97 protein-coding genes, 3 tRNA genes and 1 pseudogene (1 of these 101 running past the window's edge) are annotated in these 115,343 nt (G+C 67.7%); 35 read left to right on the top strand and 66 right to left on the bottom strand.

Annotation, left to right across the window (positions count from 1 at the left end; translation table 11 throughout):
* The 4 genes from ABSH63_RS06195 to rpoE all read right to left on the bottom strand — a co-directional run.
* A protein-coding gene (locus ABSH63_RS06195) for a SoxR reducing system RseC family protein (protein ID WP_352888363.1) crosses the window boundary here: on the bottom strand, window positions 1-376 show its 5' portion. The gene continues 95 nt to the left of window position 1, outside the view; the window shows 376 of its 471 coding nt (coding positions 1-376); it begins with the start codon at window positions 374-376; its stop codon lies beyond the left edge, outside the window.
* A gap of 8 nt (window positions 377-384) precedes the next feature.
* Window positions 385-1,398 (bottom strand): MucB/RseB C-terminal domain-containing protein, encoded by a 1,014-nt coding sequence (locus ABSH63_RS06190; protein ID WP_352888361.1) that lies wholly within the window; start codon window positions 1,396-1,398, stop codon window positions 385-387.
* Complete coding sequence (locus ABSH63_RS06185; protein WP_352888360.1) at window positions 1,395-2,033, bottom strand: sigma-E factor negative regulatory protein; 639 nt, start codon at window positions 2,031-2,033, stop codon at window positions 1,395-1,397. Before ABSH63_RS06185 ends, ABSH63_RS06190 begins: the two co-directional genes overlap by 4 nt.
* Window positions 2,034-2,118: 85 nt before the next feature.
* On the bottom strand, window positions 2,119-2,691 hold the full coding sequence (gene rpoE, locus ABSH63_RS06180; protein ID WP_352888358.1) for an RNA polymerase sigma factor RpoE: 573 nt from the start codon (window positions 2,689-2,691) through the stop codon (window positions 2,119-2,121).
* A gap of 145 nt (window positions 2,692-2,836) precedes the next feature.
* On the opposite strand from rpoE, the gene nadB reads away from it, so the two are divergent.
* Window positions 2,837-4,432: an L-aspartate oxidase gene (gene nadB, locus ABSH63_RS06175; protein WP_352888357.1), complete on the top strand. Its 1,596-nt coding sequence runs from the start codon at window positions 2,837-2,839 to the stop codon at window positions 4,430-4,432.
* A gap of 11 nt (window positions 4,433-4,443) precedes the next feature.
* Here nadB and ABSH63_RS06170 read toward each other — a convergent pair whose 3' ends face one another.
* From ABSH63_RS06170 to ABSH63_RS06140, 7 genes are all read right to left on the bottom strand, one after another.
* On the bottom strand, window positions 4,444-4,872 hold the full coding sequence (locus ABSH63_RS06170; protein ID WP_352888355.1) for a protein YgfX: 429 nt from the start codon (window positions 4,870-4,872) through the stop codon (window positions 4,444-4,446).
* Window positions 4,872-5,108 (bottom strand): FAD assembly factor SdhE, encoded by a 237-nt coding sequence (locus tag ABSH63_RS06165; RefSeq protein ID WP_352888353.1) that lies wholly within the window; start codon window positions 5,106-5,108, stop codon window positions 4,872-4,874. The genes ABSH63_RS06170 and ABSH63_RS06165 overlap by 1 nt, the downstream gene beginning before the upstream one ends.
* Window positions 5,109-5,211: 103 nt before the next feature.
* Window positions 5,212-5,997 (bottom strand): succinate dehydrogenase iron-sulfur subunit, encoded by a 786-nt coding sequence (locus ABSH63_RS06160; protein WP_352888352.1) that lies wholly within the window; start codon window positions 5,995-5,997, stop codon window positions 5,212-5,214.
* A gap of 97 nt (window positions 5,998-6,094) precedes the next feature.
* Window positions 6,095-7,885: a succinate dehydrogenase flavoprotein subunit gene (sdhA, locus tag ABSH63_RS06155; RefSeq protein WP_352888351.1), complete on the bottom strand. Its 1,791-nt coding sequence runs from the start codon at window positions 7,883-7,885 to the stop codon at window positions 6,095-6,097.
* A gap of 17 nt (window positions 7,886-7,902) precedes the next feature.
* Window positions 7,903-8,286, bottom strand: a complete 384-nt coding sequence (gene sdhD / locus ABSH63_RS06150) for a succinate dehydrogenase, hydrophobic membrane anchor protein (protein ID WP_352888350.1) — start codon at window positions 8,284-8,286, stop codon at window positions 7,903-7,905.
* Between the two features lie 13 nt (window positions 8,287-8,299).
* Window positions 8,300-8,701, bottom strand: a complete 402-nt coding sequence (sdhC, locus tag ABSH63_RS06145; protein ID WP_352888349.1) for a succinate dehydrogenase, cytochrome b556 subunit — start codon at window positions 8,699-8,701, stop codon at window positions 8,300-8,302.
* 64 nt (window positions 8,702-8,765) lie between these two features.
* On the bottom strand, window positions 8,766-8,954 hold the full coding sequence (locus ABSH63_RS06140; RefSeq protein WP_434223254.1) for a DUF1674 domain-containing protein: 189 nt from the start codon (window positions 8,952-8,954) through the stop codon (window positions 8,766-8,768).
* A gap of 77 nt (window positions 8,955-9,031) precedes the next feature.
* On the opposite strand from ABSH63_RS06140, the gene ygfZ reads away from it, so the two are divergent.
* Together ygfZ and ABSH63_RS06130 are read left to right on the top strand one after the other, a co-directional pair.
* Window positions 9,032-9,952, top strand: coding sequence for a CAF17-like 4Fe-4S cluster assembly/insertion protein YgfZ (gene ygfZ, locus ABSH63_RS06135; protein WP_352888346.1), 921 nt, complete (start codon window positions 9,032-9,034; stop codon window positions 9,950-9,952).
* Window positions 9,953-10,204: 252 nt separating this feature from the next.
* The gene (locus ABSH63_RS06130) at window positions 10,205-11,638 is read left to right on the top strand and encodes a trypsin-like serine peptidase (RefSeq protein WP_352888345.1); all 1,434 of its coding nucleotides are present in this window, start codon (window positions 10,205-10,207) and stop codon (window positions 11,636-11,638) included.
* Window positions 11,639-11,643: 5 nt separating this feature from the next.
* Here ABSH63_RS06130 and ABSH63_RS06125 read toward each other — a convergent pair whose 3' ends face one another.
* On the bottom strand, window positions 11,644-13,185 hold the full coding sequence (locus ABSH63_RS06125) for a peptide MFS transporter (RefSeq protein WP_352888344.1): 1,542 nt from the start codon (window positions 13,183-13,185) through the stop codon (window positions 11,644-11,646).
* 162 nt (window positions 13,186-13,347) lie between these two features.
* Between ABSH63_RS06125 and ABSH63_RS06120 the strand changes: the two genes are divergently transcribed.
* From ABSH63_RS06120 to ABSH63_RS06110, 3 genes are all read left to right on the top strand, one after another.
* On the top strand, window positions 13,348-16,548 hold the full coding sequence (locus ABSH63_RS06120; protein WP_352888342.1) for a S8 family serine peptidase: 3,201 nt from the start codon (window positions 13,348-13,350) through the stop codon (window positions 16,546-16,548).
* A 169-nt stretch (window positions 16,549-16,717) separates the two neighbouring features.
* Entirely contained in the window at window positions 16,718-18,739 is a 2,022-nt protein-coding gene (locus ABSH63_RS06115) for a prolyl oligopeptidase family serine peptidase (RefSeq protein WP_352888340.1), read from the top strand.
* Between the two features lie 33 nt (window positions 18,740-18,772).
* Window positions 18,773-20,467 carry a M28 family metallopeptidase gene (locus ABSH63_RS06110; protein WP_352888339.1) on the top strand — a complete coding sequence of 565 codons (1,695 nt, stop codon included), beginning with the start codon at window positions 18,773-18,775 and terminating at the stop codon, window positions 20,465-20,467.
* A 9-nt stretch (window positions 20,468-20,476) separates the two neighbouring features.
* On the opposite strand, the gene ABSH63_RS06105 is transcribed toward ABSH63_RS06110, so the two are convergent.
* The 8 genes from ABSH63_RS06105 to ABSH63_RS06070 all read right to left on the bottom strand — a co-directional run bounded on the left by ABSH63_RS06105 (window position 20,477) and on the right by ABSH63_RS06070 (window position 31,458).
* Window positions 20,477-21,295: an HDOD domain-containing protein gene (locus ABSH63_RS06105; protein ID WP_352888337.1), complete on the bottom strand. Its 819-nt coding sequence runs from the start codon at window positions 21,293-21,295 to the stop codon at window positions 20,477-20,479.
* Between the two features lie 124 nt (window positions 21,296-21,419).
* Complete coding sequence (locus ABSH63_RS06100; protein WP_352888336.1) at window positions 21,420-23,330, bottom strand: N-acyl-D-amino-acid deacylase family protein; 1,911 nt, start codon at window positions 23,328-23,330, stop codon at window positions 21,420-21,422.
* A 134-nt stretch (window positions 23,331-23,464) separates the two neighbouring features.
* Entirely contained in the window at window positions 23,465-24,346 is an 882-nt protein-coding gene (locus ABSH63_RS06095) for a DMT family transporter (RefSeq protein ID WP_352888335.1), read from the bottom strand.
* Between the two features lie 18 nt (window positions 24,347-24,364).
* On the bottom strand, window positions 24,365-25,792 hold the full coding sequence (gene hldE / locus ABSH63_RS06090) for a bifunctional D-glycero-beta-D-manno-heptose-7-phosphate kinase/D-glycero-beta-D-manno-heptose 1-phosphate adenylyltransferase HldE (RefSeq protein ID WP_352888334.1): 1,428 nt from the start codon (window positions 25,790-25,792) through the stop codon (window positions 24,365-24,367).
* Between the two features lie 79 nt (window positions 25,793-25,871).
* Window positions 25,872-26,795, bottom strand: a complete 924-nt coding sequence (locus ABSH63_RS06085; RefSeq protein ID WP_352888333.1) for a branched-chain amino acid transaminase — start codon at window positions 26,793-26,795, stop codon at window positions 25,872-25,874.
* A 63-nt stretch (window positions 26,796-26,858) separates the two neighbouring features.
* Complete coding sequence (glnE, locus tag ABSH63_RS06080; protein ID WP_352888331.1) at window positions 26,859-29,672, bottom strand: bifunctional [glutamate--ammonia ligase]-adenylyl-L-tyrosine phosphorylase/[glutamate--ammonia-ligase] adenylyltransferase; 2,814 nt, start codon at window positions 29,670-29,672, stop codon at window positions 26,859-26,861.
* Window positions 29,673-29,702: 30 nt separating this feature from the next.
* Window positions 29,703-31,181: an amidase gene (locus ABSH63_RS06075; RefSeq protein WP_352888330.1), complete on the bottom strand. Its 1,479-nt coding sequence runs from the start codon at window positions 31,179-31,181 to the stop codon at window positions 29,703-29,705.
* 67 nt (window positions 31,182-31,248) lie between these two features.
* Window positions 31,249-31,458 carry a DUF2061 domain-containing protein gene (locus tag ABSH63_RS06070; RefSeq protein WP_352888329.1) on the bottom strand — a complete coding sequence of 70 codons (210 nt, stop codon included), beginning with the start codon at window positions 31,456-31,458 and terminating at the stop codon, window positions 31,249-31,251.
* A 116-nt stretch (window positions 31,459-31,574) separates the two neighbouring features.
* On the opposite strand from ABSH63_RS06070, the gene ABSH63_RS06065 reads away from it, so the two are divergent.
* Window positions 31,575-31,934, top strand: a complete 360-nt coding sequence (locus ABSH63_RS06065; RefSeq protein WP_352888327.1) for a hypothetical protein — start codon at window positions 31,575-31,577, stop codon at window positions 31,932-31,934.
* 3 nt (window positions 31,935-31,937) lie between these two features.
* Here ABSH63_RS06065 and ABSH63_RS06060 read toward each other — a convergent pair whose 3' ends face one another.
* The 6 genes from ABSH63_RS06060 to ABSH63_RS06035 form a co-directional block, all read right to left on the bottom strand.
* On the bottom strand, window positions 31,938-32,285 hold the full coding sequence (locus ABSH63_RS06060) for a DMT family protein (protein WP_352888499.1): 348 nt from the start codon (window positions 32,283-32,285) through the stop codon (window positions 31,938-31,940).
* 75 nt (window positions 32,286-32,360) lie between these two features.
* Window positions 32,361-33,110 carry a Bax inhibitor-1/YccA family protein gene (locus ABSH63_RS06055; protein WP_352888326.1) on the bottom strand — a complete coding sequence of 250 codons (750 nt, stop codon included), beginning with the start codon at window positions 33,108-33,110 and terminating at the stop codon, window positions 32,361-32,363.
* Between the two features lie 145 nt (window positions 33,111-33,255).
* Window positions 33,256-33,876 carry a DUF1134 domain-containing protein gene (locus ABSH63_RS06050; RefSeq protein ID WP_352888325.1) on the bottom strand — a complete coding sequence of 207 codons (621 nt, stop codon included), beginning with the start codon at window positions 33,874-33,876 and terminating at the stop codon, window positions 33,256-33,258.
* Between the two features lie 91 nt (window positions 33,877-33,967).
* Entirely contained in the window at window positions 33,968-34,429 is a 462-nt protein-coding gene (locus ABSH63_RS06045; protein ID WP_352888324.1) for a tellurite resistance TerB family protein, read from the bottom strand.
* An 8-nt stretch (window positions 34,430-34,437) separates the two neighbouring features.
* Window positions 34,438-35,178, bottom strand: coding sequence for a hypothetical protein (locus ABSH63_RS06040; protein WP_352888323.1), 741 nt, complete (start codon window positions 35,176-35,178; stop codon window positions 34,438-34,440).
* 57 nt (window positions 35,179-35,235) lie between these two features.
* Complete coding sequence (locus tag ABSH63_RS06035; protein ID WP_352888322.1) at window positions 35,236-35,895, bottom strand: alpha/beta hydrolase; 660 nt, start codon at window positions 35,893-35,895, stop codon at window positions 35,236-35,238.
* 141 nt (window positions 35,896-36,036) lie between these two features.
* On the opposite strand from ABSH63_RS06035, the gene ABSH63_RS06030 reads away from it, so the two are divergent.
* The 3 genes from ABSH63_RS06030 (at window position 36,037) to ABSH63_RS06020 (ending at window position 39,640) form a co-directional block, all read left to right on the top strand.
* On the top strand, window positions 36,037-36,816 hold the full coding sequence (locus ABSH63_RS06030; protein WP_352888321.1) for a hypothetical protein: 780 nt from the start codon (window positions 36,037-36,039) through the stop codon (window positions 36,814-36,816).
* 75 nt (window positions 36,817-36,891) lie between these two features.
* The gene (locus ABSH63_RS06025; RefSeq protein WP_352888320.1) at window positions 36,892-38,712 is read left to right on the top strand and encodes a DCC1-like thiol-disulfide oxidoreductase family protein; all 1,821 of its coding nucleotides are present in this window, start codon (window positions 36,892-36,894) and stop codon (window positions 38,710-38,712) included.
* Between the two features lie 127 nt (window positions 38,713-38,839).
* Window positions 38,840-39,640, top strand: a complete 801-nt coding sequence (locus ABSH63_RS06020) for a TatD family hydrolase (RefSeq protein ID WP_352888498.1) — start codon at window positions 38,840-38,842, stop codon at window positions 39,638-39,640.
* Between the two features lie 18 nt (window positions 39,641-39,658).
* Here ABSH63_RS06020 and ilvD read toward each other — a convergent pair whose 3' ends face one another.
* The 4 genes from ilvD to ABSH63_RS06000 form a co-directional block, all read right to left on the bottom strand.
* Window positions 39,659-41,338: a dihydroxy-acid dehydratase gene (gene ilvD, locus ABSH63_RS06015; protein WP_352888319.1), complete on the bottom strand. Its 1,680-nt coding sequence runs from the start codon at window positions 41,336-41,338 to the stop codon at window positions 39,659-39,661.
* A gap of 34 nt (window positions 41,339-41,372) precedes the next feature.
* The gene (locus ABSH63_RS06010; protein ID WP_352888318.1) at window positions 41,373-43,268 is read right to left on the bottom strand and encodes a CocE/NonD family hydrolase; all 1,896 of its coding nucleotides are present in this window, start codon (window positions 43,266-43,268) and stop codon (window positions 41,373-41,375) included.
* 57 nt (window positions 43,269-43,325) lie between these two features.
* Entirely contained in the window at window positions 43,326-43,745 is a 420-nt protein-coding gene (locus ABSH63_RS06005; protein WP_352888317.1) for a hypothetical protein, read from the bottom strand.
* A gap of 123 nt (window positions 43,746-43,868) precedes the next feature.
* Entirely contained in the window at window positions 43,869-45,230 is a 1,362-nt protein-coding gene (locus ABSH63_RS06000; protein WP_352888315.1) for an MATE family efflux transporter, read from the bottom strand.
* Window positions 45,231-45,342: 112 nt separating this feature from the next.
* Between ABSH63_RS06000 and ABSH63_RS05995 the strand changes: the two genes are divergently transcribed.
* Window positions 45,343-45,609, top strand: coding sequence for a hypothetical protein (locus tag ABSH63_RS05995; RefSeq protein WP_352888314.1), 267 nt, complete (start codon window positions 45,343-45,345; stop codon window positions 45,607-45,609).
* A 10-nt stretch (window positions 45,610-45,619) separates the two neighbouring features.
* On the opposite strand, the gene putA is transcribed toward ABSH63_RS05995, so the two are convergent.
* From putA to ABSH63_RS05980, 3 genes are all read right to left on the bottom strand, one after another.
* The gene (putA, locus tag ABSH63_RS05990; RefSeq protein ID WP_352888312.1) at window positions 45,620-48,814 is read right to left on the bottom strand and encodes a bifunctional proline dehydrogenase/L-glutamate gamma-semialdehyde dehydrogenase PutA; all 3,195 of its coding nucleotides are present in this window, start codon (window positions 48,812-48,814) and stop codon (window positions 45,620-45,622) included.
* Between the two features lie 93 nt (window positions 48,815-48,907).
* The gene (locus tag ABSH63_RS05985; protein WP_352888310.1) at window positions 48,908-49,555 is read right to left on the bottom strand and encodes a response regulator; all 648 of its coding nucleotides are present in this window, start codon (window positions 49,553-49,555) and stop codon (window positions 48,908-48,910) included.
* Complete coding sequence (locus ABSH63_RS05980) at window positions 49,552-50,274, bottom strand: sensor histidine kinase (RefSeq protein WP_352888308.1); 723 nt, start codon at window positions 50,272-50,274, stop codon at window positions 49,552-49,554. The genes ABSH63_RS05985 and ABSH63_RS05980 overlap by 4 nt, the downstream gene beginning before the upstream one ends.
* 116 nt (window positions 50,275-50,390) lie before the next feature.
* Between ABSH63_RS05980 and cutA the strand changes: the two genes are divergently transcribed.
* From cutA to ABSH63_RS05950, 6 genes are all read left to right on the top strand, one after another.
* Window positions 50,391-50,702: a divalent-cation tolerance protein CutA gene (gene cutA, locus ABSH63_RS05975; RefSeq protein WP_352888306.1), complete on the top strand. Its 312-nt coding sequence runs from the start codon at window positions 50,391-50,393 to the stop codon at window positions 50,700-50,702.
* An 18-nt stretch (window positions 50,703-50,720) separates the two neighbouring features.
* Entirely contained in the window at window positions 50,721-51,242 is a 522-nt protein-coding gene (locus ABSH63_RS05970; protein ID WP_352888305.1) for a TlpA family protein disulfide reductase, read from the top strand.
* Window positions 51,243-51,367: 125 nt separating this feature from the next.
* Window positions 51,368-51,817 carry a type II 3-dehydroquinate dehydratase gene (gene aroQ, locus ABSH63_RS05965; RefSeq protein WP_352888304.1) on the top strand — a complete coding sequence of 150 codons (450 nt, stop codon included), beginning with the start codon at window positions 51,368-51,370 and terminating at the stop codon, window positions 51,815-51,817.
* A 29-nt stretch (window positions 51,818-51,846) separates the two neighbouring features.
* The gene (gene accB / locus ABSH63_RS05960) at window positions 51,847-52,308 is read left to right on the top strand and encodes an acetyl-CoA carboxylase biotin carboxyl carrier protein (RefSeq protein ID WP_352888302.1); all 462 of its coding nucleotides are present in this window, start codon (window positions 51,847-51,849) and stop codon (window positions 52,306-52,308) included.
* 10 nt (window positions 52,309-52,318) lie between these two features.
* The gene (gene accC, locus ABSH63_RS05955) at window positions 52,319-53,677 is read left to right on the top strand and encodes an acetyl-CoA carboxylase biotin carboxylase subunit (protein ID WP_352888300.1); all 1,359 of its coding nucleotides are present in this window, start codon (window positions 52,319-52,321) and stop codon (window positions 53,675-53,677) included.
* Window positions 53,678-53,799: 122 nt separating this feature from the next.
* Window positions 53,800-55,089 (top strand): acetyl-CoA C-acetyltransferase, encoded by a 1,290-nt coding sequence (locus ABSH63_RS05950; protein WP_352888298.1) that lies wholly within the window; start codon window positions 53,800-53,802, stop codon window positions 55,087-55,089.
* Window positions 55,090-55,155: 66 nt separating this feature from the next.
* On the opposite strand, the gene ABSH63_RS05945 is transcribed toward ABSH63_RS05950, so the two are convergent.
* Window positions 55,156-58,230 carry a phospholipid carrier-dependent glycosyltransferase gene (locus ABSH63_RS05945; RefSeq protein WP_352888297.1) on the bottom strand — a complete coding sequence of 1,025 codons (3,075 nt, stop codon included), beginning with the start codon at window positions 58,228-58,230 and terminating at the stop codon, window positions 55,156-55,158.
* Window positions 58,231-58,463: 233 nt separating this feature from the next.
* Here ABSH63_RS05945 and ABSH63_RS05940 point away from each other — a divergent pair, with 233 nt between their 5' ends.
* Window positions 58,464-58,820, top strand: a complete 357-nt coding sequence (locus tag ABSH63_RS05940) for a GtrA family protein (RefSeq protein ID WP_352888296.1) — start codon at window positions 58,464-58,466, stop codon at window positions 58,818-58,820.
* Window positions 58,821-58,830: 10 nt separating this feature from the next.
* Window positions 58,831-59,799: a glycosyltransferase family 2 protein gene (locus tag ABSH63_RS05935; RefSeq protein ID WP_352888295.1), complete on the top strand. Its 969-nt coding sequence runs from the start codon at window positions 58,831-58,833 to the stop codon at window positions 59,797-59,799.
* Here the strand turns inward: ABSH63_RS05935 and ABSH63_RS05930 are convergent.
* The gene (locus tag ABSH63_RS05930) at window positions 59,724-61,625 is read right to left on the bottom strand and encodes a DUF2298 domain-containing protein (protein ID WP_352888294.1); all 1,902 of its coding nucleotides are present in this window, start codon (window positions 61,623-61,625) and stop codon (window positions 59,724-59,726) included. The two genes, ABSH63_RS05935 and ABSH63_RS05930, sit on opposite strands and share 76 nt — an antisense overlap.
* A gap of 255 nt (window positions 61,626-61,880) precedes the next feature.
* On the opposite strand from ABSH63_RS05930, the gene ABSH63_RS05925 reads away from it, so the two are divergent.
* Both ABSH63_RS05925 and ABSH63_RS05920 read left to right on the top strand, forming a co-directional pair.
* A complete protein-coding gene (locus ABSH63_RS05925) occupies window positions 61,881-64,595 on the top strand; it encodes a PD-(D/E)XK nuclease family protein (RefSeq protein WP_352888293.1) in 2,715 nt (904 codons plus the stop codon).
* Window positions 64,592-67,999, top strand: coding sequence for a UvrD-helicase domain-containing protein (locus tag ABSH63_RS05920; protein ID WP_352888291.1), 3,408 nt, complete (start codon window positions 64,592-64,594; stop codon window positions 67,997-67,999). The genes ABSH63_RS05925 and ABSH63_RS05920 overlap by 4 nt, the downstream gene beginning before the upstream one ends.
* Before the next feature lie 271 nt (window positions 68,000-68,270).
* Here ABSH63_RS05920 and ABSH63_RS05915 read toward each other — a convergent pair whose 3' ends face one another.
* A complete protein-coding gene (locus ABSH63_RS05915; protein WP_352888289.1) occupies window positions 68,271-69,767 on the bottom strand; it encodes a DUF3336 domain-containing protein in 1,497 nt (498 codons plus the stop codon).
* A gap of 198 nt (window positions 69,768-69,965) precedes the next feature.
* On the opposite strand from ABSH63_RS05915, the gene ABSH63_RS05910 reads away from it, so the two are divergent.
* From ABSH63_RS05910 to ABSH63_RS05895, 4 genes are all read left to right on the top strand, one after another.
* Entirely contained in the window at window positions 69,966-70,877 is a 912-nt protein-coding gene (locus ABSH63_RS05910; RefSeq protein WP_352888288.1) for an AAA family ATPase, read from the top strand.
* Window positions 70,878-70,965: 88 nt separating this feature from the next.
* Window positions 70,966-71,967, top strand: a complete 1,002-nt coding sequence (locus ABSH63_RS05905) for a DUF58 domain-containing protein (protein ID WP_352888287.1) — start codon at window positions 70,966-70,968, stop codon at window positions 71,965-71,967.
* A complete protein-coding gene (locus tag ABSH63_RS05900; RefSeq protein ID WP_352888286.1) occupies window positions 71,964-73,919 on the top strand; it encodes a transglutaminase TgpA family protein in 1,956 nt (651 codons plus the stop codon). The genes ABSH63_RS05905 and ABSH63_RS05900 overlap by 4 nt, the downstream gene beginning before the upstream one ends.
* Window positions 73,920-74,053: 134 nt before the next feature.
* Window positions 74,054-74,389 carry a 4a-hydroxytetrahydrobiopterin dehydratase gene (locus ABSH63_RS05895; protein WP_352888284.1) on the top strand — a complete coding sequence of 112 codons (336 nt, stop codon included), beginning with the start codon at window positions 74,054-74,056 and terminating at the stop codon, window positions 74,387-74,389.
* 1 nt (window position 74,390) lies between these two features.
* Here the strand turns inward: ABSH63_RS05895 and recR are convergent, their stop codons facing one another.
* The 3 genes from recR to ppsR form a co-directional block, all read right to left on the bottom strand.
* Window positions 74,391-74,999, bottom strand: coding sequence for a recombination mediator RecR (gene recR / locus ABSH63_RS05890; RefSeq protein ID WP_352888283.1), 609 nt, complete (start codon window positions 74,997-74,999; stop codon window positions 74,391-74,393).
* Between the two features lie 27 nt (window positions 75,000-75,026).
* Window positions 75,027-76,730 (bottom strand): alkaline phosphatase D family protein, encoded by a 1,704-nt coding sequence (locus tag ABSH63_RS05885; RefSeq protein ID WP_352888281.1) that lies wholly within the window; start codon window positions 76,728-76,730, stop codon window positions 75,027-75,029.
* 130 nt (window positions 76,731-76,860) lie between these two features.
* Complete coding sequence (gene ppsR / locus ABSH63_RS05880) at window positions 76,861-77,703, bottom strand: posphoenolpyruvate synthetase regulatory kinase/phosphorylase PpsR (RefSeq protein ID WP_352888279.1); 843 nt, start codon at window positions 77,701-77,703, stop codon at window positions 76,861-76,863.
* A 70-nt stretch (window positions 77,704-77,773) separates the two neighbouring features.
* On the opposite strand from ppsR, the gene ppsA reads away from it, so the two are divergent.
* The 5 genes from ppsA (at window position 77,774) to ABSH63_RS05855 (ending at window position 83,060) form a co-directional block, all read left to right on the top strand.
* Entirely contained in the window at window positions 77,774-80,146 is a 2,373-nt protein-coding gene (gene ppsA, locus ABSH63_RS05875; protein WP_352888277.1) for a phosphoenolpyruvate synthase, read from the top strand.
* On the top strand, window positions 80,116-80,790 hold the full coding sequence (locus ABSH63_RS05870) for a ribonuclease T2 family protein (RefSeq protein WP_352888276.1): 675 nt from the start codon (window positions 80,116-80,118) through the stop codon (window positions 80,788-80,790). Before ppsA ends, ABSH63_RS05870 begins: the two co-directional genes overlap by 31 nt.
* A 56-nt stretch (window positions 80,791-80,846) precedes the next feature.
* Window positions 80,847-80,922: transfer RNA gene (locus tag ABSH63_RS05865), tRNA-Ala, on the top strand.
* A 126-nt stretch (window positions 80,923-81,048) separates the two neighbouring features.
* Window positions 81,049-81,124, top strand: a tRNA-Glu gene (locus ABSH63_RS05860).
* A gap of 241 nt (window positions 81,125-81,365) precedes the next feature.
* Window positions 81,366-83,060 (top strand): DUF1631 family protein, encoded by a 1,695-nt coding sequence (locus tag ABSH63_RS05855; protein WP_352888274.1) that lies wholly within the window; start codon window positions 81,366-81,368, stop codon window positions 83,058-83,060.
* Between the two features lie 112 nt (window positions 83,061-83,172).
* Here ABSH63_RS05855 and fadA read toward each other — a convergent pair whose 3' ends face one another.
* Together fadA and fadB are read right to left on the bottom strand one after the other, a co-directional pair.
* The gene (gene fadA, locus ABSH63_RS05850) at window positions 83,173-84,333 is read right to left on the bottom strand and encodes an acetyl-CoA C-acyltransferase FadA (protein ID WP_352888273.1); all 1,161 of its coding nucleotides are present in this window, start codon (window positions 84,331-84,333) and stop codon (window positions 83,173-83,175) included.
* 31 nt (window positions 84,334-84,364) lie between these two features.
* Window positions 84,365-86,518: a fatty acid oxidation complex subunit alpha FadB gene (gene fadB / locus ABSH63_RS05845; protein WP_352888272.1), complete on the bottom strand. Its 2,154-nt coding sequence runs from the start codon at window positions 86,516-86,518 to the stop codon at window positions 84,365-84,367.
* Window positions 86,519-87,003: 485 nt separating this feature from the next.
* Between fadB and ABSH63_RS05840 the strand changes: the two genes are divergently transcribed.
* Window positions 87,004-87,612 carry a hypothetical protein gene (locus tag ABSH63_RS05840; RefSeq protein WP_352888271.1) on the top strand — a complete coding sequence of 203 codons (609 nt, stop codon included), beginning with the start codon at window positions 87,004-87,006 and terminating at the stop codon, window positions 87,610-87,612.
* 114 nt (window positions 87,613-87,726) lie between these two features.
* Window positions 87,727-88,656: an ArsR/SmtB family transcription factor gene (locus tag ABSH63_RS05835; RefSeq protein ID WP_352888270.1), complete on the top strand. Its 930-nt coding sequence runs from the start codon at window positions 87,727-87,729 to the stop codon at window positions 88,654-88,656.
* 6 nt (window positions 88,657-88,662) lie between these two features.
* Here the strand turns inward: ABSH63_RS05835 and ABSH63_RS05830 are convergent, their stop codons facing one another.
* The 4 genes and pseudogenes from ABSH63_RS05830 to ABSH63_RS05815 all read right to left on the bottom strand — a co-directional run bounded on the left by ABSH63_RS05830 (window position 88,663) and on the right by ABSH63_RS05815 (window position 91,341).
* On the bottom strand, window positions 88,663-89,376 hold the full coding sequence (locus ABSH63_RS05830) for an SDR family NAD(P)-dependent oxidoreductase (RefSeq protein ID WP_352888269.1): 714 nt from the start codon (window positions 89,374-89,376) through the stop codon (window positions 88,663-88,665).
* Window positions 89,355-90,065: pseudogene (gene dnaQ, locus ABSH63_RS05825) on the bottom strand (DNA polymerase III subunit epsilon); the annotation flags it as partial. The pseudogene dnaQ and the gene ABSH63_RS05830, both read right to left, overlap by 22 nt.
* 30 nt (window positions 90,066-90,095) lie before the next feature.
* Entirely contained in the window at window positions 90,096-90,536 is a 441-nt protein-coding gene (gene rnhA / locus ABSH63_RS05820; RefSeq protein ID WP_352888267.1) for a ribonuclease HI, read from the bottom strand.
* 34 nt (window positions 90,537-90,570) lie between these two features.
* Window positions 90,571-91,341, bottom strand: coding sequence for a class I SAM-dependent methyltransferase (locus ABSH63_RS05815; RefSeq protein WP_352888266.1), 771 nt, complete (start codon window positions 91,339-91,341; stop codon window positions 90,571-90,573).
* 29 nt (window positions 91,342-91,370) lie between these two features.
* Here ABSH63_RS05815 and gloB point away from each other — a divergent pair, with 29 nt between their 5' ends.
* Together gloB and ABSH63_RS05805 are read left to right on the top strand one after the other, a co-directional pair.
* On the top strand, window positions 91,371-92,162 hold the full coding sequence (gloB, locus tag ABSH63_RS05810) for a hydroxyacylglutathione hydrolase (protein ID WP_352888264.1): 792 nt from the start codon (window positions 91,371-91,373) through the stop codon (window positions 92,160-92,162).
* A gap of 252 nt (window positions 92,163-92,414) precedes the next feature.
* Complete coding sequence (locus tag ABSH63_RS05805) at window positions 92,415-93,485, top strand: transglycosylase SLT domain-containing protein (protein ID WP_352888263.1); 1,071 nt, start codon at window positions 92,415-92,417, stop codon at window positions 93,483-93,485.
* 24 nt (window positions 93,486-93,509) lie between these two features.
* Here ABSH63_RS05805 and ABSH63_RS05800 read toward each other — a convergent pair whose 3' ends face one another.
* From ABSH63_RS05800 to ABSH63_RS05725, 16 genes are all read right to left on the bottom strand, one after another.
* Complete coding sequence (locus ABSH63_RS05800; RefSeq protein ID WP_352888262.1) at window positions 93,510-94,493, bottom strand: NAD-dependent epimerase/dehydratase family protein; 984 nt, start codon at window positions 94,491-94,493, stop codon at window positions 93,510-93,512.
* A 78-nt stretch (window positions 94,494-94,571) separates the two neighbouring features.
* Complete coding sequence (locus tag ABSH63_RS05795; protein ID WP_352888260.1) at window positions 94,572-95,741, bottom strand: tetratricopeptide repeat protein; 1,170 nt, start codon at window positions 95,739-95,741, stop codon at window positions 94,572-94,574.
* A complete protein-coding gene (locus ABSH63_RS05790; RefSeq protein ID WP_352888259.1) occupies window positions 95,734-96,057 on the bottom strand; it encodes a LapA family protein in 324 nt (107 codons plus the stop codon). Before ABSH63_RS05790 ends, ABSH63_RS05795 begins: the two co-directional genes overlap by 8 nt.
* Window positions 96,058-96,071: 14 nt before the next feature.
* On the bottom strand, window positions 96,072-96,407 hold the full coding sequence (locus ABSH63_RS05785; RefSeq protein ID WP_352888257.1) for an integration host factor subunit beta: 336 nt from the start codon (window positions 96,405-96,407) through the stop codon (window positions 96,072-96,074).
* Between the two features lie 121 nt (window positions 96,408-96,528).
* Window positions 96,529-98,202, bottom strand: coding sequence for a 30S ribosomal protein S1 (gene rpsA / locus ABSH63_RS05780; protein ID WP_352888256.1), 1,674 nt, complete (start codon window positions 98,200-98,202; stop codon window positions 96,529-96,531).
* Between the two features lie 115 nt (window positions 98,203-98,317).
* Window positions 98,318-99,007 carry a (d)CMP kinase gene (gene cmk / locus ABSH63_RS05775; RefSeq protein WP_352888497.1) on the bottom strand — a complete coding sequence of 230 codons (690 nt, stop codon included), beginning with the start codon at window positions 99,005-99,007 and terminating at the stop codon, window positions 98,318-98,320.
* Window positions 99,008-99,009: 2 nt separating this feature from the next.
* Complete coding sequence (aroA, locus tag ABSH63_RS05770; RefSeq protein ID WP_352888255.1) at window positions 99,010-100,329, bottom strand: 3-phosphoshikimate 1-carboxyvinyltransferase; 1,320 nt, start codon at window positions 100,327-100,329, stop codon at window positions 99,010-99,012.
* Window positions 100,326-101,195, bottom strand: coding sequence for a prephenate dehydrogenase (locus ABSH63_RS05765; protein WP_352888254.1), 870 nt, complete (start codon window positions 101,193-101,195; stop codon window positions 100,326-100,328). The genes aroA and ABSH63_RS05765 overlap by 4 nt, the downstream gene beginning before the upstream one ends.
* Window positions 101,192-102,325, bottom strand: a complete 1,134-nt coding sequence (gene hisC, locus ABSH63_RS05760) for a histidinol-phosphate transaminase (protein WP_352888253.1) — start codon at window positions 102,323-102,325, stop codon at window positions 101,192-101,194. The genes ABSH63_RS05765 and hisC overlap by 4 nt, the downstream gene beginning before the upstream one ends.
* Window positions 102,326-102,344: 19 nt before the next feature.
* Window positions 102,345-103,445, bottom strand: a complete 1,101-nt coding sequence (gene pheA, locus ABSH63_RS05755) for a prephenate dehydratase (RefSeq protein WP_352888252.1) — start codon at window positions 103,443-103,445, stop codon at window positions 102,345-102,347.
* A 76-nt stretch (window positions 103,446-103,521) separates the two neighbouring features.
* On the bottom strand, window positions 103,522-104,697 hold the full coding sequence (locus tag ABSH63_RS05750) for a phosphoglycerate dehydrogenase (RefSeq protein WP_352888251.1): 1,176 nt from the start codon (window positions 104,695-104,697) through the stop codon (window positions 103,522-103,524).
* A 91-nt stretch (window positions 104,698-104,788) separates the two neighbouring features.
* Window positions 104,789-105,871 (bottom strand): 3-phosphoserine/phosphohydroxythreonine transaminase, encoded by a 1,083-nt coding sequence (gene serC / locus ABSH63_RS05745; protein ID WP_352888250.1) that lies wholly within the window; start codon window positions 105,869-105,871, stop codon window positions 104,789-104,791.
* A gap of 37 nt (window positions 105,872-105,908) precedes the next feature.
* Window positions 105,909-106,307 (bottom strand): PIN domain-containing protein, encoded by a 399-nt coding sequence (locus tag ABSH63_RS05740; protein WP_352888248.1) that lies wholly within the window; start codon window positions 106,305-106,307, stop codon window positions 105,909-105,911.
* Entirely contained in the window at window positions 106,304-106,555 is a 252-nt protein-coding gene (locus ABSH63_RS05735; protein ID WP_352888246.1) for a ribbon-helix-helix domain-containing protein, read from the bottom strand. The genes ABSH63_RS05740 and ABSH63_RS05735 overlap by 4 nt, the downstream gene beginning before the upstream one ends.
* A 96-nt stretch (window positions 106,556-106,651) precedes the next feature.
* Window positions 106,652-107,866, bottom strand: a complete 1,215-nt coding sequence (locus tag ABSH63_RS05730; protein ID WP_434223252.1) for an acetylornithine/succinyldiaminopimelate transaminase — start codon at window positions 107,864-107,866, stop codon at window positions 106,652-106,654.
* A 400-nt stretch (window positions 107,867-108,266) separates the two neighbouring features.
* Window positions 108,267-109,739: an alkaline phosphatase PhoX gene (locus ABSH63_RS05725; RefSeq protein ID WP_352888243.1), complete on the bottom strand. Its 1,473-nt coding sequence runs from the start codon at window positions 109,737-109,739 to the stop codon at window positions 108,267-108,269.
* A gap of 181 nt (window positions 109,740-109,920) precedes the next feature.
* Here ABSH63_RS05725 and ABSH63_RS05720 point away from each other — a divergent pair.
* Window positions 109,921-109,997, top strand: a tRNA-Met gene (locus ABSH63_RS05720).
* A 104-nt stretch (window positions 109,998-110,101) separates the two neighbouring features.
* On the opposite strand, the gene ABSH63_RS05715 is transcribed toward ABSH63_RS05720, so the two are convergent.
* The 5 genes from ABSH63_RS05715 to ABSH63_RS05695 all read right to left on the bottom strand — a co-directional run bounded on the left by ABSH63_RS05715 (window position 110,102) and on the right by ABSH63_RS05695 (window position 115,324).
* Entirely contained in the window at window positions 110,102-110,911 is an 810-nt protein-coding gene (locus ABSH63_RS05715; protein ID WP_352888242.1) for an energy transducer TonB, read from the bottom strand.
* A 4-nt stretch (window positions 110,912-110,915) separates the two neighbouring features.
* Complete coding sequence (locus tag ABSH63_RS05710) at window positions 110,916-111,848, bottom strand: response regulator (RefSeq protein WP_352888241.1); 933 nt, start codon at window positions 111,846-111,848, stop codon at window positions 110,916-110,918.
* Window positions 111,845-113,590, bottom strand: coding sequence for an ATP-binding protein (locus tag ABSH63_RS05705; protein ID WP_352888239.1), 1,746 nt, complete (start codon window positions 113,588-113,590; stop codon window positions 111,845-111,847). Before ABSH63_RS05705 ends, ABSH63_RS05710 begins: the two co-directional genes overlap by 4 nt.
* A gap of 280 nt (window positions 113,591-113,870) precedes the next feature.
* On the bottom strand, window positions 113,871-114,554 hold the full coding sequence (locus tag ABSH63_RS05700) for an SDR family NAD(P)-dependent oxidoreductase (protein ID WP_352888238.1): 684 nt from the start codon (window positions 114,552-114,554) through the stop codon (window positions 113,871-113,873).
* Window positions 114,551-115,324: a tetratricopeptide repeat protein gene (locus tag ABSH63_RS05695; RefSeq protein WP_352888236.1), complete on the bottom strand. Its 774-nt coding sequence runs from the start codon at window positions 115,322-115,324 to the stop codon at window positions 114,551-114,553. Before ABSH63_RS05695 ends, ABSH63_RS05700 begins: the two co-directional genes overlap by 4 nt.
* Window positions 115,325-115,343: the final 19 nt, after the last annotated feature.

Raw genomic sequence — 115,343 nt, 5'->3', positions numbered from 1 at the left:
AGTGAGTTAGGACGAATCCTCCGACGAGACCGGTGAGCCCGAAGGCGGCGACCAGCACGTCATGCGCCTTCAACGCCAGATGCGCGAACGCGCCCGCCAGGAACATGCCGGCCAGCGGCACCAAATAGACCCACAGCGAGGCCAGCATCAGCGCCGACTCCTCGACCCCGACGACGACGGCGTCACCCGCGCGTAATCCGTCGAGACGCCCTCCGACGCGAATTTCCGGGCGCCGGCGCCCGAGCAGCCGAGCCAGCACGCCGCCGCCGCAGCCCTCACCGCGCGCGCACTTGGGACAGGACTCCACACCGTACGGACGCACCCAGACGCTACCCTGGTCATCTACCCGTGCAACGATGGCACGCTCTTCGATCATGGGCGCCGTCAAGGACTGGTCCGGGGTGCGTCCTCGAGCGTCGGCGCGTCGATGGGGACCACACCCTCGGGGAACTGCACGCTCTCGCCGATCAGGCGCACGGTTTCTTCCGGCGCCTCGCCGACGACGGTGATGTGCACCTGTCCCATCACCCGACCGAAAGCGTGCATCGCGCCCATGCGTGACTCACCCTGCAGGACCGGTGCGGAGGTCTCGTGACGCTGGGTGCTGAACACCGATATCGCGGTCAATCCGTCGGTCAGCACCACGTGCTCGACGATGCCGCGCCCGTCGGCGGTCTGGCGCAGGCTGCGCGTGGTCACGCGAAAACCCGGTGGCAGCGGCCCGAAACGCCAGCCGGCCTGACGCGCCTGCTCCAGACGCTGCTGTGCCTCGGCGGCGGCCACGGCCTTGCGTTCCTCGTACTCGGCCAGCGCCTCGTCGAAGCGCGTATCGACGATCTCCTCGGGGAAACGCACCTCGGTGAACATCATCTGTTCGAGCACGCGGCCGTCGCGCGCGATGAGGTTGACCTTCAGCGGCACATGCGTCTGGGCGTCGGCCCAGATCTGATAACCGTAGCGAAAGCCATCGCGCGGCGTGATGGCCATGCCCTCGCAGCTGCGCCCGGCGATACGCGCGCTGCCGATGCTTTTGAAGTCGTAGACTGCTGCGAGCTGCGCGACGCGCTCCGGCGTCAGCGTCGGGAACAAGCCCTTGGGCGTGGGCCGATCGAGCGTGAACTTGCGATCACGCGGCAAAAGGCAGATCACCTTGCCGTCGCGCTTGACGATCTCGCGCGGCGCGCCGGTCAGCGCCTCCACTCGTTCGAGTTCGACGCCATCGCGAAAACCGTGTACGACCTTGAGCGTTTCGAGTCGATTCTGACCCTGATAGACGACGACGCCTTCGTAATTGACCTCACGGGCCGCCTCACTGACCCGCACCAGCATGCTCGCCGGGTCTTCGGCATGCGCCGCGCCGGCGGCGAGCAGCAGCGCAAGACCGGCGATTCGGCTCAAGGCTTTTCTCCGGAAACGCCAAAGCTCACCGGCTGCAAACCGCTGTCGCCGGCGCTGTGCGCGGCGAAACGCGCATACGAGAGCGTGGCGCCCATGCCGCGATCGGCGAGCGCGCTGCTGTGCTCGATCATGTACTGGCGCAGCTCGTCGCTGAGCGCCTGTTGCGGAAGATTTTCCGCCCCGGCCGACACCACCTGCAGAGCGCCCGCGCGTCCGCCCTTGGACGGCGCGGCGACTGGCATTGCGCGCTGCGGCTCGGCGAGGCCGGGCGCCGCCGCCGGATCGCTTGGCGCCTGCACGCCAATGGTCACGGCCACCGCGGCCACACAGGCCGCCGCGGCGAGCCCGAGCGCTGGCTTCCAGCGCGTCCACCGGCGCGGCGCCGCTGCTGCAACCAGGGGCACGACCTTGGCCCGCGGCGCCGGGTCCTGCGCGTCGAGCCGACGCATGACCTCGGCGCAGATGCAGGGCTGCGCCTTGCGCACGATCACACCCTCACGGGCGTCACGGCCGAGGCACAGGCGACTCCAGGTCGCCTTGAGCTCCGGGGAGCGCTGCATCTCGTCGAGAATGCGGTCGAGTTCATCGGGGCTGCATTCACCGTCCAGCAGCGCAGACAAAGAATCCTTGGCCATGATCTATACCCGCAACCTCATCAGGCGCCTCGCCACGCGCCAAAAAGCACCTGCCATACGAATGACCGTAACCGATGCCATGCGCTCAATCCAAAAGGGGCTTGAGCGCCGCATCGATCGCTTCGCGTGCGCGGAAGATACGCGATCGCACGGTGCCGATGGGACAATCCATCACTTCCGCAATCTCCTCGTACGACAGCCCTTCGAGTTCTCGCAATGTGATCGCCTTGCGCAAATCGGGCGGCAAACCGGCGATGGTGGTCGCCACGCGCGCTCGGATCTCGTCCGACAGCAACTCGGCCTCGGGCGTATCCACGTCGCTTAGATGCTCGGTGTGCCCGTAAAGTTCGGCTTCGGCGACGTCGATGTCCTGATCGGCCGGTCGGCGTCCACGCGAGACGATGTGATTCTTCGCCGTGTTGATGCCGATGCGGTACAGCCAGGTATAGAAGGCCGACTGGCCGCGAAAACCCGGCAGCGCGCGCCAAGCGCGGATGAAGGTTTCCTGGGCCACGTCGGAGGCCTCCGCCTCGCCGACCAGCCGCCCGACCAGCTGCACGATCTTGTACTGGTACTTGCGCACCAAGAGCTCGAACGCGCGCTGATCGCCCTGCTGCGCGCGCGCCACGAGCTGTTCGTCGATGTTGTTGCCGGACATTCAAGACCCTGGCGCGGCGCGCCGCGCGGCTGTGCGAGACTCATCGATCCCCCACGGCACCCTGCAGCCGTACCCGCCCCGATAGCCGCGGCGGACACGGATCACGAATAATCCACGGATTCTAACAACCCCTGGATACAAAAGAATGGATGCCACCGAGGTGCTGGTCATCGGCAGCGGCGCCGCCGGCCTGTCCTGTGCGCTGCGCCTGGCCCAGGCCGGGGTCGCCGTCACCGTCGTCTCCAAGGGACCGTTGACGAGCGGCAGCACGCTGTGGGCACAGGGCGGTATCTCGGCCGTGCTGGATGCCGAGGATTCGCTCGAGAATCACGTCCGCGACACGCTCATCGCTGGTGCCGGGCTCTGCGACGAGCGCGCCGTGCGCTTTGCCGTGGAACGCGGCCCGGCCTGCATCCGCTGGCTGATCGATCAGGGCGTGGAGTTCACCCGCGACGAAGACGACGCCGGCGGCTACGGCCTGCACCTGACGCGCGAAGGTGGCCACAGTCACCGCCGCGTCGTACACGCCGCCGACGCCACCGGCCGCGCGGTCGAAACGACCCTCTCTGGCATCGCCGCGGCGCATCCGCTCATCCACGTACGCGAGCACGCGATCGCCGTCGATCTGATCGTCGACCGCCGGGCCGGCTCGGTGCTCGGCGCCTACCTGCTCGACCTCGACCACGGCAGCGTCGAGGCGGTCGCGGCACGTGCGGTGGTGCTCGCCACCGGTGGCGCCAACCAGGTCTACCTGTATTCGAGCAACCCGCACGGCGCCTCCGGCGACGGCATCGCCATGGCCTGGCGTGCCGGCTGCCGCATCGCCAACATGGAATTCATGCAGTTCCATCCCACCTGCCTGTATCACCCCGAAGCTCGCAATTTTTTGATCAGCGAGGCCTTGCGCGGAGAAGGCGCGGTGCTGCGCCTGCCCGAGGCCGACGGCACAGCGGGCGAGCGTTTCATGCCGCGGTTCGACGCGCGCGCCGAACTCGCACCGCGCGACATCGTCGCCCGTGCCATCGACTACGAGATGAAGCGCCTGGGCATCAAGTACGTGCTGCTCGACATCACCCACAAGCCGGCGGACTTCATCCGCAGCCACTTCCCCAGCATCCACGCGCGCTGCCTCGAGCTCGGCATCGACATCACGCGTGAGCCGATCCCGGTCGTGCCGTCGGCGCATTTCACTTGCGGCGGCGTCGTCACCGACCTCGCCGCGCGCACCGACATCGCGGGTCTGTATGCGATCGGCGAAGTCGCCTGCACCGGCTTGCACGGCGCCAACCGACTGGCCTCGAACTCGCTGCTCGAATGTCTGGTCTTCGCCGAGGCCGCGGCACAGGAGCTGATCGCCACGCTGCCCGGGCGGCGCGCCCCCGCAGCGCTGCGGCCCTGGGACGAAAGCCGCGTGCGCGATTCGGACGAGGACGTCGTGGTCTCGCACAACTGGCTGGAGCTGCGCACCTTCATGTGGGATTACGTCGGCATCGTGCGGACCACCAAGCGCCTTACGCGCGCGCGCCACCGTGTCGAGCTGTTGCAGCAGGAGATCCAGGAGTTCTACGGAAACTACCGCATCAGCGCGGACCTGGTGGAACTGCGCAATCTGGTGACCGTCGCCGACTTGATCGTGCGCTCGGCGCTGTCGCGCCGCGAGAGCCGCGGCCTGCACTACACGCTGGATTATCCGGATCCGCTACCCGAAGCACGGTCGAGCATACTGCCAGGGCGGGCGTAAGAGACCACGGCTCAGCCCGCCGCGGTCGGCGCGGACAGCCAGGCGCGCAGCCGACGCAGGTTGTCCGCAGACAGCTCATCGCCGCCGATCAACCGCACGGAGCGCGCGCCGTCGTCGGCAGCAAACCGCAGTACGAGCCACGGCCCACGCACGATGGCATCGTCGAGCAGCCGCCCCTGCCGCCGAGTGCCGTCGGCTTGATACAGGCTGAAGCCGCCGTCGGCGTGCGCGACCAGTCGCACGAGCGCGCGCGGACCGAATCCCAACGCCGGATGGCGGCGTACCCATAGCCACGAGCCGGCCACCGCGGCGGCGAACACGAGCAAGGGCAGCGTCGGCGGCTGCGCCCAAACCAGAAGGCCCAGGCAGCACAGGTGCAGGACGAAGACTGCGCGCAGCGCCCGCATCGATGGGCGCAGCGACAGATCGATGGTCTGCATCAGCGGTGGACGCGCAAGGCTTCGACGATGCCGACGAATTCGGGCGGCGGTGTGGCGTAGCCCATGACCCAGGCCCAGATGTCGGGATCCTCGGCCTGCGTCAGCAGCTGCAGGAAGGCTGCTCGCTCCGCCGGCGCAGCGGCACCGTAGCACTGCGCGTGATAACGCTCCATCAGCACGTCCAGCTCTTTCATGCCCCGGCGCAGGAGCCAGCGCAGCCGTCCATCGGAGGACATCGCTGTTTCCAGTCGCGCGTTCCCAGGTTCCGGTGGACAAGCCGCCATGCAGTGTCTTTTCGCCTCTACCGGAAACTGGAAACGCCGAACTCGAAACCGCAACTCAGACCGTGCGCTCGACCATCATCTGCTTGATGCCGGCGATCGCCTTGGCCGGGTTCAGACCCTTGGGGCAGGTCTTGGCGCAGTTCATGATCGTGTGGCAGCGGTAGAGCTTGAACGGATCCTCGAGCGCATCCAGACGCTCGCCGGTGGCCTCGTCGCGCGAGTCGACCAGCCAGCGGTAGGCCTGCAGCAGGATCGCCGGTCCAAGGTAGCGGTCGCCATTCCACCAGTAGCTCGGGCACGAGGTCGAGCAGCAGGCGCAGAGGATGCACTCGTAAAGCCCATCGAGCTTGGCGCGGTCGGACTCGGACTGCAGGCGCTCGCGCGTCGGCGCCGGCGAGTCGGTCTTGAGCCAGGGTTCGATCGAGGCGAGCTGGGCGTAAAAGTGCGTCAGATCCGGTACCAAGTCCTTGATCACCGGCATGTGCGGCAGCGGATAGATCGTCGCCTCGCCCTTGATCTCGTCGCAGGGCTTGATGCAGGCCAGCGTGTTGGTGCCGTCGATGTTCATCGCGCAGGAGCCGCAAATGCCCTCGCGACAGGAGCGGCGGAAGGTCAGCGTCGCGTCGATCTCGTTTTTGATCTTGATCAGCGCGTCGAGAACCATCGGCCCGCAGCTCGACATGTCCACCTCGTAGGTGTCCATGCGCGGATTGGCGCCGCTGTCCGGATCGTAGCGGTAGACCTTGAAAGTCTTGACCTGCTTGGCGCCGGCCGGGGCCTTGTAGGTCTTGCCGGCCTTCTTGTCGATCTTGGAGTTCTGCGGGAGCGTGAATTGGGCCATGGCTTACTCCGGGAATCGGGAACTGGGAACCGAGGATCGTGGGAGCAGGTGCGTCTGCGACGTTTTCCGAACCCCCATTGCCGATTCCCGTCTTCAATCAGTATTTGCGTGCGACCGGCGGGATGTGCTCGACCTCGTCGTCCAGCGGCTGCAGGTGCACCGGGCGATAGTCGATCTTCACGTCCTCGTCACCGACGCGCCAGGCGATGGTGTGCTTGAGCCAGTGCGTGTCGTCGCGCTCCTTGATGTCGTCGCGCGCATGGGCGCCGCGCGATTCCTTGCGGTTCTCGGCGCAGACGATGGTGAGCAGCGCCTGGCCGAGCAGGTTGTCCAGCTCAAGCGTCTCGGCAAGGTCGGAGTTCCAGATCATCGAGCGGTCGGCGACGGCGAGATCGTCGCGAAAACCCCGGATGATCTCTTTGAGCTTGACGATGCCCTCCTGCATCAGCGGACCGTCGCGGAACACCGCGCAGTGCTTTTGCATGGTCTTTTGCATATCGAGGCGGATCTTCGCCGTCGGCGATCCGCCCTTGGCATGACGGAATCGGTCGAGTCGCGCGAGCGCCCTGTCCTCGGAAGTAGTGGAAATCTTCTTGTGCGGCTGACCCGGCTTGACCAGTTGGGCGGCACGGATCGCCGCGGCGCGGCCGAAGACCACGAGGTCGAGCAAAGAATTGGAGCCGAGGCGGTTGGCGCCGTGCACCGAAACGCAGGCCGCCTCGCCGACCGCCATCAGGCCCGGCACGACGCTGTCCGGATTGCCGTTCTTGAGCGTGACCACCTCGCCGGTCCACAGCGTCGGGATGCCGCCCATGTTGTAGTGCACCGTCGGCACCACCGGGATCGGCTCCTTGGTGACGTCGACGCCGGCGAAGATCTTGGCCGACTCGGAAATGCCCGGCAGGCGCGTATGCAAGACCTCCGGGCCGAGATGCTCCAGATGCAGGTGGATGTGATCCGCCTCGGGACCGACGCCGCGGCCTTCGCGGATCTCGGTGGCCATCGCTCGCGAAACCATGTCGCGCGGCGCCAGATCCTTGACGCTGGGGGCGTAGCGCTCCATGAAGCGCTCGCCCTTGCCGTTGGTGAGATAACCGCCCTCGCCGCGCGCCCCTTCGGTGATCAGGCAGCCCGAGCCGTAGATGCCGGTGGGATGGAACTGCACGAACTCCAGATCCTGCAGCGGCAGGCCGGCGCGCAGCACCATGCCGCCGCCGTCACCGGTGCAAGTATGAGCCGAGGTGGCCGAGAAGTACGCACGGCCATAGCCACCGGTGGCGAGTATGACCATGTGCGCGCGGAAGCGATGCAACTGGCCGGTCGCGAGATCCCAGGCGAGCACGCCTTTGCAGGAACCGTCGTCGTCCATCAACAAATCGAGCGCGAAATACTCGATGAAGAACTGCGCCTTGCACTTGAGCGACTGCTGGTAGAGCGTGTGCAGCATCGCGTGGCCGGTGCGGTCGGCGGCGGCACAGGTGCGCTGTGCCGGCGGACCCTTGCCGAATTCGGTGGTCATGCCGCCGAACGGACGCTGGTAGATCTTGCCTTCGGGCGTGCGCGAAAACGGCACGCCGTAGTGTTCCAGCTCGATGATCGCCGGGATGGCCTCGCGCGTCATGTACTGGATCGCATCCTGATCGCCGAGCCAGTCCGAGCCCTTCACCGTGTCGTAGAAATGCCAGCGCCAGTCGTCGCGGCCCATATTGCCGAGCGCGGCGGAGATGCCGCCCTGCGCGGCCACCGTGTGCGAGCGCGTGGGGAACAGCTTGGTGACGTTCGCGGTCTTCAGCCCGGCCTCGGCCAGACCCAGCGTGGCCCGCAGACCGGCGCCGCCGGCGCCGACCACGATCGCGTCGTATTCGTGATGAACGATGTCGTAAGCCATGGTTTATCCGAGTCGGGTCAGGCGAGCGCGAGCTTGAGCACGGCGAAAATGCCGGCGACGGCGATCAAAAGGTGCGTGAACTTCGAGAATACGAGCAGGGCGATCTTCCAGCCCTCGCCGGCGACGTAGTCCTCGATGACCACCTGCACCCCGAGCGCCGAGTGATAGGCCGCGGCCGCGAGGAACAACACCAAGGTCACGGCCACTGACGGATACGAGGCCCAGTAGCGCACCGCATCAAAGCTTCCGCCCTTGGCTGCGAGCAGCGCCACGGAGAAGACGAACCACAGCGCCAGCGGAATCAGCGCCACGGCGCTGACGCGCTGGACCCAGAAGTGATGCACGCCGTGCTTGGCGGAACCCAGACCACGTGCGCGGGACAGCGGAGAACGCAGACTCATGATCGTCCCCTTTTTAGCGGAAGCAGGCCAGCGCCCAGGCGGCGGCGGTCAGCAGCAGCGACACCACGACGACGGCATAGCCGGAGTACTGGGCAGTCTTCAACTCGAAGCCGCGACCGATGTCCCAGAACAGATGGCGGATGCCGTTGCACAGGTGGTACATCAGCGCAAAGGTCCATGCGAACAGCAGGACCTGGCCGTACCAGGCCTGCACATGCGCGGCGACGGCGCCGTACCACTGCGGGCCGCCGGCCAGCGCGATCAGCCACACTGCCAGCAGCGCCGACCCCAGGCTCAGGCCAAGGCCGGTGAGGCGATGCGCGAAGGACAGTACCGAGGTCCACTGGAACCGGTAGTACGATCCGAGCATGAACGGCGACAGCGGTCGACTGTCCGCAGGCGATTTGGTGGTCATTCCGGCTCCCTGGGGTGTTGCGTCGGGACGTGAGGGGGATGCGGTACGGGCGCGAGGCGCTGCGTCAAAAATCGATGCAGCGGCCGTTTTTCTCCCAGTCTCCGTAGCGTGTCGGCTCCGGCCCGTCGGTGCGTCCACCGATCTCCGGGATCGCCGGCTGCCGTGCCGGCTGCTGCCGCAACAGCGCCGCGAGCGGGAGCGCACGCGGCTCCGTTTGCGGTGACGGGGGCTGGACGCTGGAATCCGGGGACATCGCCATGAGATGGAAATGTGCTGACGTCGGGTCTGGCTTAGCCTTAATAGTTTGGCAAACTTTGTGCGCTTGCAGCAATGAAAGACTGTATTCCCGCACAGCTCGATGAGCTCGTCTATGCCACGGTGCGCGGCGCCGACGGCACGTCCTTCCTGCAAGGACAACTGAGCAGCGACCTGCGACTGCTCGACGACATGCGCGCGCAGATCAGCAGCTACAACAGCGCCAAGGGCCGCATGCTCGCCGTGCTGCACCTCATGCGCCGCGACGATGCCATCGTGCTCGAACTGCATCGCGACATCGCCGCGCCGACCTGTAAGCGCCTGCGCATGTTCGTGCTGCGCGCCAAGGTGACGATCGAAGAGGACGGCGGCCTTTGCGCATTCGGTCTCATCGGTGCCGATGCGGCCGCGCGACTCGCCGCGCTGGGCCTGCCGGTTCCGGATGCGCCGCTCGACTGTACCCACGATGCGCCGCGCGGCATCACCATCGTGCGCCGTCTCGGCGCGCTGGCCCGCTACAGCATCCACGGCACGTCCGAGGCGCTGGCGCCTCTGCTCGCCGCCGTCGGCCCGCTGCAGGACTACACACACTGGCGTCGCGCCGACATCGAAGCCGGCGTACCCACGGTCTACCCCGCCACCGCGGATCATTTCATCCCGCAGACCGCCAATCTCGACCGGCTCGGCGGCATCGGCTTCGACAAGGGCTGCTACACCGGCCAGGAGATCATCGCGCGCGTCCATTATCTTGGCCAGGTCAAGCGTCGTCTGTTCGTGGCGCGTATGCAGGGATCCCCGCCGGCGCCCGGCAGCGAGGTCCGCAGCGCCGATGGTGCCAGCGTCGGTGAAATCGTCGATGCCGTCGTCGATGCAGAGGGCGCCGGCAGTCTCGCCAGCCTGGTGCTGCAACTCGGTCACGCCAATGATGCGCTGCGCCTGGCCGACGGCCGCACGGTGCACCTCGTGGGCCCTGCAGCGCCGCCGGACGCCGTCTGAACGCGGGCGCGGCTCGTGCAGGACCGCGGACCGGTGTAGACGTGCAGAGAGTCCGGTAGACCCGGATTTTGGCGGGCACGACGGCATTCAAGGGAGCGCCGTGCCCTTCCAGAACCGGCGCATCTTTGCGCCCCGCTGCCGCGCGGCATAATGCCGCTTCTCGTCCGTCGGCAATACGGCCGCGAGACACGGCGCACACTCGTTCGTACGCCCGCGCCCTAGACTGCACCTCGGTTCATTCGGAGCCTGTGTATGCGCCGTCTACTGCTCGCCCTGTCCCTACTGTGGCTGTCCGGCGCATGCGCCGCGCTCACGCCCGAACTCGCCGATCTCGACGCCGTGCCGCTGCATGCGGCGCCGCCCGCGGCCGTCGCCAAGGCCATCGCGCAGGCGCCGGCACGCAAAGGCGCGGGTCCTGCGATCTTCGCCGTGACCGTCGATTTGCCGGTGACGCTCGACGGCGGCGTCTGGGACGAGGCGGCGCCGGGGATCGCACGCTGGCGCGCACGCGTGTTTTCGGCCCAGGCCCGGGCGCTTTTGATGCGCTTCGATCGATTCTTCTTGCCGTCGAGCGCCAGACTGTGGATCTACGACGCCCAGGGGCGCACGGTCCAGGGCCCCTATCTCGGCGCCGCACACAACGGCATCCCGGAGCTGTGGACGGCGACCGTCCCCGGCGACATCGCGGTGATCGAACTGCAGGTAGATGCCGCAGAGCGCGCGCAGGTCGAGCTCGCGCTCGCGAGCATCGGCCATGCCTTCAAGAACGCCCGCGATCGGGGCGACTCCGGTAGCTGCAACATCGACACCGCCTGCCCGCTGGGCAACGCTTGGCGCGACGAGATCCGCGCGACGGTCAAACTGCAGATCCCGACCGGTGCCTTCGTCGGCGTCTGCAGCGGCACCCTGATCAACAACCTCGCACAGGACGACACGCCCTACATCCTCACGGCCGATCACTGCGGCATCCGCTCGGACAACGCCGGCGGCGTGGTCGTCTACTGGAACTTCCAGAACAGCGGCTGCAATCGCCTCGACGCCCCCGATAACCAGAACCAGACCGGGACCCTGCTGCGCGCCCGCGACCCGGACACGGATATGACCCTGCTGGAGCTCCGGCAGCCGCCCAGCGCCGCGTTCAACGTCTACTACGCCGGCTGGGACGCCAGCGGCACCGGTGGCAGTTCGGGCGTGAGTATTCACCACCCCTCGGGCGATGCCAAGAAGATCAGCGAATACGTCCGGGCGTTGACGGCGGACTTCGTCACGATCGAGGCCAACGGCCCCAGCATCCCGGCCTGGCGCGTCACCTGGAACCAGGGCACGACCGAGCAAGGTTCTTCCGGTTCCGGGCTGTGGAATCAGAACCGCCAGATCGTCGGCGTGCTGTCCGGCGGTTCCGCGTCCTGCAACAACCTGGACGCTCCGGATTTCTACGCACGGCTGGATCGTCAATGGCTGGCCAAACCGCAGGCCAGTGGTCAGCTCAAAGTCTGGCTCGACCCGGCCAACACCGGTCAGCGTCAGGTCGCCGGCAAGAATCCGAACGCGACGCCGACACCGACACCCAGTCCCACGCCGACGCCGACTGCCCCAGCGTCGGGTGGCTCGGGCGGCGGCAACCTCGGCCTGCCGCTGCTCGGCGCGCTGCTCGGCTTCGGACTGCTGCGCCGCCGCCGCGGCTGAAGCGCTCAGCGCTGCGGATCGGCGGCCTGCATGCCGCGGCGGATCAACGGCGTTGCGATCAGCGTCAATGCTGACGCGCCCACACCGACGAAGAACAGTAGCCAGAACAGCTCGGCGTACTTCGCCGACGCGGCGACCAGGTCCAGCGCCTCGCCGTCGGCGAGCTCGATCGCCGACAGCTTGCCGAAGGCCGCCGCCAACACTTCCGAGTAGGCGGTGGCGAGAAACCACGCGCCCATCATCACGCTGACGACGCGCTTGACCGACAGCTCGCTGACCGCCGACAGGCCGATCGGGTACAGACAGACCTCGCCAATCTCCAGCAGCAAGTAAGCCAGCGCCAGCCACCACACCGAGGCCAGCACGCCGTCGACGCCGATCCGCGCCGCGGCGAGCATCGGCACAAAGGCCAGACCCGCGAACAGCAGGCCGATCGCGCTTTTGACCGGCGTGCTCGGATTGAGTCCGCGTCTGGCCAGCCACGGCCACAGCCAGGCGAACAGCGGCGACAAGCCGACGATGAATAACGCACCGAGAAAGGTCAGCGAGCCGGCGGTCATCTGCAGGCCGAGCAGGTTCTTGTCGAGCAGACGGTCGGTGAACGCGACCCAGGAGCCATAGGTCTGCTCGTAGAGCGTGTAGAACACCAGGGCACACAGAATCAGCGCCACCAGCGACAGCATGCGCGCGCGCTCGGCGGCGCTGCACTGCTTGAGCAAGAACCACGCGAACCAGACGACGAACGCGGCGAACACGAGGTGCATCGCCCCATGGACCGTCCAGGTCCGCTGAATCAGTTGCCAGATCGCCAGCGCGCCTGCGAAGGCGCCGAGGTAGATCCCCCATTCGCGGTTCAGAGGACCTAGCAGCTTCTCGCGCAGCCAGGCCGGATCGCGCGGCTCGGCGTGACCGTGCAGATGCTTCTGGCCGGCGATGAACACCACCAAACCCAGCAGCATGCCGATGCCGGCGGCGCCGAAGCCGTACTTCCAGCCGTAGGTCTCGCCCAGATAGCCGCAGACCAGGCTCGCGAACAGCGCGCCGAGATTGATACCGGCGACGAACAGCGTGAAGCCCGAATCGCGGCGCGGATCATCGTCGGCGTAGAGCTTGCCGACCAGGCTGGAGATGTTCGGCTTGAGAAAGCCGACGCCGGTGACGATCAGCGCCAGCGACAGGTAGAACACCTGTAGCGCACGGGTGTCCTGCACGACGCCGCCGTCGACAAAGCGTGCCTGCTCCCCTTCGAAGGCCATCCCGAAATGCCCGAGGCACAGCAGGACTGCGCCCAGGACTACCGCCTTGCGCATGCCCAGATAGCGGTCCGCGATCATGCCGCCGATCACCGGCGCGGCGTAGACCAGGCCGCCATAGGCCCCGAGCAGGTCGTAGCTCGGCGCGTCGCCGAACAAGTGGTACTTGGTCAGATACAGGAACAGCAGCGCCTTCATACCGTAGAAGGAAAAGCGCTCCCACATCTCGGTGAAGAAGCAGACGTAAAGACCGCGAGGATGACCGAACAGCTCGGCGGCAGGGGGCTTGTTCACGGCGCGCTCGACGACAGGCGGGTGAAACCGGCGAGTATAGAGGCTCGCGGGGCCGCGCCCATCCCGATGCGGGATTTGTCCTCAGGCCGACCGCGCATCGGATTCCCTAGAATCCGCGTATCCGTGATTTCCTACATCGCGTAAGCATCGAGGAAGTCGATCATGCCGATCCTTCATCGCCTTGGCGCGCCGGTTCTCGCCGGACTACTCGGCGCGCACGCCAGCCTCGCCGGCGCGACCGAACCCGCCTCCGGCACCCTGACGCCGACCAGCGACCCCATCGTCGCCCAGGGCGGCCCTTACCTCGTGTCCAATCCCAGCGGCGCCGCCACCGGCGAGCCGGTCTGCGACGGCGAGGGCGCGGTCTGTGACCATTTCGATCTGACGCTGGACCTGCCCGCCTCGTTCCGGCAGGCCAACCCCAACCTCGCCATCCGCTTCCAGCTCGACACCGAATCACCGAGCGGCGCCGATGATCTCGATCTGTACGTGCGCGACGCCGCAACCGGCGCAAGACTGGGCGCCGGGGCCACCGCCTCCGCCGACGAGGTCGCGCAAATCCCGCTCGCCGACCTGCCGGACGCGATCCGCGTGGACATCGTGCCCTTTGCCGTCGCCGGTGCGACCACGACGCTGACCATCGGCTTCGTGCAGGGGGAAGGTGGCGCGCCCGCCGATCCCTGCGCGATCGGCGAGGCGTCCACGGCTGCGGCGACCATGGACGCCGGCGTCGTCCGTGACCTCGCGGCCCTCGCCCCGGATGCGCTCTACGGCGCCTTCGTGCAGTTCCAGGCCGGCACCCACAAGCAGCACGACGCCCTGCTGGCCAGCCTGGGCCTGACCCGCGTCGCCGACTTCCGCCGCCACGCCCGCTCGGTGTTCGCGCGCGGCCCGGCCTCCGCCTTCCCGCGGCTGCTGGACAGTCCGTTGGTGGCCCGCATCGAGCACAACCGTCCCCTGCGCTACTTCGGTGATACCGGCCCCTGGGCGACGGGCGTGCGCGTGGCGCAGGAGGCGGTATCCGGCGGACCGTATCTGGACCGCGAAGGCCGGGCGCTGACCGGCCGCGGCATCACCCTCGGCGTCATCGATGGCGGCCTGCTCGGCAGCCATCCGGACTTCGCCGGCCGCATCCTGCACAACTTCCGGCTCGTCGACTTCGTAACGGGTGTCGCGCCGAGCTATGTAGATGTCGGCGAGGCCGACAGCGAAGCCCCAGGCGGCGGCCACGGCACCCACGTCACCGGCACGGTGGCCGGTAGCGGCGTCGCCTCGGACGGCGGCTACCCATCGGATGCCGCCGCGCCCGCGATTCGCGGCACCTACGCCGGCGTGGCGCCGGAGGCCTCGATCATCCACTGGGGCAATGGCCTCGGCCTGCTGGTGTTGTCCGCCGTCAATGCCTATCAGCACATCCTCGACAATGCCGACAGCTTCGATCCGCCGCTGCGCGCGGTGAACAATTCCTATGGCGACATCGAGCCCGGCACGCCCTACGACCCGGCCTCGACCAGCTCCTGCCTCATCAAGGCGATCGTGCAGGAGAAAAACATCGCCATGGTGTTCGCGGCGGGCAACGATGGCGGCGACGGCAGCGCGGACCGCACCTCCTCGTTCTGCAAGGATCCGACGCCTGGCGTGATCTGCGTCGCCAACTACGACGACAAAGGCAGCGGCCGCCGTGACGGCCCACTCAACACCTCGTCGAGCCGCGGCCGGGCCGGCGATCCGCACACCTACCCGGAGATCGCCGCGCCCGGCACTCTGATCACCTCCACCTGCCTGCAGACCGGGCCGACGCAGGCGATCTGCGTTGGTGGCGATGACAACGCCGCGGAAACCGACTGGGCGCCCTGGTACGGCACCATCACCGGCACCTCGATGGCGAGCCCACACGTGACCGGCGCCCTCGGGCTTCTCTTGCAGGCGCGCCCGGAACTCACCCCGGCCGAACTCGAAACGCTGATCCGGCGCACGGCACGCAAGGTCGGCACCGGCTACGAACCCGATCCCGAAGTGTCGGGTGCGACCATCCATGTGGGTTACGGCAACGGTTTGCTCGACATCCCGGCGGCGCTGGAGGCCCTGGGCGTGCCCAAGGCCGGCAACCCGAGCGCGGGCGGTGAGACCCCGGTGATCGACGGCGACGAGGATCCGCTGCTTCCCGATGCCGCCGCCGATGCCGTGGCGCTGACCGTGACCGAAACGGTCGGCGCCGGCGGTCAGCCCGGCTTTGCCTGGCAGCTTCGCGTCGCCGCCGGCGACGGCTTTGCTGCCTCGCCGGCGCTGGTCTACAGCCTTTACTACAACGTCGCTGGCGTTCCCTTCGTCACCGCGATCCTCGCCGATGCCGACGGCGTGAGCATCCCCGAGGCCGGCCCAGGCAACACCGCAGTGGCATCGAGCGCCGAGCGCGACGGCGATCTCGTCCGCTTCTTCGTGCCGCACAGCGCGATCGGCTATCCCGCCGTCGGCAGCCCGGTGCACAACATCCGCGTGCTGGTCGGCAACGACGCCACGGTGCTGGACTACGCACCCTCGCCGGCCGGCGCGCCTGCCGCCGTCGCCGCCGTCCAGTCGATGTTCGGACGACCGCTGACCGTGCTGCTCGATGCAGGGCTGCCGCCGCCGTCCGACGAGCGTAGCTGCCTACTGCCGGGCCTCACGCAGGCCACGAGCCCGCCCGGCCAGACCGGCAACGGCACCCCCACCGGCCAGGACGATCTGCGCCAGCTGTGGATCGCCGAACCGCGCGAGACCCCGGGCAAGCTCGTCTTCACGATCAAGGTCGACAACCTCGCCCCCCAACCGATCCCGGGTTACCGCTGGTATGCCTACTTCAAGATCGACGGCGAGGACAACAACTACTTCGTCGCGATGGACACGGTCCAGGGCACGCCGCGCTTCATCTACGGCCTGCGCGATTCCACCGAATCGACCATCGGCACCATCCCGGCCGTTGGCGGCGTGGGTCTGTTCGAGGAGCTGGGCACCCTGGATGCCGCAAGCGGGTTCGCCGCTGACGGCACGATCACGCTGGTGCTCGACAAGTCGGTGCTCGGCATCCAGACCGGCCAGGCGCTGACGGGCATCGCCGCCTCCATCCGCCAGACCACCAACCCCGTCAACGGCGCGGGCCTGACCGTCGATTCGGCCGCTGCGGTGAGCGGTTATCGCGTCGTCGGCAACGAGGTCTGCGCGACCGCCGACGGCAGCAGCGAGGGCGGCGGCACCCCGGGTGGTGGCGCGCCTGCGACGCCCGACGCCGGTCGCTTCGGCGGTGCACTAGGCATGCCGCTGCTGGCCATGCTTCTGGCCGCCTGGTCCCTGCGTCGACGCAACGCGGCCTTGGCGCGCATCTGAGCCGGACCCAGACGCCCCGCGATGCGGGGCGTCTGGCTTTCCCTGCGGGATTTCCCTCAGCCGCGCGCGGCCGCGATGCGGCTACCATGCCGCCTTCGTTGTGAGGAGCCCGACGTTGATCCGACCGTCCCTCGCGGGCCTTGCGCTCGCGCTCGTTGCCACCACCGCCATGTCCACCACCCCCTCGACGCCACAAGGACTGCGCGCCTTCTCGGCCGATGACCTCGTGCGCCTGGAACGGGTCTCGGATCCGCAGCTCTCGCCGGACGGCCGCTACGTCGCCTACACCCTGCGGCGCACCGACTGGGACAACGACAAGGGCGTGCTCGACCTGTGGCTGGTGCCCAGCGACGGCAGCGCGGCGCCGCGCCCGCTGACCCGGGCCGAGGGCAACCACAGTGAACCGCGCTGGTCCGCCGACGGACGCTGGCTGTACTTTCTCTCCACCCGCAGCGGCAGCGCGCAGATCTGGAGGCTCGACCTCGTGGCCGGCGGCGATGCCTCACCGGTGACCGAGCTGCCCCTTGCCGTCAACAACTACGCGCTGTCACCGGACGGGCGGCGCATCGCGGTGTCGCTGGACGTGTTTCCCGACTGTGCCGACCTCGACTGCACCAAGCAGCGACTGGAGGCGCGCGCCAAGCAAAAGGCCAGCGGCATGAGCTTCGACAAGCTGTTCGTCCGCCATTGGGACAGCTGGAAGGATGGCGCGCGCGCGCAGTTGTTCACGCTGACGCTCGGCGACGACGGCCGCGCCCGTGACCCGGTCCACGTCAGCCGCGGCATCGACGGCGACGTGCCCACCAAGCCCTTCGGCGATGCCTCGGAATACACCTTCTCGCCGGACGGCAAGACGCTGGTGTTCACTGCGCGCATCGCCGGCCGCAGCGAAGCCTGGAGCACCAACCTCGATCTGTGGTGGGTGCCGGCCGACGGCAGCCAGCCGCCGAAGAATCTCACCGCGCCGAACGAGGCCGTGGACATCGGCCCGGTGTTCTCGCCGGACGGCCGGTATCTCGCCTGGCGCGCGATGCGCCGGCCCGGCTACGAGGCCGACCGCCTGGCGATCCTGCTACGCGACCTCAAAACCGGCGAGACCCGCGAAGTCGCCCCGGACTGGGACCGCTCCGCCGGCGCCTTGCAGTTCTCTGCGGATGGCAAGACGCTGTACACGAGCAGCGACGACCTCGGCAACCATCGGCTGTTCGCGATCGACGTCGCCACGGGGGCGGTCAGCGCCCTGACCGGGCCCGGGCACGTCGCCGGCTTTTCGGTCGGCGCCGACCACATCGTCTACGGCTTCGACACGCTGACGCATCCGGTGCATCTGTACCGCATCGCGCGCGGCGGCGGTGAGCCCGAGCAGCTCACACGGCACAACGCCGAGCGGCTCGCCCAAATCCGTTTCGGCGACTACGAGCAGTTCGCCTTTCCCGGCTGGAACGACGAAACCGTCTACGGCTACGTCGTCAAACCGTGGAACTACCGCAAGGGCAAGAAGTACCCGGTCGTCTTCATCATCCACGGCGGCCCGCAGGGCAGCATGGGCAACGACTGGCATTACCGCTGGAACCCGGCGGTGTATTCCGGCTGGGGCTATGCGGTCGTGTTCATCGACTTCCACGGCTCCACCGGTTACGGCCAGGCCTTCACCGACTCGATCCGCGGCGACTGGGGCGGCAAACCGCTGGTCGATCTGCAGAAGGGCTGGGCGCATGCGCTCAAGACCTACGACTTTCTCGACGGCGAGCGCGCGGCCGCGCTGGGCGCGAGCTATGGCGGCTACATGATCAACTGGATCGCCGGCAACTGGCCGGATGCGTTCAAGGCGCTGGTCAACCACTGCGGCATTTTCGACAACCGCAGCATGTACTACACGACCGAGGAGCTATGGTTCGACGAATGGGAGCACGGCGGCCCGTACTTCGCAAGCCCCGAAACGCACGAGAAACACAATCCTGCCGCGCACGTGACCCAGTGGAAGACCCCGATGCTGGTGATCCACGGCGCCAAGGATTACCGCGTTCCACTCGACCAGGGCATCGCCACCTTCACCGCGCTGCAGCGCCGCGGCATCGCGAGCCAGCTCCTGGTCTTCCCCGACGAGAACCACTGGGTGCTCAAGCCGCAGAACAGCGTGCAATGGCACGACACCGTGCGCACCTGGCTGCAGCGCTGGCTGGGCGCCTGAACCCTGACTGATCCCGAACGACTGGACACGAACATGCGGACACGGACCCTACTGAGCGCCTCGCTCGCCAGCGCCATGCTCATCGCGACGGGCTGCAAAGACACCAAACCCGTCGCGTCGGCCGAGAAGGCCTCCGAATCGGCCGCGGTGACGCCGGCCCGGATCAGCGCCGAACGTCTGATGGCACACGTGCGCGTGCTCTCGTCGGACGAGTTCGCCGGCCGGCTGCCGGGCACGGTCGGCGAGGAAAAGACCGTGGCCTACTTGACCGAGCAGTTCAAGGCCATGGGCCTTGTGCCCGGGAATCCCGACGGCAGCTATGTGCAAAAAGTGCCGCTGGTCGGCATTGACGGTGACGCGAGCCTGCAGCTCAGCGTCGGCGGCAAGACCATCGAGATGCAGCCTGGCCGCGACTTCACCGCGGTCACGCAACGCATCGTGCCCAAGGTCGACGTCCAGGACAGCGAACTGGTGTTCGTCGGCTACGGCGTGATAGCGCCCGAGTACGGCTGGGACGACTACAAGGACGTTGATGTGAAGGGCAAGACCATCGTCATGCTGATCAACGACCCGGCCGTGCCCGATCCCGACGATCCATCGCAGCTCGACCCGACGATGTTCCGTGGCAAGGCCATGACCTACTACGGCCGCTGGACCTACAAGTACGAGATCGCGGCCCGGGTCGGCGCCGCGGCGGCACTGATCATCCACGAGACCGGCCCCGCCGGATATCCGTGGGCGGTCGTCGAGAACAGTTGGACCGGCGAGCAGTTCACGCTGGCAACGAGCGACCAGAACATGGGCAAGGTGCCGGTGCAGGCCTGGATCAGCAACGACAAAGCGCGGGAACTGTTCGCCAGCCTCGGACTGGACTTCTCGGCCCTCAAGCAAGCCGCGGTGCGCAAGGACTTCGAACCGGTGCCGCTCAAGGCCAAGGCCAGCTTCACGATCCGCAATCGGGTGCGCGAGGTCGAGTCGCACAACGTCGTCGCCGCGCTGCCCGGCACCGAGAAGCCGGACGAGTGGATCGTCTACTCGGCGCACTGGGACCATCTAGGCACCAACCCGGAGCTCGACGGCGATCCGATCTACAACGGTGCCCTGGACAACGCCACCGGCGTCGCCGGCGTGCTCGAGATCGCGCGCGCGCTCAAGCAGTCACCGCCCAAGCGCTCCACGCTGTTCATGTTGGTCACCGCCGAAGAGCAGGGCCTGCTCGGCGCCAAGCACTATGCGACGAACCCGCTGTACCCGCTGGAAAAGACGCTGGCGATGATCAATCTCGACGTGCTCAACCCCTGGGGTCCGACGCGGGACATCCAGATCATCGGCTACGGCCAGAACACGCTGGAGGACGTGCTCGCGGCCGTACTCGCCGAACAGAATCGCGTCGTCGCGCCGGACGAGGAACCGGAGAAAGGGTTCTACTACCGCTCCGACCAGTTCGAATTCGCCAAGGTCGGCGTGCCGGCGCTATACGCCGATGCCGGCGGCGACATGATCGGCCACGAGCCCGGCCATGGTCTGAAAAAACGCCTCGAATACAACGCCAACGACTACCACAAGCCGTCCGACGAGATCAAAGACGACTGGAATCTCGACGGTGCGGCGCAGGACCTGCAGGCGCTCGCCGAGGTCGGTCGCCGCGTGGCCAACGGCGATGCCTGGCCGCAGTGGAAGGAAGGCTCGGAGTTCAAGGCGGTGCGCGAGGCGAGCCTGAAGCGCTGAAGCGCCCGCCTACGCCGCCTGCAGCTGCTGCAGACAGTCGCGGTAGCTGCCGGCGAGCGGGCCACTTTCGTCGAGCGCGAACCCGGCTTCGAGATCGAGCTTGCGGTAAGCCGGTGCATAAGCGTCCGGCGCCCCGCGCAGGCGCAGCACGGCGACCGTGACGACGTCGGCGTAATCGGCCGCGCCGTCGTGGTCGCGCGTCAGATCCGGCCACAGCGCCGGCACCTCGACCAACTCCGTCGGGAAATGCCAGGCTTGCAGGATCATGCGGCCGATGCGCGGCGCCAGGGCGTCGATGGTCTCATCGAGCGCGCGGTCGCTGTCGATCGTGTGCGCATGCACTTGCGCGAGCTTGACAATCGGCAGCACACCGACGCGATGCACCAGACCCGCGAGCATCGCCATCTCCGGCTGCAACAGCGTGCACTGCTCGGCCAGTGCGCGCGCCAGCGCCGCCACCTCGACGCTGTCGCGCCAGCACAGCAGCAGCCGCTCGTGCAGCTCGCGATCGCGCGCGCGGAACATCTGTTCGAGTGCCAGGCCGTCGACGAGCATGCGCGTGTACTCGAAGCCCAGGCGGGTGACCGCCTGCTGCACGCTGTCCACGCGGTGACCGCCGCGCATCGCCGCGCTGTTGGCGACGCGGATCAGGCGCACGGCGATGGCCGGATCGCGCAGGATCTCGCGCGCCAGCCGCGCCGCGCTGACCGCCTCGTTGCGCACCAGACAGCGGATGCTGTGCGCGACCTCCGGAAGCGTCGGCAGCGTCAGCCGGTCGTGCGCGAGCGCGTCGACCACGACGCGGTAGAAGCGGTCATGACTCGGCATGCGCGATGCAGCGGTCCGTTCGTAAGCCACGGCCCATGCTGGCGCGCACGCGCCGCGCTCGGGGCGCGCAACTGACGAGCGCGCCGATTTTGCGGAGCGGCGGACGTTGCGCCGCGTGCAGGCTTCAGGCGGCCAATTGCGCCGGCACGGCCGACTCGTGATCGCGGTGGCGCAGCACGCGGCCAAAGCGTTCGCGGCCAAACATCGGTGTATAGGCACCGTCGCGCCAGGCCAGATGGCCGGCGATCATCACCTGGGTGACGACCTGCGGCGGACGGTTGACGAGCTGGTGATGCTCGAAGGCTTCGCGATAGACGTAGTGGACGGTGTGCTCCGGATCCCAGGCTTGCAGCGCGCGTGGATCGATCACCACCAGATCCGCTTGCGCACCGACGCGGATGCTGCCGACATCCAGACCGAAGAACTCCGCCGGCTCCTGCGTGAGCCGGTGCACGGCGCGCGCCACCTGGTCGAGACCGTCGGCCTGCGCGAACTTCAATGTGCGCAGATTGCCGTCGTAGAAGGCCATGTTGGTCAGGTGCGCGCCGCTGTCGTTGAAGCCCGGCAGCAGCAGCGGATCGAACAGCAGCTCCTTGGTCAGTCGCGGGTCGCGATTGGCGGTGACCGTCCACCAGCGCAGGTCGGTGTCGTAGCGCCGTAGCAGGTGCAGGAAGAATGCGCAGTCGTCCTCGATCGGTTTCGGGAAGCTGGCGAAGGCCTCGGCTTCGGCCTCGCTGCGCGCGCCCTGCCCGCTGCGCTGCCACGCCAGCAGGCGTTCGTACACCGCCTGCATGGTCTCGCCGCTCCAGTCCGGCACCGGGCAGCGGTCGATGGTCATGTCGCCCAGCTCGCGGGTGAGCACGTTGTCGTCCAAGCGCAGCCAGCGCTTGAGGCGCGCGAGCGAAAAGCCGCGCTTGCCGTGCCACCACATGCGTTCGAATTCCGCGACCCAGGCAGGATCGTTCATGATGCGGGCGCGGCCCTCGCGATCCTCGAGATCGCATTCGTTGAGCCGCCGCAGCACCGGAATCTCCTCGGCGATCGGCGTGATCACGCCGTCGCTCCAGATCTTGAACGGCGCGGCCAGTGCCTGGAAGCGGAACAACCCCGCCACCAGTTTCGAGTTGAGGATGCGCGCCAGCAATCGCCCCAGGCGCACGATCGAGCGGTTGGTGGTGATGTCGATGGCGGCCACGGCGGTGACCTTGAGCCGGCGTCCGTGCAGGCGCGCCGAGGTCAGCAGAAAGTTTCTGAAGATCGCTAGCTTGTCGTCCTTGGGCGGCGTCGCCTGCCAGACCCGGTCCCAGCGGCGCACCACGCCGGTCAGGCGCTTGAGCTCGCTATACGGCGCGAACTGCGTCGGGATGGTCTTGTGCGTGTTCGGCCGGTTGGCGAGATAGTGGAACGGCAGGGCATCGGTGGAAAAGCCGACATAACCCTCGCGCATACCCTTGTCGACGAGCTGCTCCATCTTCTGCAGCTCGGCCTCGGTGGCGTCGCGGCTGATCGAGTCGTCGAAACCCATCGCCTCGATGCGCAGCATCGAATGCGGGATCATCGGCACCACGTTCGGCCCCAGCGGCAGGCGGTCCAAGTGCGCGAGATACTCGGCGGAATCCGACCAGTCGACGCGATCGGCCACCTTGCGCAGCACGTGCTTGGGCACGTTCTCGACGCGCGCGAAGCAGTCGACGATGGGGTCGGCGCCGTCACGCCGCTGCGCGCCATAGGCGAGCCCGAGGCTGCAGTTGGCGACGACCACCGTGGTCGTGCCATGACGCACCGCCTCGGGCAACTGCGGCTCGATCTCGACTTCCAGATCGAAATGGGTATGGATGTCGAGCAGGCCCGGCATCAGCCAGCGGCCGGCGGCATCGATCACCTCGCGCGCGTCGGTCGCGGCCAGGCCCGGGCCGATCGCAGCGATGCGGCCGCCGGCGACGGCAACGTCCTGTTGGCGCGGTGGGGCGCCGCTGCCGTCGAAGACCAGGGCATTGCGAAACAGCGTATCCCAGCGCGGGCTGCTGCCTTCCATGGGGTTCTCCGGTTGCCAGTCCGCACCCATCATAGGCCGCGGCGCGAGACCCCTCGATGGGAAAATCTGCCCTGGAGCGCCACGGGCTTGGTAAATCCAACCCATGCGCCGCGCGCCCGGCCGGCAAGAACGCGCTACAGACCAACCACCAGCGCAACGCCCGCGAGCGCGAGCAACACACCGACCGCCTGACGCGCGCGTACCGGCTCCCGCAGGAAGATCACCGCGAGCGGCAGGATGAAGACCGCCGCCAGCTCGTTGAGTACTGCGGCGATCGAGGCCTGGGTGTACTTATAACCGGCGAGCCACATCATCATCGAGAGATAGGTGCCGGTGATGCCGCCGGCGACGATCGCCGGCCAGTGCGTGACGCCGCGATAGGCGCGCCACAGCGCCGCCAGTTGGCGACGGCCGACGGCGATCGCGAACATGCCGAGAAAACCGGCGGCGACACGCAGCGTCACCACCCACAGAAAGCTGTGCTGCTCCAGCATCGGCTTGGCGATGACCACGCCCAGCGCCATCAGGAACACCGAGAACACCGCCCAGGCCACGCCGATGCGCAGCGCGCGCGCGTCCACCGCTTCGCGCTCGGCGCGCCAGGTCACCAGCACGATGCCGGACAGCACCAGCCCCACACCGGCGAACTGCCAGGCGCTCAGTCTTTCGCCAAGCCAGACCATCGACAGCAGGATCACGAACGGCGAATACAGCGCCTGCGCCACCGCCATGCGGCTGGCGCCGATCGCATTGAGCCCGCGGAAATACAAGGTGTCGCCGGCGGCGATGCCGAGCACACCCGAGAGCACGATCACGCCCAGGTCGGCACGCGGAATCGCCGGCAGCGCCGGCCCTTCCACGACGAGTATCGTCAGCGCGAACAGCGGCAGCACCATCGCCGTCTTGACCAGATTCAGCGCGAACGGCGGCAGATGCTCGCCGGACTTCTTGAACAGGATCACCGCGATCGCCCAGGCAAACGCGCAGCCGGTGGCGTACAGCTCGCCCAGACCCATGGCGGAGGCTCCGGTGGTTCAGCCGCGGGCGCGCGCGAGCATGCCGGTGGTCGAATAACCGTCGTGAAAATCGAGCACGACGACCTTGCCGCCGTAGGCGGTGACGATGTCGAAACCGGCGATCTGCTCGGGCCGGTAGTCGCCGCCCTTGACCAGGAAATCCGGTGACACGGCGCCAATCAGCCGCGCCGGCGTGTCCTCGGAGAACGGCACCACGAGATCGACGCTGCGCAGGCCGGCGAGCACGCGCATGCGATCGGCGCAGGGATTGACCGGCCGCGTCGGTCCCTTCAAGCGGCGCACCGAGTCATCGTCATTGACCGCGACGATGAGCAGATCGCCGAGCGCACGCGCCGCTTCGAGATACTTCACGTGACCGACGTGCAGCAGGTCGAAGCAGCCGTTGGTCATGACGATGCGCCGGCCCTTGGCGCGCTCCTTGGCGACGCGGGCCAACAACGCGGCCTCGTCGAGCACGGTTTCGTCCGCGCTCTGGCCGTGCAGGGCGGCGGCCAGCTCGGCCACGCTGACGCTCGCCGTGCCGAGCTTGCCGACGACGATGCCGGCGGCGAGGTTCGCCAGACGGCAGGCTTCGGGCAAGTCGACACCGGCGGCGAGTGCGGCAGCGAGCGTCGCGATCACGGTGTCGCCGGCGCCGGTCACGTCGAACACCTCGCGGGCGACCGCCGGCAGATGCAAGGGCGGCCGTGCCGCGCGCAGCAAGCTCATGCCCTTCTCGCTGCGCGTCAGCAGCAGCGCCTCCAGACCGAGCCGCGCGCGCAAACCCTCGGCGCGCGACAGCAGATCGGCATCGTCCGCCGCGGCGCCGGCCACGGCTTCGAGCTCGGCCACGTTGGGTGTAAGCAGCGTGGCACCGGCATAACGCGCATAGTCCGTGCCCTTGGGGTCGACGAGTACCGGTTTTCCGGCAGCGCGCGCGGCACGGATCAGCGCGGCAACATCCACCAGCGTGCCCTTGGCGTAATCGGAGCAGACCACCAGATCGCAGTCCGGTAGACGCCGCTCGAACGCCGCGCGCAGCGCCACCCGGTCGAAGCCGCCGCCAGAACCCAGCGCCTCCTCGAAGTCCATGCGCAACAACTGCTGGTTGCGCGACAACACGCGCAGCTTGGTGATCGTCGGCAGTGTGTCGCTGACGATCCATTCGGCGACGATGCCCGCATCCTCGACGGCCGCGCGCAGCTGCCGGGCGGCCTCGTCGACGCCGACGACGCCGAGCAGATGGACCCGCGCGCCCAGGCTGGCGAGGTTCAGCGCCACGTTCGCCGCGCCACCGGCACGGACCTGATCGGCACGCACGCGCACGACCGGCACCGGCGCCTCCGGCGAGATGCGCTGGACGGGCCCGGTCCAGTAGCGGTCGAGCATGACATCGCCGACCACCATCACGCGCGCGCGGGACAACTCGGCAAGTGTGGTGCTCACGGTGGACTCCGCCGGCCACGCCGGCGCCCCCTCTCCCCGCCCCATTCCCGCGCGGCGCGGGGCAAAGGCAGGAAAAAACTCAGATCAGTGCCAGCCACTCCGGGTACTTCTCGCTGCGGCCCTTGACCAGGTCCAGATAGGCCTTTTGCAGCTTCGCGGTGATCGGCCCGCGCGTGCCGGCGCCGATCTGGCGGTTGTCCACCTCGCGGATCGGCGTGACCTCGGCCGCGGTGCCGGTGAAGAAGGCCTCGTCGCAGACATAGACCTCGTCGCGCGTGATGCGGCGCTCGACGACCTTGTAACCGAGGTCCTGCGCGAGTTGCATCACCGTGCGCCGCGTGATGCCGTCCAGCGCGCTGGTGACATCGGGCGTGCTGATGATGCCGCCCGTGACCACGAAGATGTTCTCGGCGCTGCCTTCGGCGACGTAGCCATCCGGGTCGAGCATCAGCGCCTCGTCGTAGCCGTCGCGCAGCACTTCATTGAGTGCCATCGACGAGTTCAGGTAGTTGGCGTTGGCCTTGGCGCGACACATCGAGGCATTGACGTAGTGGCGCGAGAACGAGCTGGTCTTGATTCGGATGCCGCGCTCCATGTTGTCGGCCCCCAGATACGCACCCCAGGGCCACGCCGCGATGATGACGTGCGTGTTCAGTCCGGACGCGCGCAGGCCCATGCCTTCGCTGCCGTAGAACACCATCGGCCGCAAATAGGCCTCTTCGAGTTTGTTGGCGCGCAGGACTTGTTTCTGCGCCTCGTTGAGCGTCGCCTCGTCCCAGGGCATCTTCATGCCGAGGATCTTGGCCGAGTTGAACAGCCGCCGCGTGTGGTCTTCGAGCCGGAAGATCGCGGTGCCTTTCGGCGTCTTGTAGGCGCGCACCCCCTCGAAGCAGCCGACGCCGTAATGCAGCGTGTAGGTCAGCACGTGGGTCGTGCACTCACGCCAGGGTTTGAGCTCGCCGTCGTACCAGATGTAGCCGTCGCGGTCGGCAAAAGAGGTCATGGTTCGGTCACCGGGGAATCTGAGCGCCAAGCGTCGGATTATAGGGGCTAGAGCCTGCCCCCATCAGCCCAGGAGGCGGCGCCACAGATCCACGACCGCGGCGCGCTGTTCGGCGAATGCGTCCAGCGGACACAGGTTGTCGAGTTGCTGCAGCGCGCGCTCGTGCGCCCAGCGACGATAGCGGCGGTAGCTGTCGATCAGTGCGTCCTTGTCGGCCACGGCGATGCTGCCGGCGGCAGCGAGGGCCTCGAGCTGGCGCCAGTTGTCGCTCCATTGGACGATCGCGGCATCGCGATGCGCATCGCGCAGCACCAGGTACTGGGTGATGAACTCGATGTCGATCAGGCCGCCCTCGCCTTGCTTGATGTCCCAGCGCTCGCCATCGGACTTGTCGAGCTCGCCGCGCATGCGCCGGCGCATGGCGACGATGTCATGGCGCAGCTTGGCGTCCTCGCGTGGGCGCATCAGCACCTCGCGGCGGACTCGCGCGAAGCGCTGGCCGACGTCCTCGTCGCCGGCGACCCAGCGCGCGCGCGTCAGCGCCTGGTGCTCCCAGGTCCAGGCTTCGTCGCGCTGGTAGTCGGCGAAGCTCACCAAGCTGCTGACGAGCAGGCCAGAGCGGCCATTGGGTCGCAATTCCATGTCGACCTCGTAGGCGCGCCCGGCGGGCGTCTGTGTGGCGAGCCAGTTGATCAGCCGCTGGGCCAGACGTGCCAGCCAGGTGGCGTTGTCGATCGCGCGTGCACCGCCGACGCTGTCGGCGTCGAGTTGGTCGCAGTCGTGCAGGAACACCAGGTCGAGGTCCGAGCCGTAACCGAGCTCGATGCCGCCGAACTTGCCGTAGGCGATGACCGCGAAGCCGCTGCAACGCCCGTCGCTGCGCAGCGGCTCGCCATACTGCGCGCGCATCTCCGCCCAGGCAAAGCGCAAGGCTTGCTCGACGATCACCTCGGCGAGCCAGGTCAGACGGTCGCTGACCTGAACCAGCGGCAGCGCGCCATTCAGATCGGCTGCCGCGATGCGCAGCGTGACCTCGCGCTGCACGTGGCGCAGCAGGTTCATCGCCTGTTCGGTGTCGGCCGGCACCTGCAAGGCCTCGGCGCGACGCTTGAGGTCCTCGAACAGCTCGGCGCGCTCGGGCGGCGCGTACAGCGTGCGCGGATCGAGCAGGCTGTCGAGCACGATCGGCGCGCGCGCGATGAAGTCGGTCAGCCACGGGCTGGCGCGGCACAGGCGCAGCAGCGCGGCGCGCGCGGCGTCGGACTCGCGCAGCAGCGTCAGGTAGTTGCTGCGCCCCGCGATCGCCTCGACCACGCGCAGCGTGCGCACCAGCGCCGTCTCCGGCGGCGTCGCCGGATCGGCCTGGGCGACCGACTCGTCGATCAGCCGCGCGAGCAGTTGCAGCAGGCGCCGCGCCGTAGCCTCACGCATCGCCCGCACCAGACGCACCGTTCGCAGCGTCTCGATCGCGGCGAGCACCGCTTGCGGACGTGTCCGAAAGCCGGCCGCATACAGCGCTTCGAGCGCGGCATCGCCGGCCAGCGTGCCGTTCCACAGCGCGGCGACGAGCCTGTGACTGGGACTGTGCTCGTCGTGGTCATCGGCGGCGAAGACCAGCATGAACTGCTCGCGTACGAAGCCTCGCACCTCGGTGAGTTGCGCCTGCAGCGCAGCCCAGTCGTCGATTTGCAGCGCCGCGAGCAGCGCCGCGCGCGCGGCGTCCTGCTGCGGCAGCGCGTGCGTCTGCTGGTCGGCATACATCTGGATCGCGTTCTCGACCCGGCGCAGGAACACATAAGCCTCGTCGAGCCGCGCTGCGATCGCGGCATCCAGATATCCCTGCTCACCGAGACGGCGCAACACCGGGCGCAGGCGATGATCGCGCAAGGTCGGCTCGGCACCGCCACGCACGAGCTGGAACGACTGCACGATGAACTCGATCTCGCGGATGCCGCCGGCGCCGATCTTGATGTTGTCGTCGAGCCCCTTGCGCGCCACCTCGTCTTCGATCAGGCGCTTGAGTTCGCGCAGCGCGCCGATCGCGTTGTAATCGAGATAGCGCCGATAGACGAAGGGCCGCAGCAGATCGAGCAGGCGCTTGCCGGCGTCGAGGTCGCCGGCGATCGGCCGCGCCTTGATCATCGCGTAGCGCTCCCACTCGCGCCCGTGCACCTGGTAGTAATCCTCGAGCGCCGGAAACGAGGCCGACAGCGCGCCGGCGGAACCGAAGGGCCGCAGCATCGTGTCGACGCGAAAGACGAAGCCGTCGGCGGTCTGCGCAACCAGCAACCTGGTCGTCTCCTGCGCGAGCTTGGTGAAATACTCGTCGCTGCTGATGCTGCGCGCGCCATCGGTCTCGCCGCCGTCGGTGTGGCAGAAGATCAGATCGATGTCGGACGAGAAGTTCAGCTCGCGCCCGCCGAGCTTGCCCATGCCGAGCACGACCGGGCGGATCGGCCTGCCATCGGCGCTGCGCGGCACGCCGTGGCGCTGCTGCAGGCGCCGCTCGACGAAGCGCAGCGCTGCGTCGACGCAGGCATCGGCGAGGTCGGACAAATCGCCCAGCGTCTCGTCGAGCGGCGCGACGCCAGATAAGTCGCGCAGCGCGATGCGCGCCATCTGCCGCCGCCGCAGCACGCGCAGCGCAGCCATCGCCGCTTCCGGCGTGTCGACGTCCTGCATCGCCGCGTCGACACGCCGTCGTGTCTCGCCTTCGGGATACACCTTCGCGAAGTCATCGAGCGCATCGTCCGCTGCCACGAGAGCCTGCAGCGCCGCCTGGACGAAGCGGCTGGCGCTGAGCACACGCGGCATCGCGGCGGCGAGTTCCGCTGACGCGCCGAAGCGCGCGCGCAGGGCTGCGGTGAGCTCAGTCATGCGCGTGGAACACGAGCTGCACCGAAGGACTCACAGCGCCGGGCGCCGCTGCGCCCAGGGCTTGGCCCGCTCGAGCTGGCCGGCGAGACGCAGCAGCAGATCCTCACGGCCGAAGGCAGCGATGAACTGCACGCCGATCGGCAGGCCGTCGTCGGTCGTGTGCAGCGGCACCGACATCGCCGGCGTGCCGGTGAGATTGGCGAGCTGCGTGAACGGCACCTTGGCGAGACTCTCCCGCGCGAGCTGTTCGACGATGCCGCTGCCGTGCAACAAGCGACCGGCGCCCAGCGCCAGCAGCAGGTGCTGCGCCGCGCGCTGCCAGCGCGGCAGCTCCAGCGCACCGATCGCCACCGGTGGACAGGCCAGCGTCGGCGTCAGATACAGCGCATAGCGCTGGTGGAAGCGGCCCAGCGCGCGCGCATAGACGTTCCAGCGCCGACGCGCGAGCACGTAATCGCCCGCCTTGAGCGTGCGCCCGAGCAAGCCGAGCACGCGCGTGTCCGGCTCGAAGTCAACCTCGCGCGCACCGGCGACGGCACCCCAATGCGCGATGTCGGCGGCCACCTGCCCCATGTACATCGTCAGGAAGTCCTGTGCGAGCTGCGTGCCGTCGATCTCGGGTTCGGCCTGCTCGACGTGATGCCCGAGCGATTGCAGCAGCGTCGCGGTCTCGGTGACGGCGCGCACACAGGCCGGATCGACCGCGGTGTCGATCGGCGAGCGCGTCGTGAACGCGATGCGCAGACGCCCCGGATCGCGGCCCACCTCGTCGAGATACGGCCGCTCGGGCGGGCGGATCTCGAAGGGCGCGCCGACGTCGGCACCGTGAATCGCATCGAGCATCGCCGCACTGTCGCGCACGCTGCGCGAGACCACCAGATCCGAGGACGCGCCCTCCCAGGCTTCGCCCAGGCGCGGCCCCAGCGGCACGCGGCCGCGCGATGGCCGCAGGCCGAACAAGCCGCAACAGGCCGCGGGGATGCGGATCGAACCACCGCCGTCGTTGGCCCCGGCCAGCGGTACGATGCCGGAAGCGACCGCGGCCGCGGCGCCGCCGCTCGACCCCCCGGGCGTACGCGTCAGATCCCAGGGATTGCGCGTTGCGCCCCAGCGCCTCGATTCGGTGATGCCCTTGAGCGCCAGCTCCGGCGTGCTGGTCTTGCCGAAGACGACGACCCCGCTGGCGAGAAAACGCGCGGTGATCTCGGCGTGCGTGTCCGGCACGTAGTCGATCGCCCGGCTGCCGGCGGTCGTCGGCACGCCGGCGTAATCCTGGATGATGTCCTTGATCAGGAAGGGCACACCGGCGAACGGCCCGGTCAGTGGCTGCGCGGCACGTGCGCGCGCCTCGTCGTGCATCGTAATGACGATGGCGTTGATCCGCGGGTTCACCGCCTCGGCGCGCGCCAGCGCGGCATCGAGCAGCTCGCTGGCGCTGACCTCGCCGCGGGCGACGAGCGCCGCCAGGCCAAGACCGTCGTGGGCTTGATAATCGGTAACCGAGATCATGCGGGCGATGCGGTGTCGAGCGTGGCGGCATAGAGTATCCGCACCGGCCCGGGCACGTCCGCTGCGATCAGTGTGCGGATGCCGGATTCAGGGCCGACCGCGCAGCGACGCCGCGTCGCCGCTGCCACAGCTTTTCATGGACGTGATAGGCCAGCGTATTGATGCAGGGTTCAACCAGCGCCACCGCACCGCCAGCCATCCAGTCGCCGGTCATCGCCCAGACCACGAGAAAGGCCACCGAGACGTGCATGGCGCCGAAGCTGAAGGTCTTGGTCATCTTCCGGTTCCGCAGAGGTTTTAGAAGATGATAATTATTCTCATGAAAAAGAAAAGGCAATCGTTTTGATTACTTTCATTGTTATGCGCTATCGACTCATCCTCAGCGGCCTCACCGTGACGGCCCTATCCGCCTGCTTCGGCGGCTACGACCCCAGCGAGCCGGTGACGTTCGCGCCAGGCACCGCGGTGCCGGTCGAACTGGCCGTGCCGCATCTCGATCAGGTCGTCGGCCAGCGCATCACCCTGTCCGGTCTGCCGCGCGCCCGCGAAGGCCGCTGCCCCGGTGTGCAGCCGCTGACGCGCAAGGACTGGATGCTCACCGGCGAGGATGGCGCCTGCGTGTGGGTCAGCGGCCAGACCGACAACGCCCGTCTGCTCGACCTGCGTCCCGGGATGAGCAAAGAGCGCGTCGCGGTCACCGGGCGGCTGCTGCGTACCGAGCATGGCGTCTACGTGCTGCAGATCGCGCCGTGAGACTCACGAACGGAAGATGAAATACACGGCGCCGACCATGCACAGCGCCGCCCACAGGTAGTCCCACTTCAGCGGCTGCTTCATATATAGCAGCACGAAGGGCACGAAGACGCTGAGCGTGATCACTTCCTGGAGGATCTTGAGCTGCGGCAGGCTCAAGGCCGTGTAGCCGATGCGGTTGGCCGGCACCATCAGCAGGTACTCGAACAACGCGATACCCCAGCTCAGCAGAACGGCGATGATCCACGGCTTGTCGCGCAAGTCGCGCAGATGTGCATACCACGCCAGGGTCATGAACACGTTCGACAGCACCAAAAGACCCGTGGTCTGCGCCAATACCGGCCAGTTCATTGCAAACGCCCCCACGAAAAAGCCCCGCCTGGGATGGGCGGGGCTGGACGACGGCTGGCTTCGCGGAAGATGGAATCAATCCTCTCCCGAGGCGAAGCCGAGCAGATGCAGCAGGCTGGTGAACAGGTTGTAGATCGACACGTACAGCGAGACGGTGGCCAGCACGTAGTTGGTTTCGCCGCCGTTCACGATCTCGCCGGTCTGATACAGAATCAGTCCGCACATCAAGAGAGCGAACATCGCCGAGACGCCCAGCGCCAGCGGCTGCAGGTAGACGCCGAACAACGAGGCGACCAGCAGACCGATGCTGACGATGAAGGCCATGAGAATGCCGGTGAACAGAAAGCCGCGCATGAAGCTGAAATCACGGCGTGTGCTCACCGCATAGGCCGACAGGCCGACGAAGATCGTGCCGGTGAGGCCGAAGGCCATCATTACGATCTGCGAGCCGTTGGCGAAACCCTTCATGTACATGTTCAGCACCGGGCCGAGACCGAAGCCCAAGAGGCCGGTGACCGCGAACACGACCCAGATGCCGGCTTCGGAATTCGCCGTGCGCGGCACCACGAACCACAACAGGCCCAGCGCCACCAGCGAGCAGACGAGGCTGATGCCGTAGGGTGCGCCGACCACCATCGACACGCCGGCCATCGCCGCGCTGAACAGCAGCGTCATCGACAGCAGCATGTAGGTGTTGCGCAACACCTTGTTGGTCGCGAGCGCCGAGGTTTCGACAGCCGTGACCACGCGCGGCAGCGGACGCTCGCCGCTGCGCACGGGGACCGGCCGTCCCATCTGGCTCAGGTTGTTTTCGTTCCAGCTCATGGCGAGATGACTCCTCGTGACGTCTAAGGGTGGGTTGGATTCTACGCGCTTTGACCGACTCCTGGGCGAGGAGTTCGGCCGCTGACATCGGCGCGCGCCGACCCGTCGACGCCAGGGGTGCTCGCAGCCCGGCAGACGGATCCGGTCAGAGCGGGACGAGCGAGCGCTCGCGGGTGTAGTGGATGTAACCGAGGCTTGCGCCGGCACGCAAGCCGACGCCGGTGCGGATCGGTGCGAGCACGACATCGCCGCTGCGCTGGTAATTCACCGAGAAGCCGGCGATCACGTACAGGCTGCCGTCGACCGCCGGGAAGCGCTGGAACAACTGGTGGCTCTCTTCGAGGTTGTAGACCAGCGTGAACACCTTGGCCGCATTGCCGCCGAAATCCCAGCCGATGCTCGGTCCCTGCCAGTACACCGGCATGCTGCCGCCACCCTTGTACTGGAGCCGGCCTTCGCCATAGCGCAGGCCGACGACCAGCGCGGCGCCGCCCTCGCTGCCGAAGATATAGGCGCTGGGTCGGCCGTGATCGGAGAACGTGCGCTCGATCGCTTTGGCCAGCGCCTCGCTGGTCGCGCCGAAGAAGCGCGAGGCCTCGCGCAGGATCTCCTCCAACGAGTAGGTCTGGTCGGCATCGTTCGCCGCTTGCGTCGGCGCCGCCGTGGCGCGCGGCGACTCCGCGGCGCTGACGGTGGCCGCAACCATGCTCAGGACCACGGCGATGACGGCCGCCAACAGCGCCACAATCGGGATTCGAAGATTCACGATGATCGGCTCCACAGTTCGGCGGTCGACGACCGCTGGAATGGTCGTACCCTGACGATGCCGGCCTGAACCGACGCTGGCGAGCCGCCGGTCACGCGCGAGCCCGCTCGCCATGCTCAGCCTCGACTTTCAGCCGCAGGCGCACGAAGTCCGCGTGCGGCAGAAACAGCAGATCGGCGAGCTGGCGGATGCGCGCCTCCTCCTGCGGATCGACGCGGCCGTCGGCATAGGCCACGCGCCACAGCCATTCGAGCAGCTGGCGCTTGCCGTCGGCATCGAGCTCGCGATTGAGCGTGTCGATAAAACCGTGCAGCGACACCGCCTGACGCGACTCTGCGAACGCCTGTTCGACCATCTGCGCCGCCTCGGCGCGCGCCAGACCGAGGGCGTCGACCAGCGCATCGCGCATCACCGCGCGTTCCTCAGCTTGGTCAGCGAAGTCGGCGCGCGCGGTCTCGACCAGCAGCACCGCCATCGCCAGGTGACGGTGCGCCGGTTGGTCGGCGCCCATGGTCGGCGATGCGCGCAGGAGACCCGCCAGCTTGTCGAGCATCCGCTTGCTCAAAACGACAGGCCCAGGCGCAGGTTGTAGGCGTTGTTGTCGCCCACGCGCTCATACTCGGGGGTGAGTTCGAGCAGCAGCAAGCTCACGCGCAGACCGACGTACAAGCGCTGCTCGTCGACTTCGGCCTTGCGCAGCCCGGTGACCGCGGCAGCGTCACCGCGCGGATCGGCCTCGGCCCAGACGTAACCGGCGCCGATGTACGGCGTCAGCACGGTGAAGCCCTTGGACAGCGAGACATCGACGCTGTACGACTCGTAGTCGAAGTCGTCGATGCCGCTGGTGCGCGTCAGCGCGCCACGCACGGCCAGCGCCGGCGAAGCGATGCCGCCTTCGAGAATCGCGTAGCGCAGCTCGGCGCCGTAGGCCTTGACGCTGGTGTCCGGCACCGCGGTGTAGAACGCGCCGACATCGATGCCAAAGGGCAGCCCCTTGGTCGCGACCACACCGGCCATGCCGACGACATCGACGTCGGTGCCGGTCAGCGCGCGCCAGTCGTCCTCGTTCTGCGTCGGCGTGTAATTGACGAAAGCGCCGATGCCAAAGCCGGTGATGCCGCCGGCCTCGGCCGGGCCCAGGGCCTTGTAGTTCAGGGCCGCGGCGACATCCTCGACCGCGCCCTCGAAGGCGGCCTGGCAGCCAGCAGCCCCAAGGCCGCAGTCGATGCGGAACTCGGTATCGGCCAGCGCCGGCGTCGCCACCGGCAAGCAGAGAATCAGAACGGCAAATCGACGACGCATGGGCAGGCTCCGGTGGGTCAGGCCACGAACGAGCTGGCAGGATAACAAACGCCGGTGTCAGTCCAGGTGCGCCTGCAGGAAGGTGAGTACGGTGCTCGACAATTCGTTCAGGCGTCCGTGGAAGAAATGACCGGTACCGTCCAGACTCACCAGTTCTGGCGGCGGCACGTAGGTATCGAGCACCGCGCGCGTTTGCGCGTAGTCGACCACCTCGTCGTCGGTGCCGTGCACGACCAGCCACGGGCACGGCGGACGCGGCGGCACGCCGGCATCGCCGACGTACTTGCCGAACGGCGGCGCGATGCTGACCTGTGCGACCGGCCGTAGCGCCGCCGCCGCGCGCAGGCTGACCCAGGCGCCGAACGAGAAGCCGAGTAGCACCAGTGGCCCGGGACCGAGCCGTTCACGCAGCCAGCCGGCGAGAAACACCACGTCCGCGGTCTCACCACGACCTTCGTCGTGCACGCCCTCGCTGCGGCCGACGCCGCGGAAGTTGAAACGCAGGGCGTGCAGACCCGCCTTCTGCGCGGTGGACGCCAGCGTGTAGGCGACCTTGTTCGACATGGCGCCGCCGAACAGCGGATGCGGATGGCAGACGATCGCGCGCGCGGCATCGGCACGCGCGGTGCGCGGCGTCGACCACAGCGCCTCGATGCGCCCGGCAGGTCCATCGATCAGATGCTCGGCGGTGGTGCCGGCGGCCGGCAATGCGCTCACGGGGCTGGTCGTCGAGTTGCAAAGAAGAATCGGCATTGTGCCCTACACCGACGGTCAGGCAATCCCTGCTTGCCTGTGCCGCGGGGGCCGTATAGGCTTCGGCTTGGCGACGGAGTTGTCATCACCTTTGGGGGAGTCGAGATGCGTAACCTGATCACGGCGCTGGGCACGGGCGCTGCATTGCTGGGCGCCGGCTGGCTTGCCAACGCGGCGGCGCCGGACGAGCGCCATCCCGAGGCGCATGCCTACGTCCACTTCAAGTTCGGCGGCGCCGAGCGCGCGGCGGAGTCCTTCTTCTACGGCCTGCGCCTCGATCATGACTCCCGCTACTTCGACCGGCCGGCCGCGCCGATCATGTCGGTGGAGTTCAATGGCACCGGCTTTTCCTCGGCGCACATCCACGGCATGCCATTCATCGACAGCCATCGCCTCAATCAGGCCGGCACGATCTGGACCGCGGTCGACTGGGGCTTACTCGCCGCCGGCGCAGTCGGCGTCGGCGTGGTGGCCGTCGCCGTGGCCGACAGCGATGACGAATCGCCCGATCCGGGTGGCTCGGCCGGCGGCACCACCGGTGGGTCGACGGCAGGTGGCGGTGCGGGCGGCGCCGGCGGCGGCACCGGCGGTACGGGTGGCGGCACGGGCGGTACGGGTGGCGGCACCGGCGGCACTGGCGGCGGCACGGGCGGTACGGGTGGCGGCACCGGCGGCACCGGCGGTGGCACTGGTGGCACGGGTGGCGGCACCGGCGGCACCGGCGGTGGCACTGGTGGCACGGGTGGCGGCTTGCTCGGCGGCTTCACCGACATCGGCTTTCGCACCGAGTACGAGTTCGCCGAGGACGCGCGTGCGGCAGTCGAGCAGCAGCGCCTGCTCGACGGCGGCACCGGCTACATGGGCGACCTGATCGTCCAGGACTGAGCCGTTCAATCGGTCGACCAGGGGAGCCGCCGGCTCCCCTTGTCATTTGTGTCGCTGTCGATTTCCGCTCGGGACATGGATCTGACGCAACGCTTCCCCCGTCTTGCCGATATCTTCGGCATCGACCTGCGCACGCTGGCGCTGTTCCGCTTCGCCCTCGGCAGCGTGCTGTTCTGCAACCTGCTGACCGCGTTCGGCGATGTCGGTGCCTTCTGGGCCGACACGGGCGTGATGCCGCGCGCCTGGCTGATCGAATCGGAAATCGGTCCGCGCCTGTCGCTGTTCCTCGCCGGCGGCCAGGCCTGGTTCGTCGTCGTACTGTTGCTGCTGCAGTGCGTGCTGGCACTGATGTTCACGCTCGGCTGGCGCACAAGGCTAGCGACGATCGCTTCCTTCGTGATGTGGGCCTCGCTGCTGAATCGCAATCCGGTGGTGTTGATCGGCGGCGACCTGTTGATCTGCTGCCTGTTGTTCTGGTCGATGTTCCTGCCGCTGGGCGCGCGCTTTTCGGTCGACGCGGCCCTCGCCGAGAATCCGCCGCCGCAGGAGAATCTTCACTTATCCTGGGCCAGCGTCGGCTTGCTGCTGCAGGTGATGTCGGTCTACTTCTTCAGCGCAATCCTCAAATCGGGGCGCGAGTGGGTACCGGATTACACCGCGGTCTACTACGCGCTGTCGCTGGACCGCCATGTGCTGCCGCTGGGCAAGCTGCTGAACGAGTTCCTGCCGCTGACCAAGGCGCTGAGCTTTTACGTCTGGTGGCTCGAACTGCTCGGGCCGATTCTGATCTTCACGCCGCTGCTGCTCAAATACCTGCGCTTCGGCCTGATGCTGTGCTTCATGCTGATGCATGTGGGCTTTCTGCTGTGCCTGGAACTCGGCCATTTCCCGTACGTGAGCCTCGCCTCATTGACGGTGTTCACCGGCGGCTGGGTCTGGGACGCGCTGGACCGTCGCCACCGGCGCCGCCATCCGCAGCCGCCGCGCATCTACTACGACATCGACTGCGGTTTCTGTCTGAAGTCCTGCCAGTTGTTCCAGCAGTTCCTGATTCTGCCGCGCAGCCCGATCGCACCCGCGCAGCAGACGCCGCGCGCACGCACGCTGATGGAAGCGAACTACTCCTGGGTGGTCATCGACGGCGACGAGCAGGCCTACCTCAAGTGGCCGGCGTTCACCATCTTGGTCAAACACTCGCCGCTGCTGGGCTGGCTGTATCCACTGCTGCGGCTACCGGCGCTGGAACGGCCGGGCAATGCCGTCTATGACTTCGTCGCGCGCAACCGCGGCACCTTCGGTCGTCTGACCGCATGGCTGCTGCCGCGACGGACGATGCGCTGGGAACTCGGGCGCTTCTGGAACGGTATCGCCGCGGTCTTCGTAGTCCTCGTCCTGGTCTGGAACGGGCATACGATCGGCATGCCGCCGCAGGCCAGCTATGCGGCGCTGACCCCGCTGTTTCGCATCATTCGCATCGACCAGTTGTGGAACATGTTCGCGCCCTATCCGCTCAAGGAAGACGGCTGGCTGGTGGTGGCTGGTCGGCTCGCCGACGGCAGCGAGATCGACGTACTGCATCCCGAGCGCGGCGCACCGAGCTTCGAGAAGCCAAGGCTCTACTCGCAAACTCACGGCGGTATTCGCTGGCTGACCTACCGCGGGCGACTGTGGGAGGCGCAGTACGCGAACCAGCGTCTTTACTACGGCAAGTACCTGTGCCGCAGCTGGAATGCCGACAAGCTCGAAGGTGATGCGCGCAACCGCCGCCTGATGAGCTTTCGAATGATCTACATGTTGGAGATGACACCGCCGCCAGGGGGGCGAGCCGAAGTCGAACAGCGCGTGCTGTGGCGCCACGAATGCTTTGCCAAGCCCGGAGCCACGCCCTCGCCATGATCGGTTCCTCGCCACCGCTGCTGTTCGATCTCACTGCGAGTGCGCTGGCGCGTCCATGGACTGCCGTTGGCCGTCCATGCCTGGCAAACGGCCCGGATCGGTTCGCCGCCTCAGGAGGTTTGCCGTGATGGCGTTGATCGACATTGGAGCGAACCTCGCCCACGACAGCTTCGATGCCGACCGCGACGCCGTGCTCGAACGCGCTGCCGCAGCCGGCGTGGTGCAGATCGTCGTCACCGGCAGCTCGTTCGACAGCAACGCTGCGGCGCTGGAACTGGCACGCGCACACCCCGGGCGGCTATACGCCACCGCCGGACTGCACCCGCATCATGCGCGCGACTGGGATGCGCGCATCGCCGAACAGCTCCGTGAACATTCGGCGCAGCCCCAAGTCGTCGCCCTCGGTGAGTGCGGACTCGACTATTTCCGCGATTATTCGCCGCGCGAGGTGCAGCGCCGCGTGTTCGCCGCTCAGCTCGACATCGCCGCGCAGGCGCAGCGCCCGCTGTTCCTGCATCAACGCGACGCGCACTCGGACTTTCTGGCCATGCTGCGCGAATACCGCGCGCAACTCGGCGCGGTCGTGGTGCACTGCTTCACCGACACGCAGGCGGCGCTGGAGGACTATCTCGCGCTCGACTGCCACATCGGCATCACCGGCTGGATCTGCGACGAACGCCGCGGCAAGCATCTCGTCGATGCGGTGCGGATCATCCCCGACGAGCGCCTGATGGTGGAAACCGACGCACCCTATCTCTTGCCGCGCACCGCGCCCAAGACCAGCCACCGGCGCAACGAGCCGGCCCATCTCGTCTGGGTGGTCCGCGCACTCGCCGCGGCGCGCGGCGTCACCGAGACGGCGCTCGCCGCCGCGACGACACGCACGGCGCGCGCGTTCTTCGGCCTGCCCTGCGTCAGCGGGGTCTGAACGGCGGCACGCCGCTTTTTAGTCGGTCACGGCGCCGCGGGCGGCGCTGCCGACCAGCTTGGCGAACTTGGCGAGCACGCCGCGCGTGTAGCGCGGTGCCGGCGGCTGCCATGCCGCGCGGCGCTGCGCCAGCACCGCCTCGTCGACGTTGAGCTGGATCAACTGCCGGTGAGCATCGATGGTGATGCTGTCGCCGTCCTCGACCAGCGCGATGGTGCCGCCGACGAAGGCCTCGGGCGCGACGTGGCCGACGACCATGCCCCAGGTGCCGCCGGAGAAGCGCCCGTCGGTGATCAGGCCGACGCTTTCGCCCAGGCCCTTGCCGATCAGCGCCGCGGTCGGGGCGAGCATCTCGCGCATGCCGGGCCCGCCCTTGGGGCCTTCATAGCGGATCACCAGCACGTCGCCGGGCTGAATGCGGTCGGCCATGATCGCCGCCATGCACGCGTCCTCGGAGTCGAACACACGCGCCGGGCCGGTGATGACCGGGTTTTTGAGGCCGGTGATCTTGGCGACCGCGCCTTCGGGCGCGAGATTGCCCTTGAGCACGGCGAGATGACCCTGCCGGTAGATCGGCTGGTCGAACGGGCGGATCACGTCCTGGTCCGAGCGCGGCGCCTCCGGGACGTTGCGCAGGGCCTCGGCCAGGGTCTGGCCGGTGATGGTCAGCGCATCACCGTGCAGCAAGCCGTTGGCGAGCAGGATCTTGAGTACCTGCGGCACGCCGCCGGCGCGATGCAGATCGACGGCCACGTATTTGCCCGAAGGCTTGAGATCGCATAGCACCGGCGTGCGCCGGCGGATCTCTTCGATGTCGTCGATCGTGAACGGCACCTGGGCGGCATGCGCGATCGCGAGGAAATGCAGCACCGCGTTGGTCGAGCCACCAGTGGCCATCACCAGCGCGATCGCATTCTCGATCGCCTTGCGCGTGACGATGTCGCGCGGCTTCAAGTCACGGCGGATCGCCTCGACCAGCACGCGCCCGGACTCGGCCGCCGAGTCAGCCTTCTCCGGATCGGGCGAGGCCATCTGCGAGGAGCCGAGCAGCGACATGCCCAGCGCCTCGAAGGCGCTGGACATCGTGTTCGCCGTGTACATGCCGCCGCAGGCGCCGACGCTCGGGCAGGCATTGCGCTCGATGCCGTCGAAGTCCTCTTTGGACATCTTGCCGGACTGAAAGGCCCCGACGGCCTCGAACGAGGAGACGATGGTCAGCGGCACGCCCTTCCAGTGGCCGGGCTTGATGGTCCCTGCGTAGACGAACACCGACGGGATGTTCAGGCGCAGCATGCCGATCATCGCGCCCGGCATGTTCTTGTCGCAGCCGCCGACGACGAGCAGGCCATCCATGCACTGCGAGGACGCCGCGGTTTCGATGGCGTCGGCGATCACCTCGCGTGACACCAGCGAGTATTTCATGCCCTCGGTGCCCATCGAGATGCCGTCGGTCACGGTGGGGATGCCGAAGGTCTGCGGCATGCCGCCGGCCGACTTGATCGCGGCGGCGGCGCGATCGGCCAGCGGCTGGATGCCCGCATTGCACGGATTCATCGTCGAGTGGGCGTTGGCGATGCCGACGATGGGCTTGTCGAAGTCCGCGTCGGTGAAGCCGACCGCCCGCAGCATCGCGCGGTTGGGCGAGCGCTGCACGCCCTGAGTGATGGTCTTGGATCGGCGATTGAACGGCTCGGACATGGTCTTCTGGCGCGCGGCTGGACGTCGGGGGCCGCTATTGTACGCAGCGCCGCCTCAGTAAAGGGGCGAACAGCAGCAGCCACCGCGTCCATGCGCCGCCGCCGCGACCACCCGTCGACGGTGTGTCGGCAAGGCTCAGGCTGCCCTCGGGCACGGCCTGCGGACTACTGCGGCAGGGCTGGTTCTCGACGCTGCCGCAGCCCGGCAGCGCGTCCGTCAGGCGCAACGTCGACTTCGGCGCCGGAGCCCGACCGAACACCAAGCGCGTCGGCGTCTGCGGGCCGACGTGCACGCTCACCTGCGTCGGCAGCGGATTGAGCGCGAGCTGACGAAAACCCGAGAAGCCAAGAGGCGCCTCGATGTAGAGCCGCAGCGACGAACCGGCGGCGAAGGTGTGCGCGACCGGCATGATCTCCACACGCAAGGGCGTCACCTCGCCGGGTGTCAGATTCCTCGCGTCCGCCTGCCGATGCGTGTGCACCGGCAGACGCGGCTGCGATCGCGTCTCATCGAGGGCACGGTGCGAGGCGCGCAGCCAGCCGCGCTGCACGAACATCTCGCGTCCATCCGGCCGCACCTCGACCAGCGACACCTGGACATCGACGTCGAGCGCCGGCGCGGACAGCCACAGATCCGCGCTCGCTGGGCCGAACATACGCAGATCCTCGGCGAGCGCCGGCGTCGTTAGCGCCACCGAGCCGCCGGGCAGTACCGGCAACAGATAGGTGAGCTGCGTCGGGTTGGGCACCAGCACCAGCGTCAACGTGCTCGGTGCCGGCAGCGGGTACAGATAGCTGAACGCGGCATCGGCCGTCGGCGGCTCGGGGCGCAGGCTGCCATCCGGCTGTGCATGCAGCGTCAATGTCTGCGGCACCAGCGGCCATTGGTCGTAGGTCTCGATCAGCGCCGGCTCGTGATCGGTCGAAAAGCCCTTCCAGATCTGCAGGCGTGGCGCGTCGAAGTCCTGCGGCCCTCCGCCGCGCAGGAAGTGTTCGAGGAAATCCGCGGCCAGCGCGCGAAAACGCGCACTGTGGACGATGCTGCCGTGCGCGCCATTGACGCCGAGCATCCAGGTGCGCGACGGATCGAGCCGTTCGAACGCATGCCAGGCGCGCGAGCCGAGCTGCTCGTCCTGCCAGCCGACCTGCCCCAGCACCGGCACGGCGATGCGCTCGATGAGCTCCGGCGTCAGGAACTTCTCGTAGCGCTCATCGCTGTCGACGTACGGAATGCTCGCCGCCTCGACCACCGTGATGTGACGCGGGTCGTTCTGCCCGAGGACCGCAGTGCCGCAGCGCGTGTCGCCCTGCAGCGCCTCGAACAAGGAAAACGGCGTGCCGACCTTCTGCATCAGCGTCCAAGCGCTGGCGAAGGTCAGGTTGAAGATGCCACCGGGATAGGCGACGTCACGGTACAGCTCGCCGAGCGGCACCATCGGCAGCACCGCGCGCAGCGCCGGCGGCCGCTGCACCGCCGTCGCCAGTGCGAGGATCGCCGGAAACGAGACGCCGGCCATCGCCACGTTGCCGTCGCTCCACGGCTGCCGCGCGATCCAGTCGACCACTTCGGCGCCGTCCGGTCCCCAGCGTAGCGAGAACGGCACCCATACGCCCTGCGAGCAGCCGGTGCCGCGTAGGCTCACGCCGATCACCGCGATGCCCCGTTCGAGCAGCATCGGTCCGATGCCACCGAAGCTGATGTCATAGGGATTGTTGCCGGCGTTGTAACCCGAGTAGATCAGCGTGGCCGGAAACGGCCCCTCGCCCGGCGGCAGATACAGCGAGTAGCGCAGTTGCGTGCCGTCCGACAACGGCAAATAGCCGCTGCTGGCGATCGGCTCGACCGCGCCGAGCGCTGTCGACGCCGAAGCGACCAGCAGGCATACCAGGCCGACGGCAGCGCGCCGTACGGGGCGAAGTTCAACGCCCATCTCTTCCCCCCACTTGCGGTTGTGATGACCGCCAGCAGTGTACGCGACCCGTGCGCGTCAAAAACCGGTTGGCTGTATCGAACGTATCGCACCCGGTCCGCGACGCGGCGGATACGACGCGCAGGTGGTACCGCGCCAGCGCGCGAGCAGGATGCGGTCGGTTTTCGGGTCTACGGCGAAATAGGTCAGGCAGTCGGCGTCCGAAGCCGACGCATACAGGCGATCGAGCGCCGGGTCATCGATGCCGGCGGGCTTGCCGATGCGCTGCGTGTAGATGTCGAAGCGGATGCCGTTGGATGCAGTCAATTGCCGCGCCGGCGGCCCCCATGACAGCCACAGCGCCGACGCGGTCTTGCCGATCCAGGTCTCGATCACCCGCGTGTGATAGGCCTGTTCAGCCGGCGGCACCGCCGCGCAGCCGGCGATCGTGCTCAACGCGAGGAGCAGCAGCGCGAGCTTGAGTCTGAGCTGCACCATCGTTCACTCTCCCGCTCCAAGGTGTGCGGACGTCGTCGAGATCCTGAGCGCCCGAGCCGACTGTACGGGCGCTGTCTGTCGATCACCGCGACCTGGATCACAGGCGTTTGGCCAAGGCTCGAGCTACGGCGCCGCTGCGCGCCGCGACCCGCGCAGCGCGAACCGCAGCGACAGCCCGGCGGCGGCAATCGCCAGCGAGATGAGAAAGCCCCACCACACGCCGAAGGGCCCGGTCGGCGTGCGGAACGACAACCACCAGGCCAGCGGCAGGCCAACGATCCAGTACGCCGACACGGTGATGAACATCGGCACGCGCGTGTCCTTGACGCCGCGCAGCGCGCCGTTGGCCGTGGCCTGGATGCAGTCGAAGATCTGGAATACCGCGGCGTAATAGAGAAAACGCACGGCCAGCGGCGTCACCGCCTCGGCATCCGTGTACAGACCGACGATGACGCCCGGCATCGCCGCCATCACGCTTGCCGACAGCAGTGCGAAACACGCGCCCAGCACGATGCCGGCCTGACCGCGCAGGCGCACCTGGGCGGCGTCGCCGGCGCCGGCGGCCAGCCCCACGCGCACCGTGGTCGCGAAACCGATCGACAGCGGCACCATGAACGACAGCGCGGCGAAATTGATCGCGATCTGGTGCGCGGCGACGGTGTCGGCTCCGAAGCGCGCCATCATCAGCGCGCCGATGTTGAACATCCAAGACTCGGCGGTGACGATCAGCATGATCGGCAGGCCCAAACGCAGGATCTCGCCGACGTCGTCGCGCAGTTGCGGCGTGTGCAGACGCCACAACTGCAGCGCGCGCAGCGTGCCGTTACACCGGTATTGGAACGCGTAGGTCAACAGCATCGCTGCCGCGGCAAGAACGGTGGCCCAGGCGCAGCCCTCCGGACCCATCTGCGGAAAGCCGAGCCGGCCGTACATCAGCAGCCAGTCGAACAACACGTTGACGAGCAGGCCGACGACACCGGCGCGCAGGGCCACCTGCGTCAGCCCGTGCGCCTCCGCGGTATGGCGCGCGACGAAGGTCAGGCACAGCGGCAGCGCTGACCATGATGCGGCGAGGATGTAGTCGCGCGCCTGGCCGCGGACCGGCTCGTGCAGCGACAGAACGTCGAGCACCGGCTCGGCAACCAGGCGCATGCCGAGCATCCAGATCAGGCCGAGCACGACCGCGAAGGCCAGCGCGGCGCGCACGAAGCCGCCGGTCTGCCCGACGCTGCGGCCGGCGCCGATGCGCTGCGCGACGATCGGCGAACACGCCATGAGGATGCCCATGAACACCATGAACGCGAGAAACCACACGTTCGCACCGACGGCGACGGCCGCCAGTCCCTGCGCCGAGTAGCGGCCAGCCATGATCGTATCGGCCGTGCCCATACCCATGAACGTGAACTGGGTTACGATAATCGGCGCCGCAAGGCGCAGGTTGGCGCGCGCCTCGCGGCGCAGCGCCGGTAGGGTCGGTGGGAACATGTCAGCGCAATCGGCGGGTGAACGCCCGCGCGTCGCGCGCGGGGTCACGGCGATAACTCGGCCGTCAGGGAGCAGTTGTGTACAATACCCGAAAAAAGAACAAATACTCACCATGTTGCGCATTTACGACGAGACCCAGATCCGCCGCCGCCTCCGTCTCAAACGAACCCAGATGCTGACGCTGTTCTGCGCCGGTGCGGCCTGCGGACTGTGGCTGGCGCAAGACGGCGGCACCGTGAATGTTGCCGACGCCGCGGTCGCCGTGCCCGGCTCGGGGCCGGCGCTGGCGACACGTTGGTGCACCACCGACGCGATGAGGGGTCTGCGCTTCGACTGCGGCCTCGCCTCGACTGCCCTCACCCCTGCCGAGGGCTCGTAGGCGTCCTGTCTCAGTCGCTCTGCGCCAGCAGGCGTGCGTTTCCGCCGATCGCGGCCGTGTTGACCGTGAGCGTGCGCTCGGTCACGAAGCGCAAAAGGTAATGTGGCCCGCCCGCCTTGGGCCCGGTGCCGGAAAGACCCTCGCCGCCGAAGGGCTGCACGCCGACGACGGCGCCGGTCATGCCGCGATTCACGTAGCAGTTGCCGACACGCGCACGCTGCTGCACCCTCCGCCAGGTGGCCTCGATGCGGGAATGCACGCCCAGCGTCAGGCCGTAGCCGCTGGCGTTGATCTCATCGATCACCTCGTCGAGCTTGCGGCCATCGTAACGGATCACGTGCAGCATCGCACCGAAGTACTCGCCGTCGAGCCGGTCGAGACGGTCGATCTCGACCGCGCAGGGGGCGAAGTAGCTGCCGTGTGCACAGCTCGACGGCGGCGCGAGCCGTTCGATCAGCCGGTACTGTTTTGCCATCGCCTCGGCATGGGTGTCGAGCCGTTCCCGTGCCGCGTCGTCGATCACTGGGCCGATATCGGTCGACAAGAGGGCCGGGTCCCCGATCACCAGCTCGCGCATCGCGCCGCGCAGCATCGCCAGGGTCTTGTCGGCGATCTCGCGCTGCAGATAGAGCACGCGCAGCGCCGAGCAGCGCTGGCCGGCCGAACCGAAGGCGGACAGCAGCGTGTCCTTGACCACCTGCTCGGGCAGCGCCGAGGAGTCGACGATCATCGCGTTCTGCCCGCCGGTTTCGGCGATCAGGGTCGCGATCGGCCCCGGCCGCGCCGCCAGGCTGCGGTGGATCGACTGGGCGACCTCGACCGAGCCGGTGAACGCGACGCCCGCGATGCGCGCGTCGGCGACCAGCGCGGCGCCCAGTTCGCCGCCACCGAGCACGAGTTGCAACACCGGCACGGGGACACCGGCCTCGTGCAGCAGCTCAACCATCGCCACCGCGATCAGATTGGTCTGCTCCGCCGGCTTGGCGACGACGCTGTTGCCGGTGACCAGCGCGGCAGCGACCTGGCCGGTGAAGATCGCCAGCGGGAAGTTCCACGGCGAGATGCAGACGAACACGCCCTTGCCGTGCAACTGCAGTTCGTTGTGCTCGCCGGTCGGTCCGGGCAGGATCTCTGGGCGGGCCATCAGCCGCCGCGCCTGCGCGGCGTAGTAACGCAGAAAGTCGACCGCCTCGCGCACCTCGGCAAGCGCATCGGGCACGGTCTTGCCGGCTTCAAGAATGGCCAGACGCATGAACGCCGGTATCTCGGCTTCGAGGCGGTCGGCCGCACGTTCGAGGATCGCCGCGCGCTTGCCGACACCCAGCGCATTCCAGTCGGCCTGCGCCGCGCGCGCGGCATCGACCACGGCAGCGACGCCCGCTGGCGCGAACGCCGTCCACTCGCCGAGCACGCGGCGGCGGTCGGCGGGTGCATGCACCGTGTGCACCGCTGCATCGGCGGCGATGCCGGCGGCGACGATGGAGCGCGCCGGTCGCGGCGTCGGCGCAGGGCGCAGGGCCTGCCGCAACCGCGAGGTGCTGGCCTCGTCGGCCAGATTGATGCCGGCGGAATTGCGTCGCAGCGCGCCGTAGAGATCGGCCGGCAGCATCAGGTGCGGATTGGGCTTGACCGGCAGCGCCGCGACCGCGGCCACCGGATCGGCGACGAGCAGCTCGGCCGGCACCTGCTCGTCGAAGATGCGGTTGACGAAGGAGGTATTGGCGCCGTTCTCGAGGAGCCGTCGCACCAGATATGGCAGCAGGTCCTCGTGGGTGCCGACCGGCGCGTAAACACGGCACGGCACCGAAAGATCCTCGCCGACCACCTCGTACAGCGCTTCGCCCATGCCGTGCAGGCGCTGGAACTCGTAGCCGCCGCGGGCATGCAGGCCAGCGGCATCGGGATCGCCGGCGTAGGCGCAGACCGCAGCCACCGTGTGCGCGTTGTGCGTCGCCAGCATCGGATAGAACAGGTCGCGCGCGGCGAGCAGGCGGCGCGCGCAGGCGAGATACGCGACGTCGGTGTTGGCCTTGCGCGTGAACACCGGATAGCCGGACAGCCCCTGTTCCTGTGCGCGCTTGATCTCGGTATCCCAGTATGCCCCTTTGACCAGGCGCACCGGGATGCGCCGGCCGCCACGCCGCGCCAGCGCTTCGAGCCACTCGATCACGAACAGACCGCGCTTCTGGAAAGCCTGCACGGCCAGACCCAAGCCGGGCCAGTCGCCGAGCGCCGCATCGGCGTAGGCCTGTTCGAACACGTCCAGCGACAGCTCCAGACGATCGGCCTCCTCGGCGTCGACGGTCAGGCCAATGTTCTGCGCGCGCGCCAGCCGCGCGAGTTCGCACAGCCGTGGCGTCAGCTCACAGAGCACGCGCGCGCGCTGCGCGAACTCGTAGCGCGGATGCAGCGCCGACAGCTTCACCGAGATTCCCGGACGCTCGAACACGCTGGCCTCGCGCGTGGCCTCGGCATCACGCCCGATCGCGAGGATCGCCGCGCGGTAGGCCTCGAAATAACGCTGCGCGTCGGCGGCCGTGAGCGCCGCCTCGCCGAGCATGTCGAAGGAGTGCCGATAGCGGCGCTGCGCCTTGCCGTGCGACTCGCGCAAGGCCTCGCCGATGTCGCGGCCCATGACGAACTGCGAGCCCATCATGCGCATCGCCTGACGGATCGCAAGGCGGATCACCGGCTCGGTGGACTTGCCGATCAGGCGGTTGATCGCCGCACGGAAGTTGCCGGTGGTCTCGGGCGAGAGCTTGACGATGCGCCCGGTCAGCATCAGGCCCCAGGTGGAGGCGTTGACGAACAGCGAGTCGCTCTCGCCCAGATGCGCCTCCCAGTCGGCGTTGGCGAGCTTGTCGGCGATCAGCTTCTCGGCAGTATCGTCGTCGGGGATGCGCAAGAGCGCCTCGGCCAGACACATCAGCAATACGCCCTCCTCGGAGGACAGGTCATACTGCTGCATGAAGGCATCGAGCGGCGAGCGCCGCTCGCGCAGTTTGCGCACGCGCCCGACCCAGCCCGCGGCCCGTGCCACCACCGCCTGCGACTGCGCCGGCGGCAGCTCGGCAATCGACAGCAAACGGTTGACGAGCTGGGTTTCGTCGGCGAGCCAGTGGGCGCTGATCGCAGCGCGCAGCGCATCGCGCGATGGCGGTGGCTCGGCAAACAGGAATTGCTCGGGGAGCCCTTCGGCGCTCATGCAGACTCCGGCGGACAAGCGAGCAGGCATTGTAGGGCGGGTTCGCGGCAGCGCCGCGCAATCCACCAGCAACCGAAGCGCCGCAACGGCGGGTTACACCAGCCCCAGATCGGCCGCCTTGAGCGCCGCCTCGGCGCGCGTCGACACGCCGAGCTTGCGATAGACCGACTTGATGTAGCCGGCCGTGGTGTTGCGGGTGATGCCGAGCATCTCGGCGACCTCGGGCATGCGCATGCCCTTGGCGATCAGCGTCAGCACCTCGCGCTCGCGCGGCGAGAGCACGCCTTCATCGGCGGCCGATTCCGAATGGCTCACGGTCGGTCCGAACGCGGCGAGCATGCGCTGCGCGACCAGCGACGACAGCGGTGGTTCGCCGTCGGCGATGCTCTTGAGCGCGCGCCGCACCTTGGTGTCCGGCTCGTCCTTGAGCAGATAGCCCTGCACGCCGGCGCGCAGCGCGGCGAACAGGTGCTCGTCGTCGGCGTAGATCGTCGTGACCACGCGCAGGCAGTCGGGAAAGTTCTGCGCCGCATAGCGCAGCAGCTCGACCCCTGAACCGTCCGGCAGACCGAGATCGACCAGCACCAGGTCCGGGCGGTACATCGACAGCTTCTTGCGCCCCTCCTGCACCGAGGCGGCGACGTAGATGTCGCAGGCGAAGACGTCCCGCAGCAAGCCGGACAGCCAGGCCGCGGCCGAGGCCACGTCCTCGATGACCAACGCGCGCTCGATGCGATTCACGTGCCCGATCCCGCGGTGGCCGATTCGAGCGCGGCCAGCGGCACCCGCAGCGTGACCCGTACCCCGCCGCCGGGCTCCTCGCTCCAGTGCAGCGAGCCGCCGAGGGCACTCGCGCGCTCGCGCATGCCGAGCGTGCCGGTGCCGGTGGCGGGCGCGCGCGGCAAGCCGCCGCCGTCGTTGACGATCGCGAACATCAGCATCGACTCCTCGCAGGCGATGTGGACATGGATTTCTCGCGCGCGTGCGTGACGGATCGCATTGGTCACGGCCTCGCGCGTGATGCGGAACAGGTTCAGCGCACTGAACGCGGACATCGGCACATCCGGCGTCGGCTTCTGTAGCCAGGCGAGCTGCACGCCGAGCGCCTCGAGCCGCTGCTCCATCTCGTCGCGAATCTGCGCCAGCACTTCGAGCAGGGTACCCGGCGGCCGCCGCGAGCGCGAGACGATGTCGCGCAGATCATAGATCACCGAGCGCACCAGGTCGGCCTGGCGCACGTCGTTGACCGTGTGCAGCAGCGCCAGCAGCTTCACGCCGATGTCATCGTGCAGATCGCGGAAGATGCGGGCGCGCTCCTGCGCGGCGATGCGCTCGCGCTCCGCCGCGTCGATGCTGGCCGCAGCCGCAGGCGCGCGGCGCCACAGCCGCCTGACCCAGGCGAAACGGCCGCCGTCGTCGGCTGGCGTTGCGCCCGAGCGTGTCGTGTCGGATCGGGCCATTCCGGTACGCTGACGCGCTGTCTGCGTGGTGTCGAGCCCGGCAAGCCTAGCAGCCGAGCGCTCCAACCCGCATGCCGCCGCTCGCCGCAGGCTGCGAGTCCGGTCACAATGACGCCATGCACGTCGCCCTCGCCCTCGTCACCTGCCCGCCCGACCGCGCCGATGCGTTGGCCACTGCGCTGGTCGAGGCTGGCGTCGCCGCCTGCGTGAACATCGTCCCGCAGATCCGCTCGGTGTATCGCTGGGACGGCAAGCTGTGCCGCGACGATGAGGCCCTGCTGCTGATCAAGCATCGCGCCGACCGTTTCGACGCGCTGCGCGAAGCGGTGCTGGCACGGCATCCGTACGAACTTCCCGAGATCATCGCGGTCGACCTGGACCGCGGCCACGCGCCCTACCTCGACTGGGTGCTACGCGCCACGTCCTGATCACCCACGGTCCCGCTGATGCGCCAATTCCTGCTGATTCTCGTGCTCGCGCTGTGCGCCGGCTCCGCCGGTTACCTCGCTTACCGACTGCTCGGCCCAGGGGCCTCGCCGCTGATCGGCCGAGCCGCGCCGCCCTTGGTTTTCGTCGACACCCAGCAGCGCGAGCACCGGCTCGATGCGCTGCGCGGCCACTGGGTGCTGATCAACTTCTGGGCCTCGTGGTGCGCGCCATGCATGGACGAACTGCCGCTCTTGGTGGAGGCACAGGCCCGCTTCGCCGAACGCGGCCTGCGCGTGCTGGGCCCGGCGCTCGACGATGCCGACGCGGTCGCCGCCATCGTGCAGCGCTTTCGCATCAACTACCCGGTGACCGCCGATTTCGCCGCGGCGGACGCCGCGATGCAGGCGCTCGGTAACACGCGCGGCGCGCTGCCGTACACCGTGTTGATCGACCCGCAGGGCCGCATCGCCGAGGTCGTGCTCGGCGGTCTGTCGCGCGACGCGCTGGAAACCTTGATTACCGAGCATCTCGGCGCCTGAGCGGCCAGCCCGCCGCAGCACCGAGAATCCGCCAAAAACTGCCCTGATCTGCAGCCAACTGCACGCATCTTGAGTTCTTTCTGACCGCTCGGGCAGAATGCGGGAAACCCCCGTCGAGCACCGGCTTGAGCCAATTGCTGCTGATCAACGGCCCCAACCTCAATCTGTTGGGCAGTCGCGAGCCCGCCGTCTACGGCAGCCGTACGCTGGCCGAGATCGAGCAGGCCTTGCGCGACGAGGCGCGCGCGCTGGGTCACGAGCTCGCCTGCTTCCAGAGCAATCACGAAGGCCTGCTGGTCGATCGCGTCCAGCAGGCGCGCGGCGAAGGCGTAGCCTGCATCCTGCTGAACCCCGGGGCCTACACCCATACCAGCATCGCCCTGCGCGATGCCCTGCTCGGCGTCGCCATCCCCTTCTTCGAAGTGCACCTGTCGAACGTGCACGCGCGCGAGGCATTCCGACGACATTCGTATTTCTCCGACATCGCGGCCGGCGTCATCGTCGGCTGTGGCCCGCTGGGCTACCGGCTGGCCCTGCTGGCCGCCCATGAAAGATTGGCTTCGGCGGCACGCTGAGGCCCCCAACCGCACCCGCAAGGAACCCCATGGATCTTCGCAAGATCAAGACCCTGATCGAACTCGTCGAACAAAGCGGCATCTCCGAGCTGGAGGTGCGTGAAGGCGAGGAGTCGGTGCGCATCAGCCGCCACGCCGCGGCACAGGCGCCGGCGCCGATGCCGCTCGCGCCGCCAGCGCCGATGATGGCCGCGGCAGCGGCCGCACCCGAGCCCACTCCCGCCAAGCCCGCGGAAGCGCCCAAACCGGCGGATACCCGCCATGTCGTGCGCGCACCGATGGTCGGCACCTTTTACCGCGCCCCGTCGCCGGGCGCCAAACCCTTCGTGGAAGTCGGCCAGACGGTCAAGCCGGGTCAGGTGCTGTGCATCATCGAGGCGATGAAGATGCTCAACCAGATCGAGGCCGACAAGGCCGGCGTGATCGCCGAGATCCTGGTGGAGAACGAAAAGCCGGTAGAGTTCGACCAGCCGCTCTTCATCATCGAGTGACGCGGCGCCCATGAAGCAGATCAAGAAGATCCTCATCGCCAACCGCGGCGAGATCGCCCTGCGCATCCTGCGCGCCTGCCGCGAGCTCGGCATCAAGACCGTCGCCGTGTATTCCACCGCCGATCGCGAGCAAAAGCACGTGGCGCTCGCCGACGAGGCGGTCTGCATCGGCCCGCCGCAGGCCGGGCGCAGCTACCTCAACATGGCGGCGATCATCTCCGCCGCCGAGGTCACGCAGGCCGATGCCATCCACCCCGGCTACGGCTTTTTGTCCGAGAACGCGGACTTCGCCGAATCGGTCGAACGTTCGGGCTTCATCTTCATCGGCCCCAAGCCGGAAACCATCCGGCTGATGGGCTCGAAGACCAACGCCAAGGCCGAGATGATCGCCGCCGGCGTGCCCTGCGTGCCGGGTTCGCAAGGGGTGCTGCCGGACGACGAGCAGGTCTGCATCGAGACTGCCGAACAGGTCGGCTATCCGGCGCTGATCAAGGCCGCGGCCGGCGGCGGCGGACGCGGCATGCACGTGGTCCGCGAACCGGGCGAGCTGATCCACAAGATCCAGCTCGCGCGCAGCGAAGCGCAGGCCGCCTTCCGCGACGGCTCGGTGTTCATGGAGAAATACCTGGAGACGCCGCGCCACGTCGAGATCCAGGTGCTCGCCGACGGCCAGGGCAACGCGATCCACCTGGGCGAGCGCGACTGCTCGATGCAGCGCCGTAACCAGAAGGTGGTCGAGGAATCCTTGGCACCCGGCGTCACCGACGAGCAGCGGGCGCGGATCGGCGCGCTGTGCGTAGAGGCCTGCAAGCGCATCGGCTACCGCGGCGCCGGCACCTTCGAGTTCCTGTACGAGAACGGGCAGTTCTACTTCATCGAAATGAACACCCGCATCCAGGTCGAGCACCCGGTGACCGAGATGGTCACCAGCGTCGATCTGATCGGCGAGATGATCCGCATCGCCGATGGCCAGCCGCTGCGGCTCACGCAGGACGACATCCGCTTTCGCGGTCACGCGATCGAGTGCCGCATCAACGCGGAGAACCCGCGCACCTTCGTGCCCTCGCCCGGCGAGATCAAGAAGTACCATGCACCCGGCGGTCCCGGCATCCGTCTCGATTCCCACTGTTACGCCGGTTACAAGGTGCCGCCGCACTACGACTCGATGATCGGCAAGCTCATCGCCTGGGGGCCGGATCGCGCCTCGGCGATCGCCCGCATGCGCCAGGCGCTGTCGGAAATGGTCATCGAGGGCATCCACACCAACATCGAGCTGCAGCGCCGGATCATGGCCGACGAGGTGTTCTGCGCCGGCGCGCATCACATCCACTATCTGGAGAAGATGCTGCAGCAGTGGAACGAAGCCTGAGGCAGCCACGGCGCAGACCGACGACTGACGGTCCGCGCCGCCAACGCTGGCGCGGCGGCAATAGGCCCGAAACGCCAGCCAGCGGATAATCGGGCGCAGTCCAATTCCCCAAGGAGCAAGCGATGAAACCCCACGGCCGCAAGGTGGCGATTCTGGGCGGTGCGCGCATTCCGTTCGCGCGCTCGAACACGGCTTACTCGACCAAGTCCAACCAGGACATGCTGACCGCCGCGTTCAAGGGTGTGGTCGACAAGTTCCAGTTGCACGGCGAGGCGCTCGGCGAGGTCCAGGCCGGCGCGGTGCTCAAGCACTCGCGCGACTTCAACCTGTGCCGCGAGTCCGTGCTGTCGTCCGGCCTGTCGCCGGCGACCGCGGCCTGCGACGTGCAGATGGCCTGCGGCACCGGCCTGCAGGCCGCGATCGGCGTCGCCAACAAGATCGCGCTGGGCCAGATCGAGTCCGGCATGGCCGGCGGTGTGGACACCACCTCGGACGCGCCGATCGCGCTCGGCGAGAAGCTGCGCAAGATCCTGCTCGAAGTGAACCGTGCCAAGACCACCGGCCAGCGCGTGAAGGCACTCGCCAAGTTTCGCCCGTCGATGCTGGCACCGGCGATCCCGACCAATGGCGAGCCGCGCACCCGGATGAGCATGGGCCAGCACTGCGAGGTGATGGCCAAGGAGTGGAAGATCCGCCGCGAGGATCAGGACCTGCTCGCCTACGAATCGCACCGCAAGGCTGCCGCGGCCTGGGAAGCCGGCTTCTATGACGATCTGGTCGTGCCGTACTCCGGCCTCACCCGCGACAACAATCTGCGCCCCGACATCTCGCTGGAAAAGCTGGCGACGCTGGCGCCGGCGTTCGACCGCAAGTCCGGCCACGGCACGCTGACCGCCGGCAATTCCACCCCGCTGACCGACGGTGCCTCGGCGGTGCTGCTCGCCTCGGACGACTGGGCCGCCTCGCGCGGGCTCAAGCCGTTGGCCTATCTGACCCACGCCGAGACTGCCGCCGTCGACTTCGCCGGGGCGCAGAAGGAAGGTCTGCTGATGGCACCGGCCTACGCGGTGCCGCGCCTTCTCGCCCGCGCCGGCCTGACGCTGCAGGACTTCGACTTCTACGAGATTCACGAAGCCTTCGCCGCGCAGGTGCTGTGCACGCTCAAGGCCTGGGAAGATCCAACCTTCTGCAAACAGCGTCTGGGCCTGGACAAGCCGTTGGGCGCGATCGACCGCAGCAAGCTCAACGTCAAGGGCGGCAGCCTCGCCGCCGGCCACCCGTTCGCTGCCACCGGCGGCCGCATCCTCGCGACGCTGGCGAAGATCATCCACGAGAACGGCGGCGGGCGGGGTCTGATCTCGATCTGCGCGGCGGGCGGACTCGGCGTGACCGCGATCGTCGAAGGCGCCTGATCGATCGCTGCTGTTGCGCAACGAGGCCCGGCACCGCCGGGCCTCGTGCCTTTCAGCCTGCGGGTGTCACAGCATCCACCACGTCGGCAGCCAGCGCAGCGACTTGAACCACGCATCGGGCGCCGGATGACCGGAGATCGTCGGGTAGAACCAGACGAACAGCACACCGGCGAGTGCCACCGCATGGATGGGCGCAAGGCGCAGACGCGGCCATCGTGAAAGGCGCAACAGTGTGTGTGCGAGCAAGAGCACGAGCAGCAGCGCCGACGGAAAGTAGTGATAGTTGAATGCGGCGCGCTCGACGAGCGCCCAGGGCAAAAACAGACTCGCCCAGCTCAGGATCAGCATCAACTCCGGCGGGTGTACCTGCCGCAAGTTGCGCCACACCGCGGCGATCAGGGCGATCAACCCGCCCCACCAGATCGCCGGATTGCCGAGGATCGAGATCGCCGTGCGCGGCTGACCTTCGCCGGTATAGATCCACAGCGGCTTGAGATTGATCGGCCAGGTCCAGAACGCCGAGGCAAACGGGTGGGATGCGGTGAGATTCGCATGATAGCTATAGATGTACTGCTGCGATTTGATGATCTCGCGCACACCGTCTGCGCTGAACAGCGACGGCGAGCCTGGCATCAGTTTCAGGAACGGGATGTAGCTCAGGCAGAACACCGTCAACGGCACCAGCGCGAACGCAAGGCCAGCGCCGGCGACGCGCGGCCACAACCGGCGCCAGCGCTGCGCGCCGTCGCGCAACAAGCCGCTGGACACGCTCACGAGGAAGAACACGAACACGCCGAGCCCGCCGTACAGCGCGCTCCACTTGACCCCGATCGCCGCGCCGAGAAACGCACCCGCCGCGATCAGGCTAAAGCCCGGCCGCCAGCCGTCGCGCCAGTCCGCCCGCGCCTCCAGGCCGAAGCGCTTCCACAACAGCAGCACGGCCAGCAAGAGGTAGAGCGCCAGATAACCGTCGATGGTGCCGTAACGGCCGATCGTGAAGCGCGAGAACTCGAACAGACCGAGTCCGCCCGCCAATAGCAGCCCGGCGTAGCTGCCGGTGATCAGCCAGCCGCCCCAGGCCAGCACGCCGACGATGATCGCGGAGGTCAACACCCCCACGAAGCGCCAGCCGAAGGGGCGCATGCCGAGGGCATCGATGCTCAGCATGATCGGCCATTTGCCCATCGGCGGATGGGTGTGGTCGTACAACGGCAGGCGATGCAGATACTCGTAGCCGCTGCGCACGTGGTAGATCTCGTCGAAATAGATGCTGGCCAGATAGCCGCGGCCGGCTTTCCAGTTCTCGGTCTCGTCGGCGAGGCGCACCGCCTCGGCCGGCGTCAGATCCGTGCTGACGACACGTTGCGGGATCAGCGCGCGGCCGGCGAGATCCAAGAGGGCGAGTTCGTTGATCCGCCAGTCGTCGCCGCTCGCACGCCAGCGATAGCGCGTCGATGCCCCCGGATGTACGAGCTTGCGCTCGTACAGGTGGTAGAAGTCGTTGAACTCGCGTTCCGGCAACACGTCGATCCACTCGCCATCGGCATACCGCTGCAAGCTCAGCTTGGCCGGTGTCTCGCCCAGAGCCTTTTCGCCGGCATAGATCAGCGCGATATGCGCGACCACCGGCTCGTCGTACTGGTACTCCACCGTGAACGCGTCACCGACGACACCGGTCTTGGGGTAGACCATCGCACCGACGCGGTACAGGCCGATCAGCAGCGCCGCGAGCGTGAGTCCCGCCACAGCCCCGCTATGCCGCGCGCTCCACCGGTCCCGCGGCAGCGGCGGCGGTAAGGCCGAAAGCCGCAAGCCGTCAAAGCGCGCGCACAGCCGCCGTGGCCCATCCGGTTGCAACCACCACCACAGCGTCAGTGCGCCCAGCAGCAGGTTCAAGCTCGCGCTGGCGCGAATGAAAGCGGTGTCTGCCGGGGCGATCGATTTCAGGTCGATGTAGTGGTGGTAGACATAGGCGATGTTGGCCAGCGCCGCGAGGCTCCACAGGCTCATCAGCGGGAGTCTGGCGGACGCCGGCGTCAGCAGCAGCGTGAACGGGATCAGCGTCAATACATGGCGTTCGCGCATGCCCGCGGCGAGCAGGAACACGGCCAGCGTCGCAACAACGAATGCCCACGAGATCAGCGCGCGGCGTTCGGCGCCGTCGGCAACCCGTCTGAGACGAAGGCCAAGCCAGACGGTGATCGCCGCGACCCCGAGTACGGCATCGATGCGGGCGATGGTCTGCAGTTTGAGGCCGAGCACTCGCCCGACCTCGGTTTGCCAGTTCCAGCCCAGCAGCGCCCACAGGTTGTAGGCATTCACCGTGATGTAGTCGGCCTGACCGGGGCCGGCGGTATACAAGGATCGCAGCCAGTCGGCCCCGCGCTCCCAGGCGAACGGCACCACGACGGCGGCGTAGGCCAGCACGCAGGCCGCCACCACCGACAGCGCGCGACGCCATGGCATCGACAGCGCAGCCGCAACGACAAACATCGCCGCGAACAGCGCGCCCTGCGGCTTGAAGGCCGCCGCCGCGGCGAACGCGATCGCGGCCAGCATCATGTGCTGCCGCGACCACGCGAGCGCACCGGCGAGCAGCAGCAGGCACAGCAGGCCGTCGGTCTGTCCCCACAGCGCGCCGACGAGGATCAGAGCCGGGTTGAGCCAATACAGGCTCACCAATGCGAGTGCGCGTCGCCCGCCCAGGGTTTCGCGCAGCACGCCGACCAGCAGCAGCGCGGCCATCGCATCGGCGGCCAGTGCCGGCAGCTTGAGCAGTGCGACGAAATGCGCGCTGTCTTGCCAGCCGAGTGCGCGCACGATGGCGCCGACGACGGCCAGCACGTACATGAGCAGCGGTGGATGGTCGGTGTAGACGCCATCCTCGTAGACGCCGAGCAAGTCGGCAGGATCGGATGCCGCCAGCGCCCAGGCCTTGTAGGTGCCGGTGTCGTAGTGAAAGCCTGCGTCCCAGAGCAAGGGCAGCCGCACCAGCACGCCAGCGGCCAGCCACATCCACCACCATCCTGGGTGCAGCGACCGCTCCGTGACGTCGACTTCGGCAAGCCGCCGGCGCACGATGACACCGACGACGAGCAGGAACAAAAGGCTATAGAGGCTGACGAACGCGATCGTGTTCAAGCAGGGTGATCCCGATTGTGCGGTTGTGTCGGCGCGTGCCCGGTCCCGTCGCTGCAGGCGGCGCGCGCGAGCGCGCCGCGAGAATGACCAGAGCCGCCTGTGCGGACGGGCGGCGGCAGTTTAAGGGCATTGCCAGCGAGCGTCGCCATGCCAACCCCGAGGCAATCATCCGATTCTCGGATAATCCGTAACCGGCGCAACAGGAGGCCATTTGCGTGAACGCGTACCGGCAAGTGCTGACCTTCGGGCTGATCAGCGGCGTCGGCACAGCCCTGCATTTCGCGGTGCTGCTGGCATCGGTCGAAGTTCTCGCGCTGACGCCGCTCACCGGATCGGTGCTGGGCGCGATCTGCGGGATGCTTTTCAATTATGTCGCGCACTATCATCTGACCTTCGGCAGCACGGCACCGCACCGGCGCTCGCTGCCGCTGTTCGTTTCCGGCGGCATCGCGTCGATCGTCCTCAACGCGCTGGTGATGGCGGCGTTGCTGACGACCGGGATGAACTACGTCCTGGCGCAGGTGCTGACGACGGTCGTGGTCTTCGCCTTCAACTTCCTCTACGCCAAGCATGTCGCGTTCAGAACCTAGGCCACAGACGGTGTGTGTGATCGTCCCGGTCTTCAACGAGGCCGCGGTCGTGGGCGAACTATGGCGCCGTATCGACGCCGTGGCCGCGCGCGCGCCGCGCTATGCCTTCCGGATCGTGTTCGTCGACGACGGCAGCCGCGACGGCAGCTTCGACGAGCTGACGCGCCTGGCCGCCCATGACCCGCGCATCACCGCGCTCAAGCTGTCGCGCAACTTCGGCAAAGAAGCGGCGATGACCGCCGGGCTCGACTTCGCCGTTGGTGATTGGACCGTGATCATCGACGCCGATCTGCAAGATCCGCCGGAACTGATGCTCGAGATGCTGGCGAAAGCCGAGCAAGGCTACGACGTGGTGTACGCGCGCCGTCACGCCCGCCGCGGCGAGACCTGGCAGAAGAAGTTCTTTGCGCACCTGTTCTATCGGCTGATGGGCGCGCTCAATCCGGGCTTCGACCTGCCCCGCGACACCGGCGACTACCGCGTGATGTCGCGCCGCGCCGTCGCGGCGGTACTGCGCCTGCGCGAGACACACCGTTTCATGAAAGGCATCTTCGCGTGGATCGGCTTCCCTTCCGCCGAGGTCCTCTACGACCGCGAGCCCCGGCATGAAGGCCGGTCGAAGTTCAGCTTCCTGAAGCTGCTCAACCACGCGATCGACGGCATCACCTCGTTCTCGACGGCGCCGCTGCGTATCGCCACCTACCTTGGCCTTCTGGTCTCTTTGGCCGCCTTCGTCTACGGCAGCGTGATCGTCGTCCAGACCTTGCTGTACGGCAACCCCGTCGCCGGCTTTCCCACGCTGATCACCAGCGTGCTGTTCATCGGCGGTGTGCAGCTGCTGTGCCTGGGCATCATCGGCGAGTACGTCGGCCGCATTTACGGCGAATCCAAACAGCGCCCGCTCTACCTCATCGAACGCGTCGTCGGCGCAGCGCCGGCGGTGGCGTCGGGCACGCAGGGCGCGGAAGCCACGAAATAGCCGATCACCGGCGTCACCGCGGCAGCGGACACCTGCTCGAAACGAAACGCCGGCGCGAGGGCCCGCGCATGGGCCTGTACGGTGCGCGCATCCCAGCCGAGGCTGCGATCGACCAGCACGTAACGGATGCTCAAGGCGCGCAACGACGCCGCGTCCGGTCGCTCGAACCATTGCTGCATCGCATCGGATCGCCGGCGCTCGGCCTCATCCATCGCGCCGATCTGTGACAGGTGCGCGCTCCAGCCGCTGTACGTCGGCCAGCCGAGCAGCGTCGACACCAGCGGGCTGTCGGTGTAGGCATTGTGCTGCCGCCGTTCGAGCGTCGCACCAGGACACTGCGACGACAGCGCGGCATAGAGCTCGCGGTGGTCCTCGCGCTGCAACATACGCTGCGGCTGCAGCGCCCAGTTGCGCTCGCGCATCGGCACACGCGCCGACGGCGCCAGTGCATCGACGAGTTGCAGGACCGACAACGCGAGCAGCGGCGTCAGCACCAGCACTTGCAGCCAGCGGCGCGCATCGCGCGCGGCGAGCAGCAGCACGGCGGCGGTCCAGCCGGCGAGCGCGAGACTGCCGATCTTGAGCACGCCGTTGAAGCGTTCATAGCGCTCAGCGTAAGGATCGTCCATCAGCAAGATCTCGAGGCCGACGACCATTGCGATGAACGGCAACACCATCGTCAGCCGCAGCCGCAGCAGCGCCAGCAGCAAACTTACGCACAGCAGCGGCCCCCAGACCAGCCCGAACAAGGGGATGGTCGAGCGCCGCTCGGCCGGCAGCCACGCCAGCGATACACTGCCCGTCGGCAGATCCAGACTCAGCAACAGCGGCAGCAACAACACCAGCGCCCCGCCCGCCCCGAGCAGGCCGGCCTGCACGTCACCGGCCTCGCGGCGCCGGAGCATCGCGTAAGCGCCGAGCAAGGCAAAACACGGCAGCGTCCATGGGTTGAGTGCGAACGACAAGGGCACTGCCGCAGCGGCGATCGGCGCGGCATCCAGCTGCACCCGCACCGCACCGCGCACATGCGGCTCGGCGCCCACCTCACCGAACAGCGCGCCGATCACGATCGCCAGCAGCAGGAAGGTAAACACCGGCGGATGCAGATCGCCGAGCCAGCCGATCAGGTGAGCCAGACTCTCGATCGGATAGGCGTCGCCGGATGCCACCTGCGCGAGCCAGCCGCCAGTGGCCAGATCCGCCCACTCCGGCAGACGCACATGCGCCATACCGCGCAGGTGCTCGGCGATCGGCAGCGCCCCCGAGGCCACGAGCGCCGACAGGCCGGTCGCCGGAAACGTCGCCGTGAACGCGGCGAGTGCGCGGAAGACGAACGCGCCACGCAGCACCGCCCAGTAATTGGCGAACACCAGCACCGGGATCAGTATGAGGAACAGCGCATAGCCGATCCCCGGATGCAGGCCGAGCAGCCGCGTGTAGAAGGCGACGATGTAGAAGCCGAGGTAGTAATAGTGTGTGATGACCGATCCGGGATTCCACAACTCCGCGGCCGGCCACTGCTGCGCCTGCACGAGGCTGACGATGTAGTGCAGGTCGTAGATGTTCTCGCCGAAAGGACTGAAGCGAAACGCGCAGGCGCGCAACACGTAGATCGCTGCCGCGAGTGCGACGCAGTTGAGGACGGCCGGCGTTAGGGCGCGCAGACCCGGCCAGCGCCAGCCGCTTCGATGAGGCCAGGCGATGCCGAACGCCAAAAGCACGAGGTCGCCGGCAAATACCGCCGCCGATGGCAGACCGAGCAGCCGCAGCCCGAGATCCGCCGTCGGCACGATGAAGACGAAGAGCAGCGAGAACCACGCGGTCATCGAAGGTCGGCGGCGAACGACGGCAGGGGCCGGCATGATAGCTGGACACACCGCCGCACCCGACGCGCGCCGCAGTTGCCCACTCCGCCGGGCGTTCACACCGAACCCAGTCCGGCTCCCCCAAATGAGGTGCATCGCCCCTCCAGCGCGCACCCGCCTGACCGATCGAGCGCTGGATCACCAACTCCCGGATCGACGCCGACTGCCGCTATGCAGGCTCGGATTTTGAGCCTGTGCTTCGTCATACTCTGCTGCATGAGGATCAGCGATCTGCGGTCGATGGAACGCGCGGCCCTGTTCGAGCGCCTGTCGCACGCCGACACTGCCGACACGCTCGTCCTGTGCGTCAGCCCGCGTCTGGTGCAGCACCTGCAGACGGCGTACGCGCGCTGGCAGGCGGCGCGCGGAATGCGGACGTGGCGCACGCCAGCAATCCACACGGCTGAAACCTGGCTGCAGGCGCGCGCCGACACCCTGGGCGTGCCCGAGGCGCAGGCGCGCGGCCTGTCGGCGGCACGTACAGAGCTGCTGTGGCGGCTCATCGTCCATGAGTCGCGCGAGGATTTCACGATCTTGCACGAAGGCGCGGCGGCGCGAGCCGCGGCCCAGGCCTGGCGGCTGTGCGCCGACTATGAGCTCGCGCCGCCCTTGCCGGCGTCATCGCCGGAGATAGAGGCTTACAACCGCTGGGCACGGCAGTACCAGGAACGTTGCGCAAAGCTCGGTTGCCGCGACGCCGCTCAGCTTCGCGCCGACACCATCGCCGCCCTGGCCACGGCGCCGGCGCTGCCGGGCACGATCGTGCTCGCCGGCTTCGAGACGATCCTGCCCTGGCAGCAGCGGATGCTGGCTGCGCTGCGCGATCGTCGCTGCGAGCTGCTGCGGCTGGATGCGCAGGCGCAGACCGCCAGCGTCAGCGCCGTGTGTGCACCGACGGCGGAGCAGGAGCTGCTCGCCGCCGCGCTCTGGGTTGCCGAACGCGCACGGCGCACGCCGGATGAGCGCATCGGCGTCATCGTGCCGGATCTGCACGCACGCCGAGCCGAGCTGATCCGCGTCTTCGACCAGGTGCTGTGCCCGGCGTTCGACACGCTGAGTGCCGGTTCCGCGGTGCGTCCTTACAACCTGAGCCTGGGCGAGCCGCTCGTACATTTCGGGCTGGTGCACTGCGCGCTGCTATTGCTGCAATTGCTGGCCGAAGGTCTGGATCTGCCGGCGGCCGGCGCGCTGCTGTGCTCGCCCTACTGGGGCGCCGGTGAAACCGACGCGACCGAGCGCGCCGAACTCGATCGGCGCGCACGCGCGCAAGGGCATCTGCGGCTCGATCTCGCCACGCTGATGCAGCTCGCGCGGGATCGCGACCGGCTGCGCGCCGCGCTGGCGCGCCTGCCAAGGCTGTCAACACTGCACCGCGCCGACCTGCCGACCTGGGCCGACCGCTTCAGCGAGGCGCTCGATGCGGCCGGCTGGCCCGGCCCGCGCACACTCGACAGCGCGGAGTTCCAGGCGCTGGAAGCCTGGCGCGATCTACTCGCCGAACTCGGCGCGCTCGAGGACGTGCTCGGGCCGGTATCGGCGTCCGTCGCCTTGGCCCAGCTCCGCCATCTCGCCGGCGAGCGCATCTTCCAACCGCAGACGCCGCCGCTCAACATCCAGGTGCTCGGCGCGCTGGAAGCACAGGGTCTGGATTTCGATGCGCTCTGGGTCATGGGACTGGACGATGAGAGCTGGCCGCCAGCGGGGCGCCCGAATCCGTTCATCCCCTTCGATCTGCAACGCCGCCTGGGCATGCCGCACGCATCGACGATGCAGGAACTCGCCTGGGCCGAGCGCACCACACAGAACTGGCGCGCCGCAGCGGGCGAGGTCGTCTTCAGTTGGGCGGCGAGCGACGGCGACCGGCCCCTGTCGCCCAGCCCGCTGATCCGGGACGAAGCCGCACGCGCGCAACGCCTGCCGCCGACGAGCGGGCCGCAGCACTGGCAGGCGATGCGCGCCGCTGCCGAACTGGAAACGCTCACCGACGTCTACGCGCCGCGCCCGGACCCGCAACTGCCGCTGCCCGGCGGTACGCGTCTGCTCGCCGATCAGGCCACCTGCCCGTTTCGCGCGTTCGCGAGTCACCGTCTCGGCGCCGCGGCGCTGGAGGAGCCGGGCTACGGTCCGAACCCGATCGACCGCGGCTTGCTCGCGCATCGCACGCTCGAAACTCTTTGGCGCAACTGGCGCCACCATGGCGCGCTCGCCGCGCTGGACGACGCCGCGCTCGACGAGGCGATCGCCGCCGCCGTCGACACCGAACTCGACCGCGCGGCCGCTCGCGCACCGCAGCGCTTCGCACCAAGGATGCGCAGCCTCGAAGCACGGCGCCTGCGCGCACTGCTGCGCACCTTCTTGGAGATCGAACGCGAACGCCCGCCGTTTTCGGTCGAAATCATCGAGGGTGAGCCGCTCGATGCCGAGACACCCGGCATCTCCGAGCGCAGCTTCGGCGGACTGCGCTTGCGCCTGCGCCCCGATCGCATCGATCGCCTCGACGACGGCCGGCGCCTGGTCATCGACTACAAGACCGGCGCGGCGCGCAAACCCCCGTGGCGCGACGGCCGCCCCGAGGAACCGCAACTGTTGCTCTACGCACTCACCGAGCCGGACATCGACGGCATCGCCTATGCACGCCTGCGCGTCGGCGAGGTCGGCTTCGACGGCCTGGCCGCATCCGACGAGATCGCGCCCGGCATCAAACCCTATGAACGCGAGCGCGACACCCGCGATGCGGCGAGCTGGTCAGCGCTGATGGGCCGCTGGCGCGGCCAGCTCGAAACCGTCGCCGAGGAGATCGGCCGCGGGCTGGCCAGCGTCACGCCCAAGCATCCGCGCCAGTCTTGTCGCGACTGCCAGCTCCACGCGCTGTGCCGCGTGCGCGAGTCCGCGCCGTGGGCGGCCGCCGCAGACGAGGAGGTCCTGCCATGAGCGCGGCCGACGCCTTGGCCGCGGATGCCCGGGCGCGCGCGGACGCGCTCGATCCGACGCGCAGCTTCATCGTCCAGGCGCCCGCCGGTTCCGGCAAGACCGAGCTGCTGACCCAGCGCCTCTTGGTGCTGCTCGCCGGCGTCGACGAGCCCGAGGAGATCGTCGCCATCACCTTCACGCGCAAGGCCGCGGCCGAGATGCGGCACCGCGTGTTCGACGCGATCGGCCGCGCCCGCGAATCCACGCCGCCGCCGGAGCCACACCGCCAGCACACCTGGACACTCGCACGCGCCGTGCTCGCACGCTCGCAGGCGCGCGGCTGGCGGCTCGACGAGACGCCGCAGCGTCTGCGCATCCGCACCATCGACGCGCTGTGCGCCGAGATCGTGCGCCAGTCGCCGCTCGGCTCCGGGCTCGGCGGCGCGCTCGAGATCGCCGACGACCCCGTGCCGCTGTACCGCGAGGCCGCGCGCGCCGTGCTGCGCGCCTTGGAAACCGATCTATCGCAGGCGGCGGCGGTCGCGCGCGTGCTCGAACACCTCGACAACCGCACGGCGCGTCTGGAGCAGCAACTGATCGAGCTGCTGCGGCGCCGTGACCAATGGCTGGCGCTGGTCACCCGCAGCGCCAGCGCCGGCCGCACGCGCGCGTTGCTCGAAGCGGCCTTCGCGGACGTGATCCGCGCCGCCCTTGCGCGCGCCGACGCAGCGATCCCACCCGCGCTCAAGGTGCAGTGGCTGCGCTCCGCCACGCATGCCTCGGCGCAGCGGCGGCTGTCGGCGCCGGAGCTGCCGCTGCATCGTGTCGACACCGAGCGCTGGCCGGTGTGCGAGCCGTCGGCCCTACCGCACTGGCGGGCGCTGCTGGACCTCGTGTTCACAGCAGAGCGCAACTGGCGTACCAAGGTGGACGCCACCTTGGGCTTTCCCGCCGGCAAGACCAAGGCCGAGAAAGCGCTACTGGAGCCAGCGCGCAGCGCACACCAGGCGCTGATCGGCGAGCTGGCCGCAGTGGACGGCGCGCAAGAAGCCCTCGCCGCGCTGTTCGATCTGCCGGCGGCGTGCTATAGCGATGAGGAATGGGCGGTGCTCGAGGCCCTGCTCGACACCCTGCGGCTCGCCGCCGCCGAACTGCGCCTGGTGTTCGCGGCGCGCGGCGTCGTCGACTTCGCCGAGATCGCGGCCAACGCCGTCGCCGCGCTCGGCGACGCCGAGGCCCCGAGCGAACTCGCGCTGCGCCTGGACTACCGCGTTCGCCACCTGCTCGTCGACGAGTTCCAGGACACCTCGCAGACCCAGTGGCGGCTGCTGCAGGGCCTGACCGCCGGTTGGAGCGCCGACGACGGTCGCACGCTGTTCGCGGTCGGCGACCCGATGCAGAGCATCTACCGCTTCCGCGAGGCCGACGTCGGCCTGTTCCTCGATGCCGTCGAACGCGGCATCGGCGCGCTGCCGCTGACCCCGCTGCGTTTGCAGCGCAACTTCCGCTCGCAGGCGGGTCTGGTCGACTGGGTCAACACGCATTTCGTCCAGGTGATGCCGCAGCACGACGACCGCGATCTGGCGGCGGTGTCGTTCTGCACCGCCGCTGCCGCGCGCGAGCCCCTCGACGGCCACGCCGTTACGGTCCATGCGCTGATCGACGCCACCGCTGCCGCCGAAGCCGAGCGCGTGCTGCACATCCTGCGCACGGAACGCGCACGCGACCCCGGCGCGCGCATCGCCATCCTGGTGCGCAACCGCGGCCACCTCGACGCCATCGGCGTAGCGCTGCGCGACGCCGGGATCGACTATCAGGCCGTCGACATCGAGAGCCTGTCCGAGCGTCCGCTGATCGGCGATCTGCGTGCGCTCACGCTGGCGCTGCTGCACCCCCTCGACCGCATCGCCTGGCTCGCCGTGCTGCGCGCGCCCTGGTGCGGGCTCAAGCTCGCCGACCTGCACGCGCTCGCCGCCGACCTGCCTGCGCACGACAGCCTACTCGCGGCGATGCACGATCCCGCGCGCGTCGACCGACTCGGCGACGACGGCCGCGAACGCCTGCTGCGGCTGCGGGCGGTGATCGCGCAGGCGCAGGCGCAGCGGGGACGCCTGCCGCTGCGCCGCTGGGTCGAGGCCACCTGGGTCGCGCTCGGCGGACCGGCCTGCGCCACCGCGCCGACCGCGCTCGCCGATGCCGCCGCCTACTTCGATTGCTTGCAGCGCCTGGCGCCGGGCACCACGCTGGAGGACCCGTCGACGCTCGATCTCGCCTTGCACGAGCTCAAGGCGAGCGCCGAAGGCAGCGGCGATGCCGGCATCAGCGTGATGACGATCCATAAGTCCAAGGGGCTGGAGTTCGATGTCGTCATCGTCCCCGGCCTTGGCCGCGACACGCGCAGCGACGATCCGCCGCCGGTGGTCTGGGAACAGCTCACCGACGGCGCCGGCAAGGCACGTCTGCTGCTCGCGCCGGTGCAGGCGACCGGCGCCGCGCGCAGTGCCAGCTACGATTACCTGCGCCTGCGCCAGCAGCGCAAGCAGCGCTACGAGGACGGACGCCTGCTCTACGTCGCCGTCACCCGCGCACGCCAGCGCCTGCATCTTGTCGGCGCCGTCGCGCGCGGCGCCGACGGCAAACTCACCCGACCGCCCGAGCGCAGCCTGCTCGCGCGGCTGTGGCCCGCCGTCCGGGCCGATTTCGACGCGGCGGCGCAGGCACCCACGCCGGCCGAGGACGTCGCGCCGGTCGCCGATGCTCCGCCGGACCCACCGCCGCTGCGCCGCCTGCGGAGCTGGCCGATCCCCCCGCGACCAGCCGGCCTGCCGCTACCAACCCCTCAAGCCGCTATCGGCGGCGAGCCCTTGCGCTTCGACTGGGCCGGCGAAACCGCGCGCGCGGTCGGCGTGCTCTACCACCGCTATGTGCAGCGCATCGCCGAGGACGGCGTCGGGCAGTGGACCGCGGCGCGCTGTCGCTCGCTGGAGGCCAGCCTGCAATCGGCCCTGCGCGATATGGGCGTGCCCAGCGCACGCCGCGGTGATGCCGCCGCGCGCGTGCTGCGCGCGCTGGTCAACACGCTCGACGATGCGCGCGGCCGCTGGCTGCTCGACTCGCGTCATACCGACGCCGTGAGCGAGTTCGACCTCAGCACCCTGCGCGACGGGCTACTGCAACGGCGCAGGATCGACCGCTGCTTCGTCGACGGCGGCGTGCGCTGGATCGTCGACTTCAAGACCAGCACGCACGAAGGCGCCGACAGCGCCGGCTTCGTGCGCAACGAACTCGCGCGCTACCGCGCGCAACTACAGGACTACTGCGCGCTGATGCGCGATTACGACCCGGCACACCCGCCGCGGGCAGCGCTGTACCTGCCGCTGATCGAAGACCCGGCGCTGCGCTGGATCGAGCTGGACGAGGCGTGAGCCGGTGCGCGGGCACGCGCACGCAAAGGGCGCGACCCCAGCCTGATGCCCTCGTCGCGGGACCGAGCCGCCGAACCGGGGCGCGAGACGGAATCGGCGAGTGCGCAAGGAGCCTGGACGGTAGGAACCTGGCAGGCGAGGCAAAGCCATTTCGAGGCAGGTTTCGCGTTGGCTTGAGGTGAGTAGCGGGTTCTATTGGCCGAAAAGCAGCGCGGAAGATGCCCGAAAAACGGCGGAGCCGCAGCCGCCTGCGTTTCTACCGTCCAGGCTCCTAGCCACCACGCGTGCGTACCACGCGCAAATCGGGCTTGGTCCCCGGCGTCGGCGCCGCGAGTCGCGCCTGCGGCCCACGCTCGATACGCTCGATGCAGTCGTTCAGCGTCTGACTGATCAGGGTCTGGTTGCGGATCATCTCGATGCGCGGCCAGGTCGCGCGCTCGCCCTCCAGGATGAAGCGCTTGATCGACTCCATGGACGGATTCGAGGTGACGTTCGCATACCGCCACAGACTGACCTCGGGCAGGATGTTGATGTTGCCGCGATACTCCTGATCGAGAATCGACGAGCCCAGATCCAGCGTGCGTCGCAGGTTGCCCATCGGCAGGCGGTGGCGCACCAGATCGATCACGCTCTTGGCCTGACCGCGCAGGCTGGAATAGGCGAAGTCGCGCGCACCGTGCAGCACGTTGCCGTCACCCGGCTCGCGCCGCGACACGAACGGCAGCACGTGCGGATTGGTCTGGCTGACGATGAAGTGGTTGACGTTGTGCAGGCGACGCATGCGCAAGATCGGCAAGTCGGACTTGAGCGAGCCGTCGTTCCAGCGCAGCAGCGGCATGTACGGCACGCGCTGGCCGCGCTCGTCCTGCGTCATCAGCATCACCGGCGGGAACAGCACCGGCACCGCGCAGGAGGCGAGCACCGCCTCGTGCAGGTACAGGTAAGGGAACGTCAGGTGGTTGAGCAGACGCGGCGGCTGGTTCACGCCCGCCGGAGACACGGTGATGTTGATGACGCGACCGGAGCGCCGGTAAGCCTCCTCGAAGGTCCAATCGCGTACGTTGGCGGCGATCGCCTTGCGCAACTGGTTCTGGTCCATCAGCGCGCGATTGCGCAGCATGTCGCGCCACGGCAGGATGCGCCAGAAGTGGTAGTACGCGGCTTCCGGATCGAGCAGCTCCTCGACCTCATGCGGCTCGCGCGTGCCGACGGTCGCACACACCACCGAGCCGGCGCTGGAACCCGACATGATCGGCGGCACCAGCCCCTCGCGGTACAAGGCCTTGACGACGCCGACGTGGAACAGGCCCAGCGTCGCGCCGCCGGAGAGCATCAGCGCCGAACGACCGTAGCTGTGCGCGACCTCGGTGAAGAACCTGTGCTTGTCGGCCGGCGGGAACTCCGGCGCATCCAGATCGGCCAGATATCGGAGCGTCTCGGAGATCTCACCGACGTAGTCGTGGATGAGCCGCTTGGTGCCGACGCGTGCGCGTTCGTACAGCCGCGGATTGCCGATGTTGCCGAGATTCCAGTGCAGACCCTGGCGCAGGTGGTGCACGAGCTTGGCGATTTGTCCTTCGGCGCGCAGCTGGCGCACCTGACGCAGCCGAGCCCGGATCAGGCGCCAGTCGTAGTCGGCGCTGGCATCAGCGTCGCGCCATTCATCGTAGCCATCGAGGCGGTCCAGCGCCTCGGCGGCGGCGCGCCATTCGGCGTATGTGGTGGCGTTCTGCAGGTCTCGACTGAGTTGCCGCTTGTGACGATTCACGGGTGTCTCGGGACAATCGAATGATCGGTATGGTGCGGCCGCGTCCACGCCACCGCAAGCGCTTGCGCGCCGCGACCATGGCTGCCGGTCGGGTGGAATGCCGCCGTTGGTTGGCTATGCCTCGAGCGCAGGCTCCGGAAAATCGCGAAGCGCTTCAATACACTGCCGGGAGTTCGATCGGATTGGGGGACGCCTTTCATGACCGCGCCGCTGCATCAGGCTTTGCAGAAGCTCGACACCATCATCCTCGGCAAGCCGGCACAACTGCGGCTGGCGATGACCTGCCTGCTCGCGCGTGGCCACCTGCTGATCGAGGACATGCCCGGCGTCGGCAAGACCACGCTGGCGCTGGCGCTCGCCAAGGTGCTCGGGCTGGACTTCCAGCGCGTGCAGTTCACCTCCGATCTTCTACCGGCCGACATCCTCGGGGTTTCCGTCTACGACGCACGCGAGGTGGCGTTCCGCTTTCATCCGGGGCCGATCTTCTCGCAGCTCGTGCTCGCCGACGAGGTCAACCGCGCCAGTCCGAAGACGCAATCGGCGCTGCTCGAAGCGATGGAGGAGCGCCAGGTCACGATCGAAGGCACGACACGACGGCTGCCCGAGCCGTTCTTCGTGATCGCGACGCAGAACCCGGTGCAGCAGATCGGCACCTTCCCGCTGCCCGAGTCGCAGCTCGACCGCTTCCTGATGCGCATCTCGCTGGGCTATCCGCCGCCGGAGGCCGAACGCGCCTTGTTGCAGGAGCGCGAGCGTCGCGATCTTTTGCTCGAAACGGCTGCGGTGCTGGCGCCCGCGGAGCTGCTCGCGCTACAGCAGCAGGTGCAGCAGGTGCGCACCGCGCCGGCGCTGATCGATTATCTGATGGCCCTGATCCGGCGCACGCGCGAACTGCCGGGCTTGCGCCAGGGCCTGTCGCCGCGCGCCGGGCTGGCGCTGCGCCGCGCCGCGCAGGCCTGGGCGATGATCGAGGGTCGCGGCGGCGTGATTCCCGAGGACGTGCAGGCGGTGTTCGTCGCCGTCGTCAATCATCGACTGCTCGCCGCCGCCGAACGCGAAGGCGCGTCGATCACGGCCGAGGAAGTGCTTGCGCAGGTCGCGATTCCGTGACGGCGGTTTCCAGTGGGGAGTTTCCAGTCTCCGGTCAAAAGCCGCTGCGTTCTGGCAACCGGAAACCGGAAACTGGAAACTGAGCGCCATGCGTGCATGGCTCTTGTTCAAGATCCTTCTGCACCCGCTGCGCTGGGCGCAGGAGCGCATCGACGCCTGGGTCATGGCCAGGGTCAAGCGTCAGCCGGGGCCGATCGCGATCACACGCCATCGCGTCTACATCCTGCCGACGCGCTTCGGCTACTTCTTCGCGCTGATGCTCTTGGTGATGCTGCTCGGTGCGATGAACTACTCCAACAGCATGGCCTTTCTGCTGACCTTCCTGCTCGCCGGCATCGCGCTGGTGTGCATGCACCACACGCACGCGAACCTGGTCGGCGTGCAACTGCGCGCCGGCCACTGCGAGCCAGTGTTCGCCGGGGAGACCGCGCACTTCGAGCTGTACATCGACAACCCCTCGACCACGCCGCGCTACTCACTCACGGCGAGCTGGCCCAAGAACGAGGGGCAGGCCGTCCCTTCGGATGTGGCCGCACTCGGTTCCGGCTCGTTCCTGCTGTCCCTGCCGGCGACGCAGCGCGGCTGGCTGGATGCGCGCGTGTTCAGCGTCTCCACCGAGTATCCGCTCGGCCTGTTCCATGCGTGGACCTGGGCGGAGCTGGACATGCGCTGCCTGGTGTTCCCGAAACCGGCCGCGCACGGCGGCGAGCCGCCGGCCGCTGCCGGAACCGGCGGCCTCGACAGTGGCGACCGCAGCGGACAGGACGAGTTCGCCGGCTTGCGCAGCTATCGGCGCGGTGACACCCCGCGCTCGATCCACTGGAAGAGCCTGCCCAAGCTGCAGCACCCGATGGTCAAGCAGTTCGCCGAGACCCTCGAGCAGGATCTGTGGTTGGACTACTCGGCGCTGGCCGCACTCGATACCGAGGCACGGCTGTCGCAGCTCGCGCGCTGGGTGCTCGACGCCGAAGCCGCGATGCGCCACTACGGCCTGCGCCTGCCCGGCGCGCTGATTCCGCCGGGCCGCGGCGATGCGCATCGCTTCGCGTGCCTCAAAGCCCTCGCGCTGTTCGACGCCGACGCCGCATGAACGAGTACCTCCCCCTGGTCTCGCTGTGGCGCCTGCTCGCGGTGCTGCTGCTGGTCATGTCGCCACACGCGCTGCGTCTGCCGGCCTGGGAAACGGTGAGCATTCTTGCGCTCATCCTCTGGCGTGGCCTCGCCGCCCACCAGCAATGGCGCCTGCCACCGACCTGGCTCAAGATCGGCATCGCCCTGCTCGCCCTCGTCGGCGTACTGTGGTCCTACCAGGGCCGCATCTCCGGGCAGAACGCCGGTACCGCGCTGTTGTGCATCATGGCGGCCCTCAAGCTGCTCGAATTCCGCGGCCGCCGCGACGTCATGGTCGTGGTGTTCCTGATGTACTTCATGCTGCTGACGCATTTGCTGTTCTCGCAGGAGCTGTGGACCGCGGCCTATCTGATCGTCTGCGTCGTCGCCACCACGGCAGTACTGGTCGAATGCCAGCACCGCGGCGCGCTGCCGCCGCGGCACACGCTGCGCAAGGCCGGCGCCATCGCCCTGCAGGCGCTGCCGCTGATGCTGTTGCTGTTCGTGCTGTTTCCGCGCCTCCCCGGCCCGCTGTGGGGCCTGCCGGCGGACGCCGGTGCGGCGCGCAGCGGCCTGTCCGATCGCATGGGTCCGGGCGACATTTCAACCCTGATCGAGTCCGACGAGGTCGCGTTTCGGGTCGAATTCGACGGTGCGGTGCCGCCACCGTCGAAGCGCTACTGGCGCGGCCCGGTGTTCGACCATTTCGACGGCCGCGCCTGGACCAACGGATTGCCCACGCTCGCCGCCGGCGACGCCCCCGAGATCGAACTGCGCGGCGAAGCGGTGCGCTACCAGATCACCCTCGAACCCCATCGCGCACCCTGGCTGTTCGCGCTCGATGTGCCCGCGCCCGCCTCGCTACCCGGCGACGCCTTTCTCGGCCGCGATGGCCAGTTGCTCGCGCGCAAAAGCGTGATCGAACGCCGCCGCTACGCGCTGAGCTCGTACACGGACTATCGCCTTGCACCGACGCTGCGGCATCCGCGCCGTTATCTGCGCCTGCCGGAGGGCTTCAATCCGCGCACACGCGCGCTCGCGCGGCGCCTACGAGAGACGCATCCGCAGGACATCGAAGTCGCGCGCGCCGTGCTGCGCATGTTCCGCGAGCAGCCTTACGTCTACACGCTGCAGCCGCCGGCGCTCGGCCGGCACAGCGTCGATGAGTTCCTGTTCGACACGCGGCGCGGCTTCTGCGAACACTATTCGAGCGCCTTTGCCGTTCTGATGCGCGCCGCGGGCATCCCGGCGCGCGTGATCGCCGGCTATCAGGGCGGACGGCTCAACGAGTTCGGCGGCTATTACGTCGTGCGCCAGTCCGACGCGCACGCCTGGACCGAGATCTGGATCGCCGGCGCAGGCTGGGTGCGCATCGACCCGACCGCGGCGGTGGCGCCGGAGCGCATCGAACAGAGCATCGAGGCGGCGCTGAGCGAACTCCAAGGCCTGCCGGGCCACCTGTCGGCGCGCACGCGTCTGCGCTACTACCTCGAAGCGCGCTGGGATTTGATCAATGCTCGGTGGAATGCCCTGGTGCTCGGCTACGGTCCGGAGCTGCAGCAGCAGTTCCTCGGCCGCTTCGGGCTCGGCGATCTGCGCCGCATGATCCTCGCGCTGACCGTTGGCCTCACGGTGACGCTGGCGCTGCTCGGCCTGATGCTGCTGCGCAAGGCCGCGCCGGCGCGCATCGAGGATGCGGCGCTGCGCCAATGGCGCCGCTTCACGCGCAAGCTCGCTCGCGCCGGCCTGCCGCCCGGCCCCGCCGAAGGCCCGCGCGACTACGTCGATCGCGTCGCCGCCGTGCGGCCGCAGTGGACGGCGGCGCTGCGCAGGATCGTCCATCTGTATCTCGGCAGCCGCTATCAGCTCGATGCCGACACCGCGGCGCTGCGCGAGCTGGCACGCGCGGTGCGCGAGTTCCGCGCCCGTTAGGACTTCTGCGATCATCACCGCACACTGCGCGCGCGCACGCACTCGCCGCGACCCCTTTGCGGCGGCGAGCGCAAGTGTCAGGGCCGGGTGCAATGCCGGCTAAACTTGTCCGGTCTTTGCCGCGGACGCTGGCGATGTCTGATCTCTCCAAGAAGCAGTGCACCCCCTGCGAAGGCGGCGTACCGCCGCTGGACCTGGCCGCCGCCACCTCACTCAAACGGCAGCTGCACGCGCGCTGGCGCATCGTCGAGGACGGCAAGGTGATCGAGGCGCAGTTCGGCTTCGACGACTACTGGCAGACCACGGCCTTCGTCAACGCGGTGGCGTGGATCGCACATACCCAGGATCACCATCCGGACATCAGCTTCGGATACAAGACCGCAACGGTGCGTTACTGGACACACGCGGTCGGCGGCTTGAGCGAGAACGACTTCATTTGCGCCGCGAAGATCGACGCTTTGCTCGAATGATCTAGAGGCTCGTGCGTCCGCTGAGCGCGTGCGCGAGCGTGCCGGCGTCGACGTATTCGAGCTCACCGCCCATGGGCACGCCGTGGGCGATGCGGCTGACGCGGATGCCGCGCGCCTTGCCCATCTCGGCCAGGTAGTAAGCGGTGGCTTCGCCCTCCACGGTCGGATTGGTGGCGATGATGAGCTCGCGCACCCATCCGGCATCGAGCTGTTCGCTCAATCGAGGCAGGCCCAGCTCGTCCGGGCCGATGCCGTCGATCGGCGACAGTCGCCCCATCAGCACGAAGTAACGGCCGCGATACGGCGTGCCCTGCTCGATTGCGATCAGGTCGGCCGGCCCTTCGACGATGCACAACTGGCCGGTTTCGGTGCGCGCGGCGCTGCAGTAACGGCAGCCCTCGCCCTCGCAGAACATGCGGCACTGCGTGCAGCGGCCGATGTTGTCGAGCGCATCGAGTAGCGCCGCGGACAGCGCGCGCGCGCCATCACGCTCGCGTTCGAGCAAGTGGAAGGCCATGCGCTGCGCCGACTTGGGGCCGACCCCGGGCAGACGCCGCAGGGCGTCGATCAGGCGGGTCAGACGCGGCGGATACGATGACGGTGGGCTCACCGCGACAGCATAGCGGCTCGACGCGCGCTACGGCGCCAGCGCGGGCGCATCCGGCTTGGGCGAGGTCTGCTCGGCGGTGACCAGGCGCCGCGTCCCGGCGGCGACTGCAAAGGCGGCGCCGAAGCTCTCGCTGCCGCCGGGTTCGCTGACGGTTTCGACATACCAGTGCTCGCCGACCACCCGCTCGGCCGTGATGTCGAGCAGCAGGTAACCCTTGCGCGCGAGATCCACGTACTTCATGTGCGGATTGAACAGCCGCACCAGCGGCGCGAACTCGGCCAGCGGATCCAGCCCCGGCGAGGTCACCGAGGTGCAGACGAACTCGACGCCGAGCGAGCCCTCGCCGGTCAGTGGATCGTAGACCAGCGGATTGACTGGATCGCGCGCAAGATCCATCGCCCACGAAGTATGGATGTCGCCGGTCAGCACCACCGGATTCTCCACACCCAGGGTTTCGAGCAGATCGAACACGCGCATGCGTTCGGCACGATAGCCGTCCCACTGATCGGTGTTGATCACCAACCCGCCGGTGCTGACGATCGGCAAGCCCTGCAGCAAGGTCTGCAACTGCTCGACCGGCAGGCCGGTCAGCGCCGAGAGTTCAGGCAGGCTGGGAATGCGCAACTGGCCGAACATGACCTGCTGGCCGAGCAGCTTCCAAGTCACGCCGGGCGCCGCGAGCTGTTCTTCGAGCCACGCCAACTGCTCGGCGCCGAGCAGGCGGCGCGCCGGGTCGTTCATGTCGGACGCACCGGTCAGCGCGGCCTGCAGATCGCGGCCGATGAGCCGCGTGTCCAGCATCACGAAATCCGCCAGCTCGCCGTAACGCAGGCGCCGATAAATGCGCTCCGGGCGCGCTGGCTCGGGGGTGCGGATCGGCAGCCACTCGTGATAGGCCTGCACACCCCAGGCCTTGCGCTGCGCCCACAGCCCTTCATCGGCTTCGGTGTGGTTGTTCGCGCCGTCGCGCCAGGCGTTGTCGGCGGTCTCGTGATCGTCCCAGACGGCGACGACGGGATGCTGGCGATGCAGCTCCTGCAGATCCGGATCGGTCTTGTACTGGGCGTGGCGCGTGCGATAGTCGTCCAGCGTCAGAATCTCGTGCGCGGGCTCGTAAGCACGCACGTCGCCGTACTCGCCACTGCCGTACTCGTAGATGTAGTCGCCGAGGTGCAGCACGAGGTCGAGGTCGGCGCGCTCGGCCAGCCGGCGATAGGCGTTGAAGTAGCCGTGCGCGAGGCTGGAGCAGCACACCACCCCGACGCGCAGCCGCGCCAGCGCACCCTGCGGCGCCGTGCGCGTGCGCCCGACCGGCGACTGCACCGCACCGACCGAGAAGCGGTAGTAGTACGTCGTGGCCGGACGCAGCCCCGTGGCATCGACCTTGACCGTGTAATCGCGCGCCGCATCGGTGACGACACTGCCCTGGCCGACGACGTCCCGGAGCGCCGCATCGGTGCAGATCACATAGTCCACCGTGGTCGGTGCGCTCACGCCGCTGACGCGCGTCCACAGGATCACGCGATCGGCGAGCGGATCGCCGCTGGCGACGCCGTGGCGGAACGCCGCCATGCCATCGCCGGAACCACGGCCGCCGAGGCCGTCGCTGGAACCGCAGCCCGGCAGCAGCGGCAGACCGCCGGCGAGCGCCGAGCCCAGCGCGGCGCGGCGCAGGAAATCGCGGCGCGTCAAGTGACGGTGGCGTGGCTTCGGGCGGCGCGGTGCGGACATGGTGTTTCTCGCTCGGGTGGACCTGTGCGGTAGCGGCGCGCCGACCCGGTCCGCATCGCCATGCCGGGGATGCGGATCGTCAGCGGCGCGCCCAATGTATTGATCGTACTGCGAAACGGTTGCGGGGCCGTTACCGCGGCGGCTCTCCAGGATAGCCGTGCTTGCGCAGATGCTTTTCCTGCAAGACCACCGTCGCGATCTCCTCGATCGACATGCTCGCCGAGTTGACGTAGGGGATGTTGTGCTTGCGGTAGAGCTGTTCGGCCTGACGCAATTCGTAGGCGCACTGCGAGAGCGAGGCATAGCGCGATCCGGGGCGGCGCTCGCTGCGCACCTGCGCCAGACGCTCGGGATCGGACGTCAGGCCGAAGCAGCGCGCCTCCAGGCCCTTGAGCGCGGCCGGCAGGCGCTGGTGCTCCAGATCGTCCTCGGTCAGCGGAAAATTGGTCGAGAACAGACCGTACTGCAGCGCCAGGTACATGCTGGTCGGCGTCTTGCCGCAGCGCGACGGCGCGATCAAGATCAGATCGGCACGCGACAGATCACGCGTCGACGCGCCATCGTCGTGCTCCATCGCGTAGTGCACGGCCTCGATGCGCGCGTCGTAGCGTCGCCGATCGGCGACGCCATGCGCGCGCCCCTGCGCATGGGTCGAGCCGACCTTGAGCTCCTGCTCCATTTCGTGGATGAACCGGTCGAACAAGTCCATGAACAGGCCCTTGACTTGGCGCAGGATCTCCCGCACCTCGTCGCTGACCGTGGTGCTGAACACCAGCGGCCGCTGCGCCGTCTGCTCGCCGACGAAATTGATATAGTCCACCGTATTCCTCGCGCGTTCCGCCGTGTTCACGAAAGGCAAAGTGGTCTTGTCGAAGACCAGACCGTCGAACTGCGTCAGCAGCGTATTGCCCCATGTCTCGGCGGTGATGCCGGTACCGTCGGACACGAAGAAGACGGGACGTGCAATGGCCATACGATTGTCGTGCGGACGCGGCACTGCCGCAGTCCGTCCACTTTACCTGCAAGCGCAACTGGCGTAGCGAATGAGCAAGACGGTTTTGTGGTACTCCGCGCTCGGCATGCACGATGTCGAGATCGTCGGCGGCAAGAATGCCTCGCTGGGCGAGATGATCCGCAATCTCGCCGCATCCGGCGTGAGCGTCCCCAATGGCTTTGCGACGACGGCCGCGGCTTACCGCGAGTTCCTTGCTTACGAGAATCTCGCCGGACGCATCCAGCAGATGCTCGATGGCCTGGACGTCGACGACGTGCGCAAACTCGCCGAGACCGGCAAGGCGATCCGCGCTGCGGTCGCCGCCGCGCCGTTCCCGGCCGCGCTAGAGCGCGACATCCGCAGCCACTACGAGCAGCTCGTCGAAGAATCGGGGGCCGAGATTTCGGTGGCCGTGCGCTCCTCGGCGACCGCCGAGGATCTGCCGGACGCCTCCTTCGCCGGCCAGCAGGAAACCTTCCTCAACGTCCAGGGCATCGACAACGTCCTGCGCGCGATCAAGGAGGTGTTCGCTTCGCTGTACAACGACCGCGCCATCGCCTATCGCGTGCACCACGGCTTCGATCACGCCGCCGTCGCCCTGTCGGCCGGCGTGCAGCGCATGGTGCGTTCGGATCAGGGTGCGAGCGGCGTGATGTTCACGATGGACACGGAATCCGGCTTCCAGGACGCGGTGTTCATCACCTCGTCTTACGGCCTCGGCGAAGCCGTGGTCCAGGGCGCGGTCAACCCGGACGAGTTCTACGTCTACAAGCCGGGCCTGAAGGCCGGACGCCCGGCGGTGCTGCGCCGCAATCTCGGCGAGAAGGCGCGCAAGCTCGTTTACACCGCCGATCGCACGTTGGGCAAGACCGTCGAGTTCGTCGACGTGCCGATGGCGGCGCGCCGCCAGTTCAGTCTCACCGACGACGAGGTGCAGGCACTGGCTCGGCAGGCGCTCATTATCGAGGCGCATTACGGCCGCCCGATGGACATCGAATGGGGTAAGGACGGCATCGACGGCAAGCTCTACATCCTGCAGGCGCGCCCGGAAACGGTGAAGTCGCGCGCCAGCACCAACGTGCTGCGCCGCTACAGACTGAAGAACAAGGGCACGGTGCTAACCGAGGGCCGCGCGATCGGCCAGAAGGTCGGTGCCGGGCCGGTGCGCATCCTCGACTCCATCGAGCAGATGACCCGCGTACAGCCCGGCGACGTGCTGGTCACCGACATGACCGACCCCGACTGGGAGCCGATCATGAAGCGCGCCAGCGCAATCGTGACCAACCGCGGCGGCCGCACCTGCCATGCGGCCATCATCGCGCGCGAACTGGGCATCCCCGCCGTCGTCGGTTGCGGCAACGCGACGCAGGTGCTCAAGGACGGCGCTGACGTCACCGTCTCCTGTGCCGAAGGCGACACCGGCTACGTCTACGAGGGTCACGTCGACTTCCAGGTGGACGAGGTGGCGCTCGACAAGATGCCGGAGGTGCCGGTCAAGATCATGATGAACGTCGGCACGCCGGAGCAGGCCTTCGACTTCGCCGCCCTGCCCCATCGCGGCGTCGGCCTCGCCCGCCTCGAATTCATCATCAACCGCCAGATCGGCATCCATCCGCAGGCGCTGCTCGAACTCGATCGCCTGCCGCCGGAAGAACGGCGCCTGATCGATCCGATGATCGCGCCCTACGGCAATCCGATCGACTACTTCGTCAAGCGTCTGGCCGAAGGCGTGGCGACGATCGCCGCCGCGTTCGCGCCGGAGCCAGTGATCGTGCGCATGTCGGACTTCAAGTCCAACGAATACGCCAATCTGATCGCCGGCCGCCGCTACGAGCCGCACGAAGAGAATCCGATGATCGGCTTTCGCGGCGCCTCGCGTTACATCGCACCGTCGTTCCGGCCGTGCTTCGAACTCGAATGTCGCGCGATCAAGTACGTACGCGACGAGATGGGACTGACCAACGTCAAAATCATGATCCCGTTCGTGCGTACGCTCGACGAGGCGCGGCAGGTCAACGAGATCCTCGCAGCCAATGGCCTCAAGCGCGGCGACAACGGTCTGCAGGTGATCATGATGTGCGAGCTGCCGTCCAACGCCGTGCTCGCCGAGCGCTTCCTCGAATATTTCGACGGCTTTTCGATCGGCTCCAACGACATGACGCAACTCACGCTCGGCCTGGATCGCGACTCCGGCCTGATCGCGCACCTGTTCGACGAGCGTGACGAGGCGGTTAAGGCGATGCTGGCGATGGCGATCAGTGCCTGCCGCAAGCACGGCAAGTACATCGGCATCTGCGGCCAGGGGCCGTCGGATCACCCCGAACTCGCGCGTTGGCTGCTCGATCAAGGCATCGAGTCGATGTCGCTCAACCCCGACACGGTGGTCGAGACATGGCTGTATCTCGCCGCTCAGAAGGCTTGACGCGCGCGTTCTCGGCACTGGTCGCGCTGTGCATCGCCGCGGCGGCTCTGCCGGTCGCGAAGGCCGACGAACCCGGCCGCTTCGACTACTGGGTGTTGGCACTGTCGTGGTCGCCGCAGTTCTGCCGCTCGCAGCCGTCGAGCGAACAGTGCGAGTTCGACCACGGTTTCGTCGTGCATGGCCTGTGGCCGCAGTACGAGCGGGGCTACCCGGAGTATTGCGGCGAGCGCCAGCGCGTACCCAAGGACCTCGTCGAGCGCATGCGTCCCTTGATGCCGAGCGCTGCGCTGATCAACGCGCAGTGGCGCAAGCACGGCACCTGCAGCGGGCTCGACATGCGCGAGTACTTCCTCCATGTCGAGCGCGCGTGGCGCAGCGTCGTCATTCCCGAGCGCTATCGTGAACTCGGCGAGACCGAACGCACCCGACTGCGCGCGATCGAGGATGCCTTCATCGCGCTGACGCCGAACCTGTCGAGTGAGAGCATCGCCGTGCAGTGCAGCGGCCGCTGGCTGCGCGAAGTGCGCATCTGTCTGGATCGCGATTTCCAACCGCGCGCCTGCGGATCCGATGTCGAGGACCGCTGCAGATCCGAGGTCCATGTGCGTCCGATGCGTGGGCGCATCGTCCGTCAGCGTCCCTGAGAAAGAAGAAGTTCCCAAGCGAAATCGTTTGGGTATAATGCGCGCCCCTAGCGTGTGGGGCTATAGCTCAGCTGGGAGAGCGCTTGCATGGCATGCAAGAGGTCGTCGGTTCGATCCCGACTAGCTCCACCAAAACTCGCGAAAACCACGGTCAGCTCCTCGGAGCCATCCATGGCGCCGGGTCCCTGGCACACCATCCATGGTGTGCCGGCTCGGCAAACGCGAATGTCCACCGGACATTCGCAAGCTGTTTGCCTCGTCCCCATCGTCTAGAGGCCTAGGACACTGCCCTTTCACGGCGGTAACAGGGGTTCGAATCCCCTTGGGGACGCCACTTCACGGCGGGCAAACCTTTGTCGATCGCTCATCGCGCGCACCCTCAGCCCATCGAGGTGCGGACGGACCACTTCGCCTGCGGCGATCTCCCAGATCCCTCGGCGCCCTTCGCGCCGTGCTGCGCAGGTGCCATCAGTACGCAGACGCACGCAGATCGCGTAGTCTTGCCTCGCGCAACGGCCGGTGCCGGTCACCGGCCGTAGCCACGGATGGTGCAGCGAGGACCGTCAGGGAGACCGATGAGCACGATGCCCGATTCTGGCGCCGCGACGCCGGATACAGACGCCGCCGTACCCACCCCGCCGGCGGCACCCGGTGCACCCCCTGCCGTCAGTGCGCTGCGGCGTGCAGTCGAGTTCGCGCTGACCTCGGTGTTCAAGCCGTTCTTCGAACAGTTGCCCGAGGCCTTGCAACGACGGGCGTCGATCACCGCACTGGTCTCCGAGCAGCGCAACTGCACTGCTCTGGCCCGAGCCGTGGCCGCCGATCCGGGACGTTGGCTCGAGGAGGTGCTGGCGCGGATCGACATCGCCCTGATCGGCTCGGCCGAATCGGCAAGGCTGGCGTCGTCACGACCGGTGAGTCACGACGCGATGGTGCTGACACCGCCACAGTTACGCGCCGAGGCTCAGTTCGCCGGCTTGATCGGCGAACTCGACGCGCAGCTCGACGTCATTCGCCGGTCGGTGCGCTTCCCGGTGCACGCGGGTGCGCTTTCCCCGGCGAGCCTGTGCCGCGTCCTGCGCGACACCGCATCGGCGCTGGACCATGGCAGCGCACATCTGCGCGTGCTGTTCGATCGCTTCGATACCATGGTGCTGCCGCAGCTGCCGCGGTTCTACGAATCGCTGATGGCCTCGTTGACCGAGATCGCGACGCGCGCCGCCGAAGCCGAAGCGCTTCTGCTCCACGAGACGGCGCGCGCCGACGCGCTGCGGCGATCACCCCCTACGCCGACTACGAGCCCGCCGACGACGGCGCCGGTCGAACCTGCCGTGACACGGACCGCACACACGACCGAGCGCATCGACGACAAGACCGTATCGATGTTGCAATCGGTGCGCGAGCGCGTTCCGCCGAACGGCGCCACCTACAACGATGGCATGCTCGCCAGCGATCTGCTCGCGTTACAGACCGAGGGACCGCTGCCATCCGGCATCGAGATGCCGATCGAGCGGCGCAAAGCGCCGTTACAACGCATCGCGCTGGCAGGCCAGTTCCTCAACGAGGCCATCGAGGATCCTTTCGTGCCGGAGGAGCTAGGGCCGCAGCACGAATCGGTACGCTTTCCGTTGGTCAAATCCGCACTCACCGATGCGAGCCTGTTCACGGCGGTGACGCATCCGCTGCGCAGCCTGGTCAATGAGCTGATGCTCAAGTCCGCCACTTCGCGCGTCACCGGCACGGCGGAGGCCCGCCACATGGCGGCGGTCTTGCAGCAAGTCCTGGTGCAGTTCGATCTGGCACCCGATTTCGTGCGCGAGGCGATGCTCAATGCCGAGCCGATCAGCCAGGAACAGATCGACGAGTTCTTCTCCTCACAAAAACGCCAGGCCGAGAAACGCCGCGAGGCCGTGATCAGCGAGGCCAAGCGGCTCGTGGTCCGCGAGCTCGAGCTGCGGACCTTCGGTCGCTCCATTCCCTCCCCGGCGATCCGCTTTCTGAATACCTACTGGGGGCCCATGCTGGTCAAGTGTCTGCTGCAGCATGGCGCCGACCACGAACACTGGCGCCACGGACTCGACCTGATGGAACGCCTGCTCGATCAAATCGACGCGCCATCGCAAGACATACCCGAACACGCCTGGGGCGATCTCGCGCGTCAGATGAGCGCGCAGTTGGCAGCGGCGAAGCTCGGCGCCGAGCGACTCAAAGAGGCCATGTCACTGCTGGAGGCGGCACGCAAGGCGAACCGGCGTCGTCGGGGACCCTGAACGGCCGAGGTCCCGAGTCGTTTCGGCGCACACGCCGCACGACCGCAGCCACGATACCCGCGAAGAACGAAAAGGCCGGGCTTGCCCGGCCTTTTCGCCATGTCGACGACCCTTAGTTGACGCGCTCCAACACGGTGGCCACACCCTGCCCCATGCCGATGCACATCGTCGCCACGCCGAACTGCGCGTTTTGCTCGCCCAGCACGTGCGCGAGCGCGCCGGTGATACGCGCACCCGAGCAGCCCAGCGGATGCCCCAGCGCGATCGCGCCCCCCTTGATGTTGACGCGATCCATGCGTTCGAGCAGCTTGAGGTCTTTGAGCACGGCCAGCGACTGCGCGGCAAACGCCTCGTTGAGCTCGAAGTAGTCGATGTCGTTCAGCGACAGCCCGGCCCGTTCCAGGGCCTTCTTCGTCGCCGGCACCGGTCCGATACCCATGATCGACGGATTACACCCAGCCGCGGCGACGGCCTTGATCCGGGCCAGCGGCTTGAGGCCCAAGGCCTTGGCCTTGGCCTCGGCCATCACCAGCACGCAGCTCGCGCCATCGGAGATCGCCGAGCTGTTGCCGGCGGTGACGCTGCCCTTGGGGTTGAACGCCGGCTTGAGCTTGCCCAGATCGGCGAGATTGGCGTCGGGACGCACCACCTCGTCGTAGTCCACCAGGATCGGCGCGCCGTCGGCGTCGTGGCCGGCGATCGGCACCATCTCCTTCTTGAAGCGGCCGTCCTTCCAGGCTTTGTAAGCCTTCTGGTGCGAGGCGAGCGCAAACTCGTCCTGCTTTTCGCGCGAGATCTGATGCGTCTGCGTCAGCATCTCGGCGGTCAGGCCCATCATCGCCGCGGCCTTGGCGGTGGTGACCGACAGGGCCGGGTCGCCATCGAATCCGTGCGTCATCGGTACGTGCCCCATGTGCTCGACGCCGCCGCACAGATAAGTGTCGCCGATGCCGGCCTTGATCGAGGCCGCGGCGATGTGGATCGCCGTCATCGACGAGCCGCACAGGCGGTTCACGGTCTGGCCCGGCACTGTGTTCGGCAGGCCGGCCTTGAGCAGGGCGTTACGGGCGATGTTGAAGCCCTGCTCCAGCGTCTGCTGCACACAGCCCCAGATCACGTCCTCGACGTCGGTCGGCTTGATCGCCGCGTTACGCTGCAGGATTGCCTTGATCAGTTCGGCGGAAAGGTCCTCCGCGCGAACATTGCGGAACACGCCGCCCTTGGAGCGGCCCATCGGCGTGCGGACCGCATCGACGATTACGACTTCAGTCATCTCGGGAATCTCCTAAATTCGGTTGGCCGGCTTATTTGGGGAAGTACAGCTTGCCCTCGCCCGCCATCTTCTTCATCGACTCGGTGGGCTCGTAGAGCTTGCCGAGCGCGGCGTACTTGGCGCATTTGTCCAGGATGGTCTTCATGCCGATCGTATCGGCGTACTTGAGCGCACCGCCGCGGAACGGCGGGAAGCCGATGCCGTAGACCAGCCCCATGTCGGCCTCGGCCGGCGTCTCGACGATGCCCTCGTCGAGGCAGCGCACGGTTTCGATGATCATCGGGATCATCAGCCGGTCGATGATCTCCTCCTCGCTGAAGTCGCGTTGGCCCTTGGGCTGCACCGTGGCGATCAACTCGGCGGTCTTGGGATCGACCGACTTGAGCGGTTTGCCCTTCTTGTCGGTCTCGTATCGGTAAAAGCCGATGCCGTTCTTCTGGCCGTAGCGCTTGGCATCAAACATCACGTCGAGCGCCGACTTGAATTCCTTGTTCGACATGCGGTCCGGATAGCCCTCGGCGAGCACGTCGCCGACATGGTGCGAAGTGTCGATGCCGACGACGTCCTGCAGATAGGCCGGCCCCATGGGCCAGCCGAAGCCTTCCATGACCTTGTCGATCTTCAGGTAGTCACCGCCGTCGCGCAGCAGCATCGACCAGCCGCCGAAGTACGGGAACAGGATGCGGTTGACCAGAAAGCCCGGGCAGTTCTTGACCACGATCGGCGTCTTGCCCATCGCCGCTGCGTAGGCGGCGACGGTCGCGATCGCCTCCTTGGAGGTCTTGGTGCCGTAGATCACCTCGACCAGCGGCATGCGGTGCACCGGATTGAAGAAGTGCATGCCGAGGAAGTTCTCGGGCTTTTTGAGCGCGCCGGCGAGTTCGTCGATCGAGATCGACGAGGTATTCGACGCGATGATGGTGCCGTCCTTGACCAGCCCCTCGACTTCGGCCAGCACGCTCTTTTTGACTTTCGGGTTCTCGACCACGGCTTCGACGACGATGTCGACCTGGCCAAAATCGCCGTAATTGAGGGTCGGGCGTATCGTCGAGAGGATGGCGCCGGCTTTCTCGGGCGTGAGCTTGTTACGCTCGACCTGCTTGGCGAGGAGCTTGTTGGCCTCGCTCATGCCCAGCTCCAGCGCCTTTTCGGCGATGTCCTTCATGATGATCGGCGTGCCCTTGACCGCACTCTGGTAGGCAATGCCGCCGCCCATGATGCCGGCGCCGAGCACCGCGGCCCGTTCGATCTTCTTGCCGGCCTTGATGTAGCCCTTGGCCTTTTTCTTGAGGAACTGGTCGTTGAGGAAGATGCCGATCAAGGCATCGGCCACGGGGGTCTTGGCGACCTTGGCGAAACTCTGGCCTTCGATCCTGAGCGCGTCGTCGCGCGACTTGCCGGCGGCCTTCTGGATCGCCTTCACCGCCTCGACCGGTGCCGGGTAGTGCTTGCCGGCCTTGCCCTGGATGAACGGGAGCGCGGTACCGAAGACCATCATCGTCTCGATGGCGTCGAGCTTGAGCGGGCCTTTTTTCTGCGCCCGGCGCGCCTGCCAGTCATACTTGCCCTCGGCGGCCTGCTGCACCAGCTTGATCGCCGCGTCGCGGACCTTCTCGACCGGCACCACCGCGTCCACCGCGTGGATCTTGAGCGCGGCCTCGGCCTTGTTCTGCTCGCCGCCGGCGATCCATTCGATCGCGTTGTCGGCACCGACCAGGCGCGGGAAGCGCACCGTGCCGCCGAAGCCCGGAATGATGCCGAGCTTGACCTCGGGGAAACCGACCTGCGCCGTCGCCGCCATCACCCGGTAATCGGTGGACAGCGCCATTTCGAAACCACCGCCGAGCGCAAACCCGTTGATCGCCGTGCAGCTCGGAAACGGCAGATCCTCGATCGCGCTGAAGATCTTGTTGGCTTCGAAGGCCCAGGCCGCGATTTCTTCTTCGGTGCGCTGGAAGTTGGCACCGAACTCGGTGATGTCGGCGCCGACGATGAACACGTCCTTGGCGCTGGTCACGATCAGGCCCTTGATATCGGCCGCCTGGGCCAGCACCTCGCCGGCGGCTTTGAGTTCCTCGACCGTACGCGCGTCGAACTTGTTGATCGCATCGTCCTTGCGATCGAAACACAGCTCGGCGATGCCGTGGTCGAGGCGGACGACTCGGATGGACTGCCCTTGATACATGGGTGGATCACCTCATCGATGGAGAAAACCGGTGCGGCTGCGGCCGCAGCGGCGCGGGCAGGTCTGGATACCCGAGGAGCCGACGCAAGCCCGCGTCGCGACGATCAAAAGGTCGGCAATCATAGCCCTCGTGTTGCAGTGCCGTAAACCAAAGTACCGCTGGCCGACGGGCGCCAGACGGTCGCTTCGCGGCATCCCGGCGCGCGTTTTGACAGCGCTTGATCGGCGTCCTACACTCGCCAGCAACTTTTCGGGGGAAAAGTCAAGGGAGATGACGTGACGGCATCGCTTCCATGGTCTCCCCAGCCGCACCGGCGGCACATCGCGCTTGCCGGCGCAACCCCTGCGAGCGCCGACGACATCCCCGCCCTCTTCGCCGCAGCCGTTCCGCCGTATCCCGGCGCCGTGCCCGCGCACGGTGCTGCTGTTCCAGGCGCCTGCATAGGGCCTGACGCGCTCTGTTGGCCCCCGCGGCCGTTCCACGCATGGAGTTCGCCACGCTCATGAAAAAGTCCGCGAAAAAAACCGCCAAGAAGGTCGCCAAGAAGTCCAGCGGCAAACCCGTCGCAGCGAAGAAGTCCGCCAAGGCAGCCGCCAAGACACTCACCGCCAAGAAATCGGCCAAGAAGACCGTCAAGAGCAGGCCGGCCAAGTCCGTCGCGAAGAAATCCGCTGCAGCCAAGCCGGCCGCCAAGAAGCCCACGCTCAAGGCGCGAGTCGGCAAAGCCGTAGACAAGGCGCGTCGCACCGTGACGGCGACGCGCGCGAGCGTCAAAAAGGATCTGGCCAAGGCGAAGACCAAGGCGAAAAAAGCGGTCAGCAAAGTGCAGTCCCAGGCACGCGAACAGGTCGAGCGCGTCCAGGCCCGCGCCAAGGCGCAAGCCCGCAAGGTCGAGCGGCGTATCAGTCAAGCCGCAGCACCGGTGATCGCGGCGGCGCAGTCGATCACGCCCTCGCCGCTGTCCCGGGCCTTCCTCGCCACGTCGCAAGGCAAGAAAGAAGCGGCCGAACTCGGCTTGGCGCCGGGTGAGGTCCCGGCTTCGCCGACCTCGGCTCCGGCGTCCAGCGGCGAACAGACTCCGCACGACGCCTGAGCGCGCGCCCCTCGGGGTTCGCGACACTCCGACCACGGCCGGCGTCGCCGCCGGCTTTGTCGTTCGTGCCGGCGCTGGTCACAATGCCGCCGGTTCCCGCATCTGTCCATCCGCATGAACCTGTCGCTCGAACAGAGCACTGCAATCTGCAGCCTGCTCGCCGATGCCAGCCGCCTGCGCTTGCTGCTATTGCTCGAACGGCATGAACTCAGCGTCGCCGAACTGACGGAGGTGACGGGACTCGCACAAAGCCGGGTATCGACCCACCTGGCGCGGCTCAAGCGCGCCGGGCTGGTGCAGGACAAGCGCAGCGGCAACGCCGCGTTGTACTCGCTCGCGCCGGCGAACGATGAAATCAACGGCCTGTGGGCGGTGCTGCGCGAGCGCCTCGACGACACCCAGTTGCGCGTCGACCGCGAGCGCGCCGAACAGGTGGTCGCACAACGCAAGCACGGGCAGACCTGGGCGGAGTCGGTCGCCGGTCGCATGGACCTGCACTACTCGCCCGGCCGTACCTGGGAAGCCACGGCGCGCGCACTGATCGGCCTGCTCGAACTGGGCGATGTGGTGGACATCGCCTGTGGTGATGGCGTGCTCGCCGAGCTGATCGCCGAGCGTGCGCGCAGTGTCACCGGCGTCGACGTCAGCCCGACGGTCATCGCCGCTGCGCGCAAGCGCCTCGCGCGTCTCGCCAATGTCGAGTTCCTCGAAGCGGACATGCACCGGTTGCCGCTGGCCTCGGGCCGCTACGACCATGTGTTCCTGATGCACGCGCTGTCGTACACGCGCGAGCCGCAGACGGTACTGCGCGAGGCGTCCAGACTGCTGCGCCCCGGCGGCCGTCTGATTGTCGCCGCGCTGGCCGAGCATCGCCACGAGGAGACGATGCGCGCCTTCGACCACGTGAATCTCGGCATCTCCCCGCAGCGCCTGCGACGCCTGCTCGGGGCGTGCGGTCTCGAGGTGCTGCAGTGCCGGATCAGCTCGCGCGAGACGCGACCACCCTACTTCGAAGTCATCACCGCCCTGGCGCGCGCATCCTAAGAGCGCTCACCACGCTGCGCGCTCGCGCCGTCGCCACAGCACGCCATTGGGCGCCGATGCGTCGAGCGTCGCGGCCCAGGCCACATCGGCGGCGGCCTCCTCGACCGTGCGCGGCGCCTGCGGACCGCCCATGCGCGTGCGCACCCAGCCGGGATCGACGGCGGCGATCTTGACGTCGCCGCGGCAGGCGCGCGCAAGGATCACGGTCGCGGCGTTGAGCGCCGCCTTGGACAGGCTGTACGCTGCCGGTCCGTCGAGCCCGTTGGCGAAACAGCCATAGCCGCTGCTCAGATTGACGATGCGGCCATAGCCGCGCTCGATCATGCCGGGCAAGAACGCGCGCGCGCAGCGCAGCGAACCCAGCGTGTTGACCTCGAGCGCCTGCACGAAGTCGGCATCGCTGGCGGACAATACGCTGCCTTCGAAGTAGACGCCGGCGTTGTTGACCAAAACGTCCACCGCGACGTCCTGCTGCGCCAGCACCGTAGCGGCGGCGCGGATCGATTCGATCCGCGCCACATCGAGCAACAGCGGCATCACCACCAGCCGCTCGCTCGCCAACTGGGCGACGGCGGCGTCGAGGTCCGCACGGGCGCGGGCGGCGACGATCACCCGCAGGCCCTGCCTTGCGAGCGCTCGCGCCGTGTGCAGACCGATACCGCGATTGGCGCCGGTGATCAACGCCGTGCGCACGACCTTCACCCGGCGTCCGTCGCCCACAGGCACTTGCCCTTGCGCCGCAGCTCGTCGAGGCGCGCGCGGTGCGCGGCGAGCTCCTCGTCGGTGGCGGTCAAGACCGGCAGCGGCCCGTCACCGGCCGCGAGCAGCTCGACGAAGCGCGAGCGTCGCGCCGCCCCACCCGCCGTGTCCTCCAAGCCAAGACGGCTCTGGCCGCCGGTCATCGCCAGATAGACATCTGCGAGCAGCCGCGCGTCGAGCAGCGCGCCGTGCAGCGCGCGATGCGAGTTGTCGATCTCGTAGCGACGGCACAGCGCGTCGAGGCTGACGCGCTGGCCCGGATGCAGCTTGCGCGCCAGGGCCACCGTGTCGGTGATGCGGCAGACCTCGGCGAGCTTCTGGGTGTACCCGCAGCGGGCGAACTCGCGATCCAGAAAGCCGATATCGAACGGAGCGTTATGGATGATCAACTCGGCGCCGGCCAGATACTTCCACAACGCGTCGGCCAATTCGCGGAAGGTCGGCTTGTCCTGCAAAAACTGCATGGTGATGCCATGCACTTCGACCGCCCCCGGATCGATGTCCTTGTCCTGTGGATGGACATACTGATGAAAGTCGTTGCCGGTGACGCGCCGGTTGCGCAACTCGACGCAGCCAATCTCGATGATGCGATGGCCCTGGTCGACCTCCAGTCCGGTGGTTTCGGTATCGAGAACGATCTGGCGCATGGACGTGAGACGTGAGACGTGAGACGGGACAGACTAGCGTTCCTGCGCCTCGGAGCACGCTTCGTTGGCGAGGCGGTCGGCGGCCTCGTTGCCGGGATCACCGCTATGCCCCTTGACCCAGCGCCACTCGATCTGGTGTCGCGCCGCGGCCGCGTCCAGTTCCTGCCAGAGATCCTGATTCTTCACTGGCTTGTTGTCCGCCGTGCGCCAGCCGCGCGCTTTCCAGCCGGCCAGCCACTGCGTCAATCCCTGCATGACGTAGGACGAATCGGTGTGCAGGGTGATGCGGCAGGGCTCGCGTAGCGCCTGCAGCGCGCGGATCGCGGCAGTGAGCTCCATGCGGTTGTTGGTGGTCAGGCGCTCGCCGCCCTTGAGGCGACGCACATGGCCGTTGCACTGCAGCAGCGCGCCCCAGCCGCCCGGGCCCGGATTGCCCTTGCAGGCGCCGTCGGTGTGGATGATGACGTGTTTCAACGATGAAGAGTCGAGGTTCGCACGGCCGCGCAGTCTACCCGGACGGCTCGGGTTCGCGATCGACGGCACCGCGCTGCGCCGCCGGCAGACCGACCCCGACGAGCGGCTTGACCTGCGCGCGCTGGCCGCGGCCGACGAAGTTCATCGGCAGCACCCGCTTGCGCGCACACACCATGTAAGCCTCGGCAAAGGGGCTGAGCAGGTTCGCCGGCGACCAGGCGTCGCCGACGCTACGCGGCGCCAGCCACGGAAAGCCGACGCTGTAGCGGCGAACCTCGGTGATGTCGAAGTCGAGCAGTTCGAGCCAATCCTGCACCCGCCCGGCGCCGTAAAAACGTCCGCCCTGCGGAAACGCCCGGTGCTGTACACCGAGCCAGCGCCGCCAGGCCCAGATGCCCCAGGGACTGAAGCCGAGCACGAACAGGCGGCCGCGATCGTTGAGCACGCGATCCACCTCGCGCAGGACATGGTGCGGCGAACGCGTGAACTCCAGCGTATGCGGCAGCACGACCGCGTCGACCGACTTGGACAGGATCGGCAGTTGCTGCGGGTCGATCACCGCGGCTGCGGCGGGATCGCCGGCGGTGCCGAGCACGGCGTGATGCAAGGTGCCGGCACAGGCGATCAACGCACCGCCGCCCCAGCTACCGATCTGCAACACATGGCGACCGAACACCTCCGGCAGCACGCGCCCGAGCTGCGCGGATTCGAGTTCGAGCAGGCGCTCGGCGCGTGGCGCCGCCCGCCATAGATCGAGAGCGTGGCGATCGAGCGGACGACCGCCTTCGTGACGCATCAGCGGCATGGCGTTACCCTGCATTCGAATCGGTCTTCATGGTAACCCCAATGCGCATTCACGCCATCCCCGCCTTCGTCGACAACTACCTGTGGACGCTGGTCGACGGCGAGCGCGCCGTCGTCGTCGATCCGGGCGACGCGGCCCCGGCCATCGCGTTTCTCGACGCCTCGCGGCTGAAACTGCAGGCCATTCTGATCACCCACCACCACCCCGATCACGTCGGCGGTGTGCAGAGGCTGACGGAGCACCATCCGGTGCCGGTCTACGGTCCACGCGGCGAGGCGCAGGCGATTCGCGGGATCACCCACGTGCTCGACGACGGCGAGCGCATCGAGGTCCTCGGCCGACGCTTCGAAGTGATCGCCGTACCCGGGCACACACTGGGCCACATCGCGTATTACGCCGCCGGAAGGCCCGGTATCCTGCTGTGCGGCGATACCTTGTTCTCGGCAGGCTGTGGCCGCCTCTTCGAGGGCACCCCGGCGCAGATGCACCACTCGCTGCAGCGACTGGCCGCGCTGCCGGAGGACACCGAGATCTACTGCACGCACGAATACACTCTGGCCAATCTGGCCTTCGCCCGCACCGTCGAACCGGGCAATCCGGCGCTCGCTGCGCATGCGCGGCGCGTACGCGAGCTGCGCGACGCCGGCCGGCCGAGCCTGCCGAGCCGGCTCGCACTCGAGCGCGAGATCAACCCGTTTCTGCGTACCGACGTGCCGGCCGTGCGCGATGCCGCGGCACGCTGGGCCGGCGCCGCCCTGCCCACGGCAGTGGACACCTTCGCCGCGCTCCGGCGCTGGAAAGATGGCTTCAAAGCGACCTGATCGTTCGAGCGCTAACGGCCAGCCAGGGACGGCCAGACGCGCAGCGAGCCGAGACGGCCGGAGCGCCCCCAACGCAAGCAGCGCGTGTAGTGGACTTGCGATGGAACCGTGACCGAAGACTCGCGCAGGCTGCGTCCGTCTGCCCGGACTCCGCCCCCGTTCAGGGGGTGGCCAAACCCGAGCAAATCGGTAAAGTCGGGGAACCCGTCCGCGAACCGGGACGGGCCAAGAGGCCGATTTTGGGGGGAGTCGATGGGCCGCAGACTGACCGCCACACTGGCGTGGTGCGCGCTTTGCGCACCATTGCCGGCGAGTGCTTCATTTGCGGCCGGCGATTCGATCTGGCCGCGCATCGTCGCCAATCTGCGCTTGGTCAACGACGAGCAGCCGCAGATCGTCACGTGCGCGCAGCGGTATGCGAAGCATGCCGATGCCACCCGGCGCCTGTTGGCCCGCTCGCAGCCGTTTTTGTGGCACATCGTCGAGACCGTCGAGCGCTACGATCTGCCGGCCGAGCTGGCGCTGCTGCCCGCCGTCGAGTCCGGCTTCGATCCACATGCCGCCTCCTCGCAACAAGCCCTGGGCCTGTGGCAACTCCTGCCGTCGACCGGGCGCTCGCTGGGACTCAAGACGACCGCCCACTACGACGCGCGCCGCGATCCCCTCGCCAGCACCGACGCCGCGTTGCGCCATTTGCGCGCGCTCTACGCACATTTCAGCGACTGGCGCCTGGCGCTGGCCGCCTACAACCTGGGGCAGTCGCGGCTGTCGCGCCTGCTCGATGCGCATCCGCGTGGCACCGACTTCTGGGATCTGAGGCTACCGCGCGAAACCTCCGAACACGTGTGCCGGGTGATGGCGCTGGCGCTGCTCGTCGAGCAGCCTGGACGCTTCGGCATTCGCCTGCCGGACATCCCCGACACACCGGCGGCCGAGCAAATCCCTCTGCACGGACCGGTGGATCTGGCGCGCGCGGCAAAGTTGGCAGGCGTGCCCGAGGCCGTGATCCGCGTCTACAACCCCGGGCTCGATGATCTGGGCGACACCGCGGGCAAATCGGTGTTGCTGCTGCCCAGTGCCCATGCGCGGCGGCTGCGCGCCAGCCTGGCCAAGGTCGACGATCCGGCACGCTTTGCGCAGACGTCCCGCGCGGCAGTGCCGTCGACACAGGTGCACGTGGTACAACCCGGGGAAACGCTGTGGCGTATCGCGCGACGCTACCAGACGAGTGTCGACGCCCTCATGCGTCACAACAACTTGGTTCCGGCGAGCCAGATCCGTCCGGGACATCGCCTGAGAGTGCCGTCACAGACCGCGAGCTGATGCGTCTGATCCCCGGCTGCGGCGTCACAACAGCCGCGCTTGGCGCATCCACTCGCAGCAGTCGGCCACCATGCGCTCCAGGCTGACCGGTGTATAGCCCAGTTCTCGCTGCGCCTTACGGCTGTCGCAGTACAGGTTGTGCGACAACAGCGAGACGGCGTCGCGAGTCACGTCGGGCTCGCGGCCGAACATCGGCGCGATCCACTCTTCGACCAACGCGTAACCGGTGAGCACCGCCGGCGGCATGGCGACCGCACGCCGCTTGATACCCAGCGCCTGCGCGATCGCCTTGACCAGCCCGACATAGCTGGCCTGCGCGCCGCCGAGCAGGTAGTTGTGGCCCAAGCGCCCACGCTCGGCGGCCGCGACCATCGCCTCGGCTGCGGCCCGCGCATGACAGAAGCTGCCGCCGCCCGGTGGCACCGCGGGCAGGCGTCCTTGCTTGACCAAGCGAAACAGACGCGCCCAACCGCTGGTGTCGTAGGCACCGATCAGATGGGCGGGATTGAGAATCACCGCCGGCAAGCCGGCGCTGATCGCCTTGCGCACCTCGCGCTCCGCGAGCGCCTTGCTGCGGATGTAATTGATCGCGACCGCGCTGCCGCGCGTCGGCGTCTCCTCGGTGATGGTGCCGCTGTGCAGGCCGTAGGCGACGACGCTGGAGGTGTGCACGAAGCGCCGCGCGCCGGCCTCCAGCGCCGCCCGCGCGACATGGCGGGTGCCGCGGACGTTGACCTTGAGTTGCTCGACGTGCGTGCGCGTCCACAGGCTGGTGTTGCCGGCGACATGGAAGACGCAATCGACGCCGCGCGGCATCGCTTGTTTGATCGAGCGCGCATCGGTCACGTCGCCGATCACGCGTTGCACGCGGCTAAAGCGCGCGAGCACGCCGAGCTCGGAGCTGGCTCGATGCATGGCGATCACGTCCCACCCCCGATCGAGCAGGGTCTCGACCAGGTTCAGGCCCACGAAACCCGTGGCACCGGTGACGAATGCCGTCTTCGCCAAACCCAACCTCTTGCAGTGTGTCGCGGTGACCCGCGCAGTGTAGCCACTGGCGCGGCCCGTGGCGTGCCGACGCGGCCTTCAGCCGCGCAGCACGTCGTCGACCGGCGCGGTGGTTCCCCATCGTTTGCAGCCGGGGCACTGCCAGAACATCTGCCGCGGCGAGAAGCCGCAGTTGCTGCACTGATAGCGCGGCGTGGACTCCATCAAGCGCAGCAAGGCGCGGCGCAGACTCGCGGCCGGCTTGTCCAGACCTGCGGCGACGACGTTCGGCTGGCGCTCGAGCACTTCGAGGAACTCGGCGAGCACGGCGCGACTGGGGCGCGCTTCGAGGCTCTGCGCGAGATGATCCAAAGGGTCGAGTCCGGTCTCCGCCAGCAGGCGTGCCTCGGCGACGTAAGGCAGGCTGCTCGGCGACATCTCCTTGGCATCGCGCAAAAACAGCAGATAGCGGTCGCGCTCGCCGGTGGCCGCGGCACAGCGCTGCAGCGGCTCGATCACGTCCGGCAGAAAGCGCGGGTCCTGCTCGAAGGCGCGCAGGTAAGCGCGCATCGCCGCGGCGTGATCGCCGGCCGCCTCCTGCAGCTCGCCCAGCAGCAGCAGCGCACGCACACAATCGGGATCCTCGTCGAGCGCCTCGCGCGCGAGCCGGATCGCGTCGCCGTGGCGGCGGGCGTTGCGCGCGTCCACGGCCATCTCGCACAGGTACTGGGCGATCGCGGCACGCTGGGACTCGCCCTTGGCCGACTGCAGCCGACGCGCGGCGGCGATGGCCTGCGGCCAGTCGCGTGCCTGTTCGTGTATCGTGCGGATCGCCTCGAGCGCTGGCACGACGAAAGCGCCATCCGCGACCAGCTCGTCGAACAGCCGCTCCGCCCGATCCATCACTCCGGCGGTCATGTAATCCTGCGCGAGTTCGAAGCGGGCTTGCAGCCGCAGCGCGGGCGCAAGGCCGGCACGTTGCACCAGCGCCTCATGTACCCGCAGCGCACGATCGACCTCGCCACGCTTGCGGAACATGCGACCCAGCGTCAGATGCAGTTCGGCGGTCGAGGGATCGATTTCGGTCGCCGTGGTCAGTGCAGCGATCGCCTGGTCCGGATCGTCGGAGGACAACTGCGTCAGCAAACCCCCCAGCTGCTCGCCGGTGAAACCACGGACCGGTCCGGTCGTGGCGGCGCGCCGGCCCAGCGCCCAGCCGAGCGCGACGCCCAGAGGCAGCAGCAACCAGGTGAACAGAGGGTCAAGCACCCGGCGACCGAGATGTCGTACCGCCGACGTCGGTCGTCAGCGGCAGTTCGCGTAGGCTACGCAGCTCGATCTCATACTCGCGGATACGTTGCCGCTGCCGCCGCAGCTCGATGCGCAATCCGATGATCCGCACCGCGACGGCACCGAGTGCGAGGACCACGCCGAGCGCGAATGTGGCGATCAGCAGTGCGGCGAGCGGCACTTCCCAAACCCCGAACAGATAATCGAACGCGACGGGCTGGCCGTTGAGATACCCGAAGGTCAAACCGAGCCCCAGCACCACGACCAGCAGCAGCACCAGCAGCACGCGCGACATGACGGTAGCTCTCCTCAACCCGTCGCGTCGTCGATCGGCGAGCGTGATGCCGAAGGTGATGGAACCTGCATGCTGGCATTGACACGCTCGCGCATCTCTTTGCCGGGCTTGAAGTGCGGCACCCGCTTGGGCGGGATGTGCACGGCCGCGCCGGTCTTGGGATTGCGCCCGATGCGCGCGGGCCGATGATGCAGCGAAAAGCTGCCGAAGCCACGGATTTCCACACGGTCGTCACGCGCCAGCGCGAGGCTGATGCGGTCGAGCACCAGCTTGACCGCCAGCTCCACGTCCTTGTGCATCAGGTGAGTCTGGCGCGCGGCCAGCCGCTCGATCAGTTCGGATTTGGTCATTGCCGCTCGGCCGGTGGCCCGTATCGAGGTGAACATTAGTGAAAACGAAAAGGCCGCGCAAGCGCGGCCTCGTCGCTTTTTTCCAGATTTATCCGGAAGATGGCACAACAACCTCAGGTTATCAGTTACTGCCGCCCATCTGCTCTTTGAGCAGATCGCCCAGACTGGTCTTGCCGGTGCTGGCGTTGCGGCTGTACTCGGCAACGGCCTCCTGCTCTTCCTGGATCTCCTTCTCGCGCACGGACAACTGGATCGTACGGTTCTTGCGGTCGACGCCGATGAAGCGCGCTTCGAGGGTATCGCCTTCCTTGAGCAGCTTGGTCGCATCGTCGACGCGCTCGCGGGCGAGGTCGTTGGCGCGGATGTAGCCTTCCACGCCATTGCCGAGATCGATCACCGCACCGCGCGGATCCACCGAGCGCACCTTGCCGGACACCACCGAGCCCTTGGCGTTGCGCGCGATGAAGTCGGTCAGCGGATCGGAGGACACCTGCTTGATGCCCAGCGAGATGCGCTCACGCGCAGCGTCGATCGCGAGCACCACCGCCTCGACTTCCTGCCCCTTGCTGTACCGGCGTACGGCGACCTCGCCCGGCTCGTTCCAGTCGAGATCCGACAGGTGCACCAGGCCATCGATACCGCCGTCGAGCCCGACGAAGATACCGAAGTCGGTGATCGACTTGATCGCACCGCGCACGCGGTCGCCCTTCTGATGGTTCTGCGCGAACTCTTCCCACGGATTGGGCTTGCACTGCTTCATGCCCAGCGAGATGCGGCGGCGCTCGCCGTCGATGTCGAGAATCATCACCTCGACCTCGTCGCCGATCTGCACGACCTTGGCCGGGTTGACGTTCTTGTTGGTCCAGTCCATTTCGGAGACGTGCACCAGACCCTCGACGCCGGGCTCGATCTCGACGAATGCACCGTAGTCGGTGATGTTGGTGACCTTGCCGAACAGGCGCGTCTTTTCCGGATAGCGACGCTCGATGTCCACCCACGGATCGGCGCCGAGCTGCTTGAGACCGAGCGACACGCGGCGCCGCTCGCGGTCGTACTTCAGGACCTTGACCTCGATCTCCTGGCCCACGGTCACGACCTCGGCCGGATCCTTGACGCGCTTCCAGGTCATGTCGGTGATGTGCAGCAAGCCGTCGATGCCGCCGAGATCGACGAAGGCGCCGTACTCGACGAGGTTCTTGACCACGCCCTTGAGCACCACACCTTCCTGCAGGTTGGCCAGCAGGGCATCACGCTCGGCGCTGTACTCGGCTTCGAGCACTTCGCGCCGAGACACGACGACGTTGTTGCGGATCTTGTCGAGCTTGATGACCTTGAACTCGAGCGGCTTGCCTTCCAGATACGCCGTATCGCGCACCGGCCGCACGTCCACCAGCGAGCCCGGCAGGAACGCACGCACCGAACCGACGTCGACGGTGAAACCGCCCTTGACCTTGCCGGTGATCGTGCCGATCACCGTGTCCTTGTTCTCGAACGCCTTCTGCAGACGCTCCCAGGTCTTGATGCGTTCGGCCTTTTCCTTGGAGAACTTGGTTTCGCCGAAGCCATCCTCAACGGTTTCCAGCGCCACTTCCACGTCATCGCCGGCGGCGACCTTGAGCTCGCCGTCGACCATGAACTCCTGGATCGGGATCACACCCTCGGACTTCAGGCCGGCGTCGACGATGACCACGTCGGGCTTGACCTCCAGCACCTTGGCGTTGACGATCGTGCCGGACTGCATGGACTGGCCGCTCTTGAGGCTGGCCTCAAACAACTCAGCGAAACTTTCGCTCATTCAATTGCTCTTTGCGTTGAACATCCCCGCGCATCCTGCTTGGGGGCCCGTGAAATGAAAAAAGACGGCCCGCATCCATGCGGTCCGCGTGCTTGCATGCGAAGGGAAACGGGCTTTACGACCAGCCGTGCCGCCGCAACAGCGCTTCCACCCTCGCCAGCACGGCCTCAGGTGAAAGCCCCGTCGTATCAACCACTTCGGCTTGCTCCGCAGGTTTGAGCGGAGCAACCGGGCGGTTGCGGTCGCGCTCGTCGCGGGCGCGAATCTCTTCACAAAGGGGCGCGAGTGTAGCCTGTATCCCCTTTTCGCTCAACTGCTTGAGTCGCCGCTGCGCGCGCTCCTCCGGGCTTGCGTCCATGAAGATCTTGAGTGCCGCATCCGGGAACACGACCGTACCCATGTCGCGGCCATCCGCGATCAAACCGGGCGCGCGGCGAAAGTCGCGCTGACGCTGCAAGAGCGCCGCGCGCACCGGCGGCGCCGCGGCGATCTTCGACGCCAGCGCGCCGGTCGATTCGCGGCGCAGGTCGCGCGTCCAGTCCTGACCATCGACGAGGATGCGTTCGTCGTCCTCGCGCTCACCCTCGAAGCGGATGTCGAGCGTCGGCGCCAGACGGGCGACGGCCGCTGCATCGTCGAGATCGACACGACGGCGATGCGCCGCGAGCGCGAGGATGCGGTACAGCGCCCCGCTGTCGAGCCGATGCCACCCGCGCAGACGCTGCGCCAGCCAGCGCGTGACCAATCCCTTGCCGACGCCGCTGGGACCGTCCACGGTGATGACGGGCACCGCCTCGCGCGCCATGCTCACGATACCGTCGTCAGCGCCGCCAGGCGCGAAAAATAGTCCGGAAACGTCTTCGACACGCACTGCGGATCGTTGATGCGCACCGGCACCCCGCCGCACGCTGCCAGCGAGAAGCTCATCGCCATGCGATGGTCATCATAGGTGTCGACCGTTGCCGGGCGTAGCACCGCCGGTGGCCTGATGCGCAGACTATCGGCGCCCGCCTCGACTTCGGCACCGAACTTCGCCAGCTCCGTCGCCATCGCGCTGAGCCGGTCGGTCTCCTTGACCCGCCAACTCCCGATGTTGCGCAGCACGCAGGGCCCATCCGCGAACAGGGCCAGCACCGCCACCGTCATCGCCGCATCGGGCATGTGATTGAAATCGGCATCGATCGCGCGCGGCCGGAAGCCCGACACCAGCCCCGGTGAGCGCACCTCGGTCCAGTCCTCGCCCTGCGTCACCTCGCCGCCCATCGCGCGCACGACCTCCGCAAAGCGCACGTCGCCCTGCAAGCTCGTGCGTCCCATGCCGCGCACGCGCACCGGCCCACCCGCGAGCAGTCCGAGCGCGAGGAAATACGACGCCGAGGAGGCATCGCCCTCGACCGCCAGCGTGCCCGGCGAGCGGTAACGGGCACCGGCGGCGACGCGATAGCGCGGCGTGCCCGCTGCGCCGTGGCTGCAGTCGACCTCGACGCCGAAGCGCCGCATCAGCGCGATGCTGAGCTCGACGTAGGGCTTCGAAATCAGTTCGCCCTCGACCTCGATCACCAGATCATGCTCGGTCGCGAGCAGCGGCGCTGCCTGTAGGATGCCGGTCAAAAACTGACTGGACGCATCGCCGCGCACGCGCACCGGCTGCAGCACCCGCACATCGGCGGGTTCGATCAACAGCGGCGGAAAGCCGCTGCGCTGCAAGTATGAGATGCGCGCGCCAAGCGGCCGCAGCGCGTCCACCAGATCGCCGATCGGCCGCTCGTGCATGCGTGGGACGCCCGTCAGGCGATAGCGCCCTCCCATGAAGGCGAGCACGGCGACCAACGTGCGGATCGACAGCCCCGAGTTGCCGACGAACAGCTCGGCCTCGCGTCGTGCATAGCGCGTGCCACCGCAGACCCGCCAGGCGCTCTGTCCCAAATCGATCAGCGACACGCCGCAGGCGCCGAGTGCCTCGCGCATCACCCGTGTGTCGTCAGAGTCGAGTACGCCGGTCAGGCGCGTCTGGCCCTCGGCGAGGCTGGCGAGCAGCAGCGCGCGGATCGAAATGCTCTTGGAACCGGGAAGCCTTAGCTCGCCACGGGCCGCGCGAATCGGCGCCAGATCGAGCACCGCGGTCATTCGATCTGCGCCAGGTAACGTTCGCGCGCGCTGCGGGCGCGCTCGAACAGAGCCTTGAGTTCGTCCCAGCGCGATTCGCGCAGCATCGCGCGGATCTGCTGCAGCTCGCCGATCTGGCGATCCAGCAGCTCACCCACCGAGTGGGCATTGGCGCGCACGATGTCGTGCCACATTTGCGGCGAGCTCGACGCGATGCGCGAGAAGTCGCGAAAGCCGCCGCCGGCATTGCGGAAGATCTCGTCGCTGTCGTCCAAACGTGCCAGCATGTCCACGAAGCTGTAGGCGAGCACGTGCGGCAGGTGCGAGGTCGCGGCGAAGATCGCATCGTGCCGGTGCGCGTCCATCTCGACCACGCGCGCACCGGCCGCCTGCCAGATGCGCGTCACCAGCGACTGCGCCGCCGCGTCCTGGTTCGCATGCGGGGTCAGGATCACGCGATGCCGACGGAACAGCTCGGCCTGCGAGTGGGCGATGCCGCTCTTCTCGGTACCGGCGATCGGATGGCCGGCGACGAACCAGGGCGGCAACTGCCCGCAGACGCGCTTGACGTCCTCGAGCACCGAGGTCTTGGTGCTACCGACGTCGGTGATGACCACATCGAGCTTGCACGCCGGCAGACACGCGACCAGTGCATCGGCGGTTTGCAGCACCGGTACCGATAGCACCACCAGATCGGCATCGCGCACCGCGGCCGCCGGCGTGTCGCAGACGCGATCGATCACGCACAGGCGCTGGGCGTCGTCGCGCCGCGACGGGTCGGGATCGTAGCCGGAGATGTGCGCGACCGCTCCGGCGGCACGCAACGCGCGCGCCAGCGAGCCACCGATCAGTCCGAGGCCGATTACGGCCAAACGCTGCACGATCACGCCGTCAAGACCTCCCCGAGCGCCTCGACGAAGCGATCATTCTCGGCGCGCGTGCCGATGCTCACGCGCAGGAACTGCGGCAGCGCGTAGGACGCCAGCGGCCGCACGATCACACCGCGTTCGAGCAAGCCCTGATGCAGCGGCTTGGCGTCACGACCGAAGTCGATGGCGAGGAAGTTCGCCTGCGACGGCAGCACGTTCAGCCCCATGCCCAGCAAGGCCTGCGTCAGGCGCTCGCGCTCGGCCGTGTTCAGCTCGACCGACGCACGCACGAAATCCTGATCATCGAGCGCGACTTCGGCGGCGAGCAGCGCCAGGCTGTTGTTGTTGAACGGCTGACGCACGCGGTTGAGCAGATCGGCGAGCTCTGGACTCGACAGCGAATAGCCGACGCGCAGCGACGCCAGCCCATAGGCCTTCGAGAACGTGCGGAACACCACCAGGTTCGGGTAGCGATCGAGCCAGGCGCGCACATCGCCGCGCAGTGCCGGCTCCATGTATTCGTAGTAAGCCTCGTCCAACGCGACGATGACCTCGCGCGGCACCTGCGCCAGAAACGCCTCGATCTGCGTGGGCGCGAGCCAGGTGCCGGTCGGATTGTTGGGGTTGGCGATGAATACCAGTGCGACGTCGGCGTTGACTTCGAGCGCGCGAGAAAAGCCGGCGAGATCGTGACCGTAGGGCTGATCGGCGTCGGCCGCCCGCGCCGGCACGACGACGGCGCGCGCGCATTGCGCCTGCGTGATGATCGGATAGACCGCAAACGCATGCGCGGAGAACAGGGCGGCGCGGTCGGGCCCCAGGAACACGCGGCCCAGCAGCTCGATGATGTCGTTCGAGCCGTTGCCGAGCGTGATCCGCGACGGCTCGATGCCGTGCATCGACGCGAGCTTGTGCTTGAGACGGTGACCGCTGCCGTCCGGATAGCGCGCCAGATCGATTTCGGAAACCGCCGCGGCCACCGCCTCGCGCACGCGCGGGCTGCAACCCAGCGGATTCTCGTTCGAGGCCAGTTTGATCGCGTTGGAGACGCCGAGCCGGCGCTGCAATTCCTCGATCGGCATGCCGGGCGAGTAGGCTTCCAGGCTGAGCACGCCGGCAGCGGCGTGTTTGAAGAGCGCTTGCGTCATGAGTTTTCGATGAAACGGCTTATACGACCGCGCGCGGATACGAGCCCAGCACCTTGAAGAAGGCGGCGGCGTTGTTCAGGGCATCCAGCACTGCGCGCACGTCCGGGTCGGCAGCGTGCCCGGCAAAGTCGATGAAGAAGTAATAGTCACGCACGGCCGAGTCCTTGACCGGGCGGGATTCGATGCGCGTCATGTCCAGGCCAGCGTCCGCGAGCGGCTGCAGGAGCTTGAGCAACGAGCCGGGCTGGTTGCGATGGCCGGTCAGTACGATCGAGGTCAGATCCTGACCGGTCGGCGCCGGATCCTGCTTGCCGAGCACCAAAAAACGCGTCGTGTTGCTCGGATCGTCCTCGATGTTGGCGGCGAGGATGTTCAGCGCATGGATGCGCCCGGCCTGCAGGCTGGCGATCGCGGCGACGCTCGCTCCTTCCTCCCTGGCCTGCGCAGCCGCCTGGCCGTTGCTCGACACCGGCTCACGGACCGCACGCGGCAGCTTGGCATCCAGCCACTTGCGGCACTGCGCGAAGGACTGCGGATGCGCGTAGATCTTGGTGACCTGCGAGAGCGTCTCGGCCTGCGACAGCAGGTGATGGTGAACCGGCAGCGTGACCTCGCCGCAGATGCGCAGCGGCGTGTGAACCAGCTCATCGAGGGTGTGACTGACCACGCCGCCGATCGAATTCTCCACCGGCACCACGCCATAGTCGGCGGCTCCGGACTCGACGTCGCGGAAGATCTCGTCGATGGCATTGGCCGCGCGCGCGCGCACGCTGTCGCCGAAGTGCTTGAGTACCGCCGCCTGCGTGTAAGTGCCTTCCGGACCGAGGTAAGCGATCGTCAGCGGCGATTCGAGCGACAGGCAGGCCGACATGATCTCGCGCATCAGCCGCGCGATCGTTTCGTCGGTCAGCGGCCCGCCGCCGGCGCGGTTACGCGCGATCACCGCGCGCAGCACCTCGGCCTCGCGCGATGGCCGGTAGTGGTCGCCGGTGTCGCCCATGCGCTGCTTGATCAGGGCGATCTGCTGGGCGATGCGCGCGCGCTGCGAAATCAGCGCCTGGATCTGTTCGTCCAGAGCGTCGATCTCTTGGCGCGCCCGGGCCAGGTCATTCTGCGTCATGGCGTGCTGCGCGAAACCTAAAAGGCGGCGGAGCCGAATTGTACGCAGTTTCGGCCCCGCGACTTGCGTCGCCACCCTAGCGGGCGGCGATGACCCGCGTGGCCAGTACGCCACCGATGCCGGCGATCTCGGCGAGGGCATCGTCGGGGACTTCGGTATCGACATCGACGATGGTGTAGGCCAGATCGCCGCGCGACTTGTTGAGCAGATCGGCGATGTTGAGTTGGCGCTTGGCCAGCGCCGTCGAAATCTGGCCGACCATGTTCGGCACGTTCTCGTTGACCACGCACAGGCGCGTCTTGCCCGGCAGTAACGGCAGCACCGCTTCGGGGAAGTTCACCGAATTGCGCACGTTGCCGACTTCGAGGAATTCGCGGATCTGCTCGGCGACCATGACCGCGCAGTTGTCCTCGGCTTCCACCGTCGATGCGCCCAGGTGCGGGGTCGCGATCACCCGCGGATGGTTCTTGAGCGCATTCGACGGAAAATCGCAGGCGTAGGCGTGCAGCTTGCCCGTGTTCAGGGCTTCGATCACGGCCTGCTCGTCGACGATCGCGTCGCGCGCGAAGTTCAGCACCACGCCCTGCTTCTTCATCAGGCCGATGCGCTCCGAATTGATCAGCCGGCGTGTGGCATCCAGCAATGGCACGTGCACGCTGACAAACTGCGATTTGGACATCAGGTCGTCCACGGATACCGCCTGACGCACACCGGAATTGAGCTGCCAGGCGTTCTGCACCGTCATCGCCGGGTCGTAGCCGTAAACGGTCATGCCGAGTTCCAGCGCGGCATTGGCCACCTTGACGCCGATGGCACCCAGACCGATCACCCCGAGCGTGCGCCCGGGCAACTCGAAACCGACGAACTTCTTCTTGCCGGCCTCGACGGCCTCGTGCATCGCCTTGTCGTCGCCGTCGAGCTTGCGCACGAAATCGAGCGACTGCGGAATGTTTCGCGCCGCCATGAACATGCTCGCCAGGACCAGCTCCTTGACCGCGTTGGCGTTGGCGCCGGGCGCGTTGAACACCGGCACGCCGCGCTTGGACATCTGTGCGACCGGGATGTTGTTGGTGCCGGCACCGGCACGAGCGATGGCCTTGACCGACCGGGGGATGTCCAGCTTGTGCATGTCGGCGGAACGCACCAGGATCGCGTCCGGATTGGCGATCTCGGAGGCAACCTCGTAACGATCGCGCGGCAGGCGCTCCAAGCCGACGACAGAGATGTTGTTGAGGGTCTGGATTTTGAACATGGCAGTTTCGTGGGCGGTAAGACGCGGGATGTGAGACGTGGAAGCGGACGCGGACCGTACGTCTCGCGCCTGGCTTTTCGGGAGCGCGGCGTCAGCCACGCGTCCTGACGAACTCTTTCATGTAATCGACGAGCTGCTGCACGCCTTCGATCGTCATCGCGTTATAGATCGACGCGCGCATGCCACCGACCGAGCGATGGCCTTTGAGACCGGAAAGGCCGGCAGCCTTGGCGCCTTTGAGGAACTCACCGTCGAGCTCGGGGTTGGCCAGCGTGAACGGCACGTTCATCCGCGAGCGATCCACCTTGCGCACCGGGTTGGTGTAGAAGTCCTCGCCGTCGATGTAGTCATACAACAGCGCCGCCTTGTGCCGATTGCGCTCGGCGATCACCGCCAACCCGCCCTGCCGCTTGATCCACTTGAACACTAGGCCGGCGACATACCAGGCGAAGCAGGGCGGCGTGTTGAGCATGGAGTCGTTGTCGGCGACCTGCTTGTAGTCGAACAGCGCCGGCGTCTTTGGCAAGGTCTCGCCGATCAGATCCTCGCGCACGATCACGATGGTCACGCCGGACGGGCCGATGTTCTTCTGTGCGCCGGCATAAATCAGACCGTACTTCGAGACGTCGACCGGCCGCGACAGGATGTTCGACGACATGTCAGCCACCAGCGGCACGCCGAGCGTGTCCGGTTCGGTATGGAATTCGACGCCGTGTATCGTTTCGTTGGGCGTGATATGCACGTAGGCGGCGTTCGGGTCGAGCTTCCAGCTCGAAGGCTCGGGAATGCCGGTGAACTTGTCGGCCTCGCTCGATGCGGCGATGTTGACCGTGCACAACTGCGCGGCGACCTTCGCCGCCTTCTTGCCCCAGTCACCGGTGACGATGTAGTCGGCCCCGGTCTTGCCGCGCAGCAGGTTCATCGGCACCAAGCTGAACTGCGCCGTCGCCCCGCCCTGCATGAACAGCACCTTGTAGTTGGCCGGGATGTTCATGACCTCGCGCAGGTCCTGTTCCGCGGCCTGGGCGATGGACATGAACTCCTTGTCGCGGTGCGACATTTCCATCACCGACATGCCGGAGCCGTTCCAGTCCAGCAACTCGGCCTGAACCTGCTGCAACACCTCGAGCGGCAGTGTCGCCGGCCCGGCACTGAAGTTGACGATTCTCTTCATTTCAATTCCTTATGTCGCATCGTTGAAGTCACTTCCGTCACGCCCATCGCTCCGCGTCGAGGTTGGGGACGCCGGCGAAATCATGGACGCGGTCGGTCACCAGCACGAGCTGGTGGGTCAGGGCCGTCGCCGCCTGCAGCAGATCCAGCGCCGCCAGACGCTCGCCGGCGGCCTGCAGATAGGCGCCGAGGCTGACCGCCTGTTGCGCCTCGGCAGCGCCGAACTCCAGTACCGTGACGCTGCCCAGAAACTCCTTGAGCAGTCGGCCGAAGCGCGCCTGCGCGCGCGGCTGCAGGCGCAACGCGGTCTCCGCCTCCATGCGAGCGAACACCGAGACGGCGATGTCGGTCGGCTTGAGCTCGGCCAGCCGCAACACCACCGGCAGACGCCCTTTGATGGCGGCTGCGAGCACATCGGAGTCGAGCAGGTACTTCACCAGCGCAGCTCGCTACCGGCACCCAGCGCGCTGCGCCAGGCCTGGAAATCCAGCGTGTCCTCGGTCAGCTCGGGCGCCGGATTGCGGAAATGCGCCTTGAGCGCCTCCGGCCAATCCTTTTCTTCGTTCTGCGCCAGCCAAGCCTGCACCGCAGTGACGATGATGCGATTGCGCGTCATGCCCGAGCGCTCGACGGCCTGGTTCAGCCGATCGAGCGTGGCCTCGTCGAAATGCACGCTGAAGTTCATGGATGCAAATTCTAACCTAACACAATATGTTAGTCAACAGGACACTCAAAAAGGCCGCGCGGCCCGCAGCCGGCGCCGCACGGCTTTGCCGACCCGCTACCCCGCGCCGGCCTGCGTCAGGGTCGCGCAGGCGCGGTCGAAACGGCGCAGCCCCTCGTCCACGTCCGCGGCACTGATGTTCAGCGGCGGCGCAAAGCGCAGCACATCCGGGCCCGCAACCAGCAGCCACAAACCTTGCGCGAGCGCGGCGTTGACCACGTCCTTGGCCCGCCCCTTCCATGCCTCGGCGAGCGGCGCACCGATCAGCAGACCCAGACCGCGCGTTGCGCCGAACAGCCCGTGACGCCGGCCGATCTCCACCAAGCCCGTGGAAAGTTGCGCCGCGCGCTCGCCGACGTTGCGCAACAACTCCGGTCGCGCCAGCTCCTCGATCACGGCTTCGGCCACCGCGCAGGCCAGGGGATTGCCACCATAGGTCGAGCCGTGTGTACCAAAGGCGAGCACACCGGCCAGGGCATCTGTGGTCAGCATCGCACCGATCGGGAATCCACCGCCCAGCCCCTTGGCCGTGGTCAGCACGTCCGGCGTCACACCGTACTGCTCGTAAGCGAACAGGCTGCCGCTGCGGCCGTTACCGGTCTGCACCTCGTCGTAGATCAAAAGCGCCCGGTGGCGATCGCAGAGTGCACGCACGCCGTGGGCGAACTCGCGCGTCGCCGGCAGTACACCGCCCTCGCCCTGCACCGGCTCCATCACCACGGCGCAGACGCTGTCGTCCATGACCGCTTCGAGGGACGCCAGATCGTTGAATGCGGCGTGGCGGATCCCCCCCGGCAAGGGCTCGAAGCCCTGCGTGTACTTGGCCTGCCCGCCGACGCTGACCGTGAACAGCGTGCGCCCGTGGAACGCGTTGTAGAACGAGACGATCGTGTGCTTGCGCGGGTCCTGGGCGTTGCCCCAGCGGCGCGCGAGCTTGAACGCCGCCTCGTTGGCCTCGGCACCGGAGTTGCAGAAGAACACCTTGTCGGCGAAGGTCAGCTCGGTGAGCCTGCGCGCCAGGCGCAGCGCCGGTTCGTTGGTCATCACGTTCGACACATGCCACAGACGAGCCGCCTGATCGGTGAGCACCGCCAGCAGCTTGGGGTGCGCATGACCGAGCCCGGTCACGGCGATGCCGCAGGCAAAGTCGAGGTACTCGCGCCCCTGCTGGTCCCACAGACGCGACCCCTGCCCCCGCACCGGGATCGGCGCGACAGGCTGGTAATTGGGCACCATGACTTCATCGAAAGTCGCACGGCTGACGCCAGACATGACGGTCACCTCTTGCTTCTATGGACACTGGGCGAGGCACCGAGCTGAAACCCTCGCCCGGTTCGCTTGGTTTGGTCGACCACGAGCTTTACAACGACAAAAGGCGGCTGCTCGGCCGCCTGTTACCGTCCACTGATCCACGCACCTCGGCGGTGCCGACGCCATCTCGCGAACACGATGAGAGCGCGTGCGACACCTGTCGCGGAGCATGGTACCACATGGGCTTTCGAGCACCGCGGCGCATCGGCGCTGAGTGATCGCAGGCTGCGTGCGCCTGCTGCGCTGCCCCCAAAGCCTGCTGCGCTGCGGGACGCTGGCCGTGTGCACCGGCGCGGATCCACCGATCAGCGCCTACCGCGCTTGGTCTCGATGCGCCTGGGTTACGGGCGCGGCATCGCGGTCAGAGCGCGCGCGCCAGCGGCGGATTCACCCGCACCGCAAACGGCATGGTGATCTCGTAGACCACCCCACCGAGACCGAAAGCCGCGGGCTGTCCCATGCGCAGCGCACGCTGGTTGGCCACATACAGGCGGCGGCCGTCGGGCGAGAACGCGACGCCCGTCACCTCGGTGACGGCGGGATCGCCCGGCAGCCGCAACAGCGGGATGGTGCTGCGATCCGGCAGCAGCACCATCGCACGCATGTCGCCACCGTCTTCGACGACGATCATTTCACCGTCGAGGGTCATGGCGATGTTGTCGACGCCGGCGAGCTTGGGCTCGTTTGGATCGACCGGTGAGCCGATCGGCCCGTCCTCGGGGTTGTAGATGCTCTCGATGGTGCCACCGATGGTGTCGATGGCCCAGATGTTGTCATCGCCCTTGCTGGTGAAGAACACGAAACCGTTGAGGAACCACACCCCCTCGTTGCCCGCGAAGATGGTCGCCTCGTCGAGGTAGACCTGGTACTGCGGACGACCATCATCGATGGCGTTGATCCAGCGAATCGGTGTCGGCCCTCGCCTCGCAGCGGCGAGCCCGGCGTCCACGGCGAGCACCTGCAGCACACCCTGGCTGTAATCGGGCTTGCCGCCCGCCGGCCAGGCCTGGGCCGGAAACACGGTGCGGTAGAAGCGATCGCTGCCGGTGAGGTCCTCGGTGTGGTAGATCGCGCGGCCGGCGACGTCGACGGCCACCATCTCGTGCGCCTTGCGTCCGAAGCGGTCGAGCCGGATCGGGGTGCCGCCATCGCGCAGGGGACTGCATTCGAACATGTAGCCGTCGACGATTTCCTCGCCGTTGATCCAGGTGCCCCAGGGCGTCGCGCCCCCCGAGCAGTTGGTCGTGGTATTGCGCTGCACCGGATAGGCGTCGACCAGATTCCCATCCTTGTCGAAGCGCAGCGCGCTGACGCCACCTTTGAACGGCAGCACCAGCGGCGGACTCAGCGGCAGCAGTCCGGTAACCGGGCCGACGATGGGCGACAGCAGCTCGAGCGACTCGCGGGTGGCGAGTTCGGAGATCACCGGAACCGCCGGCAGTTGACCGAACAACGTCGTCGCATCGCGCGCCTCGCTGTTGGACAGGTAGATCCAGCCGCCGTCATCGGTGCGAAACACCGCGCCGCCGTCTGGATCGGAGTGCCACAGGAAGGACGGATTGCTCGGAATCGGCGGCTCGTTGACGACGGCGACGACGCGTGAACGAAAACCCGCCGGCAGCTGCACGCCGTTCTCGTCGGGCGCGAGCAGTGGCCCCATGTCGGCGAAAGGGCTGCGCCAGCCGCCACCGACCAACGGCCCCGGTACATTGCTTCCGCCGCAGGCCGTCAACCGACTGGCGAGCGCGACACTGCCGGCGCTCAGAAGAAGGTTGCGCAGAAAGTCGCGGCGCGTAAGCCCCTGCTGCTGTGCGCGTACGAGGAGCGGATGCATGCATTCACCTCGGGCAACATGGAATCGACGAGTGGACGAAGTATTGCCGATCCGCCATGCGCTCGGCACGTCGCCTCCACCCGGCGTCGGGAGCCTAGAGAAATTCGTCGCCGGTGCAATGACTTGTCAGCCGTGCGTTGCACTGCATCACGCTGCGATCTTATACTTGCCGCCTGTCTGGTGCGGGGTGGAGCAGTCTGGCAGCTCGTCGGGCTCATAACCCGAAGGTCGCAGGTTCAAATCCTGCCCCCGCTACCAACCTCGAGCGCCAAGTCTGGTGGATCCCCCCTCGAGCGCCAAGTCTGGTGGATCCTCCCACCGCCATTCGTGGCCGGCCCTGGCGTTGAATGCTACTCGGGCGTTCAGTTCAGCTTCCAGGTGAAGCGCACCTCGGCAGTCGCGGCCCTCGCCACCCCGTTCTCCAGCTCCGGTGTGAAGCGACAGGCACGTACCGCCTCCAGCGTCACGCGATCCAGCCGCGAATGACCGCTCGACTGGATCACCCGTGCATCGAGCAAGCGCGCGTTGGCATCGAGTTCGGCGGCGATGACGACCGTGCCCTCCTCGCCACGACGTACGGATAGTGCCGGATAGCTCGGCCGCTCGCATGACGACCAGTCGATCGCCGCTGCGACGACGGCCGGCTGCGGCGTCGGCGTTGCCGGCGCTCGACGTGCGTCGGCCTGTGAGCTTGCGCCAGCCGGCTTCGGTGTCGGCGCAGATGCCCGTGGCGTGCTGCTCGGCGAGCTCGGCTTCGAAGCCACGCGCCCGGATACAGCCGCCTCCAGCCGCTGCTGGGCACGCCGTTCGGCCTCGGCCTGCCGGCGCGCCGCAGCAAGCTCCTCCTGCGCTTGCGCCTCGGCCTGCGCGCGCGCCAGACGCAAACGTTCTTCCTCGGCGGCACGCTGACGCTGCTGCTGTTCGGCTTCCGAGAACTGTTCGCCGAGCCGGCGCTTCCACTCCGTGAGCGCCGCATCCTCGTCGACGGTGGGTAGATGCGCGCTGGGCGTGGGCGCCGCTGCCGTCACCAGTTCACCCTTCTCGGGCTGCAGCAGCCACAACGCCCCGGCCACGACGATGCAGACCGCGAGCAACGCCGCCGCGATCGAGTACTCCGCCGAGCTGACGATGCGCGCCAGCAGCCCCGCCGCTTTGCCGCCTTGATCGCTCATCGCTTCAAACCCAGCGTAGGAGTCCGCGGATGCGTCGAAGCAGACCGGTACGATCCGCGACCTGAAGCATGGGCGTGGTGTCGGCGGCAATCCGCTGCGCCTGCTCCGGGTGCTGGCGCAGCATTTCGTGGCGTCGGCTGGCGATATTGACGGTCCCGCGCAGCAGCGTCGTCGCCACCGGCTTCTGCAACAGGCGGAACACCTGGCCCTGATTGATCAGCGAGATGCTGTGTCCGGCGTCCGCCTGCGAGGTCACTGCAACCACCACCAGCGCCGGGTGATGCTGACGCAGCGCGCCGAGCAAGGGCGCGACGCTCTGCCCGACGACGGCCAGTTCCGTGAACATAACGCCGATGCGGTGTTGCCCGAGCAGCGTCAGCGCCGATTCGATGCTGTCTGCGGTGTAGACCTCGCGTTCGCTGCCCAGGGCCGCACGCAGGGCGACCGTGGTCTGCGGGTCCTCGTCGAGCACGAGCACGCCGACCTCGTTGTACGCCGCGTTCTGCTGCGGCCCCGGCGGCGGCTCCGGCAAAGCGACATACTCGACCGACGCTGCGCGCACTGCGGCCGCGATGGTCTCGCGCAGCTCGCTATTGATCCACGGCTTGGGGATGAAGCGGAAGATCTCACCCTCGTTGATCGAAGCGATGATGGCGTTGAGATCGGAGTACCCGGTCAGCAGCATGCGGATCGCGTGCGGCTGCAGCTCGCGCGCCACGCGCAGGACCTCCACGCCGGTCACGTCTGGCATGCGCTGGTCACTGACGATCACATCGAAGCGCTCCTTCTTGAGGACCTCGATCGCCTTGGCGCCGCCCTCGGCCGTGGTGACATCGTAGTCGGCGCGGAAGATGGCGCGCAGCGACAGCAGGATGCGGCTTTCGTCATCCACGAACAGCAGGTGCGGCCGGCTCGTTGGGACATTGGTGGCGTTCACGCGACACTCTCCTGCAGGCTGTCGGCATCGGCGGTTGCCAGCTTGCGTGGCCTCTGTAGCGGCAAGCGCAGACGAAAGGTCGTACCCTGCCCCACCGCCGACTCGACGTCGATGCTGCCTCGATGGTCCTCGACGATGCGAAACACGATGGACAGGCCCAGGCCGGTACCCTGACCGACCGGCTTGGTGGTGAAGAACGGCTCGAAGATGTGGGCGCGCGTCTCGGCATCCATGCCGCAACCGCTGTCACGAACCTCGACTACCGCCATGCCATCCTCGACGCGCGTGCGGATCGCGATCACGCCGGGACCGTCGATCGCCTGTGCGGCGTTGTTGAGCAGGTTCAGGAAGACCTGATTGATCTGCGACGGCGCACAGGGCACTGGCGGCAGGTCACCGTAATCGCGCTTAACCTCGATGCGGCCCTTGAGCTGGTTGTGGCAGATTTTCAGCGTCGTCTCCATGCCCTCGTTCAAGTCGAACATCTCGTTGAGAGAGCGATCGACGCGCGCAAAGTCTTTGAGGCTGCGCACCAATTCCCCGATCTGCCCCAGTCCGTAATCGGCATCGGCAAGCAGCATCTCGATTTCCGGCAGGCCCTCCTCGGGCGGCCAGTTTCGCCGTGCCTGTTCCTGGCGCTGCGCATCGCCGGACTGTTGGGCATCGAACAGTTCACGGATCAGCGGTAGCGCCTCGCGCACCGTCTCGACGTTGCCGCGTGCATACCCGAGCGGCGTATTGATCTCGTGCGCGACACCGGCGACCATCTGGCCGAGCGCCGCCATCTTCTCGGATTGCACGAGCTGCGCCTGCTGCATGCGCACGTCGTTCAAGGCCTTGCGCAACTCGGCGGTCCTGGCCTCGACCGTCGCCTCGAGCTTGGCGTTCATGTCCTGCAACTCGGCGTAGCTGCGACGCAGACGCCAGCCGACGAAGCCGAACACCACGAGCAAGGCACTGGCGTAGATCACCAGCACGTTGCGATAGCGCGCGACTTCGAATTCCGATTTCACGTAATGATTGACGTAGCGCTGCTGCAGATCGTCGAGACCCGCCGCGATCGGGATGTCGGCGAGCTGCTGCGCCGTGGCGCGCACGCGATCCTTCTCGCCCAGCGCCGCCGTCGTCGAGCGGCCGAGATCCAGCAGCGCGCCGCGCAGCGCCGGCACCGATGCCGCATCCGCGCCGAGCCGGTCCAGCAGGCTTTCGATCGTCGACCGATTGTCCGGCGTCGATTGCAGGGCGTAGGCGGTAATCTCCTCGATCAGGCCGCGCACGACACCGTGCAGCGCATGCCCGAGCGGCAGAGCCGGATGTGCGAGCAGCGTCTCGACCTGCGCGCGCAGTCGTTCATAGACGGATGCAAACTGCCGAAGCTGCCGCTCGTAAGTGCCGATCAACGCCGTCTTGGTGTCGATCTGCTCGATCAGCGCCGCCGCGTTGCCGGAAAGATCACGCGACACGGCGCGAAACTCGTCGCGGTGCGTGCTCAGCGAAGCCCGGGCGGCTTCGAGCCGCTGCACGGCATCACGGAGTCCGTCGGTCTCCGCCGTCAGTCGTAGGCGGGCACGTGCAACCTGGATGTCGGCGTCCTCGTTGGCCACGCGCAGTTGCGCGAGCGTGATCATGCGCGCGAGGTGTCCCTGCACCGTCTGCGGTTCGCTTTGAGTGCGTACGACCAGAACGGCCAGCACGACGAGGGCCGCGCCGACGGAGATCGCCATCAGTAGTCTCTGTAGCATCGTTCTCCCCGTTGGTCAGGCCAAGCAGCCCGGCTGATGCCCCGCGCCACTACGCCTCATCCGGCGATGCATTTCCCGAGCCGGCCACGGTCGTCGAACGTCCCGTCGCAGGCGCGTCGCGATCGCCGAAGCCGCGGCCAGCAGCCGGGCGTTCGGCGATACGATCACTCCCCTATCCAGCCACTCCGTAATTGGTCAACACTGCTGTCCACTATCATACGCCGTCACTGCACCGCTGCAACGTGATCCGCGTGCCACGCACCCCGCGCAGCGCGGATGCTCAGACCCTGCCGACGACAGGGATCAGCGCGCCGGTCACCGCTGCGGCGCGCGGCCCGAGCAGAAACACGATGACATCGGCGAGCGAGCGCGGGGTGACCCATTTCGAAACATCGGCGTCGGGCATGTCGGCGCGATTCGCCGGCGTGTCGATGATGCTCGGCAGCACGGCGTTGACGGTGATGTCGCGGGCCTTGAGTTCCTCGGCGAGCGCCTCGGTGAGTCGTGCAACGCCGGCCTTGGATGCGGCATAAGCGCCCATACCGGCCGTCGCCTTGACCGCGGCGACCGCGCCGATGTTGACGATGCGCCCGCCGGCCGACAGATGTGGCAGCACGGCGCGCGAGGCGTTGACGGCGGTGCGCAGATTGATGCCGTAGAGCTGATCCCAAGTCTCGATCGACCCGTCGGCGAGGGTTTCCCAGCGAAAGCCGCCGGCGACGTTGACCAGTGCATCGATCCGTCCATGCCGCTGCGCGATCGTCGCCATCGCTGCCTGCGTCGCCTGCGCGTCCGCGAGGTCCAAGGTACATGCGAATGCCGCGCCGCGCGGTGACGGCGCAGCGACGCGGTCGATCGCGACCAGCGTCGCCCCGGCATCGGCCGCCGCTTCCACGACGGCGCGACCGAGCGCACCGAGCGCGCCCGTGACGACGACCACCTTTTCGTTCAGCTCTGCGTTCATGAACGTTCCTTGTCTGTTGCCTTGTCATCGCTTACCGCGCTTGGGGCGTTGGCTGTATCCATCTGCGGATTGAATGCGGGCGCCTGCCCTTGCGTGCCGGACGCTTCACCCTGCGCCGGCTCCCCCGCCGGCTGGGCCTGCTGCGGCATCTGCTCCATGGCGCGTTTGCGTTCGATTTCGGCGCTGACGAATTTGATCCAGTTGGCGGCGGTCTCGCCGTGCTTGTCGGACTCGGCGGCGGCGATGAAGGTGCGCCGGGCGTCATTGAGGCGTCCGGCATTGAATTGCGCGGTGCCGAGCTGCATGCGGATGCCGGCGGCGTCTTCGACATCCTTGGCCTGTAGCGCCTTTTCAAACGCCGCGATCGCCTCGCCCCAGTTGCCGGCCTCGGCCTGCGCCTGACCCAAAAACGCGTAGTGCTTCGACTCGCCCGTCAGCTCGGCCAGACGTTTGAGCACCGGAATCTGCGCATCGCGCTCCTGCGCCAGCGCCAGCGCCTGCGCGTACAGTTGCAGGGTCTCGGCGTCCGGCTCAATAAGCTTGTCTTTGAAAGCCTTGGTCAGCAGTTGCACCGCCGGATACGGTACCTCCTCGACCATGTACAGCCGCGCCAGGTTCAGCAGATCCGCCCGCTTGGTGACCATGCCGCCCAGATAGCCCGCGTGTAGCGTCGCCAGCTGCTTCTTCTGCTCGCCCATCAGCCCGTACATGCCCGACAGCTGCAGCACGTAGCTCTCGCTCGGATACTGCGCGACCAGGATCTCCAGCACCTTGGCCGCCTTGGCGTAG

This window comes from Sinimarinibacterium thermocellulolyticum (assembly GCF_040327995.1).
GTDB lineage: Bacteria > Pseudomonadota > Gammaproteobacteria > Nevskiales > Nevskiaceae > Solimonas > Solimonas thermocellulolyticum.
This window is presented reverse-complemented; position numbering and strand designations above follow the sequence as displayed.

Bases quoted from the DNA above. Each gene is read 5' to 3' on its own strand.
- ABSH63_RS06185 (WP_352888360.1), bottom strand. From the start codon at position 2,033: ATGGCCAAGGATTCTTTGTCTGCGCTGCTGGACGGTGAATGCAGCCCC.
- rpoE (WP_352888358.1), bottom strand. From the start codon at position 2,691: ATGTCCGGCAACAACATCGACGAACAGCTCGTGGCGCGCGCGCAGCAG.
- nadB (WP_352888357.1), top strand. From the start codon at position 2,837: ATGGATGCCACCGAGGTGCTGGTCATCGGCAGCGGCGCCGCCGGCCTG.
- ABSH63_RS06170 (WP_352888355.1), bottom strand. From the start codon at position 4,872: ATGCAGACCATCGATCTGTCGCTGCGCCCATCGATGCGGGCGCTGCGC.
- ABSH63_RS06165 (WP_352888353.1), bottom strand. From the start codon at position 5,108: ATGTCCTCCGATGGACGGCTGCGCTGGCTCCTGCGCCGGGGCATGAAA.
- ABSH63_RS06160 (WP_352888352.1), bottom strand. From the start codon at position 5,997: ATGGCCCAATTCACGCTCCCGCAGAACTCCAAGATCGACAAGAAGGCC.
- sdhA (WP_352888351.1), bottom strand. From the start codon at position 7,885: ATGGCTTACGACATCGTTCATCACGAATACGACGCGATCGTGGTCGGC.
- sdhD (WP_352888350.1), bottom strand. From the start codon at position 8,286: ATGAGTCTGCGTTCTCCGCTGTCCCGCGCACGTGGTCTGGGTTCCGCC.
- sdhC (WP_352888349.1), bottom strand. From the start codon at position 8,701: ATGACCACCAAATCGCCTGCGGACAGTCGACCGCTGTCGCCGTTCATG.
- ABSH63_RS06140 (WP_434223254.1), bottom strand. From the start codon at position 8,954: ATGTCCCCGGATTCCAGCGTCCAGCCCCCGTCACCGCAAACGGAGCCG.
- ygfZ (WP_352888346.1), top strand. From the start codon at position 9,032: ATGAAAGACTGTATTCCCGCACAGCTCGATGAGCTCGTCTATGCCACG.
- ABSH63_RS06130 (WP_352888345.1), top strand. From the start codon at position 10,205: ATGCGCCGTCTACTGCTCGCCCTGTCCCTACTGTGGCTGTCCGGCGCA.
- ABSH63_RS06120 (WP_352888342.1), top strand. From the start codon at position 13,348: ATGCCGATCCTTCATCGCCTTGGCGCGCCGGTTCTCGCCGGACTACTC.
- ABSH63_RS06115 (WP_352888340.1), top strand. From the start codon at position 16,718: ATGTCCACCACCCCCTCGACGCCACAAGGACTGCGCGCCTTCTCGGCC.
- ABSH63_RS06110 (WP_352888339.1), top strand. From the start codon at position 18,773: ATGCGGACACGGACCCTACTGAGCGCCTCGCTCGCCAGCGCCATGCTC.
- ABSH63_RS06105 (WP_352888337.1), bottom strand. From the start codon at position 21,295: ATGCCGAGTCATGACCGCTTCTACCGCGTCGTGGTCGACGCGCTCGCG.
- ABSH63_RS06100 (WP_352888336.1), bottom strand. From the start codon at position 23,330: ATGGAAGGCAGCAGCCCGCGCTGGGATACGCTGTTTCGCAATGCCCTG.
- ABSH63_RS06095 (WP_352888335.1), bottom strand. From the start codon at position 24,346: ATGGGTCTGGGCGAGCTGTACGCCACCGGCTGCGCGTTTGCCTGGGCG.
- ABSH63_RS06085 (WP_352888333.1), bottom strand. From the start codon at position 26,795: ATGACCTCTTTTGCCGACCGCGACGGCTACATCTGGTACGACGGCGAG.
- glnE (WP_352888331.1), bottom strand. From the start codon at position 29,672: ATGACTGAGCTCACCGCAGCCCTGCGCGCGCGCTTCGGCGCGTCAGCG.
- ABSH63_RS06075 (WP_352888330.1), bottom strand. From the start codon at position 31,181: ATGATCTCGGTTACCGATTATCAAGCCCACGACGGTCTTGGCCTGGCG.
- ABSH63_RS06070 (WP_352888329.1), bottom strand. From the start codon at position 31,458: ATGACCAAGACCTTCAGCTTCGGCGCCATGCACGTCTCGGTGGCCTTT.
- ABSH63_RS06060 (WP_352888499.1), bottom strand. From the start codon at position 32,285: ATGAACTGGCCGGTATTGGCGCAGACCACGGGTCTTTTGGTGCTGTCG.
- ABSH63_RS06055 (WP_352888326.1), bottom strand. From the start codon at position 33,110: ATGAGCTGGAACGAAAACAACCTGAGCCAGATGGGACGGCCGGTCCCC.
- ABSH63_RS06045 (WP_352888324.1), bottom strand. From the start codon at position 34,429: ATGCTCGACAAGCTGGCGGGTCTCCTGCGCGCATCGCCGACCATGGGC.
- ABSH63_RS06040 (WP_352888323.1), bottom strand. From the start codon at position 35,178: ATGCGTCGTCGATTTGCCGTTCTGATTCTCTGCTTGCCGGTGGCGACG.
- ABSH63_RS06030 (WP_352888321.1), top strand. From the start codon at position 36,037: ATGCGTAACCTGATCACGGCGCTGGGCACGGGCGCTGCATTGCTGGGC.
- ABSH63_RS06025 (WP_352888320.1), top strand. From the start codon at position 36,892: ATGGATCTGACGCAACGCTTCCCCCGTCTTGCCGATATCTTCGGCATC.
- ABSH63_RS06020 (WP_352888498.1), top strand. From the start codon at position 38,840: ATGGCGTTGATCGACATTGGAGCGAACCTCGCCCACGACAGCTTCGAT.
- ilvD (WP_352888319.1), bottom strand. From the start codon at position 41,338: ATGTCCGAGCCGTTCAATCGCCGATCCAAGACCATCACTCAGGGCGTG.
- ABSH63_RS06010 (WP_352888318.1), bottom strand. From the start codon at position 43,268: ATGGGCGTTGAACTTCGCCCCGTACGGCGCGCTGCCGTCGGCCTGGTA.
- ABSH63_RS06005 (WP_352888317.1), bottom strand. From the start codon at position 43,745: ATGGTGCAGCTCAGACTCAAGCTCGCGCTGCTGCTCCTCGCGTTGAGC.
- ABSH63_RS06000 (WP_352888315.1), bottom strand. From the start codon at position 45,230: ATGTTCCCACCGACCCTACCGGCGCTGCGCCGCGAGGCGCGCGCCAAC.
- ABSH63_RS05995 (WP_352888314.1), top strand. From the start codon at position 45,343: ATGTTGCGCATTTACGACGAGACCCAGATCCGCCGCCGCCTCCGTCTC.
- putA (WP_352888312.1), bottom strand. From the start codon at position 48,814: ATGAGCGCCGAAGGGCTCCCCGAGCAATTCCTGTTTGCCGAGCCACCG.
- ABSH63_RS05980 (WP_352888308.1), bottom strand. From the start codon at position 50,274: ATGGCCCGATCCGACACGACACGCTCGGGCGCAACGCCAGCCGACGAC.
- cutA (WP_352888306.1), top strand. From the start codon at position 50,391: ATGCACGTCGCCCTCGCCCTCGTCACCTGCCCGCCCGACCGCGCCGAT.
- ABSH63_RS05970 (WP_352888305.1), top strand. From the start codon at position 50,721: ATGCGCCAATTCCTGCTGATTCTCGTGCTCGCGCTGTGCGCCGGCTCC.
- accB (WP_352888302.1), top strand. From the start codon at position 51,847: ATGGATCTTCGCAAGATCAAGACCCTGATCGAACTCGTCGAACAAAGC.
- accC (WP_352888300.1), top strand. From the start codon at position 52,319: ATGAAGCAGATCAAGAAGATCCTCATCGCCAACCGCGGCGAGATCGCC.
- ABSH63_RS05950 (WP_352888298.1), top strand. From the start codon at position 53,800: ATGAAACCCCACGGCCGCAAGGTGGCGATTCTGGGCGGTGCGCGCATT.
- ABSH63_RS05930 (WP_352888294.1), bottom strand. From the start codon at position 61,625: ATGACCGCGTGGTTCTCGCTGCTCTTCGTCTTCATCGTGCCGACGGCG.
- ABSH63_RS05925 (WP_352888293.1), top strand. From the start codon at position 61,881: ATGAGGATCAGCGATCTGCGGTCGATGGAACGCGCGGCCCTGTTCGAG.
- ABSH63_RS05920 (WP_352888291.1), top strand. From the start codon at position 64,592: ATGAGCGCGGCCGACGCCTTGGCCGCGGATGCCCGGGCGCGCGCGGAC.
- ABSH63_RS05910 (WP_352888288.1), top strand. From the start codon at position 69,966: ATGACCGCGCCGCTGCATCAGGCTTTGCAGAAGCTCGACACCATCATC.
- ABSH63_RS05905 (WP_352888287.1), top strand. From the start codon at position 70,966: ATGCGTGCATGGCTCTTGTTCAAGATCCTTCTGCACCCGCTGCGCTGG.
- ABSH63_RS05900 (WP_352888286.1), top strand. From the start codon at position 71,964: ATGAACGAGTACCTCCCCCTGGTCTCGCTGTGGCGCCTGCTCGCGGTG.
- ABSH63_RS05895 (WP_352888284.1), top strand. From the start codon at position 74,054: ATGTCTGATCTCTCCAAGAAGCAGTGCACCCCCTGCGAAGGCGGCGTA.
- ABSH63_RS05885 (WP_352888281.1), bottom strand. From the start codon at position 76,730: ATGTCCGCACCGCGCCGCCCGAAGCCACGCCACCGTCACTTGACGCGC.
- ppsR (WP_352888279.1), bottom strand. From the start codon at position 77,703: ATGGCCATTGCACGTCCCGTCTTCTTCGTGTCCGACGGTACCGGCATC.
- ppsA (WP_352888277.1), top strand. From the start codon at position 77,774: ATGAGCAAGACGGTTTTGTGGTACTCCGCGCTCGGCATGCACGATGTC.
- ABSH63_RS05870 (WP_352888276.1), top strand. From the start codon at position 80,116: ATGGCTGTATCTCGCCGCTCAGAAGGCTTGACGCGCGCGTTCTCGGCA.
- ABSH63_RS05855 (WP_352888274.1), top strand. From the start codon at position 81,366: ATGAGCACGATGCCCGATTCTGGCGCCGCGACGCCGGATACAGACGCC.
- fadA (WP_352888273.1), bottom strand. From the start codon at position 84,333: ATGACTGAAGTCGTAATCGTCGATGCGGTCCGCACGCCGATGGGCCGC.
- fadB (WP_352888272.1), bottom strand. From the start codon at position 86,518: ATGTATCAAGGGCAGTCCATCCGAGTCGTCCGCCTCGACCACGGCATC.
- ABSH63_RS05840 (WP_352888271.1), top strand. From the start codon at position 87,004: ATGGAGTTCGCCACGCTCATGAAAAAGTCCGCGAAAAAAACCGCCAAG.
- ABSH63_RS05835 (WP_352888270.1), top strand. From the start codon at position 87,727: ATGAACCTGTCGCTCGAACAGAGCACTGCAATCTGCAGCCTGCTCGCC.
- ABSH63_RS05815 (WP_352888266.1), bottom strand. From the start codon at position 91,341: ATGCCGCTGATGCGTCACGAAGGCGGTCGTCCGCTCGATCGCCACGCT.
- gloB (WP_352888264.1), top strand. From the start codon at position 91,371: ATGGTAACCCCAATGCGCATTCACGCCATCCCCGCCTTCGTCGACAAC.
- ABSH63_RS05805 (WP_352888263.1), top strand. From the start codon at position 92,415: ATGGGCCGCAGACTGACCGCCACACTGGCGTGGTGCGCGCTTTGCGCA.
- ABSH63_RS05790 (WP_352888259.1), bottom strand. From the start codon at position 96,057: ATGTCGCGCGTGCTGCTGGTGCTGCTGCTGGTCGTGGTGCTGGGGCTC.
- ABSH63_RS05785 (WP_352888257.1), bottom strand. From the start codon at position 96,407: ATGACCAAATCCGAACTGATCGAGCGGCTGGCCGCGCGCCAGACTCAC.
- rpsA (WP_352888256.1), bottom strand. From the start codon at position 98,202: ATGAGCGAAAGTTTCGCTGAGTTGTTTGAGGCCAGCCTCAAGAGCGGC.
- cmk (WP_352888497.1), bottom strand. From the start codon at position 99,007: ATGGCGCGCGAGGCGGTGCCCGTCATCACCGTGGACGGTCCCAGCGGC.
- aroA (WP_352888255.1), bottom strand. From the start codon at position 100,329: ATGACCGCGGTGCTCGATCTGGCGCCGATTCGCGCGGCCCGTGGCGAG.
- hisC (WP_352888253.1), bottom strand. From the start codon at position 102,325: ATGACGCAAGCGCTCTTCAAACACGCCGCTGCCGGCGTGCTCAGCCTG.
- pheA (WP_352888252.1), bottom strand. From the start codon at position 103,445: ATGACGCAGAATGACCTGGCCCGGGCGCGCCAAGAGATCGACGCTCTG.
- ABSH63_RS05750 (WP_352888251.1), bottom strand. From the start codon at position 104,697: ATGTTCAAAATCCAGACCCTCAACAACATCTCTGTCGTCGGCTTGGAG.
- serC (WP_352888250.1), bottom strand. From the start codon at position 105,871: ATGAAGAGAATCGTCAACTTCAGTGCCGGGCCGGCGACACTGCCGCTC.
- ABSH63_RS05735 (WP_352888246.1), bottom strand. From the start codon at position 106,555: ATGAACTTCAGCGTGCATTTCGACGAGGCCACGCTCGATCGGCTGAAC.
- ABSH63_RS05730 (WP_434223252.1), bottom strand. From the start codon at position 107,866: ATGTCTGGCGTCAGCCGTGCGACTTTCGATGAAGTCATGGTGCCCAAT.
- ABSH63_RS05725 (WP_352888243.1), bottom strand. From the start codon at position 109,739: ATGCATCCGCTCCTCGTACGCGCACAGCAGCAGGGGCTTACGCGCCGC.
- ABSH63_RS05715 (WP_352888242.1), bottom strand. From the start codon at position 110,911: ATGAGCGATCAAGGCGGCAAAGCGGCGGGGCTGCTGGCGCGCATCGTC.
- ABSH63_RS05705 (WP_352888239.1), bottom strand. From the start codon at position 113,590: ATGCTACAGAGACTACTGATGGCGATCTCCGTCGGCGCGGCCCTCGTC.
- ABSH63_RS05700 (WP_352888238.1), bottom strand. From the start codon at position 114,554: ATGAACGCAGAGCTGAACGAAAAGGTGGTCGTCGTCACGGGCGCGCTC.